Source organism: Microbacterium esteraromaticum, assembly GCF_900163815.1.
Taxonomy (GTDB): domain Bacteria; phylum Actinomycetota; class Actinomycetes; order Actinomycetales; family Microbacteriaceae; genus Microbacterium; species Microbacterium esteraromaticum_B.
Genome location: NZ_FUKO01000049.1, coordinates 1 through 110,153, shown reverse-complemented (window position 1 = coordinate 110,153; position 110,153 = coordinate 1). Strand labels below are relative to the sequence as shown.

The following is a 110,153-nucleotide window of genomic DNA, read 5'->3' as shown; positions in this document are numbered from 1 at the left end:
GCACCCACACACCCACCAACAAAGGCAGGACGCGCAAGGCAACTTCACAATCTAAACCCGGCTCATCCGGGACTGCAGAGCAGTCAGGCCGGAACCGGAACCTCAACCCTACACCAAGAAACTGACTGGTGAAACAAGAAGAGGAGATGTTCGCTACTTGAGGGGAGCCAGGCCTTCCGGCCTTCCGCTCTACCCTTTGGGGCCGAACAAGTAAAAGATTACGTGGATCCCGGCATCCCGGCAAATCCGAACCGCCACCCGGGCGTGTCGCGCAGACCGCGGTGACAGCTCTTGCCCGATCAGCGCCTGTTTTCTGAGTTCTCGGCACCCGACGAGCATAGGATCGCGCCATGGACTCCTCCAGGATCGCAGCGCGCTCTCGCCGCTCCAGCGGCGATGACTCGAGTATCCAAGGCGCGCTGCTATCGCAGATCGGAGCCGACCTGGGGATCCCGCGGTCACTCATCGCGCAGATCCCACCCGTGCGGTCCCGCGTCCCGCTGCGATCGAGGCTGGCGACCGGCGCTCTCGCCTGGGCGAGCGTGACGGCAGCGGCGCTGGCAGCCCGGCCTGACCGTCCGGCACTCGCCACTCCCGATTCGAACCGCATCGCGCTCGCCTACCGCAGCGATCGACTGCTGCGAATTGACGCAGAAGCGCAGGAGGCCTTCTCGCCGTACTCGAAGTTCTGGCCAGCGTCCGATGGGTGGCTGCGCACCCACGCCAACTACTCGCACCACGCGCGCGCCCTGAACAGAGCATTCGGTTCCGCCAATGCCTCGGCCGATGAGCTCGGCGGGATCCTGGCCGGCGCGACCGTGCAGGATTCGGTCGCGCAGATCACCAGCGCAGGAGGCTTGGCCGTCGCCGTGCAACCCGAGGATCCCCACCGCGATGCCGCACTCCGCGCGCTTCCCCTGGTCGACGTCCGCCGCATCGCGGACTCCGCCCCGCCTTCGCGCACCCCAACTCGGCGCGCGTTGCCCTTCCAGGCGGATGCGCCGCTGGCCGGCATCCGTGTGCTCGATCTCACCCGCGTGATCGCCGGTCCGGTCTGCACACGCACTCTCGCGCTGCTCGGCGCCGAGGTGCTGCGCATCGATCCTCCTGACCTGCCCGAGATCAGCTGGCAGCACCTCGATACCGGCCATGGCAAACGCTCGGCACGTCTGGACGCGCGCTCCACGCAGATGGCCGAGCTGCTTGCCCGGGCTGATGTCGTCGTACTCGGCTATCGACCCGCGGCCCTCGATCGACTCGGTCTCTCCCCCGAGCGTCTTGCTGCACAGCATCCGCAGCTGGTCATCGCGCAATTGAGCGCATGGGGGGCCGACGATCCCGATCGAAGGGGTTTCGACAGCCTCGTGCAGGCAGAATCCGGGATCGCGCTCGTGGAATCCGCAGACGGCGAGACTCCGGGCGCCCTGCCCGCACAGGCGCTCGATCACAGTGCGGGCTACCTGCTCGCTGCGGCGATCTGCGCCGCTCTGGCACGACAAAGATCCGAAGGCGGCGCGTGGCTGGTCAGCACGTCACTGCGCCGAGTCGCCGCAGAACTGCTCGGGATGCCGCGCCGCACGGCTGCCGAACCAGTCCCAGACATCGATCCGGCCGAACATCTGCAGCACTTCACCCTGGATGGGCACTCAGTGACCACTGTGCGGTCGGCACTGCCGGGGTTCAGCTTCGAGGCGCCTCGACCGTGGGGCGCCGATGCGCCCGCATGGCGATGATGATGCACAGCACAAGAGTGAGCACCGCCCAGACTCCGCAGGCCGGCGGAAGCGTGCGATATGCCAGGTGCTGAAAAGTGAACGTGCCGTTGAACGGCCCGAGCATCAGGTAGCCAATGACCCATGCCGCGATGAGCATGGCCGGAAGCGATATCCACCAGAGCACCCGCACGAATGCGGGGAGGCGTCGCGGCGCGGTCCCACGGCGATCTGCGCGGCGCAGCCAGATCAGCGCCCAGACCCCGATGATCAAAAGGCCTGCGACGCTGGACCCGTGCTGCAGCCACTTGAAACCCAGCAGTGGCCCCCACTGCGCGTTGAGTCCAGGCAGCAGCTGAGTGCCGACCCGCCCCGCATGGGTGAACGCGTCCCAGAGGATGTGGGAGAGCACGCCGATGACCAGCGATGCCGCCAGCCACAGCGCGTGCGTCCACCGCTGCGCGATGCCCAGCGCCTCGCGGAGGGCAGTTGGCGCCGGCGCATTCCAGTCCTCGGGAAGTCGTCGTGCCAGCCACATCGGCGAGAGTTCGGATGCTGCTGATCGCAGCACGCATCGCCAGAGCAGGAACAGTCCGAGCGCGATGAGCGCCGTCCAGATCACATTCACGGGAGCGTGTGTGAACCCATAGCTCACACCGACCCCACGCAGGAACAGCGGCAGGTCCGGGGTCATCGCTCCGATTGCAATGGCCGCGGGCACCAGCGGCGTGCGCAGGAATGGCAGTGCCACCACTGCATGGCTGGCTGTGAACGGCATCAGCCGACGAAAAGCCCCGCGAGGGTCTTCTTGCCACGACGCAGCACCGAGACACCGCCCGGAAGCCCGCCCTGGACGACAGCCGTGTCATCGGCAACGCGCTCGCCATCCAGGCTCACGCCGCCCTGCGAGATGGCGCGGCGCGCTTCTGATGCGCTGGAGACCAGCCCGGTTTCGACGAGTGCTTCGACGACCGTGGTGCCGGCGGCGACCGTGGCGTTCGGAAGCTCCTCGAGTGCCGTCCGCAGTGTCGCAGCATCCAGCTCTGCCAGGTCTCCCTGCCCGAACAGCGCATCCGATGCGGCAACGACCGCGGCGGTCGCCTCGGGGCCGTGCACGGTGGCGCACACCTCACGGGCAAGACGCTTCTGCGCGGCGCGACGGAAAGGCTCGGACTCGACGAGCGCGGCGTACTCCTCGATCTCGGCCCGGGTCAAGAAGGTGAAGACCTTCAGCCGGTCGAGCACATCGGCATCCGTGGTGCTGAGCCAGAACTGGAACATCCGGTACGGGCTGCACATCTCGGCGTCGAGCCAGATCGCGTTGCCCTCGCTCTTGCCGAACTTGGTGCCGTCGCTGTTGGTGATCAACGGTGTGCCGATCGCATGCACGGACGTGCCCTCGACCTTGTGGATCAGGTCGCTGCCGCTGATCAGGTTGCCCCACTGATCGCTGCCGCCGGTCTGCAGCACGCAGTCGTACTGGCGGTAGAGCTCGAGGAAGTCCATCCCCTGCAGGATCTGGTAGCTGAACTCGGTGTAGCTGATACCCGCGTCGGAGTTCAGGCGGGCGGCGACGGCATCCTTCTTCAGCATGGTGCCGACCCGGTAGTGCTTGCCGATCTCGCGCAGGAACTCGATGGCGCTCATCGGCGCCGTCCAATCGAGGTTGTTCACGAGTCGGGCCGCGTTGTCACCGTCGAAGCTGAGGAAGCGCTCGACCTGGGCGCGCAGACGATCCACCCATTCGGCGACCGTCTCCGGTGTGTTCAGGGTGCGCTCCGCCGTCGGGCGCGGGTCGCCGATGAGTCCGGTCGATCCGCCGACAAGGCCCAGCGGCTTGTGGCCGGCGAGCTGGAGGCGCCGAAGCGTGAGCAGCTGCACGAGGTTGCCGAGGTGCAGGCTGGGCGCGGTCGGGTCGAATCCGCAGTAATACGTGATCGGGTCCCCGGAGAGCAGGGCGCGCAGCGCCGCCTGATCGGTGGACACGTGGACGAGGCCACGCCAGACGATCTCGTCCCACACATTCTCGAAGGTGGGATCGAGCGCCACGGGCGCGGTCGTCAGAGACGGAGTTGACACGCGCTCCAGGTTATCAGCGCGCCCACGTGCTGCTTGACGCCGGGATCAGACGCGCACGGCCCACCAGAGCAAGAATGCGGCGCCGAGAGCGACGACCCAGCTCACGAGGCTCCCGACCAGGAAGTATTCGGCCCGGGCGCCGGTCTCGCCGTCTTTGGAGATCTCCGGAAAGCGCACGATCCCCTTCGCCGCGAGCATTGCCGCCAGCAGCGGGTACGCGGTGGCGAGAGTGAGCACGACGACCAGCGCCCGCTCGAGCGGGCCGATGAGGCGTCCGCCCTGAAAGCCGGTCGCAGCCTGCTGCGGCTGGCGCAGCTGGCCCCCGCGGAGGGCACCGCCCTGATCGGCGGGTCGCCAGGTTCCTTCACGATCCAGCGCCGCACGGACGACGAGGTTCGCGGATTCGCTGACGAAGAGCATGACGCCGACGGCGAGCACGGCGACGTCGAAGCGGATCTCTCCCTCCGGCGACGGCAGGTGCCATACCTCGCCGATGAGCCCGGGCATCGCACGCGCCGGCATCAATGCCGTCGTCGCAGCGGCGAGCGCTCCGAGCACGATCGCTGGCCAGAAGGATGCCGGGCCCGTGGCATCCAGCGGCATCGTCCGCATCCACAGCGCGGCAAGGGCGACGGCGATGAGTGCCGGGATCAGCGCGTCGCTGCATGCCCCGATCGCGACGACCACCACCGCGAGGATGATCAGCAGAGTCAGGCGCAGCGGTCGATGAGCGCTGAACCTGCGCAGCAGGTCGGCGGCACCGATGCTGAGCAGAGTCAGCGCGGCGACGATCATCTCCCGCCCCCGCCCAGCACGTCGATGCCGTCCAGCAGCGCCGCTGCTCCGGAACTGCGCAGCGACTTCGAGACGCTCGGCTGCGTGATGCCCTCCTGCTCGGCGAGTTCACGCTGCGAGAGTCCGCACGCTCGCCCGTAGGCGAGGCGCCGTTCGCGCCCGCTCATGCGCACCACTATCTCATCGCGGGCGAGCAGGTACGCGTTCGATGCGGCGATGATCCCGGCCATGACTTCATCTTGATCGGGGGCTCCGACAATCCAGGTCCTGGCGCTCGGGACCGCCTTCTGCTGACGCTCATGCACTGTCTCGATGGCATCGCGCGCAGCCCACCAGCCGGGACCGTCGGAAAGCTCTCGGTGCGCGGACTCGACGGGGCGGATCTCCCCGACGCCGAGCCCGAATCGGAACTCGATGCCGTCTGGAAGAGCGAGCTGCAGCAGCAAGAGCGAGTGCAGCGCTTCGGAGAGCCCGGGATAAACGCCCTGCTGCTCGTCGCCGACAGTCGGTCGCAGCGGATGCTCGGAGAGCGGGTGCGTGCCCTCCACGCGCGCGATCGTCTCGTCGAACATCCGCTGGGCCGCGGCCCGATCACGGAGTCGACGGGATCCGACGATGTCGGCGATCACGGCGATGACCATGGGATGACAGTAACACGAATATTGGCCGAATATGCCTTACTTGGCTATAAATTAGCGATATGCCTGACAGTGCGTGCCGTCACGGCATCCGCCCGCTGTCACAGCCCCAGCGCGTGCGCGGCCGCCTGCGCTCGAGCGACCAGCTCCGCGCGCTGCTCGGCAACGCGCACGGGCGCCGTGCCGCCGACACCGGTGCGCGATGCCACCGACCCCTCGATCGAGAGCACGTCGCGCACCTCGGGGACGAGATGCGGCGACACCGAGACGAGCAGCTCATCGGTGGCATCTTCGAGTCCGATGCCGGCCTCCTCGCACGCCCGCACGAGCGCGCCCGAGATCTCATGCGCATCGCGGAACGGCACCCGTCGCTTCACCAGCCACTCGGCGACATCCGTCGCGAGCGAGAAGCCCTGCGGGGCGAGCTCTGCCATCCGTGCGGTGTCGAAGCGCATCGTGGCGATCATGCCAGCGAAGGCGGGAAGCACGACCTCCAGCGTCTGCACGGAGTCGAAAACGGGCTCCTTGTCTTCCTGCAGATCACGGTTGTAGGCGAGCGGCAGGCCCTTCAGAGTGGCGAGCAGCCCGGAAAGGTTGCCGATGAGTCGGCCGGACTTGCCGCGCGCGAGCTCGGCGATGTCGGGATTCTTCTTCTGCGGCATGATGCTCGACCCCGTCGAGTAGGAATCATCCAGTGTGACGAATCCGAACTCACGCGTGTTCCAGAGGATGATCTCCTCGCTGAGGCGCGAGAGGTCGATGCCGGTCATCGCGGCGATGAACGCGAACTCGGCGACCACATCCCGAGCAGACGTGCCGTCGAGAGAGTTCTCCGCCGGTCGGTCGAGGCCCAGCTCGCTGGCGACGAGCGCTGGATCCAGACCCAGCGTGGATCCAGCGAGCGCTCCGCCGCCATAGGGCGAGACGCCCGCACGCCGACGCCAGTCGACCAGTCGTTCGAGTTCCCGCACCAGCGGCCAGGCGTGCGCCTGAAGGTGATGCGCCAACAGCACCGGCTGCGCGTGCTGCAGGTGCGTGCGGCCGGGCAGGATGGCCTCGGCGTGCGCTTCTGACTGGGCGACGAGAGCATCGATGACGCGAAGCAGATCGCGAGCGATGACCCGGGCGTGGTCGATGAGGTACATCCGCACGAGCGTGGCGATCTGGTCGTTGCGGCTGCGCCCGGCACGCAGGCGTCCGCCCACTTCGGCGCCCACCTCGGCGATGAGCGCCTTCTCCAGTGCACCGTGCACGTCTTCATCGCCTGGAGCGGGCTGCAGCGTGCCATCGGCGATCTTCGAGGCAAGCGCGTCGAGCCCTTCGTGCATCACCCGCGCCTCATCGGCTTCGAGATAGCCCGCGGCCTCCAGCGCCGTCGCGTGCGCGTGGGACCCCGCGATGTCATAGGGCGCGAGAATCCAGTCGAAGTGCGTCGAGCGGCTCAGCTCGGCCAGCTCCGGCGACGGCCCACCGGCGAAGCGGGCCCCCCAGAGCGCACCGTCATTCGTCCCCTGCGCGCCGCTCATGCTGCGTCCTGCTTCGCAAGCAGCCAGACCAGCAGCGCCTTCTGCGCGTGCAGCCGGTTCTCGGCCTCATCCCAGACGACGCTCTGCGGTCCGTCGATGACCTCGGAGTCGACCTCGTACCCGCGGTCGGCGGGCAGGCAGTGGATGAACAGCGAGTCGGGGTCGGCGAGGCTCATGATCTCGGTCGTCACCTTGTACCCGCCGAGGTCACGCAGTCGGCCGATCTTCTCCTCCTCCTTGCCCATCGACACCCAGGTGTCGGTCACCACGACGTCGGCGCCGAGAGCGGCCTCGCGCGGGTCCGTGAGCAGAGTGACGGATCCGCCGGTCTCGGCGGCGCGCGTCTGGGCTGCGGTGATGATGTCGGCGCGCGGCGCGTACGCGAGCGGCGAGGTGACGCGCACATGCATGCCCGCGGTGACGCCGGCGAGCAGATACGAGTGCGCCATGTTGCTGCGACCGTCGCCGTAGAACGACAGTGTGAGTCCCCGGAGAGTTCCCTTGTGCTCGCGGATCGTCAGCAGGTCGGCGAGCAGCTGGCAGGGATGGAAGTCATCGGAGAGCGCGTTCACAACCGGCACCCGGGTGCCGCGCGCCATGTCCTCCAGGCCGGACTGCGCATAGGTGCGCCAGACGATCGCCGCGACCTGACGCTCGAGCACCCGCGCCGTGTCTGCGGGGGTCTCCTTGCCACCGAGCTGGCTGTTCGCGGTGGAGATGATCAGCGGTGACCCCCCAAGATCGGCGATGCCGACCGCGAAGGAGACCCGGGTGCGGGTGGAGGACTTGTCGAAGATGACCGCGACGGTCTGCGGCCCCTCCAGAGCTTTGTTCGCCCACCGGTCCTTCTTCAGCTCGAGGGCGAGATCGAGGATCTCCGCCTGCTCGGCAGGGGTCAGATCGTCGTCGCGAAGCAGGTGTCGGGTCATGCGGGCGTCTCCGTGGGGGTGGGTGCGGATGCGGCGACGGCGGCGAGCGCCGCGCCGAACTTGGTGAGGAACTCTTCCACCTCGGCGTCACCGATGGTGTACGCCGGTGCGATGCGGATGACATCATCCGTCGGGGCGTTGATGATCAGGCCGTTCTCGTGCGCAGCGGCGCGGATCTCGGCGGCGACGGGTGCGGTCAGGCGGATGCCGATCAGCAGTCCCGCGCCGGTGGTGCCGGCCACCAGCGGCATCTCGGCCACGCCAGCACGCAGCTGCTCGCCCCGTGCGTTCACGTTGTCGAGGAGGTGCTCGTCTTCGATGTAGCCGAGCACCGCATTCGCGACGGCGCTGGCCAGCGGGTTTCCGCCGAACGTCGAGTTGTGGGTACCGGGGTAGAACAGGTCGCTGGCAGCGCCGAAGGTCACGAGCGCGCCCAGGGGGAATCCTGCTCCGATGCTCTTGGCGAGAGTCACGGCATCCGGGATGACGCCCTCGCGCTGGAACGCGAACCACTCCCCCGTGCGGCCTGAGCCGGTCTGCACTTCATCGAGGATGAGCAGGGCGTCATGCTCGGTGGCGAGAGAGCGCGCACGCGCGAGGAATCCGTCCGGCAGTTCGACGACCCCCGCCTCGCCCTGGATGGGCTCGACGAAGATCGCAGCGACGTCGTTGTGGCGGAAGGCGGCTGCGAGGCCTTCCAGCGACCGCTCGACCGTCACGACATCGGGGATGGCCGGGAGGAACGGGTCGCGATATGCGGCCTTGGGCGTCAGCGACAGCGCGCCCATTGTGCGACCGTGGAAGGCGCCCTCGACGACCAGGATCGTGGAGCGACCGTGCTTGCTGCCGTGCAGGCGAGCGAGCTTGATCGCCGTCTCGTTGGCTTCCGTGCCGGAGTTCGCGAGGAAGACACGCCCCTGTTCGCCGGTGCCGGCCAGGCGCTTCAGCCGTGCCGCGAGCTCGAGCTGACCGGGGGTCGCGAAGTAGTTCGACACGTGGGTGAGGGTGGCGGCCTGCGCGGCGATCGCCTCGACGAAGACCGGATGAGCGTGGCCAAGGCAGTTCACGGCGATTCCGCCGAGGAAATCGAGGTAGCGGTTCTCGTCCGCATCCCACACAGCGGAGCCCTCACCGTGGGTGAGCATCGCCAGTCGTCCGCCGACGCTCATCAGGTCGCGCGATGCGTTCTCGGTCCAATTCGTCATCCTGCGACCACTTCCGTGCCGATTCCCTTGCTGGTGAACAGTTCGACGAGCACCGAGTGCGGCACCCGTCCGTCGATGATGGCTGCGGCGTCGACTCCGCCGTCGACGGCGTCGAGGCAGGCGCGCATCTTCGGGATCATCCCCGATTCGAGCCCCGGCAGCATCTCGGCCAGACGCGCCGAGTTGATGTGCGAGACGAGCGAGTCGCGGTTGGGCCAGTCGGCGTAGAGACCGGCCACGTCGGTGAGAATGACCAGTTTGCGCGCACCGAGCGCGATCGCGAGGGCGGATGCCGCAGCATCCGCGTTCACGTTCAGCGACTGTCCTGGATGATCCAGGTCGGGCGCGATCGACGACACCACGGGGATGCGCCCGGCATTGAGGTGGTCGAGCACGGGCGTGGGATCGACCTGCACGACGTCACCGACCCGGCCGAGATCCACTTCCTGGCCATCGAGGACGATGCCGCGGCGGCGGCCGCCGAACAGGCCGGCATCCTCTCCGCTGAGCCCGGTGGCGATCGGTCCGTGCGAGTTGATCTTCGCCACCAGCGTGGGGTTGATCTGCCCGGTGAGCACCATCCGCACGACGCTGATCGCCTCGGTGGAGGTGACCCGGTAGCCGCCCTTGAACTCACTGGGGATGGCCAAGCGATCGAGCATGCTCGAGATCTGCGGACCACCACCGTGCACGACCACGGGGAGCACGCCGACGTAGCGCAGGTACGCGATGTCCTGCGCGAACGCCTCCTGCAGTTCGTCGCTGACCATCGCGTTGCCGCCGTATTTGATGACGATGATCTGATCGCGGAAGCGCTTCAGCCACGGCAGAGATTCGATGAGCGTGGCGGCTTTGACCGCTGCTTCCTCGGGCTCGGTTTCCTGCAGGTCTGTCATGAGGCGTAGGCGCTGTTCTCGTGAACGTAATCGTGGGTGAGGTCGTTCGTGAGGATCGTGGCGGTCGCCGAACCGACCTTCAGGTCGATCTCGAGGTGCATGGCGCGGGGCGTGAGATCGACCTCTTCACGCGGCCGGTCTGGTCCACCGGCGGTGCACACCCGCACGCCGTTCATCGACACGTCGACGTCGTAGGGGTCGAACTGCGCGCTCGTGGTGCCGATCGCGGCGAGGACCCGCCCCCAGTTCGGGTCATTGCCGAAGACAGCCGCCTTGAAGAGGTTGTTGCGCGCGACCGAGCGACCGACCTCGACCGCCTCGTGCTCGGTCATCGCGTTGGTCACCTCGATGGTGATGTCATGGCTGGCGCCCTCGGCATCGGTCTGCAGCTTCTGTGCGAGCTCCCGACACAGTTCGGTGAGCGCCGTCGTGAACGCATCGAGGTCGGGGCGGATGCCGCTGGCACCGTTCGCCAGCAGAGTGACCTGATCGTTGGTGGACATGCAGCCGTCGGAATCGAGGCGATCGAAACTGACGCCGGTTGCCGAGCGCAGCGCGGCGTCGGCCTCGGATGCGTCGAGGTCGGCATCCGTCGTGATGACGACGAGCATCGTCGCGAGCCCGGGCGCGAGCATGCCGGCGCCCTTCGCCATGCCGCCGATCGTCCAGCCATCGCGGCTGACCTCGGCCGTCTTCGCGATCGTGTCTGTGGTCATGATCGCCTCGGCCGCAGAGTGTCCGCCATCGGTGCTGAGGGCGGCCATCGCCTGTTCGACCCCGTCGAGCACCTTGCCGCGGAACTCCTCGCCGCCGGTCCCGATCAGACCGGTGGAGCAGACCAGGATGTCTGCGGCGCTGACTTCCAGCAGCTCAGCGGCGGTCTCTGCGGTGAGATGGGTGGTCTGGAAGCCGAAGTCACCCGTGAAGCAGTTTGCACCGCCCGAATTGAGCACGATCGCTTCGACCACCCGGTCGATGATGACCTTCTGCGACCACAGGATCGGGTTGGCCTTGGCACGGTTGGTGGTGAACACGGCGGCACCGATCTTGCGCGGCCCGCGGTTGACGACGACGGCGACGTCGGGCTTGCCGGTCGTCTTCAGGCCGACGGCGACGCCGGCGGCTTCGAATCCCTGGGGTGCGGTGACGCTCACGGCGCGACTCCGTTCATGGTGAGGGCGCGGCCTTCTGGCAGGCCGAGCGCGAGGTTCATGGACTGGATGGCAGCGCCGGCGGTGCCTTTGACGAGGTTGTCGACGGCGGCCACGACGACGACGCGGTTCGCAGCCCGGTCGATCGCGAGGCCCAGCAGAGCGGTGTTCGCCCCGAGCACGTCGGCCGTGCGGGGGAAGGAGCCCTCCGGCAGCAGTTGCACGAACGCTTCGTCGGCGTAGGCGGATTCCCACGCGTCGCGGATCTGCGCGTCGGTGACGCCGTCGACGATCGGCGCGCTGGATGTCGCCAGGATGCCCCGCGACATCGGCACGATCACCGGGGTGAAGGAGATGCGGATGTCCTCCGCCGAGCCAGAGCTCGCCGCGGCGAGCGCCTGGCGGATCTCGGGGATGTGCCGGTGAGTGCCGCCGACGGCATAGGGGTTCGCCGTGCCGAGGATCTCGCTGCCCAGAAGGTGCGGCTTCAGACTCTTGCCCGCGCCGGAGGGGCCGACCGCGAGCACACTGACGATGTCGGCGGGGTCGATGACTCGGGCAGCGACGCCGGGGGCGAGGCTCAGGCTCACTGTCGAGGCGTTGCATCCGGGTGCGGCGATCCGGCGTGCGGAGCGCAGCTGTTCGCGGAGCTTTCCGTCACCCGTCAGCAGCTCCGGAACGCCGTAGGCCCACGGGTCGTGGAAGTCGCCGCCGTAGAACTGATCCCACGCCTCCTGCGAGGTGAGGCGATGATCCGCTCCGGCATCGATGACGAGCGCGGTGTCGTCGAGAGCATCCGTGTACTGCCCGGACTGACCGTGCGGCAGGGCGAGGAAAACGATGTCGTGTCCGGAGAGGACCTCCGGCGTCGTGGGCTGGAGTTCGAGGTGGGCCAGCGAGCGCAGATGCGGCTGGTGCGCGGTGAGCGGCTGTCCGGCATTGGAATGCGCGGTGACCGTGCGGATCTCGATATCGGGATGGGCTGCGAGAAGCCGCAGGATCTCGCCCCCCGCATAGCCGGATGCGCCGGAGACGGCGACGGAGTACGTCATGCTTCCACCTTAACGGTCGTGCCCTTCGACATGCTCAGGGCCCAGGTTCAGAACGGGGGCGGCGACACCGACCCGCGCTGAGACGCACAGGCTGCACGGAGTCGCCTAGAATCGGCGGCCGCTGCGGCGTCGACGCACAGCGCTCAGGAGGAGCGCAGAAGAGAGGTGCGGAGCCGAAGGCATGACGCGACAGTAGCGCCGATCCTTCGGCATCCGCAAATCCGATCCGTCACAGATCGAAGAAGGCCCGCTCATGCTCTGCCGCCACGGCGAACGCGCGATGCATGCGCTCGCGCCGTGCTTCGTCAGCGACAGCCGCGGCGGCGGTGACGTATTCGATCGCCTGCTCGGTGGCGATGGCGAACGCGGGATCGGCGTATGTGGCCAGCCAGGATGCGAACGGGTGATCGGGATCGAGCGCGTGCGCACCGAACTCACCGGCATGCAATCGCACCCCGAGATCCGTGTACAGCCAGAAGCACGGCAGGACAGCGGCTATCAGCACGGCGTAGTCGCCGGTGAAGGCTGCGGCGCGCAGGTGGTCGAGGTAGGCCGTGGCCACTGCGCTCGGCTCAGCGGCGAAAGTATCGGCCGAGATTCCCGTGCTCGGCGTCAACCACGACGCATGCAGCTCCAGCTCACCGGCGATGGCGCCCTGCGCGGACTGCGCCCAGAAAGCCTGCTCGGCGGCGGTCGGGGCGAGTCGCGCGGCTTCTGCCATCACCCGCGCGTACTCGCGCAGATACAGGGCGTCTTGAGCGAGGTAGGACAGAAAGCGCTCGCGCTCGAGGGTGCCGTCGGCGAGTGCGCGGATGAAGGGCAGCGCATCAATATCGCGGCGGACGGATGCTGTGCTGTTCCACCAGTCCACGCGCACGTCCGCCGCAATGGGACGGGTTGCCAGACCGCCGCGCTTCCAGAGCCCGGCGAAGTGACTGATCGGCCCGCTTCCCCGTCCGACCTCCAGTGCGCCAGCCGCACGGAGTGACTCGCGCAGCCATTGCCGTGAGCTGTGCACCGCCTGGGGCCAGTCCATCCCTCGAGCGTGCGCGGTGGCGAGCGCGGAGGAGAGCGAGCATCCGGTGCCGTGGGTGCTGGTGGTCTCGATACGCTCTGCGGTGTACTCGGCGATCACTCCGTCTCGGCCCACGAGCGCATCGGGGGCCTCAGCGAACGCGAGGTGGCCGCCCTTGGCGAGAACAAGGGCTCCCGTGCGCGCGGCGATCTCCTGCGCCGCAGTGAGCGCGTCGCCCCAGCTCTGCACGGGGTGCCCCGCGAGTACGGCCAGCTCGCTGAGATTCGGGGTGAGCAGATCTGCGTGGCTCGCAAGGTCGAGCAGCGCCTGCTCGGCATCCGCGTCGAGTAGCCGGTCGCCGCTGGTGGCGACCATCACCGGATCGAGCACGACCGTACCGGGGCGGTGCTGCGTCAGCCACTCGCCGACGGTGCGGATGATGTCGGCGTTCGCGAGCATTCCGATCTTGACCGCATCGATCTCGATGTCGTCGGCGATGGCATCGAGCTGGGCGCGCAGGAATTCCGCCGAGGGCACGTGCACGTCACGCACGCCCTGGGTGTTCTGTGCGGTCAACGCCGTGATCGCGGTCATTCCGTAGCCGCCGTTGGCCGCGATGGACTTCAGGTCGGCCTGGATTCCCGCTCCACCGGAGGCATCGCTGCCAGCGATGGACAGCACCCGCGGAGGGCGCTGCCCGCGCCACTGACGGCGGAAGTCGCGCGCGGTCGCCCGCGGATCTTCCGCTGCGCACAGAGCGGACACGACCGCGACACCTGCCGCACCCGCATCGCGGAGCTCGGCGACATCGGTGATTCCGACGCCGCCGATGGCCACAGCCGGCACCGGGCTGGCTGCGGCGAGCGCAGCGAAACCGTCGATGCCGAGTGCCGGCGGATGATCGGGCTTCGTCGAGGTGGGTCGGATGACGCCGACGCCGACGTAGTCGACGGTTCCGGCAGGCAGTGCGCGCACGGCGTCGAGGTGCGCGGGGGTGTTCGCCGTGAGGCCGATCAGCGCATCGGGCCCGAGCAGTTCGCGGGCGCGCTGCACGGCAGCATCCGACTGTCCGAGATGCACACCATCGACGCGCGCACCTCGTGCGCGGGCTTGCTGCACCGCGTCGAGACGGTCATTGACCACCAGCATCGCCCGCCCATCGATCGCGGCCGACAGCTCGACCAGCAGATCGGCGCTCTCAGCATCGGTGGCGTGCTTGTCGCGCAGCTGCACGATCGTGACGCCGCCGGCGACGGCTTCGCGCACGGTGTCGATGACGCCGCGGTCGCCGCAGGCAGCGGCGTCGGTCACCAGATACAGCGACAGGGCCGCGTTCACAGCGCTCCCTCCTCGACGCGCGCGGCAGCGATCACGTCGCCGGGTTCGAGAGCGGCAAGCGCGTCGAGCAGGGCGACGTCGAAGCTGCCCGGTCCGGATGCTGTCGCAGCCGCACGCTCCGCGGCCACGGTGTAGACCAGCGACGCGGCGGCGACGGTGGTGAGCACATCGATGTCGGTGTCTCGAGCCGAGCCGAGGAACGCCGCCATGACAGCACCGAGTGCGCAGCCGCCGCCGGTGACACGCGTGAGCAGCGCATCGCCGTTCGCGATGCGGATGAGCCGCTCTCCGTCGGTTATCAGGTCCACCTCGCCGGAGACGGCCACGGTGCTCCCCCATCGTCCGGCGAGCGAGCGGGCAGCGTCGATTGCGGCATCCGGCGCATCCGTGGCGTCGACTCCTCGGCCACCCGCACTGAGGCCGGCGAGAGCGAGGATCTCGGAAGGGTTGCCGCGGATCGCGGTAGGGCGGCGCGAGACGAGCTCGGCGGCGAGTTCGGTGCGCACCGGCAGTGCACCGATCGCGACCGGATCGAGCACCCACGGGGTGCCGGCCGAGGTTGCACCGTCCGCGGCTTCGAGACTCGCGGCGCGCTGCTCGGGGGTGGGCGTGCCGAGATTGATCAGCACCCCCGAGGCGATCTGCGCGAACATCCCCGATTCACCGATGATGTCGACCATCGCCGGCGCCGCACCGATGGCGAGCAGAACGTTGGCGGTGAATCCGGTCACGACGGAATTGGTGATGCAGTGCGCGAGAGGCGGCGAGGCGCGCAGCCCCGGCAGCAGCTCGGCGGCCGCGGCCGCAACATCGATGGACAGGCGTGGCGAAGCGCTCATGCGCGACATCCCTTCGCTAGTACGAACTAGATCAGGTTCGACGGGTCTGGTCTCAGCCGCGGATGCGGCACCCCGTGTCACTGCTCGACACTCTAGCGAAGACCGGCGCGGCTTTCTGCGCCGGTCGCCGGTCAGTCGCGGATGCTGGCTCCGAACCGCTCGGTCGCTGCGGCGACACCAGCGAGCTTCGCTTCGGTCGCCTCGGCTGCGGTGAGCGTGCGGTCGTCGGCGCGGAAGCGCAGCGCGAAGCTGAGGCTCTTCTGCCCCTCGCCGAGTCCCTCACCGCGATAATCATCGACCAGACGCACCGATTCCAGCAGGTCGCCAGCGCCGTCGCGCAGTGCTGCGCGCACCTCGGATGCCGGGACGTCGATACCCACGACCAGCGAGACGTCCTGCGTCGCGGCGGGGAACGTCGACAGCGATTCCGCGACGACCCGCCCGCCGGCGAGCGTGAGCAGACGGTCGAGATCGAGTTCCAGCACGACAGCGCGGCCGGGCAGATCAGCATCGTCCGACACCTGCGGGTGCAGCTCGCCCACGTATCCGATCTCCTCGCCGCCGACGCTCAGCGAACCAGCACGGCCGGGATGCAGTGCCGCGCGCTGGGTCTGCGCGACGTCGATCTCGACTCCGGCGGCGACGCCGATTACCCGAACCGCGTCGAGAGCATCCGAGAGGTCGGCGTGCTCGGCAGCCCTGCCGGGCTGACGCGGTGTGATGTTTCCGGTCAACAGCACGGAGAGCAGCCGCGGCTGCGGGGGGATTCCCGCGTTGAGCGCAGCAAGCGTCTCGTCGCTGGGGCGCTCCCCCAGCGGCGGAATGAAGTCGGTGCCGTATTCGACGCCCTCGGCGGGCGTGAACACAGAACCCGTCTCGAAGATCGCCAGATCGACGATGCCGCGCGAGATGTTGCGGTGTGCGGTCTGCAGCAGCGCCGGCAGAAGCGAGCGACGCAGGTCAGGCACGTGGCCGTCGATGGGGTTCGCCAAGCGGATGCTGGGCAGGTGCTCCCCCGAGGCCGAGCCGTGCAGATCATTCAGCTCAGCGGTCGTGAAGGGGAAGGCCGAGGTCTCGACGAAGCCGGAAGCGGCAAGAGCATCCGCGACGCGCTTGCGGCCGAGCTGCAGCGCCGTATAGCCGCGGCCCGACGGCGGCGTCGGCAGCACCGAGGGGATGCGATCGAGCCCGTGGATGCGGGCGATCTCTTCCACCAGAGTCCACTTGTCGGTGAGGTCGGGGCGCCAGGACGGCGGATTCACGCGCCACCCGTCGCTCTCGGGGGTGACCTCCGCACCGATGGTCTGCAGCGCGCTCACGATCTCATCGTCGCTGTAGTCGACGCCGACGACGCTCTGCGTGAACCCGGCAGGCAACTCGATGTCGGCGATGAACACCTCGGCGAACAGGGCGCCGCCCTCATCGGTCAGCGTGCCGCCCGCGAGCTCGACGAGCAGGTCGGCGACGCGGCGTGCAGCGGCGAACGGGACCAGCGGGTCGACGCCGCGCTCGAAGCGCTTGGATGCCTCGCTGGGCAGCTTGTGACGCCGGGCGGTGCGGGCGATCGTGACCGGGTCGAACGTCGCCGCCTCGATGAGCACGTTGCGCGTGCTGTCGCTCATCTCGGTCGTACCGCCGCCCATGACGCCGGCCATGCCGATCGGGCCGGAGTCATCGGTGATGAGCAGGTCTTCGACGTGGAGTTCACGGTCCTGACCGTCGAGGGTCGTCATCCGCTCGCCCTGCTGAGCGCGGCGCACGGTGATGTCGCCCTGCAGCTTGTCGAGGTCGTAGCCGTGGATCGGATTGCCGAGCTCGAGCATCACGTAGTTGGTGATGTCGATGAGGATTCCGAGCGAGCGCATCCCCGCGAGGGCGAGCCGAGCGATCATCCACGGCGGAGTCGGGCGCGACGGGTCGACGTCGCGCACGACCCGGGTGACGAATTCGCTGGCACCGACCGCGCCGCGGATCGGGTTCTTGTCGTCGACCGTGGTCGAGAAACCGGAGCCGGGCTGCAACTCGGCGAAGTCGCGCTCAGCGGGGTCGCGGAACTCGGCGCCGGTGGCGTGGGAGTACTCGCGCGCGAGCCCGCGCAGCGAGAACGCGTAGCCGCGGTCAGGTGTCACGTTGATCTCGACAGCGACGTCGTCCAGGTGCAGCAGGCTGATGGCATCCGCACCGACCTCGGGGTCAAGGCCGAGCGTGGACAGCACGATGATGCCGTCATGCTCATCGCCCAGACCGAGCTCGCGGGCCGAGGCGATCATGCCGTCGGAGACATGGCCGTACGTCTTCCGCGCCGCGATCGGGAAGGGCCCTGGCAGCACCGAGCCAGGCAGCGTCGCGACGATCTTGTCGCCGACGGCGAAGTTATGCGCACCGCAGACGATGCCGCGGATGCCGCCGTTCGCCTCGCCGACATCGACCTGGCACCAGTTGATGGTCTTGCCGTTCTTCTGCGGTTCGGGCGTGATTTCGAGCACCTGCCCGACGACGACGGGACCGAATATCTCGAAGCGGTGAATGTCTTCTTCTTCGAAGCCGACCGACAGGAAGGACGCCAGTACATCTTCCGGAGTCGCCTCTGCGGCCACATCGACGTACTCGCGAAGCCAGGAGATCGGAACGCGCATCACACCACCATCCCGAACTGCTCGCTGAAGCGCACATCGCCCTCTGCCATGTCGCGCATGTCTTTCACATCGCTGCGGAACATCAAGGCGCGCTCGACGCCGATGCCGAATGCGAAACCGCTGTAGATCTCGGGGTCGATGCCCGCCGCCCGCAGCACGTTGGGATTGACCATGCCGCAGCCGCCCCATTCGATCCAGCGCGCGCCACCCTTGAAGGTCGGGTGCCACAGGTCGAACTCCGCGGAGGGCTCGGTGAAGGGGAAGTAGTTGGTGCGCAGGCGCGTCTTCGCCTCGGCACCGAAGAGCTGCTGGGCGAGGTGGTCGAGCGTGCCCTTGAGATGCGCCATCGTGATGCCCTTGTCGACGACGAGGCCTTCGACCTGGGTGAAAACGGGCAGGTGCGTGGCGTCGAACTCGTCGGTGCGGTAGACCCGGCCCGGGCACAGGACGTAGATCGGCAGCTCGCGGTCGAGCATGGAGCGCACCTGCACCGGACTGGTGTGCGTGCGCATCACGAGGTGCCGCGAGGTCGGATCGACGTAAAAGGTGTCCTGCTCCTGACGCGCCGGGTGGTCCTCGTCGAAGTTGAGCGCGTCGAAGTTGAACCATTCGTGCTCGAGTTCTGGCCCTTCGGCGATCTCCCATCCCATGCCGACGAAGATGTCAGAGATCTGCTCCTGCATGAGCGAGAGCGGATGCCGCGCACCCACCCGCGAACGGGAGGCGAGAGCCGTGATGTCAACGCGCTCGGCTTCGAGACGGGCTGCGGTCTCGGCCTGCGCGAGCTCGGACTCCTTGGCTGCGAGTGCCTGGTTGACCCGCGCCCGGCCCTGGCCGATGAGCTTGCCGAACGTCGCCTTGTGCTCGGGTGCCACCTGGCGCATCGACGCATTCAGCACCGCGAGCGGCGAGCCGTCGGCGACATGCGAGGCACGAGCGGCCTTCAGCTCGGTTGTGCTGGTGGCCGCGGCGATCGCCGCGAGAGCGGCATCGACGGCGGCTGCGACCGCGTCGGGAGTGATCTCTGCTGGTTCAGGAGCGTGAGGGGAGTCTGACACGAGAACAGAGTCTACCGGGGAGCGCGCGTGCGCCCGGGCCGGCGGCTCAGAGCGGGCCGTACATCATGTCGCCATGTCGCGGATGCCAGGTCAGCCGATCCTGCTCCAACAGCGCACGGTACTGCGGGTTCTTCTCAGCGGCTGTGCGAAAGGAGTCGCGAGCACGCGCGAGCACGGCGCCGGGAACGATGAAGACCGCCGCCAGCAGCAGCGCATATACGGTACCCAGACCGATGAGCGAGAGCAGACCACCCGGCACTCGCTCGACCAGGGCTTCTCCGCCCAGGACGAGCGGGATGAGGCTCGCTCCGAACAGCACCAGGAAGACGATGACGCCTTCCCGTGCACTGCCGGTCCCCCGGACGATGCGCGAACGTTCGCGAGGCAGACGCCGGCGCGCGCGTCGCAGACACAGGATGCCGATGCCGCCGAGTGCGATGCCGGACACGGTCAAGAGCGCGAAGGGAAGTGCGGTTCCTGCCATGAGACCCCAGACCGCGCCGGCGAGCACGGCGACCGGTGCCAACGCGATCAGACAGGCGGCGAGAGCGACATCGACCGCGCGATCATCGGCGATCTGGCGAAGGCGCGTCGGGCTGTCGGGGGCAGCGCGTTCGTAGTCGGGCGACAGCCAAGCCTCGAGCGTGCGACTCATCGGCGGAGGGTAGTCAGAAACGTGATGCGGGATGCCGGGGGTCGTCACCGTCCGATGATAGCCCGCTCAGATGCCGGGGACGCCGCCGACGTTGCCCTGGTCGAACCGGCCGGCTCTGCTCTGCAGCGCGATCACTTCGGTCACTGTCGAGCCCTCGTGCATGCGCGGATCTCCAGCGCCGGGATCCGGATTGATTCCCTTCAGCTTCGACGAGTGGCGCGTCTTCACCTCTACCCACTTCGCGATGCCAGCGAGGATGAGGCACAGCGCGATGTAGATGCCGCCGATGACGAAGGCCGACTGCAGGATCGGTCGTCCCTGCTGCGAGCTGAGCAGTTTCGCGTAGTACAGCAGCTCGGGGTAAGTGATGATGAAGCCCAGTGCGGTGTCCTTCAGCGTCACCACGAGCTGCGCGATGATCACCGGCAGCATCGCGCGGACGGCCTGCGGCAGCAGAATCAACCGCATCACGCCGCTCTTTCGAAGGCCGATCGCGTAACCGGCCTCCTGCTGCCCCTTTGGCAGGGCCTCGATGCCCGCACGAAGCGCCTCGGCGAGGACAGAGCCGTTGTAGACAGTCAGACCGAGCACAACCGCCCAATACGGGTCCATATCGACACCGACCACAGGCAGGCCGTAGTAGAGCAGCATCATGAAGACCAGCACCGGGACGGCGCGGAAGAGCTCGATGATGACGGTGACGGGGGTGCGCACCCAGCGGTGATCGGACAGGCGCCCGATCGCCAGCACGAAGCCGAGCACCAGGCTCAGCACCGCGGCGAGCCCGAAGGCTGCGAGAGTCTTGCCGAGTGCCCCGGCAATGCCCACCCACACGTTGGAGAACGTGAACACGTACCACTTCTGCGGAGTGAACTGGCCGGTGGTCCACATCCGGTAGACGACGAACCCGATCGCACCGAGCACGAGGATCACCGTGACGATGGCGAGGATGCGGTTGCGTGCGATCGCCCGGGGCCCCGGGACGTCGTAGAGTACCGAGGTCATCGTGCGATCCTCCACTTGTTCTCGAGATGCCGCTGCACGGCGCTCAGCCCCATGACCAGGATGACGAAGACGATGGCGACCCAGAGCAGGACCTCCATCGGGTTACCCGGCCTGTTAGGAGCATCGTTGATCGTGGCGCGCAGCGCCGCCAGTTCGCCGATCGAGAAGCCAGCGGCAACCGTGGTGTTCTTCAGCAGCGCGATGAACACGCTCATCATCGGCGGGACGACGGATCGGAAGGCCTGCGGAAGGATGACGAGGGTCATCACCTGGCCGAACGGCAATCCGATCGCGCGAGCCGCCTCGGCCTGTCCGACTGGAACCGTGCTGATGCCAGCGCGCAGAACCTCCGCGACGTAGGTGGCCGTATAGATGCCGATGGCAAGAATGCCGAGCACCGTGTTCGACAGGTCGGGAAGGCCTAGTTGCGGGTATCCGAACACGAAGAAGAAGAAGACGAGGGTGAGTGGCGTATTGCGCACGATGTTCACGTAGGCGGTGCCCACCGCCCGTGCGATCGGCACCGGCGACACGCGCATGGCGCCGACGATGATGCCGAGCACGAGCGCGATGACGCCGCCGATCGCGAACACCAGCAGAGTGTTCCCGATTGCCTCGCCCCAAAGGTCGAGGTTCCCGAAGATGACGTCCACGTCACCCTCCCCTTCTCAGGCTGAATCGGGGCGATTCATGCGAACCGCCCCGATGGTTGATCAGTACGCGTCGACCTTGGGCTGGTCGACCTTGATCCCCGAGTCGCCGAGGTTCTTGTCGAAGATGGCCTGCCAGGTGTCGCCGCCGTCCGTGAAGAGCTCGTTGATGTGCGCACGCAGCACGTCGTCGCCCTTGGGCAGGCCGACGCCGTAGCGCTCTTCAGTGAAGAGACCGCCGGTGACGCGAACCTCGTCCGGGTACAGCGCCGCGTAGCCGATCAGAATCGCCTGGTCGGTCGTGACCGCGTCGACCTTCTTGTCGATCAGGTCCTGCACGCAAGCGGAGTACAGGTCGTACTCCTGTGTCTTGATGTCGGGGAAGTTCGCCTTGATGTTCTGGATCGGCGTGGAGCCGGTCGCCGAGCAGACGGTCTTGCCGTTGAAGTCCTCGAGCTTGTCGGCGTCGGGGTCGTCCTTGCGGATCAGCAGCCCCTGACCGGTGATGAAGTAGGGACCCGCGAAGTCGATCTGCTCCTTGCGCTTGTCCGTGATCGAGTAGGTGCCGACGTAGTAGTCGATGTCACCGTTCACGATCGACTGCTCGCGGTTGGCGGACGCGATCGGCTTGAAGTCGATCTTGTCTTCACCGAAACCGAGGGATGCGGCGATCCAGCGCGCGATGTCGACGTCGAAACCGCTGCGCTCACCCGTGGTGGCATCCAGGAAGCCGAGGCCCGGCTGGTCTTCCTTGACGCCGATGGTGACCTTGCCGGCCTTCTCCATCTTGTCGAAGGTGGGGCTTCCGTCGAGCTTGACGTCCTTGGCCACCTCGAACATCGGCTTGTCGCCGTCGCCACCGGTGTCGCCACCACCTGGCGTTGCAGGACCGCCGCTGTTGCAGGCGGTGAGTGCCAGCAGCGCAGTTGCTGCGATTCCGATTCCTGCGAGTGCGCGTGTGCGTCGCATTTCCATCTCCTTGGTTGCTGTGGTGCAGTGTTCAGGTACGTGAGTCGGTGGAAGGGATCAGTGCGTCAAGAGCTTCGAGAGGAAGTCCTTGGCACGGTTGCTCTGCGGGTTCGTGAAGAACTCCTCCGGAGTCGCCTCTTCGACGATCTGCCCGTCGGCCATGAACACGACGCGGTTCGCAGCCTTGCGGGCGAAGCCCATCTCGTGGGTGACGACGACCATCGTCATCCCCTCCTTGGCGAGACCGATCATGACGTCGAGCACCTCGTTGATCATCTCGGGGTCGAGCGCGCTCGTCGGCTCATCGAACAGCATCACCTTCGGGTGCATGGCGAGCGCGCGGGCGATCGCCACGCGCTGCTGCTGACCGCCCGAGAGCTGGGCGGGAAGCTTCGAGGCCTGTTGGGCGACACCGACGCGCTCCAGAAGCGCCATCGCCTCCTTGTCGGCATCCGCCTTCTTCAGGCCGCGGACCTTGATCGGTCCGAGCGTGACGTTCTCGAGGATCGTGAGATGCGCGAAGAGGTTGAAGGATTGGAACACCATGCCGACTTCGGCGCGCAGGTTCGCGAGCCCCTTGCCCTCGGCGGGGAGAACCTTGCCATCGATGCGGATCGAACCGCTGGTGATGGTCTCAAGTCGGTTGATCGTGCGGCACAGAGTGGACTTGCCGGAACCCGACGGGCCGATTACGACGACGACCTCACCCTTGTCGACGGTGAGGTTCACGTCTTTCAGCGCCTGGAATTCGCCGTAATGCTTCTGGACGTTCTCGACCACCACGAGGGCGTCTCTGCTCTCTGCCATTCCTCAACACTAGAGCAGGGGGGTTCCGATACGCGGGCGCCCGGCGGACTTTACCTATTCGTAACAGAGAGCAGTGCGGCCGCTCACTCTGCCGCGCGCTGCGAGAAGGCGCTCTCGTAGAGGCAGACGCTCGCGGCGGTGGCGAGGTTGAGCGATTCGGCGCGCCCGAAGATCGGCAGTTTCAGCGCGCGATCGGCGAGTTCGAGCGCATCGTCTTCCAGCCCCCGGGCCTCATTGCCGAACAGCCATGCTGTCGGACGGTCCAGCACGCCCTCTGCGCGGGCCGAGAGCAGGTCATCGCCCTTCACATCGGCGGCGAGCACTTGCAGACCCGCCGCGTGCGCACGGTTGATCACGTCGATCAGATCGCCGCCGACGGAGACAGGCAGGTGGAAGAGCGATCCCGTCGTCGAGCGCACGACCTTCGGGTTGTAGGGGTCGACGGTACGGCCCGTCAGCACGATGGCATCCGCTCCGGCTGCATCCGCCGCGCGGATGATGGTGCCGAGGTTGCCCGGATCACGCACTTCTTCGCAGATGGCGATCAGCCGAGGGGATGCTGCGAAGATGTCACGCAGCGAGGTCGGCGTCTGCTTGGCCACGGCGATGATGCCCTGCGGGGTGACCGTATCGGCCATCGCCGAGAGCACATCCTCGGTGACGTACTCCACCTCGATGCCGATCTCGTCGGCGAGTGCGCGCACATCGGCGTGCCGCTCCCAGCTCGAGGGCGTCGCGAACAGCTCGATGATCGTGCCGGGCAGATAGTTCATCGCCTCGCGCACCGACTGCGGGCCTTCCAGCAGGAAGAGTCCCGTCTCCACACGCGCACTGCGCTTGGTCAGCTTGGCGACGGCACGGACGCGGGGCGAGCGAGGGTTTTCCAGCACGATCCCAGTCTAGACGGGTGCCGGATGCCGAAACGGGCGCCTCCCCGAGGGGAGACACCCGTTTCGTGATCAGGTTCAGATCAGGCAGCAGCCTTCGGCGCGTTGACGTCCGAGGGGAGCGCCTTCTTCGCGACCTCGACCAGCGACACGAAGGTCGCGGCATCGGTCACGGCGAGGTCTGCGAGCATACGACGGTCGACCTGCACACCCGCGAGGCCGAGGCCCTGGATGAAACGGTTGTACGTGATGCCGTTCTGGCGGGCAGCGGCGTTGATGCGCTGGATCCACAGACGACGGAAGTCGCCCTTGCGCTTGCGGCGGTCGCGGTATGCGTAGACGAGCGAGTGAGTGACCTGCTCCTTCGCCTTGCGGTACAGGCGCGAACGCTGCCCACGGTAGCCCGAGGCACGTTCGAGGATGACACGACGCTTCTTGTGCGCGTTGACTGCGCGCTTGACTCTAGCCATTTTCCTATATTCCTATTCGTACTTCGGGCGCTCAGCCGCGGCCGAGAAGCTTGTTCGCGACCTTGGTGTCGGCCTTGGAGAGGACCTGGTCCTGGTTCAGGCGACGGGTGCGACGGCTCGACTTGTGCTCGAGGTTGTGGCGCATACCGGCCTGCTGCTTCTTCAGCTTTCCGCTGCCGGTGATCTTGAAGCGCTTCTTAGCACCCGAGTGCGTCTTCTGCTTCGGCATCTTCTCTTCCTTCGTATGGCGCCCTGGTGGGCGACGGTGGGTACCCGCTCGCAAGCGGGAGATTGTGGGCGGATTACTCCGCGGCGGTGTCTGCCTTGCTGGCGGTGTCGTCCGAGCTGGCGTCGTCGTCCGAACCGGACTTCGAGCTGCGCACGGCTTCCTTGTGCGCTGCGCGCACGGCATTCTGCTCGGCCTTGGCTTCGGACTTGTTCTTCACCGGCGCCACGACCATGACCATGTTGCGACCGTCGATGGTCGGGTTCGATTCGACGACACCGAGATCGGCGACGTCTTCAGCGAACTTGCGAAGGAGGCGGACGCCCTGCTCCGGACGCGACTGCTCGCGACCACGGAAGAGGATCATCGCCTTGACCTTGTCGCCGGCCTTGAGGAAGCCTTCGGCGCGCTTGAGCTTAGTCGTGTAGTCGTGAGCCTCGATCTTCAGGCGGAAGCGCACCTCTTTGAGGATGGTGTTCGCCTGGTTGCGGCGTGCTTCCTTGGCCTTCTGCGCGGCCTCGTACTTGAACTTGCCGTAGTCCATGATCTTGACGACGGGCGGCTTGGAATTAGGCGCGACCTCGACGAGGTCGAGTTCTGCTTCTTGTGCCAGACGCAGCGCTGCCTCAATGCGGACAACACCGATCTGCTCACCCGCGGGGCCGACGAGGCGAACCTCGGGGACGCGGATGCGCTCATTGGTACGGGGATCGCTGATGCGGGGCTCCTTAGACGTGGTTTCGGCCATCGAGATACTGTCTGCATCTCGAGCGAAATCGGAGCTGCCCCCACCCGCCGGCATCTCAGAAGCCGGCGCTGTGCCCTGTTCGCCGGGGTGAACCGGCCTACCGAAACGCGTCCGGCGGAGCACTAGACCCGGTAGCCTGGAACGGCAAGCGCGGGTGGGAATCAAATCCTCTTTCGTTTCGGAGCATGACACTCCGAAGCCCGCAGAAGTCTACCAGAAAGCATCCACAAGTGACGATTCCTGCCGACCACCACGACGACCGCCACGAGAACTGGGCCCGACAGGAAGACGCGGCGACCGCGGCTACCCGCGATCTCGCCGACGTTCCCGCCGTCGAGGTCATCACCACGACCGCCGTGCACCTGATGAGCGCCGCCGCCGTCAAACTGGGCCTCGCGGATGACCCCACGCAGCAGCTCGACCTCGATGAGGCTCGCAAGCTGATCAACGCCCTCGCGGGTCTGATCACCGCCGGCGCTCCAGAGGTCAGCAGTGCGCACGCGAGCCCGCTGCGCGATGGCCTGCGCTCCTTGCAGCTCGCATTCCGCGAAGCGTCACCGATTCCGGATGCCATCGGCAAGGGCCCCGGCGAGAAATGGACCGGACCGGTCAACTGAGCTTCCGGGGCCAAGCCGGGCTACGACTCAGGGTGCTGAGCGGGTAAGCTTCACCGTCAGCGAGTCGACGAGCACAGCCAGGCGATCGTCGGCGGCCCAGCGCTGAGCGAGGCGTGCGAGAACAGCATCCAGCGTCTCGCGCTCGAGGCCGTCGACGAGTTCCAGCGTCACGATCAGTTCCGGCCCGCGCATGCGCGCATCCGGGTCCCCCGCGGCGACCGACACGTCGATGACGGCGAGTTCGTGCGCCACACTCTGCTGCAGCGCGACGAAGACCTCGGGCGACAAGAAGCTCGGCTCCCACGGCTGCCCCTGAGCGATGGCCCACACCGCAGGGCGGCGGAAGACGAACTCGGTGTCGGATGCCGGGTCGAGGACGATCAGATCGGTCTGCTCGCTGGATGCCGATAGCGCGACGCGCATAGCCTCGACCGGAATCGGTCGCGCCGTGGCATCCCACCGACCCATCGCCTCAACCGACGAGAACACGGGCTGCACGCGCCGACCATCGGGAGCCGCGACCGTGACGATCGAGAGTTCCTGAGTCTTGTCGACGACCAGGCCAGTCGGGCCGACCCCTTCGTCTCCTCGCTCGGCGATGAGTGGAATCAGCACGCGGGCAGCACGGAAAGCGTCGACGACATCGGACTGTGCGCCGTCGCCGGCGCGAAAGCGCAGCAGCGCTCCGAGCAGTGCCGGATCGGCCGAACCGTCATCACCGGCATGCGGGTTGGACTCGAACTGACGCCCCTCCCACGGGAGCCCCGCGGAATCGGCAGTGTTGCCGTGATCGCAGGCGTCGTCAGTCCCCTGCGACATCCAGCGCCTCAGCAAGGGTGAACTTGTTCGCGTAAAGCGCCTTGCCGACGATCGCGCCTTCGACTCCCAGCGGCACCAGTTCGCGCAGCGCGCTGATGTCGTCGAGGCTCGAGACGCCGCCCGAGGCGATGACCGGCTTCGGCGTGCGCGAGGTGATCTCACGCAGCAGTTCGAGGTTGGGGCCGCGCAGCGTGCCGTCCTTGGTGACATCGGTGACGACATAACGGCTGCAGCCGGCATCCTCGAGTCGCGCCAGCACCTCCCAGATGTCGCCGCCCTCTTTGGTCCATCCCCGTGCCGCGAGCGTGGTGCCGCGCACGTCGAGACCGACCGCGACGGCCTCGCCGTACCGGCTGATCACATCGGCCGCCCATTCGGGGTTCTCCAGCGCCGCGGTGCCGAGGTTGATGCGGGTGGCACCAGCCTCCATGGCCGCATCGAGGCTGGCGTCGTCGCGGATGCCGCCGGAAAGCTCGATGCTCACGCCGCGGTACTGCTTGATGACCTTGCGGAGCATCGCGGTATTGCTGCCACGGCCGAAGGCCGCGTCGAGGTCGACAAGGTGAATCCACTGCGCCCCGGCGTCGACGAATTCACCGGCCGCGTCGACGGGGTCTCCGTAGACGGTCTCGGTGCCGGCCTCGCCCTGGGTGAGGCGCACCGCCTTTCCGCCCGCGACATCAACGGCAGGCAGGAGGATAAGGGCGGGTGACTGTGCGAAATCGTTCATGTCGTCCTTGCGAAGGTGGGATTCGGCCCGCGAGGGCACGAGAGGGCACGAGAGTCGAGAGTAGCCCGGTGCAGCGAAGTCCTCAAATACGCCGAGAGGTCAGAGGGATTCCACCCAATTGCGCAGGAGCCGTATCCCCGCTTCTCCCGATTTCTCCGGGTGGAACTGGGTGGCGGACAGCGGGCCGTTCTCGACAGCGGCGAGGAAGCGCTCGCCATGCCTCGCCCAGGTGAGCGCGGGCTGCGGAAACGGAGGAATGACGTCGAGGCCCCAGGACTTGGCGGCGAAGGAGTGCACGAAGTAGAAGCGCTCACTCTCGATGCCGCGGAACAGCACGCTGCCCTCGCCGGGTTCGACGGTGTTCCAGCCCATGTGCGGCAGCACCGGCGAATTCAGTTCGGTGATGGCTCCGGGCCACTCCCCCAGGCCTTCAGTATCCTGTCCGCGCTCGACGCCGCGCTCGAACATGACCTGCATGCCGACGCAGATGCCGAGTACAGCCCGACCGCCCGCGAGGCGGCGGTCGATGATCTCGTCGCCGCCGTGCTCGTGCAGCGCGGCCCGAACAGCCGCGAATGCGCCGACGCCGGGGACGAGAAGCCCATCGGCTTCGAGAGCGCGGTCACGGTCACTGGTGAGTTCGACGTCCGCGCCCGCGGCGGCCAGTGCCTTGACAGCGGAGTGGACATTGCCCGACTCATAGTCGAAGACGACGACGCGAGGGGCAGCGCTCATAGAGCGCCCTTGGTGGACGGGATGCCGTCGACCAGCGGATCGAGAGTCTTGGCCTGGCGGAATGCGCGTGCAAAAGCCTTGAACTCGGCTTCGGCGATGTGGTGCGGATCGCGCCCGTCGAGCACCCGCACGTGCACGGTGAGTCCGGCGTGGAAGGTGAGCGCCTCGAACACGTGACGAACCAGCGAACCGGTGAAGTGACCGCCGATCAGGTGGAACTCGAAGCCCGCGGGCTCGCCGCTGTGCACGAGGTACGGCCGACCGGAGACGTCGACGACAGCCTGCACGAGCGCTTCATCCAGCGGCACCAGCGCGTCGCCGTACCGGGAGATGCCGGACTTGTCTCCGAGCGCCTCGCTGATCGCCTGTCCCAGCACGATGGCGGTGTCTTCGACGGTGTGGTGGGCGTCGATGTGGGTATCGCCGTTCGCGCGCACGGTGAGGTCAGTCAGCGAGTGCTTGGCGAACGCGGTGAGCATGTGATCGAAGAACGGCACGGAGGTATCGATCTCGCTGCGCCCGGTGCCGTCGAGGTTCACTTCGACCTCGACGGTCGACTCGGAGGTGCTGCGGGTGCGGCGAGCGGTACGGGGGGTGGTCATGATGGCGATCCTATCGACGCAAGGGCTTCCAGAAAGGCGGTGGTCTCGGTCTCGGTCCCGGCAGTGACCCGCAGGTGGCCGGGGATGCCGACATCGCGCACGAGAACACCACGGTCGTAGAGCGCCTGCCAGGTGAACTGAGGATCGTCGACCCCGCCGAACAGGACGAAGTTCGACCACGACTCGTGCGGGGCGTAGCCGAGTGCTTCCAGAGTCGCGGAGATCCGATCCCGCTGCTCGACGATCTCATCCACCATTGCGAGCATGGTCGACGCATTGCGCAGGGCCGCGACTGCGGCGGCCTGCGTGAGCGCGCTCAGGTGATACGGCAAGCGCACGAGCCGCAGCGCATCGATGAACGTCGGATCGGCGGCGAGGTAGCCCACGCGCGCACCGGCAAAGGCAAAAGCCTTGCTCATCGTGCGCGAGATGGCGAGCCGCGGTCTTCCCTCGAGAAGAGTCAGAGCGGATGCCGAATCGCGCGGGGCGAACTCGTGATAGGCCTCATCCACCACGACAATGCCTCGCGCCGCCTCGTATACCGCCTCGATCACCTCGAGCGAAAGAGGTGTGCCCGTGGGGTTGTTCGGCGTGCACAGCAGGACGACGTCGGGATCAGCAGCGGCGACCTGGGCGGCTGCGTCGTCTGCACTGATCTCGTAGTCGTCGTCGCGGCTGCCGGCGATCCAGTGCGCACCGGTGCCCTGGGTGAGCAGCGGATACATCGAATAGGTCGGCGCGAAGCCGAAGACCGTACGGCCGGGACCTGCGAAAGCCTGCAGGATGTGCTGCAGCACCTCATTCGAGCCGTTGCCCGCCCAGATCTGCCCGGCGGTGAGACCGTGGCCGAGATAGGCGGCGAAGCCTTCGCGCAGCGCAGTGAACTCGCGATCGGGGTAGCGATTGATGTCGCGCAGTGCGACAGCGATCTCGTCGAGAACGTCGCTGGCGACCTCGTCGGGCACCGGATGAGTGTTCTCGTTCACGTTCAGCGCGACGGGCAGTGGTGCCTGCGGGGCGCCGTACGGAGTGAGCCCGCGAAGATCATCGCGGAGGGGCAGCTCATCGAGGGAGATCACTCTTCCTATCGTAGAGCGCACAGAGCGCCGGTGACGCCCTGTGACGGTGCCTCAGCCGGCGTACCGCGTGGGAATTGCGATCTCAGCCCCGACCTGGATCATTCCCGAACTCAGATTGTTGAGCCGCTTGATATCGGCGATGACCTCGCGCGGGTCGACCCCCGGCGCTGCCTCGACAGCGATCGACCAGAGGGTATCGCCGGGAAGCACCGAGACCGTGGCGAAGGACACCGGGACGGCATGCTCCCCGGAGGCGAGGGCGGAGCCACCGGCGAGCGCCGAGAAGGCGATGCCCGCAGCGATCGGCGCGGCAGCCAGCGCAAGCACCACACGACGACCGCGGGCGGTGAGCCGCAGGCGCGTCGCGGTCTTGGAACGACCGGCGGCAAGGGCCGAACCCCGGAAGGTCATCGGGGTCTGGATGCTGATGGTGCTCATGTCGTGCTCCTTCGCTTCTCTTCCGCCGAGCCTCCGGCGGGAGTGTTGCAGCTTTCGCATTCGGCGCCCGGCCGGGGGCGCCGAATGCGAAGCTACGTACCGAACTTATCTTCGAACTCGAACATCTGTCAAGAATTCTTCGAAACCCGAGACGCCTTGCGGCCGACACGCTCGAACAGATCTTCCGTTTTTTCCGGATTATCGGATACGGTTTCGATATCGACAGCCCACCACGGGCCACCGACATTCGAACCGGACGCCCGCCGAACCGCGGATCGGCACCGGGTTAGCGCACGAAGGAGCACCGATGAGTGACAACGCCGCCCCCGCATCCGAGGCTCCGCGCACCCGTCGGCGCAAGAACCTGAGCGCCAAGCAGATGGCGATCCTCGAAGTCATCCAGAACTCGATCGCCCACCACGGGTACCCCCCGAGCATGCGCGAGATCGGCGACGCCGTCGGACTGAAGTCGCTGTCGAGCGTGACCCATCAGCTCGGCCAGCTGGAGCTCAGCGGCTACCTGCGGCGCGATCCGGGCAAGACCCGGGCGATGGAGGTCCTCATCGATCTGCCGGGCACCAGCACCGAGAGCCCCGCCGACAGCGCGCCGGCGGTCGGCGATGCGGCCCTCGTGCCCCTGGTGGGCCAGATCGCCGCCGGTGTGCCGATCACCGCCGAGCAGCAGGTCGAGGAGATCTTCCCCCTGCCGCGGCAGCTGGTCGGCAAGGGCGACCTGTTCATGCTGAAGGTCTCCGGCGAGTCGATGATCGACGCGGCGATCTGCGATGGCGACTGGGTCGTCATCCGCACGCAGAACACCGCCGAGAACGGCGAGATCGTGGCCGCGATGCTCGATGGCGAGGCGACGGTGAAGACATTCCGCCGCCGTGACGGTCACGTCTGGCTCCTTCCGCGCAACTCGGCGTTCGAACCGATCCTCGGCGATGACGCTGTGGTGCTCGGCAAGGTCGTGGCGGTGCTGCGGGCGGTATAGCGTTCCCTGGCTAGGCTCGAAGCATGATGTCGTCGTACGGCTCGTGGCCTTCTCCGTTTACCGCTGCGCTCATCGCGCAGGCATCACCGCGCATCGATGGCGCCCGCTTCGTCGGCGACGAGATCTGGTGGGGTGAATCGGTGCCGTCACAGGGCGGACGGATCACCGTGCGCAGCTCATCCGGCGCGGAGGTGCTGCCGGAGCCGTGGAATGCGCGCTCGCGCGTCCACGAGTACGGCGGGGGCGCGTGGACAGCAGATGCCGACGGCACGCTCTTCTTCGTGCACGGATCCGACCAGCGGGTGTACAGCATGCCTCGCGGCGGCGAGCCGCAGCCGCTCACTGCCGAGGGCGTCGCTTTCGGTGGCCTTGCACTGCAACAGGGACGTCTGCTCGCCGTCCGCGAGGATCTGCGCCCCGAGCAGCACCTGCGGTCGATCGTGGAGATTCCGCTTGACGGCTCGGCATCAGCCGACGAGTCGGCGCTGCATGTCTTCACCCAGACCAGCGGCTTCGTCGCGCACCCGGCGCTCTCGCCCGATGGCGCGCGGCTGGCCTGGGTGCAGTGGAGCGGCATCCATATGCCGTGGGAGCACAGCCTGCTCCACGTCGCCGCCGTGAACAGTGACGAGTTCGCACCGATCACCACCCAGGCCGCTCTGCAGCCGCAGTGGCGCGACGACAGTGACCTGCGCTACCTCGATGACCTCAGCGGTCGCTGGAACCTGCAGCGACAGCGCCTGGCGGGCCTCGCACTGGAAGGCGCCCGCGAGCCGCTGGCACCGATGGATGCCGATATCGGTGGCGGACTGTGGGTGCTCGGCAATCGCTGGTATCAGCTGCTCGACGATGGGCGCGCGGTGGCATCGCGCACGAACGGCACCGACGAGATCGTGCTGATCTCAGCGGATGGCGCGCGTGTCGAACTGCTGACCCTGCCGATCACCGCCGGGGCGAGCGTCGATGATGTCGACGGTTCGCGGGTGCTCATTACCGGTGCTGGAGCCGGGGTGGGCTCCGGGCTGTGGTGCGTGGATGTGGACGCCGGCACCGTTACCACCGTGACCGGCGGAGAAGAAGCGGATGCCGCGTGGATTCCGCGTGCACGCTCCGTCACCTTCGAGGGCAGGCACGGCGCCGTCCACGCCTTCGACTACCCGCCGACCAACCCCGATTCAACAGCGCCGGATGGCGAACTGCCGCCGTACGTCGTCATGGTGCACGGCGGGCCGACCGCGCATGTCTCGGGCGCAGCATCCACGGCGTACGCGTACTGGACCAGTCGCGGCATCGGCGTGCTCGATGTGAACTACGGCGGATCCACGGGCTATGGCCGGGAATACCGTGAGCGGCTGAATGGCCAGTGGGGCATCGTCGACGTCAACGATGTCATGACCGCCGCGCGTGGAATGGCGGATGCCGGACGAGCTGACCCCGATCGGATCGCCATCCGTGGTGGGTCAGCCGGCGGTTGGACCGTGCTCTGCTCGCTGGTCGAAGGAGGCGCATTCGCCGCCGGCATCTCGCGATACGGGGTCGCAGACCTGCGGATGCTGGCCGCCGAGACACACGATTTCGAAGCGCACTATCTGAATGGGCTCGTCGGTCCGCTGCCCGAGGCCGAGTCCGTGTACATCGAGCGCTCTCCGCTGACGCACGTCGACAAGATCGACGTGCCCGTGCTGCTCGAGCAGGGCTCTGAGGATCGGGTCGTGCCGCCGTCGCAGTCGGAGGCGATTCGCGACGCGCTGGCGGCGCGTGGCGTGCCGCACGAGTACGTGCTGTTCGAGGGCGAGGGCCACGGATTCCGCGCCGCGGAGACGATCATCTCCTCGCTCGAGACCGAGCTGCGCTTCCTGGGCCGGGTGTTCGGCTTCGAGCCACGCATATAGCGAGCCGGCGTTCGCGGGTTCTCAGTCGCCCATCCGGTTGCGGGTGCGCATGGCGCGCTCGGCTTCGCGCTTGTCCTGGCGCTCGCGCAGCGTCTGGCGCTTGTCGAACTCGCGCTTTCCCTTCGCCAGGGCGATCTCGATCTTCGCGCGGCCGTCGGAGAAGTAGAGCTTCAGCGGGATCAGCGTGTATCCGCCAGCGGAGACCGCGTGTTCCAGCTTGTGGATCTCTTCGCGGTGCAGCAGCAGCTTGCGGACGCGCTTGGCCGAGTGGTTGGTCCAGTGCCCCTGCGAATACTCCGGAATGTGAACCGCGTCGAGGAAGGCTTCGCCACCCTTGATGAACGCGTAGCCGTCGCTGAGGTTCGCCCGCCCTTGGCGGAGAGACTTGACCTCGGTGCCGGTGAGCACGAGGCCTGCTTCGTACGACTTCTCGATGTTGTAGTCGTGACGCGCGCGACGGTTGGTCGCGATGACTTTCTCACCGCGTTCCCTGGGCATGTTCTTCTCCTGACGACGGACAACAGCCCGTCAGTCTACAACCTGTGCGCGGGCTGCTCGATCGCGCGCGCAGCCGGGTCAGGTGCGCAGCCCGGTCAGGTGCGCAGCCAGCGTCGAATCGCGAATCCCGCGGAGAGCGCAGACAGCAGCACGCCAGTGCCGATCAGCACCGGCACCACGAACGCCGCTTGCTGCATTCCCACGAGCGGCCGCATGAACGGCACTCGTTCGGCGAGATACCCTTCGACGCCGAAGTGCACGCCGGCGAGCACGGCGGCGCCCGCGAAGACCGAGCCGAGGAGCGCCGCGAAAACGCCTTCCAGCACGAACGGCGTCTGAATCGATCTGTTCGAGGCGCCGACAAGGCGCATGATCCCGATCTCCTTCCGCCTGGCATATGCCGACAGGCGGATGGTGGTCGCGATGAGCAGGACAGCGGCGATGAGCATCAGCGCCGCAACGCCGACAGCGATGTAGGTGGCGACGGTGAGCGCGGAGAAGAGCGGATCGAGCAGGTCGCGCTGATCCTTCACTTCGTCGACACCGGATTCTCCGGAGAACGCCTCCCCGATCACATCCGATTGCTGCGGATCCTTCATCGTGACGCGGAACGCCTCGGACATCTGCTCCTCGCCGACGACGTTGGCCTGCTCCTCGCCGAACTGCTCGACGAATTCGGCGTAGGCGTCTTCCTTGCTCTGGAAGCGCACCTCACTGATCAGCGGTGAGAGCGCGTCACCGGCGAGGTCGTTCTTGACTTTCTCGATCTGCTCGGGGGTCGCAGCACCCGCGACGCAGTTCGCGGAGGTCGAGAGCGTCGAGCACATGTAGACGGTGACTTCCGCCTTCTCGCTCCAGTACGTGCGCATGGTGCTGATCTGCGTCTGCATGAGAATCGCCGCACCGACGAACGTGAGCGAGACGAACGTGACCAGCACGACCGAGATGACCATGGAGATGTTGCGGCGAAGGCCGAGCAGGGCCTCGCCGATAATGAGTCCGAAGTTCACGAGGTCGGTCCTACTTCCTCATCGTCGTCACCCGAGAGACCGAGCCGGTCAGCCATTCCCAACTCGGCGACCTCCACGTCGGGAATCACGATCGGGTTCGTGCGCGGCACCGCGGCTGCGGGCGGTTCCTCGGGAGGCACGACCACCACCGGGGCAACCATCGCCGGTGCGGTGAACGTTGCCGGATCAACCGCCGACACCGTATCCGTGTGCGTCGTGAGGTGCTCGGCCGCTGCCGATGTCTGGCTGGCAGGAGAGATCGTTTCGCGCTGCACCTCCTGTACGGCGGTCAGCGCTGCCACAGCAGCAGCGCCCGGAACGGATTCCGGGGTGAGGCGAGGGATGCTGGAGGTGTCGCCATAACCTCCGCCGACCTCATCGCGGACCAGCACGCCTTCGTGCAGTTCGATCACGCGGCGCTGCATCGCATCGACGAAAGCCGCTTCGTGCGTAGCCATCAGCACGGTCGTACCGCCGGCATTGATTCGGGTGAGCAGCTGCATGATGCCCACCGAGGTCGCCGGGTCGAGGTTGCCCGTCGGCTCGTCGGCGAGAAGCACCTTCGGTCGGTTCACGATCGCACGGGCGATGGCGACGCGCTGCTGTTCTCCGCCCGAAAGCTCATGCGGCATCCGCTTCGCCTTGCCGTCGAGCCCGACGAGCGCGAGCGCTTCGGGCACCGCCTGCTGGATGAAGCCGCGAGACGAGCCGATCACCTGCAGCGAGAAGGCGACGTTCTGCGCGACCGTCTTCGATGGGAGCAGACGGAAGTCCTGGAACACCGAGCCGATGTGACGACGGAAGTACGGGACCTTCCTGTTGGCCAGAGAGCGCAGATCGCGCCCGAGCACGGCGACGCGGCCCGTGGTGGGCACGTCCTCGCGCAGGATGAGTCGCAGGCAGCTGGACTTGCCGGAGCCGGAGGCGCCGACGAGGAACACGAACTCCCCGGCTTCGACGTTGAAGTCGACGTCGGACAGGGCAGGTCGCTTTGTGCCGCGATAGCGTTTGGTGACGTTCTCGAACCGGATCATGGCCATACGAGCCTAAGCGCGCCCTGCGATTCAGCGACCAGCGACACTCCCCCGGGCGTCCACCGCCATGGACGCCGATACTCGTTCGTTTCGCATCCCTGATATACACGTAGGGGCGCTGTCCGCGTCTACGAGGGGATGAGCGTGCGCACACCGCGCGCCAGAAGATGGAGGAGGGTGCCATGAGCGTTCCTGCTGGATGGTATGACGACGGATCGGGCCAGCAGCGCTGGTGGGACGGCGCACAGTGGACGGAGCACGTCGCCCCGGCAGCGGATGCGGCTGCGGCGAGCACCCCGGAGGCGGCCGCAGGTGCCGATAGCACGGGGGCGGATGCTGCAACCGAAGCACCCTCCACGGATGCCGATGACTTCGACCTGGACGCGACGGTTCTTCGCCAGGATGTGCCGCCGTTCACGACGGCGAGTTCTGACGAGGCACCTGCTGATGCGCCTGATGATGCGCCTGCCGCCGGATCGACGGACAGCGTTTTCGAACAGCCCGAGGCGCCCTCGGAAGACGCCCCTTCCTATGAGACGCCTGCCGCAGCCGATTCCTCAGCGCCCGTCGCACCGGAGTACTCCGCTCCAGCCAGCCCGGAGACGTCCGCGTACCCGGCACCGGACTACGCGGCCTCGGAGCAGCCTGTCCAGGGCTACGCGGCACCCGAGTACGCCGCCCCTGCAGCTCCCGCCTACGGCGACCCGAACGCCGCTGCCTATCCCGGCACCTACCCCGCCGGCGGTCAGCCCTATGGTGGTCCGCAGTACCCGGCATCCGCTCCGACGGGCCCGAAGAAGACGCCGATCCTTGGATTCGTGGGTCTGGGTCTCGCCGTACTCGGCACGATCCTCGCGTGCATCCCGGTGCTGTTCCTGTTCATCATCGGCGCCACCGCCCTGTTCGCCGCTTTCGTGGTCTCGCTGATCGCGATCTTCCAGAAGAACACGAAGAAGTGGCCGTCGATCACCGGCGTCATCCTCGCCATCGTCGGCGGCATCATCGGCAGTGTGGTCTTCGCCTTCACCGCATTCTTCGCGCTCGCGAACACCGTCACCGACTTCCCAAGCGACTTCCCGACCTCGCAGACCGACGATCCCTTCGGTGACGACACGGACGACCCCTTCGGTGACGAGACCGATGATCCGTACGGTGATGAGACAGACGCGCCGATCGACGAGCCCGATTCCGCAGAGCGGCCTGCTCCCGCTGAGATCACGGCCGGGTTCCTCGAGGTCATGCACAGCATCGATGTCAGTGACTACGATGACCCCACGATCTCTTCCTGCATCGGCCAGTTCTTCTACGATTCCGATCTGAGCAACGAGTCGCTGAACATTATCGCTGGAGGCGAAGATGTCTACGGTGCCGAAGGCGCCGACGTCGCCGAGGTGACCCAGGACTCGCTCGCCGCCTGCGTGACCGGGTGATGACCGAGACGGTTCACTGATCGTTGAAGGCCCGGGAGCATCGCTCCCGGGCCTTCAACGTGCGTGTGATGATCTGTGACGATCCGTGCAGATCAGTCCTCGTCCTTGCGCTTGCGCCACCGGATGCCGGCCGAGATGAAGCCGTCGAGGTCGCCATCGAAGACGCTGGCCGGGTTGCCGGATTCGTAGCCCGTGCGCAGATCCTTGACGAGCTGCTGACCGTAGAGGAAGTACGAGCGCATCTGGTCGCCCCAGCTGGCGGTGATGTTGCCCGCCAGCTCCTTCTTCTTCGCCGCTTCCTCTTCCTTCTGCAGCAGCAGCAGGCGGGTCTGCAGCAGACGCATCGCCGCTGCGCGGTTCTGGATCTGCGACTTCTCGTTCTGCATCGAGATGACGATGCCGGTGGGAAGGTGCGTCAAGCGCACAGCGGAGTCCGTGGTGTTCACCGACTGCCCGCCCGGGCCCGAGGAGCGGAAGACGTCGACGCGGAGGTCGTTCTCCGGGATCTCGACCTCGGTGGCCTCCTCCATCAGCGGAATGACCTCCACCGCTGCGAACGACGTCTGCCGCTTGTCGGCAGAGCCGAAGGGGCTGATGCGCGCAAGCCGGTGAGTGCCGGCCTCGACGGACAGCGTCCCGAAGGCGTAGGGCGCGGTGATCTCGAACGTGGCCGATTTGATGCCAGCGCCTTCGGCGTAGGAGGTGTCCATCACCTTCGCCGGATACTTGTGGTGCTCGGCCCAGCGCAGGTACATGCGCATCAGCATCTCAGCGAAGTCGGTGGCATCGTCGCCGCCGGCGCCGGAGCGAATGGTGATGATCGCGTTGCGGTCATCGTATTCGCCGTCGAGAAGGGTCTGCACCTCGAGCTGGTTGATCGTGTCGGTCAGCGCGCTGAGCTCGGTGCGCACCTCGGCCGCCGAATCCTCGTCCTGCATCTCGTTGGCGAGGTCGGCGAGCACTTCCAGATCGTCGAGGCGACGCTCGACGTCGGTCATGCGCTTGAGGTCGGCCTGTCGGTGGCTGAGTGCACTGGTGACCTTCTGCGCCTGCTCGGGGTCATCCCAGAGGTCGGGAGCGCCGGCTTCTTCGCTGAGGCGCTCGATATCTGCGCGCACCGCATCGACGTCGACCACCTCGCGAATGTCGCTGAAGGTATGTCGCAGGGCCTGGATATCGGCGGAGAGATCGAGTTCAAACATGGCACTTCAGCCTATCGCGCCATGCCCGCACTTCCGTGCCGAACAGGTATGTCCTGCAAGTGCGGGCGCGCCGACACGGCTAGCGTAAAGGCTGTGAGCGACAGCACAGCGAGTGTTCTGAAGCGGTTCGGCCCGATGGTCTATGCGCCAACGGTGCTGTTCGCTCTCGGTGAGGGCGCGGTGATTCCGCTGATCCCGGTGCTCGCCACCAAGCTCGGCGCCGATGTGCCGATGGCCGCCCTCGTGGCATCCGCACTCGTCATCGGCCAGCTTTTCGGCAACATCCCGGCCGGCGCACTCGTCGCGAAGATCGGTGAACGGCTCACCATGGTGCTCGCTGGCATCGCGTCGCTGGTCGCCGGTGTCGGGATGCTGCTCGCACCGACCCTCGTGCTGTTCGCCGCGGCGATCTTCCTGCTCGGCTTCTGCGCAGCCGCGTTCGGCCTCGCCCGCCATGCGTTCATGACCACTCGCGTGCCACCGCGCTTTCGCGCCAGGTCGCTGGCGCTGCTGGGCGGCAGCTTCCGTCTGGGGGTGTTCGTCGGCCCCTTCGTCGCAGCCGGATTGATCCGGCTGACCGGCAGTGAGCTGTCGAGCATCTGGTTCCTGCTGGTCTGCGCGGGGGTGATCGTGCCGCTGGTGCTGTTCGGGCCGGATCCCGAGAAGAGCAACCCGGTGCTGCTGAAGCCGACCGGCGCCGCGGTGGCGGAAGATTCCGGCGAAGTCGTGACGGGCTCGATCCCCACCGTGGATCAGCGCGGGGTGTTCCGCACGATGTGGGCGTATCGCGCGGTGCTCGCGCGGTTGGGCATCTCGGCGGCCACGCTGTCGGCTGTGCGGTCGGCGCGACAGGTGATCTTGCCGCTGTGGGGTGTGTCACTGGGCCTCAATGCTGAGACGATCGCGCTGGTGGTCGGTGTCGCGGGCGCGATCGACTTCGCGCTGTTCTACGCGAGCGGGCAGGTGATGGACCGGTTCGGGCGCATCTGGGCGGCGATGCCCGCGATGCTGCTGATGGGGCTCGGCTTCATCGCCCTGTCGTTCACGCACGACCTCGACGAGGCGACCATGTGGTTCGCGATGCTCGCGGCCGTGCTGGGCGTAGGCAACGGCCTCTCCAGCGGCATCCTGCTCACTTTCGGCGCTGATCTCGCTCCCGAGCGAGAACCGGCGACCTTCCTCGGGTCGTGGCGAACCCTGACCGACGCGGGCGGAGCCGCAGCACCGCTGCTGGTGGCGGCGATCACCGGCCTGGCGTCGCTCTCACTCGCGACGGGCGTGATGGGCGCGGTCGCCCTGATCGGGGCGGCAGGTTTCGTGCGCTGGACGCGGCGATACCTGCCTCCATCAGGCGACTGACCCCGTCGCGCTCAATCGCGTCAGCGCAGCGCGGTGCGACTGGTCGCTGTCGCCTCCAGAGGCACGCCGTCGGGCACGAACGGTGAGAAGAGGGGCGGATGCCACGCAGCAGCCACCGTCACTCGCGCCGAGATGCCATCGGGTGTCACCGCCGAGATCAACCGCGCGTCCTGCGAGACCGCGGCGACCACGGCATCGGCCTGCTCGCGGACGCCACCATCCGTGAGCTCAGCGCGCACGGTCTCGCCGTCGACCTCGAGCGTGAAGCCGTCGGATCCGGCGAGCGCGGCGGCATCCGCCAGCGAGTCGAGTCGCTTCTGCGCGATGTACAGGTCGGTTGCGCTCACGCAGACGAAGAGCACGGCGATCGCGAGAAGCGTGTATCCGAGGATCAGCGGCAGAATGCTGCCGTCTTCATCGGCGGCGATCCGACGCAGGCGCGGGTGGGCGTTCATCCGCTCCCCCACAGTCTTGACACCTTCTGCGCCGATTCGGCTTCGATGGGAATCGCCGCAATCTGATCGAGACCGAACAGCGGAGGCATGAACGGCAGGCTCACGCGGGTGCGCACCGTGACGATGACCGTTGCTCCGGCATCCGGACACTGCGCACGCGCGGGTCGACAGGCGATGCCCACCTGTACGGCATCGGCGTCCATGCCGTACTCACGGGTCACGCTGACGAGCACCGCATCGCCGCGTTGACTCGCCGTGTCGGCATCGGGCGCCTGGGCGATGACGCGAGCGGTGTGCCGAGCGGCGGCTTCGGCACCCAGCGTCTGCTCCTGGATCGCGCCGAGTGCGAGCACGAGGTACACCAGAGGCACGAGCAGCAGCACGCCCGCGACGATGAACTCCAGAGCGGCCGAGCCATCGTCCTCATTCAGAGGGTGCCTCCGCCCCACCTCATTCCTCACCGAACGACTCCACGGGCGCACGCGCTGTCACCTCCATTCCGAGCGGCACACCGATGAGGCCGAGCACGGGAAGCGTGGTGCGCACGCGGATCACGATGCTTTCGTGGCCGAGGCTGGCATCCTGGCCGACCGAGACGTTCTCGGCAAAGTCCGACCCGATGGCCCGGGTGATGACCGCCTGAGCGCGGGCCCGCCCCGCGGCCGGCGTGGTATCGGCGAGCGCAGCGTAATGCGCTCCCTCGACGGCGGCGTCGTGCACGACATTGCGCACGTACATCGCGAACGCCACCTGCAGCACGGCGAGGGTCAGCGCGGTCAGCAGAGTGCCGACGAGCACGAACTCGACGGGGCTGGACCCGCGCTCATCGGCGAGCGGTGATGACGTGCGCATAGCGGAGTCCGGCGCCGGGTCAGATGCCCGAGACGCGGGAGATCGCCTGTTCGAACAGATCGACCAGTGCGGGACCGGCAACGGCCCAGATCACCACGACAAGCGCCGCGGTCATCAAGGTGACCAGCACCCAGCCGGGCACGTCTCCACGCTCGTCGGCGGCGAGTTCCCGGCCGGCAGCGAACCATCTTCTGATCGTCGTCATAGCTATTTCCTTGGGTTGGGGCTCAGCTCAAGCCGAGCCGGAGGATGAAGAGTCCTGGGTAGACGGCAAAGAGCACAGACAGCGGCAGGATGAGGAAGACCAGCGGCAGCATCATCAGGATCTCCTTCTGCCCCGCCTGCTCGATCAGCACGCGCTTCGCCTCTTCGCGCGCATCAGCCGCTTGGGAATGCAGCACGCCCGCCAGCGGTGCACCGTGCTCGAGGGCCGCGATGATCTGATCGATGGCACGGGTCAGGCCTGGCAGCTGCAGTCGCGTCGCGGTTTCTCCCAGCGCGTCGGCAAGCGGCGACCCCGTGTGCACGGCCAGCACGGTCTGCTTCAGCTCGTTCGTGAGCTCTCCGCTGCCGATCGTGGAGACCCGACGCAGGGCATCCAGCAGCGATTCCCCCGCCGACAGGCACAGGGCGAGAAACTCCAACGTCGTCGGCAGCTCGTCTGCCAGCCTCGCTCGCCGAGATTTCGCCCGTGCGGTCAGCTGCATGTCGCAGGCGGCAGCGGCTCCCGCGCCCGCGAGCACGGGCAGCAGCACGGCGGGCGCGGTCATCCTTCCGGCGACGGCGATCACTACGACGAGCACCGCGCCCGCGACCAGCCCCGCCACGCCCCACGCGAGCTGACGCCCGCGGAAGGCGGCGGGGGTCTGCACGACACCCGCCTGCGAGAGCCGCAGCCGCAGGGCCTCGCCGCCACCCAGCATCCGCTCGAACGTCGTTCGTACTCGATCCCACAGCCGTCTCGGACGCACGGGCATGATGCCGACGACCGGGAGGATGCCGGCGGGCAGGGCCTCATCGGGCACGACATCGCGCACATACGGCGCGATCCGCCGCTCCAACGACAGCGCACCCCACCGGGGCAGTGCCGACAGCATCCCGAGCAGACCGAAGGCGAGAGCACCGCCGAGCAGCACCGCCGCGGCCATATCCGTCACGGTGGTCATCCAAACCACCTCTCCGGTTCCGGCAGCCTGCCGATCCGCAGCATGATCCGGTACGCGACGACCGACACGATGGCACCGGCGACGATCACCAGCATCCCTTCGGCACTCGCGTACGCGTCCCGCCCCTCCGGACGCATCGCGAGCAGTCCGAGGATCACCCATGGGGCGATCGAGCCCAGGACCGCGGCACCGCGGATCCAGGATTGGCGCGCCTCAACTTCACCACGCAATGCGGCATCCGCACGGACCGACGCCGACAGTGCGCGCAGCACCCCGGTCAGCTCGGTGCCGCCGACCTGGCGAGCCATTCGCAGCGTCTCCGCGATACGGTCGGCAATCGGATCCGCGAGGGTGTCCTTCAGCCGGTCGAGGCTGCTCTCGAATCGCCCCGACGCGCGCAGATCCCGCGCGAACACGACGAACGCCGGCCGGATGGCCGGTGGTGCGGATTCGGCCAGACTCGCCACGGCATCGGGCAGCGACAGGCCGACCCTGATCGCCGCGACCAGCAGATCGCAGATATCCGGCCACAGCTGTCTACGCGCTTTGCGCAGGCGCAGGCGCCGTCCGCGCAGGAACAGCACCGGCGCTGCGGCCCCGGCGAGGCCGGCGAGCAGTGCCAGCACGGTGAGGAGCGTCACGAGCCAGACGACGGATGCTGTCACGACGCCGAGCCCGACCATGACCGCCACCAGCGTGCGGGTGGGCGTGCGAGAGTATCCGGCTTCTTCGAGAATGCGGCGCAGCCTGCTCCGCTTCGATACTCGTGCGGTGCGCTCGCGCGGCGGCCACAGCCACGGCGCGGCGCACAGCAGCAGCCCGGACCCGAGCACCGCACCGAGGAGCACCGTCATGCGATGTCCTCCGCCCGGTAGATCGGACGGCTGTCGATGCGGCCTTCCGAGACGCTGCCGGTGGGCGCGATGACCTCGACCACCCGGCGGGATCCATCCGGCTCCCGTCGGCAGTGCACCACGTAGGAGATCGATGTCGCCAGTGCCGGGGCGATGAACGCGCGGTCGATGTTTCGTCCCGCGAGCAGTGGCAGCAGGGCGAGCTTCTCCAGAGCCTCGACGGCAGAGTTGGCGTGCACGGTTCCGGCAGCGGGCACTCCGGTATTGAGCGCGAGCACCAGGTCGAGCGCCTCAGCATCGCGCACCTCGCCGACGACGATCCGGTCGGGCCGCATGCGCAGCGCCTCCTTCACCAGACGTCGCAGCGTGATCTCTCCGCTTCCCTCCAGGCTCGCCTGACGCCCCTGCAGAGCGACCACGTCTGGACCGTCGACCGCGAGCTCGAACGTCTCCTCGACCGTGATGATTCGCTGCCGGTCGGCGCAGGACGCAAGCAGTGCGCCGAGAAGGGTCGTCTTTCCCGCGTGAGTTGCACCGGAGATGATCAGGCTGTGCCCGTCGAGCACGGCCTGATGCAGCATCTCCGCAATGTGCGGGGGCATCGACCCCTGTGCGACGAGGGAGTCGAGGGTGCGATGCTGGGGCAGGAACTTGCGGATATTGACCGCCCACGATCCGCGCACCACATCCGCGATTGCCACGTGCAGACGCGACCCGTCGGGCAGGGATGCATCCACGAACGGCTGACTGACATCCACTCGACGGCCGGTGGACTGCAGCATCCGCTCGATGAGGTCGCGCAGCATGGCGTCGGTCAGCTGGAGATCGAGCCGCTCGCTCGCACCGCCCCGCGCGACGAACACCCGGTCAGGTCCATTCAGCCAGATCTCCTCGATCTCAGGATCATCGAGAAGCGGCTGCAGCGCCCCGAACCCCGACACGGATGCCAGCACATCGCGCACCAGCGCCGCCTCGTCGTCGATCATCACGCCGCCGCGCTGCAGAGCGAGGTCGTTGTGCCGGCGCACCTCGGTCTGTGCGATCCGCCGCGCCTCGTCGGGCTGAGCGGATGGATCGGTGTGCTCGAGCCGCAGACGGCGACGCACACGCTCGGCGACGACAAGGGACGGATGACTCACGCGGGCATCTTGACAGAATCCCGCGGCTGGCTGCAGAAGTTATCCACAGGCCTGCAGATCACTAGACTGGTCGATGCGCGGGAGTGGTGGAATTGGTAGACACGCAGGATTTAGGTTCCTGTGCTTTCGAGCGTGTGGGTTCAAGTCCCACCTTCCGCACACAATGAGCGATGTTGTAACCCCGGCCTGAAGAGACAGGTCTTGGGTTACAGCATCGCTCTCTTCGTTGGTGGTGGTGCGTGCTTCGGCCCAGGCGATGGCCTGCTGCTTCGTGCTCTCGTCGAGGATCATGGTGAAGGGTGCGGCGGTGTTGGCGGTGAGGGTGCCGCCCTCGTTGAGGTAGATGCGGGTGAAGAAGGTCTGGTTCGCCAGGCGCTTGTTCTGGTCGTCGCAGCGCTCGTAGATCTGGGCGAAGTCGCGGGCGAGGTCGAGGGCTCCGTCGATGAGGTTGCGGGCTCCTTGGTAGTCGTTGTGGTGTTCAGCGATCTGCGCCTCGATGCCGTCGAGTTCGGCGCGCAGCCGGGTCTGGAACTTCTTCAGTTGGTCCAATGACAGGGCGTCGGCGAGGTGTGCTTCGAGGAGCTTGTCCTGCTCGTTGAGGTTTTGTTTGCGGCGTTCGGTTAGCTCGCGGATGGACTGATTCGTGCCTGCGGTGAGCTGGTCGAACTCGTGGGCGAGCATCCCCCGGAGGGCGTCGGTCATCGCTGGATTGAGAGTGATGCGCTGGTAGTAGTCGGCGACGAGCTGCTCGACCCTGTCGACGGGTGCGTAGGGCATGTCGCAAGTAGTGCGCTTGTTGTTACGGCCCAGACAGATGAAGTACGGGTAGATGTTCCCGTGCCGGTTTTTCGCGTGGATGATCGTCATCCGCTGACGGCAGCGCCCGCAGTACAGGGTGCCTTTGAGGAAGTGATCGTGCTTCTGGGTGCGGACCCCGGACTGAGCGTGGGAGCGGAGCACGGACTGCACCTGGTACCAGATCTCGGGTTCGATGAGACGTTCGTGCGCGCCGTCGTAGCGGACGCCGCGGTAGACGACGTCGCCCTTGTAATAGGGGTTCTGCAGCATCCGGTGCACCGACGATAGCCCGAGCGGGCGTGCGGGACGCTTGGGCGTCGGGACGCTGCGAAGACCTTTCTTGGTGAGTTCGGTGCGGAGCTTTGCGAGGCTGTAGTTCCCGGATGCGTACGCGGTGAATGCCCACTTGACCAGGCGCGCCCTGTCGGGGTCGAGGGTGATGCCTCGCACTTCGCGTCCGAGATCGTCGCGGTGGAGGGTGTTGCGGTAGCCGATGGGGGCGCGCATGGGGGTGCCGCCGGTAGAGGCCTTTTGGACGAGGCCCTTCATGACCTCGTTGGCGAGGTTCACCGAGTAGAACTCCGCGATCGAGGACATGATCCCGTGCAGCAGCATCCCCGACGGGGTCTCGTCGATGTTCTCCGTCGCCGACACCAGCAGCACGCCTGCTTCGCGGAGCGCGAGGTGGATCTCGACGTCGTCTGCACGGTTGCGGGCGAGCCGGTCGACCTTGTGGACGATGCAGTACGCGACCTTGTGCGCCTTGACGTAGGCGATCATCTCCCGTAGTGCGGGCCGGTCGGCTTTCTTCGCCGACTCGCCCGCGTCGACGAACTCTTTCACGATGCCCGCGCCCAGGGCGTCGGCTTTGGCGTGGTTCGCGGCGCGTTGGGCGGGGATCGAGAATCCTTCGTCGTTTCCGCCCTTGGTGGCCTGCTCCTTCGTCGACACCCGCAGATAGGTCACTGCGGGAGCAAGCATCGTTTCCGCAGGCGGAGTGGATGGAGGTGCGATGGTGTCAGTGGCATGCAGCATGGCGGGGGTCCTCGGTTTTCTCCCCGCCGATGCGTGTTCTGGGCGGGTGGTGATGTTACCTTCCTTCGGCAGTGAGATCCGGGGCACCGCGAACGGGTTTCAGCACTTCCGGACGCGCGATCACAGGCTCGTTCTGGAGATCGCGACTGGCGTGGGCTTCGGCGAGCGTAAACCGGACGAACAACTCCGTCAACGCGGTCATGTTCGGACGCTCCCGGTGCACCACCCGGATCCCGTAAGAGCGTTCCGCTTGCGGGACGTACCCGGTCTTCCGCTGATACGGGCGACGCCTACCGGCTATCACGGGCCTGCTGTTCTTCGGAGATCACGTCATGGATCGTTGCGTCTTGTTCCGCGCGTCGTGCGGCGACCTGTTCGGCGACAAATGCGAGGAAGTCGTCCGTGCGCCCTGCGACGGGGCGTTCGGTGGTGTCGGGTTCGGTCCAGTCTTCGGCTTCGCCGCCGGGCCAGGAGGTGATGCGGGTGGGGCGGTCGCGGTCGAGGCGGGTGCCAGAGATGGTGACCCAATCCCGCAGTCGCTCCCGCGCTTGGGAGAAATCGTGATGCCAGGCGAGGGCCTGGTTGCCTTTCGCCTGGGGGTCGAAGCAGAACAGCCAGTGCTGGCGGAGGGCGGAGAGCTCCCAGAGGAGCTCGGGGTGGCGGTGCCACATCGGGGGCACCACCTGCGCGGGCAGGCCGTAGGTGTGGCGGAGCCAGTCCACCCACCCGTTCAACTCCAGGAGCTCCGCTTCCAGGTCTGCGGGCGGGAGGGTGCGCCAGTTGATCGGACGGGCCACCGCGGTGAGTGATTTCGCCAGGTCCGCTACGAACGTCTGCTTCGCGAACGCTCTTGCTTTCTCAGCGACGTCGGCGGGGAGCTCGGACAGGTCGATCCCGTCGAAGTCAGGCCCCTGCACGGTCGGATCCGCATCAGGCAGATCGGGGTCATCGGGATCAGGCAGGTCGGGTGGTGTGGGGTTGTCGGTACTCATCAGAAAGCTCCCGGGACAAGGCGAGGCGAAGAAGGAGAGCCGCGAAAGTCGCGGCGAAGTGAAGGAGGCGGGTGCGGCGGCCAGACGGAGGTGGTGGAGAGGCTGGTCGCCGCACCCGCGGCTTATCGGGCGACCGCGTCGCGCTGCACGGTGCCGGTACTCGCGGTCGCGGCCGGTGGCTCCGGGTCGAGCTGCGCTTCCCGCTCGACTAGGGCCTGCTGCATCTGTTCACGCACCGGGGTCTCCTGCTGCGGGGCCTCTCGCTCGTGCGGGGTGCGGTCGACGGTGTAGCGGGTGATGTTGTTGTCGTGTCCGATCCGGGAGGCGACGAACTGATCCCGTTCGGTGCCGTCGCTGCCGGTGTAGGTGCGGGTCTCGCCTTCGGCGAGGAAGTTGTCGCCCTTACGGAACTGCTCATGTGCGAGCTGGGCGGACTTGCGGAACATCACCAGGTCCGTGAACGTCGGCTCCAGTTGAGTGAACGTTCCGTCATCTTCGAACCGTGCCTGGGGTTGCCCGATCCGGGCGTAGAGGCGGGCATCGCCCTTGCTGGTGAAGGTCAGTTCCGGGTCGGACGCGACGAACCCCGACAGGGACTCTTTCGTGCGAATGGTCATCAGATATCGCTCCTCTCGGTCACACCCCGCAAATGCTGGGGTCACCAGACAGGTACGACCAGCACCCCGGATACCGTGGCCCGGCTACCGGGCACCGCCCTGGAGGGCCTGCTCGACCTCGCCCCGGTCCGCCCGGAGCTGCTTCGCATCCGTCCGGGACGGCCAGGGGCGCAGGTTCGTGATGATGGGGCGAGCAGTGCGGAGCATGACGACACCGGTCCCGAACGGCAATGTGCGGAGGATGTCGGGTGGGAGGATCGGCACCCGCCGGATCGACCGCTGGCTCGAGTGCGCCCCATAGGCGTCGGTCGTGACGGAGTTGGTGGTCTCGTCCCGGTCGCCGATCAACGTGGACAGGTCTTGGAGGTCTCGGCTGTTGGATGCTCCGCCGAGGATGATCTTCACGATGGAGGCGTCCCAGATCGCGTTCGCCTGGTTCTCGCCCCACCTCTCCCTGGCTTGTGCGAGGGACTGCAGGACTGGTAGCGGGGTGATGCCGGTGCCACCGCCTTCTGCCATCAACGTCGGCAGACTGGGCAAGGGGGCGAGGTTCCCGACCTCGTCCAACGCCAGCAGCAGGGGCGGGTCCATGCGGGCGCCTGGGGATCGGGCGGCGATCTTGCGGGCAGTTTCGACGAGGTCTTCGATGAACGCGGCCACCAGCGCCGACGACGCCCCGGCCCCCGCACCCGTGGCGAGGAGGTACAGCGTCCCGTTGCCGAGGAGGAACTCTTCCGGGTCGAATTCCTCGCCTGGTCGTGGTGAGACGGCGTCGAGGACGCGGGGGTCGGCGAGGGCGGCGAAAGCGAGGGACACGCCCTGCCAGATCGAGTCTCTGGTGCGGGGGTCTGCCTGCACCATCGCATCCAGCGAGTCCGCCCACCCTTCCGCGGCTCCGGGGTGGGAGGAGAGGATGCGGACGGCGTCGGCGGCGAGGGTGGGGTTCAGCGCCCACTGGTAGAGGGTCTTCGCATCACGTCCGTCGAGGGCGGCAGCGTGTAAGAGGGCTTGGATCGCGGCGGTGGTCTTCCCTTCCCAGAACCCGGCGTCCTGGACGCCGCCGAATCCGGTGGCGGTGGCAAGGCCTTTGGCGCGGATCATCGCCGTGAGCGGGTCCTGGCAGCCTCGCACCGGTGACCATCGCATCCCCGCCGGCAGCCCGGGGGCGAGCTGCTGCGGATCGAACACCGCCACTTTCCCTTTCTGGTCCCGTGCTTTCAGCGTGGCAGTGAGGTTGTCCGGCCGGGTGGAGGTGGTGATGACGGCGCCGGGGGCGTCGAGGATCGCGTTGATCACCACGTGCAGGCCTTTCCCCGACCTGGGCGGGCCGATCAGCAGAATGCTGTCTTCGACGGTGGCCCAGACCTGCCCGCCCTTCCCGGCACCGAGGAGATACCCCACCTCTTCGGGGCGTGCTTTCTCGGTGAGCGAGGGACGCAACGTGGTGGCCTTCTTCACCAGCGCCTTCGGTGACGCCACCCGTGCAACCTCGGCCGTGGTCGCCGTCCCCGCCAGTCGGTGCGGGTCCGTCTTCGACCGGGTGCGGTGGATCGCACGGAACATGAAGAACCCCGCTGCCCCGAGCACCCCGAGGACCACGGCCACGGCCACGACCGTCCAGTACAGGAACGGGTTGAGGCCGTCCGCGCCGAGTGCGGCACCCGGGTCTGCGGGGGTGGCGAGGACACCGACCCCGGATGTGAAGCCGCCTGACGGTTCGGGCAGGCCGGTGAGGAACGCGGCCACGGATCCTGCGACCCGGAGCAGCCCGGTGAGCACGGCGGCGGAGATGAGGGCTCCGAGGGCGAGGTTGATGACGAGGTCGTTAGCGGGTTTCGCCTGCACAGGACCAGACACAGTGAACGCACCTTCCCGACCCCGTGACAGCGGAGGGCGGGGTCAGGAGACAGGTGCGGCAAGTGGGCGATCAGTCGATGGGGTGCACCGAGGTGGTGCCAGAGATCCGGCCCAGCAGGATCACCTCTCCGGTGATGGCGGGCTGCTCGTCACGGTCGACCAGGGCGCGTGCCGTCCCCGTGAGATCTGCGGTGGTGTGGCGCAGGATGAGCGCGACGGCGACGTCTTCACCGGGCACGAACCCGTCACCGGTGCACTCCCACAACTGCGGCACCACCACACCGGACGACGCGGTCTCCGGCGGCGCGAACAGCGAATCCGGCTGCGGCGTGGGTGGGGTGAGAATGTCGGCGTGCACGCTGCCGTCCAGTTCTCGCACCTCCACCCGTGTCGGTGAGCCGAGGCGGGCGACGAGCCCGGTGACCGTCGTCGCGATCTCGTCCCGACGGATCGGGGTCGCAGCGAGCCTGTCACCGTTCACGGTCACGACCAGAGTGTCGGCGCTGACGGCTTCGAGCAGGATCTGCGGCAGCACCGCAGGAACCACCACCGCAGCTTCCTGGTGGTCGATGCCGGGTGTCGTGGACCGCGTCTGGCGTTGGCGACGGGTGCGACGCAGAGTCATACCGTCACCTCCCAGGACGCGACAGCCTCGATGCATGACAGCAGGGACAGGGTTCTGTGGGTCATGTCAGGAAGGTGCGCTGCTGATCCGCCCGCATCTCTCCCGGGCTGGTGAGCGGCTCCGGGGTGAGTGCTTCTTCCCGGACCGCAAGGTCGTGGACCGTCTTCGCCCACCCTTCCGCGAGATCCAGGAGCTCGGCGTAGTCTGCCGAGGCGATCTCGCCTTCTGCGAGGGACACCCAGGGGTGGGTGCCGTCGGGTTGTCGCTGTCGTGCTTCCGCCGTCCAAGCCCACGAGGTCGGGACCCGGTCATCATCAGACCAGTCCACGCCGGGCGGGTATTGCTCCTCGATCACGAACCGCGGCGAGCTGCCCTCAGGTGGGTAGAGCACGAAGTGTCCCGCCCCGAACGTCACAGGATCCTCATACGCGAGCAGCACATGCTCGGAGAACGCGTCCTCGATGCGGTGCAGCCCCGCGTCGAGCGCCATCATGTTCCCCACCAGCTCCTCGTCTGACAAACCGCCCGAACCACCCGGACCCTGGTGGTCTCGGGCGGGTCCGCGTACGCTCATGACACGCCTCCAGAAGGTTCAGGAGCCGTGAACTCCCGCGAATCTGTCAACATTCGTTGACGAGTGTCGAAAGCTCGATATTCTTCGGGATGTAGTTGGTGCTGGACCACGTATGAGGATTCTTTGATCCGCCACAGCCCCTGCCCCGTCCCGAGGCTAGGGAGGAGTTTCTGTTCGGTGCCGGTCAGTCCGAGGGTCTTGCCGGTGGTGCCAATCTGGTCGGATTCTTGCCGGTAGATGATCCGCGACTCCGCATTGGCGAGAAGGCTGTTGGCGAGGGCGCGCATGGCGGAGCCGTGGTCTCCGACGTTGTCGAGGTCGGTGAGCTTGTGGAAGATCAGCAGGTTCGCGATCCCGTAGTGACGGGCGAGCCGCCAGTGCGCATCCATCCGCTTCAACAGCGCCGGGTGTGACATGAGTCGCCAGGCTTCGTCGTAGACGACCCAGCGTTGACCGCCGTTCGGGTCCAGCAGTGCGGATTCCATCCACGCCGACGAGCACGTCATCAGCACCGAGATGAGGGTGGAGTTTTCGACGACGCGGGACAGGTCGAGGGTGATCATCGGCAACGTCGGGTCAAACGTCACCGTGGATGGGCCATCGAAGAGGCCTTGGAGGTCGCCGGAGACGAGGCGTCGCAGGGCGTGGCCGACCATGCGGCCGTCCTCGGCCAGGCGGTCGTCGTCTGTGGGGTCGGAGGTGAGGATGCGGTCGACGACCATCGGCAGGATCGGCACATCGTTGCTGGCGACGACGGCTTGGAGTGCGACATCGATGACCGTGTGCTCCAACGGTGACAACGACCGTTCGAGGACGGTTTCGGCGAGGGCTCCGATCAGGTCGCGGCGGCGGGAGGCGACGGTGGAGGCCCACTCCGCGTCGGTGAGTCCTGCGGGTCGGTAGCCCTGGTCGAGCGGGTTCAAGCGGTTGCGTAACCCGTGGCCGAGGATGATCGCTTTCCCACCCACCGCTTCCGCGACGGCGGTGTGTTCGCCTTTGGGGTCGCCGGGGACGTAGACGCGGCGTCCGAACGGGATCGAGCGGGTGTACAGGCTCTTGGCGAGGGAGGATTTCCCGGAGCCGACGATGCCGGCGAGCACGAGGTTGGGGGCGGTGATGATGCCGCGCTGGTAGAGCACCCACGGGTCGTACACAAAGGATCCGCCGGAGTACATGTCCTGCCCCACGAACACGCCCTGGGAGCCGAGGCCTCCTTCGGCGAGAAACGGGTACGCACCCTGCAACGCGGCCGAGGTGTCCTGATGCGCAGGCACCCGAAACCCCCGATACGAACGCAACCCCGCAGGCCCCGGCTCGCCACTCCTGGGGAGGTAGTTCGTCGAGCGTGCCTCGGCGCGTTCTGCGGCGAGCTTCGCCTTCTCCGCCTGTCGCTGCTCGGCGTGCTCGCGGGTGATGACTTGGCGGGCGGCGCGCTCCCGGGTCTTGCGTTTCTTCCGGCCGGTGCCGTCTTCGACGAGGACGGTGGAGTAGAGCTTTTTCGGACTGGTGTGCTGTCCCATGAGCGGTGGCCTTTCTACGGGAATGCGCGGTGACACCCGTCAGGTACGCCCCACCCTCAGATGCCCCGGCACAGCGGCAACGCCGCCGCGACGAACGCCTGCGCCTGCTGCCCGACCAACCGCTTCGTCTCACACGAGGCCTGGATCGCGGCCTGTTCGATCGCGGACACGGCGGCTTCGAGCTCGTCCGCGGTGGTCGCGGAGACGGCGAGGAGGCCGGTGTAGCGCAGGACCCCGTGTCCGCTGGTGAGGTCGGCTTCTTGTTGGAGGACGTCTTGGTATTCGGCAGATTGTGTGGCGTCTTCGATCTGCCCGACCTTCTGCCGCTGAGCCGCATCAGAGATGTACTCGGTCTTCTTCTTCCGAATATCCCGCGCGGCCTGATCACTGCGGATCGGGTCACACAGCAAAGTGAACGCCCGCCGGATCCCTGAGCTAAGGAGCACGGGTGCGAGGAACCCTGGGTAGACGAGGGAGCGGGGCCACTCGCTGATCCACAACACCGCATGATGTGCACTGTCGGACCGCAACTGCTCCCAGGTCTCTTCCACTGCGACCGGGCCCGCTGTGGCGAGGTCGTGCCCAATCTGTCCGGACCGCTCTAGTGTCGCGGCGATCGCGGGGTCATACGCGGAACGAAGCATGACCGCGAGCTGCCCGGGCGTGTACCAGTCGGTGGGTTTGAGGTCTGCGGTGCGCAGCGCGGTCGTGAGGGTCTCCATCTCCTGCTTGAGGACCACCGCCGCACCGCGGAGGCTGCCGCCCGCGGTGCGGATCGCACGGGACGCTGCCCGCATATCCAGGGACAGGGAGATGGTGGAGATGTGGCGTTCGCCTGCGGGGCCTGCCCGGTCGATGAGTTCCCGGTAGGTCTTCGCGACCCAGGAGTCGTCATCATTGCCCTGTTCGGCCCACCACTGCGCGAGCCCCGACCCAGAGTCCGGCACAGTACGTTCGAGGACTTGGAGGCGGGCGATCCTCGTGGACCGGCAGGCGGTGGACAGGACGCGGCCCCAGGCGTGGACGCGGCGTTCCTGTTCGCCGGGGTCGAGGAGGATGAACGAGGGATGTGTCACCTCCACCAGCGCCGTCAACGTCTGGGCGTGCGGGTCGTGCACCATGACCGCACCGGTGTCGGGGTCCTCGTACTGGCGAAGCGGTGCCGCATCCCCGGGCAGCGCGAGCGTTCCCGCAGGGCGGGGCTTGACGATCCGACGCCGGTATCCGATCTGGCGGAGGGCTTGACGGAGGATCCAGTGGAGGGTGATGGGGACCCATTCGACGAGCTTCCGGCCGCCGATCGGTACCCAGGCGAGGGCGGTGGCGGTGCCCCAGATCGGAGACGTGTACAGGGCGGCAGGGCCACCGGTGTAGAGGGAGGCGATGAACACGCAGACCGCGACGGAGAGGGCGATGACTTGTGGGAGGGAGAGGCCGAGGATGATCCCGCGCTTGGTGAGGCGGGAGAACTTCACTGCTGACAACTCGAACTCGGTGCGGGTGGACGCAGTGCTGGCCATGGGTGCTCCTGACGCGGCGGGGTGATCGGGGTCGCCGGTCAGGTACGGGCACCATAGCGGGCGGCGGCCCGTGAGCACCCCGGGGGTCAGGTCGCTGGCTGTCCCCCAGGGCGGATGTTCACGGCGCCGCCGCCCCGAATGACGACGGGTGTCACCTCCTCTCCGATATGCGGACCCTCGTTCCGGTCAGGTCTTCGGCGTCGGTTTCGGCGGAGGGGGTGCCTCGCCGTGGTTCGGCTTGGCAGGCGGCTTCTCCACGCCCGCAGCAGGTGGCTTCGATGGCGGACCACTCTGCGGTGGGATGCTCGGGTGCGCCGGTGGCGTCGACCGGTCCGGCGGCGGCGCGGTCTGTCCCTCTGAGGCGGCACCGGCGTGGCCGTCTGCCGCGCGACCGACCGCGTCACCGGCCTTGGGGCCGGCCTCCGCAGCGCCCTTGGCGATCTTCGCCCCGGCGACGGCCGCGATCCCTACCGGTCCAGCGGCCGCACCAGCCCCGGCACCGGCCGCCCCACTGCCACCGGCTGCTGCGCCACTGCCTCCGGCAGCGGCACCGCTGGTGCCTGCCGCCGCACCACCACCCGCGCTGCTCCCTGCGGCTCCGGCACCACCCCCACCGCCCGGCGGAGGCTTGGACCCACCACCCGGAGGGGGCGGCGGATTCCCGCCACCGCCACCGCCACCGCCGCTCTTGCTGTCGCCACCGCCACCGCCGTCGAGGATCTTCTGCGGCCCTCCGCCGTCGGGTTTCCCAGGCAGCGGCATGGGCCGGTTCATGGCCTGCTTGGACTCTTGCTCGGCGCTCATGACGTGGTACATGTCGAAGCCGACGAAGGAGATGAATTTGTAGACCATGTAGGGGGCGAACGCGGCGATGAACATCAGCACGATCCCCGCGATCGGATCCGCAATCGAAGACAGATCCATGTCGATCGGGGCGTTGACCTGGTTGATCGCCACCAGGAACACCACCACGATCACGAGCTTGGAGAAGATCAGGGCGAGGACGAAGGACGCCCACTTCCCGAACCACCCCTTCGTCGCATCCCACGACGCTCCCGACAACGCGATCGGTGCCATCACGACCGCCACCAGGATCAGAGCCTTCCGGATCAGCAGTGAGAACCAGACGATCGCTGCCGCGCAGATTGCCAAGAAACTGAGGAAGATGGTGATGATCGCCCCGGCACCGGGGGCGGTGAGGGTGATCGCAGTCAGCCCGGCCACGAGGACGCCGATCTTCCCGCCCATCTCTTCCAACGTTGTCCCGGTGGCTTGGATGATGCCGATCGAGAGCTGGTCGACGATCTCCAGCAGTGTCGCCGTGAGCGTGATGACCAGGAACGAGCCGAGCACGCTCTTGGCGAGGCCGAGGGCTGCGCGGGAGAGGGAGCCGGGGTCGCGGCGGATCAGGCCGGTGATGAGTTGGAGGCAGAAGAAGATCAGCATGACGAAGATCGCGATCCCGAAGATCAGGTTGTACACGCCGATATACCCGGCCCCGGTGATGTCGACCAGGGTGGTCGAGTCGAACAGTGCCCACACGCCCTGGAACAGCCAGGACGCGGCGGCACCAATCGCGGACGCGAGCCAGTCGAACGGTGCGCTGATCAGAGTCGCCGCACCCTCGCCGACCGTGTCGCAGACGTTGCTGATGATGGGGACGTCACAGATACCAGCCACAACACCCCTCCCTTCCGTAGGTAGAGGTGATCGTTAGGAGACGGTCTGGCCGACGTTCCAGAAGAAGTTGATCAGCGTCACGCTCGCGCCGGTGATGATCGCCGCCCCGCAGGAGATCAGCACCCCGACCTTCCCCCGCGAAGCTAAATGCGGGTTCGAGGAGTTGGAGCCGAACCCCCAGACGACGGCGGAGACGATCAGGGCCAGGACGGACAGGATCAGCCCGATAGTCATCACTGCGCCGACAATGGTGCGCAGCGCGCTGATGCCGGGGAGCCCGGCGTCGTTGGGTGTGACGTCGATCTCCGCCGGGAGAACACCAGTCATGGTGGTGAGGGTGTCGAGGACGGCAAGCATGAGGGCTCCTTCACAAGCGATCGCCCCGTACCCGGTCGTGCGGGGTCACCTGGACAGGTGCGTTGCCGGGACATCCCCCTCACCTGGTGTTCTCTGTGTGCGATTCGGCTCGCTTTCCGATGCCGCGTCGGGCTGGCCGTTCTTCACCCGAGCGCACGGTGCGCACCGGTGAAAAGGAGAGGTCATGTCCATGTCTATGTTCGGCAAGCGGTCAGAGTGGTTGACGGAGCCTTGCCCGCAGTGGTGCGATCGCGACCACCTCGCCCAGCATCTGGTCGACAGCAGACGGCACCACAGCGACTACCGCCTTGTCCCCGTGATCCAACGACTGGCGAGAACGTCGGGATGCGGCAGGCTGCTGACCGACGATGTCGAAGCCGATGAGCTCAACATCGTCGCCTTCCGAGACGTCAACGCCCAGGAGACGTGGGTCGCGATCGCCAACGACAGACAAGGCCTCCAGCTGACCCTGGAAAGCACCACACGATTGCACACAGTCCTGGGGAGCTTCCTCGGCCAGCTCACCGCAGGCGACAACCACGACCAACCCGCCTGAACCGGCACACCTCTGGCTCCCGCAAGCGGTGGTGGGTGCGGGAGTCAGAGGGTGTCGCCGAGACCCAACAAGAAGTTCATCCACGTCACCCCAGCACCGGCAAGGATCGCGGCTCCGAAGGCGACGAACACCCCGACCTTGCCTTTCGCGGACGTCTGCGGGTTCCCGCCCGAGGACGACACTGCCCACACGATCCCGGAGACGACGAGCATGAGCACCGCGACAACCAGCACAATCGTCAGCAGCGCGCCGACGATCTCGATGAGCGTGGAGCGGCCTCCGACACCACTCAGGTCGGGGTAGACGTTCTCGGCCGGCAGCAGCGCAGTAGTCAGGGCGGTGGTAGGCATGCGGTTCTCCTCAAGACAAGGGGCGGGCGGGCACCCATCAGGTGCGCCACCCACCCCGCCCGGCCTCCCTCAGCTCGGGTCAGGTGGTGCAGCCCGGCCCGCCCCCGACCGGCGCGTCGATGCCTTCCACGCCGTGCTCGGCGAGCCACGGCTCCGGATCGACCGGGGGCTGGTCTGCGCCGCCGGGGTGGACTTGGAAGTGCAGGTGCGGGCCGGTGGAGTGGCCGCTACTACCGACGTCGCCGATGTGCTGGCCTGCAATGACCCGGTCGCCAGCGGTGACGTGGATGCCGTGCGCCCACATGTGGATGTACTTCGTCGCGGTCTTCTCCCCGTCGATGGTGTGCTCGAGGGTGATCTGCCCGGAGAACCCGTCGACCATGCCCGCATAGACGACAACGCCGTCAGCGAGGGCGAAGATGGGGGTGCCGTCGGGGGCGGCCCAATCGGTCCCGGCATGGAAACTCGGCACCCCGGTGATCGGGTGGACCCGCGGCCCGAACGACGACGTATGCACATAGCTGCCCTCCGGCAGCGGAAACACCAACCTGCCCGTCTCCGGGATGTTCGTATCCCCAGGCACCCCGTTCCCACCGCTGCTGCTGCTGGTGAGGGTGTCGAGGATCGTCACGGCGACGGGCTCGTAGTTCTGGTACCGGTCCGAGTACGCGGAGACTTCGACGGCTTGGGCGGCTTCGCCTTTGTCCATCTGCTGCCAGCCGGGGATGTCGAGCAGTCCGCGGGGTGAGGGGTGGTTGGGGCCGTCGGGTCCGCCGTAGAACGCTCGCGCCTGGTAGGTGGTATCCATGAGTTCGGCGACGGTGCCCCACCCGGCTTGCGGTCGCATCTGGAACAGGCCGAGAGAGTCGTGGTCACTGCCGTTGCCGTCGTTCGGGTAGTCGCCGCTCTCGGGGTAGGTGCCGGTGTTGGCGAGTTGGCGGAGCGTGGATTCGGTGAGCGCCGCCATCAACGCGATCAGGATTCCGTCCCGCCCGACACCGGGAATGCCCGAGCCGGTGGTGATGATGGTTCCGGCATGGGTGAGTTGCTGCTTGTTGAGGGTGAAGGTGTATCCGTCCTTCATGGTGACCTCGAGTTCGTCGGGGATCGGGCCGAGGATCACGCCGCTGGCGATGCAGTTGCCCTGGTTGAGGACGGCCGGGTTCACCAGCACCCCGATGCTGACCAGCCCGAGCATCGGGGCCAGCAGCAGGAAGGTGGCTACGGCGGCAAGGAACTTCTTCATCACAATCCCCGTCAGTCAGCGGAGAGGGTTGTCGAGTTCGGACAGGCGCAGCAGATGGCACCGGTCGAACACCGGCTCACAGGACACGAACACGGTGAACGCCACCGCATGCTCGCTGGTGACGGGGTCGTCGTACCAGACACCGTCCCGGTGCCTGATGCCCTCGACCGTGTACGCCACCGTCCCCTCGGTGATCTGCCCGCCCGAGGCGGCGACGGTTTCCTCCCACTGCGCGGGGATGAACACCTGGTCGATGGTGATGCTCTGGCGGGTGCGGTACTCGGCCAGATCCCGCCACGTCGACGCCGACGGGAAATACCCGTCAAGGTCGGAGATCAGTCCCGGGGTCTCGGTGCCGGACGGGTCGGCGTCCTCGATCAACACCGCACGGTGGTCCGCCGGAGTCAGCAGCGTGAAGGTGTCCCAGGTGAACAGCGTCTCCGCGACCGCACGCACGTAGGCTTCGGAGTTGTTCGTGCGGGGCAGGGCTGGCAGCTCAGTCTGTTCTGGCTGTCCGTTCGGGTCGGTGGGGTCGACCGGTGCCGTGGACGCGGGTGCGCGGTCCCCGGGATCATCGGTGTTGCCTCGGGGCCCGGTGATGAGGCCGTAGATGCCGATCCCGGCGAGCACCGCGATGACGAGGCCGGTCGCGGTGAGGGTGATGATCAGACGGCGACGACGACGCTGACCGTCGGGGCGAGGAGAGGACATGAGGCGGGGCCTTTCAACAAGAGGGCGGGCGGGGTCACCCGATAGGTGCGCCTCCCGCCCGCTGGCCGTTCCGCTCTCAGCGCGTGAGGCCTCTGCCGTCGCTGGTGTGTCCGCGTGATGCTGGGGGTTCGGGGTCGAGGGCTGCTTCCCGTCCCGCGAGTGCTTCAGCCAGGTCCTCAGATCGTGTCGGTGCGGTCTCAGGCTGCCAGGCGATCCGCCCGTTCTCACTGTGGGCTTTCATCACGAGCTGGACCACTTGCTCTGTGGAGGCTGCGGCGATCGTCAACCAGCCTCCGGCCTTGACCGCGTGCTCGCGACCCGCAGCCCGGTCACCGTCGTCAGTGGCAGCGAGTGAGACGTGCCGCTGATGCCAGGCCGCGAACTGCTGCAGCCCCTGCTGGACCCGGGACAGCGCCAGGTGCAGTGACCCGAGTACGTCATAGGTGTCTTCCGGGGTCTCGATCTGCCGAGTCGCATACGCCAGCCCCCGTGCGGCTTCCGCCAGTTCATCCGCGTCCCGGGACGAGTCCTCAAACGTCGGCCTCAGCGTTGTCCTCGCTTGCGATTCGGGCGGTGCGGGCTTGGTCGAGGAATGCTGCGGCTTCGGTGATGTAGGTGTCGACGAGCTCCCACTGCTCGGCGTCGGCATACCGCCCGAAGTCGGCGGGATCGTAGCGGTCCCACCAGCCGTGCTCCCGGCGCAGCAGATCGACGAATTTGCGGATGGCGTGTCTCTGCCGCAGCAACGGGTCCGCGTCCGTCCACCCCTCCCGCGGCGCGAGAGCTGCGGCATCCTTCCGCAACTGACCCACCCGCCCCAACGCCCGCGTTGCTTCCTTCATCGCATCCTTGGGATGCTCCTGCGCCTTCACCAACTCGAGCTCCGCCGCAGCCGCCTCCCGGACCGCATCGGGCTCGTCCAGGTCGACCGCCCACCGGTCCAGGGTGTTGAGTACTTGGAGGAGCTTCACTCGCAGATAGCGGCCGTTGACCTTCCCATCCGTGTTCAACTCGAGCAGCGCTTCGGCAGCGGCCTGCCGCACCTCGGGATGCTCACCGTCGGATGCGGCGATCTGCTTGAGCTCCACGACCTGATCGAGCATCGAGTGAGAGTCCCGCCCGGTCACGGCTTTCGCGGCTTGGATACGCGTCTTCCCACCAGCCGCGCCGCCCGTCGGTTGCGGTGGTGTTGAATCAACACCACCGTGTTCACTCCCGCGAACATCCCGCTCCTCCCCGCCTTCACCGTCCTCGGCGGCGGAGGTGCGGGCGAGGGAACCGAACTGCGTGCTCTCCTGCTTGCGGGCGTTCTCTTCGGTGTAGAGCTGCTTGAGCTCCTCATAGAGCGCCGCCTGTTCGATCGGGGTGAGCATCTTATGAAGGGTGTTCTCGTCCTGGATCGCCAGGACGGTGGACAGCTTGTCGGAGACACCCTGCACGACCCACACCGGGACCGTGCGGTGCCCGAGGACGCGCATGACGGCGAGGCGACGGTTACCGGAGATGAGGACGTTGCCGGTGGTGATCACGATCGGCGACAGCAACCCGAACCGACGGATCGACTCCGTCAACTCCTCCAGATCCCCAAGGTCACGCCGGTAAGAGTGACCATCGATGATCTGATCCGTCGCATGCTCCAACACCAAATGCCCCCGACTCACGACACGCCCCCGTTCTCCTCTTGCCCGTCAGGTACGGAAGCCATCCGGCGAGAGGTCTCGACGAGGGTCTCGTCGCGGAGAAGGTCAGCGACATCGTCACCGAGCAGGACCCGCGCGAACAGCCCGTACTCCCCGCTCTTACGCCGCCTGGTCTTCGTCCCGACAACCAGGCGCACCAGGTCTGCCCATTCGGTGGCGGTGTATCCGAGGCGGATCGCGATGTGCCGCTCATGGGAGACGATCTCCAACGCCGAGGTCCCGGAGGACAGGCCGGTGATGCGGTGGGCGATGTAGTCCACGGCCTGCTCGACCGGGCGTGCAGGCCAGTCGGTCAGGACGAGGAACACACAGGTAGCGCGGATCACCCGATCCACCGACCTGTCCACCCCTTCGCCGTCGTCTCGGGCGTAGAAGGAGTGGGCATGGGGGTGGACGTCGTAGAAGAACTCCTCGTAATGCCCAGCCCGCATCGGCTCCTCCGCCGGACGCTTCGACGGCCGCCGCGCCTTGTCCTGCGACGTCATGTTCCGGTCGGCGTTGACCTCGGCCGCGATGCCGAGCGCGACCGCACGAGTGATCACCGCCCACGGATCATCCGCACGCAACGTCGTGGGTTGCCGCATCGCGAGGAACGCCTCATACGCCGCATCATCGGGATCACGCCGCCAAGCCTTCGCGATCGGCGCATACTTCCGCGTCGCGTAGACCATGAGCTCAGCAGCGACCGGGCTGGTGGCCCACGCGTTGTGCTCGTTCAGCTCCATGAGCAGCCCGCGCAGCCCCTCGCTCGTGGTGAAATCTGGCGGTAGTGACGCGGTCGGCGCGGGGGTGGGTGTGTGGTGGTTCATAGCGACTCCTGAAAGAGATGAGATCCGTCGGTAGAGAGGTGCGACCCCCACCCGGATGAACCCCGACTTGGGCTCACCGACCACCGCCCACTGCGCAGGCAAACGGGCCGTGCGGAGGCGTGATGGAACCAGCAGACCTGCCCGGTGGGTGCGAGTCTGTGCGGTGCCGCCGGGTGCGACAGCGAGCAACCGGGCGGCGGAATGAGTAGTTAGGGGGTGTGGGTGTCGTGCGGCACTCGGGTGGTGCCGGGACAGGCAGCGGTCACCGGCTCACCCCCGTCCTCCCGACCACACGCCCCGAGGCGCTCGTCGGACCGTTCAGATCTGGGTCAAGTTGCTCCTGCCTGCGGGCCAGGCGTTCCTGCAACTGCGCGCGGCCTTCACGGACCCCGTCGAGGACCGCGTCACGCAAGCGAAGATTCAGCTCTGCACCGCGGTCCAGGACGGCACCGCCCGCTCGGGCAGCGAGATCGGTGGGTCGTACCCACTGCACGCCCGGGCGCTTTGCGACCGGATCCGTGCCATCTCGCGTGAGGGTGGGATCGCCGTGGGTGGCGAACTCCGACGCCCGCGCCTCCTCAGCCGCCCCGCGCGTCGACGGTGTGGAGGGCGTGTCAGTGTGCTCGCCCGTGCCCGTCTGCTGATCGTGATCCGTGACGCGCGGCGGGTCCAGGTGCTGGTGGCCTGGGGTGGTGGGGTCAGTCATGTGGATCTCCGTCCTGTTGACGGCCAGGTGCGTTCAGCCACCGGCCGACGGTGGTGGGATGCACCCCGAGCTGGGCCGCGATCTGCCGCTTCGACACGCCCTCCGCATTGAGGGCGAGCGCCCGAGCATGGGCATCTCGCTGTCGCTCGCCTCTTCCGCGAGCTGCCACCGGCCGTGCCCCGGTCCTCGTCTCCGGTCGCGCCGCGACTGTCGTGTCCGGCGGCTCGAGTCTCACGCCCTGCTCGAAACGGTCCGGGTCGCCGGAGGTCGCGATCGTCGTGATCTCCGCAGGGACCCGCGGACGAGCCCTCGGTTCTCGACCAGCTGGAGCGGGTGCGGTGTTGCGGGTGAGTTCGACGGTGAGATGCGTCATCGCCAGCAGCACCAGCGGCGGCACGGAGGCGACCAGTGCCGCGACCAGGGCGGGCACGCGGGTGTCGGCCGCGACGACCGCGTACGTGATGTTCGCTGCCACCGACATTCCGGCGCCGGCGCCCAGCAGCAGCCACGCGAACCGCCGCGCAGGACGGGCAGAATCCCGCAAGGCGACGACACTGATCGTGGCTTCCAAGATGACACCGTCGACGATCAGCGGCCATATCCACGCCTGTGCTGCGGGGAGCCCGGAAAGGACCGCGAGGTCGCGGAGAGTCGTAAACGACAGCCAGAACGCGCCAAGAGCGAGCAAGATCGTCCCCGTCACCGCAAGCACGACGACCAGGCGCGACACCCCACCCCGCTGCATGCCACTGGGCAACAGGCCGTCGGGTGCTTGTTCGCCCGGGCTCAGGTCAGGATCGCGAGGGACGCGGACCGTGCTCGCCGGGCGGGTCATAGTTACCTCCCGATCCCGGACAAGGAACGGGCACCCTGCGAAACGGGGTCATCGGGCTCGACAGCGATTCGGGCGGCGCGGTGTGCGGAGCGGATCGTCGCTGCGATCTCCCGCGACTCCAGTCCGGCAGCGGTCGCCGCGGGCTCGAGCACCCCGAAGGTGTCGGGTTCGGGCAGGCCGGCCTCAGCGAGACGGCACGCGGCCCAGAACAATCCCGCGTTCCGATTCCCTTCCGCAAGCCCGGCGACCCAGTCCGCGAGTCGCTCCACCGATGTCTCCCGGCGGGCTATCGGACCTGTGGCCGGGCGCGGTCCTGGGGTCGGAGTGAGAAGGTCCCGAACCCCGTCCGCATCAACGGGCCGAGGAACGCGTCCGCGGGCAATGATCTCGTAGCGGCGGTCCCCGTGGTCGGTGGTAACAGTGGAGGGCGGGGCAATGATGTAGCCGCCAGTACCGCGGAAGTCCACATGCGCCCGCCCCCGCGACCACGACCGCGGCTGCCGATCCGGATCGGACGGGTAATACAGATGCAGGCCACCCGACGGGGACCTGACCGCTTGCTCCCATCCGCCAATCAGCCCCTCCCGCTGCAGGACACGGAGGATCGGATAGCCGGTGCCGGTGGCGTGCACATCCAGATCCAGAACATCCACCACCGTCCCGGTGGGGATGCCGATATTCGCGGTCGGGTACCGTTGCCACCACGCGTCGATCTGCGCAGGGTCGGTGGAGGCGTCCTGGAAACCATGCGCGGTCAGTGGATGCTTCTGACCAGGTGCACAGGGGAACACCGGGATGCCCGCGGCGGCGTAGACGGCGGCCGCTGCCCCGAGTGCGCCGGGAAGGCGGGCGGGCATCGACCATGTGGTGGCGTCGGCGAACGACATGTGCATCTCCTTCGGGACACAGCACGGGCTGGGGGCTCGTGCGCGGTGTTACCGGGAAGGTGCGGCAGCAGTCATGCTGCCTGCAGAATCTCCGCTCATGAGCATTCCCTCTTTGAACCTCAACCCCTACCCGAACCTCAGCGCTTACCGCGAGTGTTCCCGGGCAAGATGCGCCGTTTCGTCAAGAACCTGCGCCAAATCGTCAAACACACCCACCCCCGCCTCCGCCGTTCAGCGTCGCCCTTCTGCTATAGGCTCCGACCCGGACCACGGCCCGGCGTCGGTGGTTCTGGCCCGTCCGGGTCGGTGTCCAGGTGCTGTTCCCGTTCGGCGAGCAGCTCGCTCAGCAGCGCCCCACGTTCAAGGGACGTCAGCGCCTGCGCGGGCGGGCGAATGTCCCCCGGAGCGGCACCAGTGCGGCCGGTGGCGAGAACCGCGGTATTGATCCGATCGAGGACCATCGCCGGGTCGTGCTGTTCGGTGTCCTGCTCCAGGATGCGGGCGATCTTGTTCACCACGGCACTGTCATGCTCGGTGGGTGGGAACGCTGCTGAGGCCGTCACCTCATCGCCGACCGGGACCCGGCCCACGACGAGACGGAACTGGCCCTCGCCATCGATGCCGGTGGCGTCGTAGACGCCAGGGATGATCCACGAATGCGCCTCCGAGGCAGGCCCCTCATAGATCGGCATACCGACAGGGTCATCCGGGTCAGGGACGGTCACATCGGGGTCGGCGGCGAACAACATCGCCGACAGTTCCTCCCGCTGCGCCCGGTCCAGCAACGCCTTGCCATCCCCGGCCTTCTCCCGCTCCACGAGCACCCGCAGGGTCTGCAGGGCGATCAGATCCGAAGGCACCCACTCACGATGAAACCGCTCCGGAAGAAACCCCGTCCGCGGACCACCCTCCGCCACCAGTGCCTGCAGGGCGTGTTCGCGGCGCAGCGCGGTCGCGGTGAACTCGGACCGCCACTGGCCGTGGTCGGACCGGAACCGCAGATCCTCATACTCGCCCTCGAACGACGGAGCGACCGTGACGAGATAGTCATCCTTCACCGGCTCCACGGGAAGCTGCTCCCGCTCCAGCAGATCCACAAGGCCGTCGCGGACCTGTTCGGTCCGCTCCAACCTTTCCAACGTGTCCGGGAGACGGGAGGCCTGCACCGCAAGCGACAAACACTCGTCACGCCATTGCTCATGCGCTCCCTCAAACCCATCGAAGTCAGACGTGCCGTCTGGGAATCGGAAGTCGCTGGCGACCGGTTCAGGTGGGAACATCTCCGCCACGATCTCCGGGATCCCCGTCCCCTCGAACGGCTCCCACCCCAGCGACGGCGCCACCGATGCAGACGCTGAACGGCTGGGAGCGGGTGCGGGAGCCCAGGAGCGGATGTGCGGGACGTCATCGCCGAAGTCCTCCCCGAACACCCGGTCGCCGTCAGGGCGGAGCTGGCCTGGAGGACCAGCGAGATCCTCGATCAGCACCTCGCCAACCATGTGGTCGGCCTCAGCCTGGGAGCGGGCGAGGACATCGAACTCAACCACCACCCGATGTGGGCGGGGCGGCTCAGGCGAATACCCCAACGGCGGGATCGTGATGTCGGACATGATCAAAAACTCCATTCACAGTCGGATAGGCGGAAGACGCACAGCACAAACGCTCAGGTGTCGCAGGCGGTGCTGTTCCAGAGGTACGCACAGGAACTCGTCGAGATCGAGGCGTGCTGGTGATGTCGCGTCGATCCGTCAAGAAGATGCGGCGATACGTCAACCACGGATCCGGTTCAGCGTCCGAGGTGACGTCCAGCCGACCGGCCAGCGACGGTACTCGGTGACGGGTCCGGGGCGAGGGCCTCTTCGCGTTCCTGCCGAGCGTGCTGCAGGTACCGGTTCACGACCGTGTGGTTCGTTCCGTCCGCACCACCAGTCGTAGGTACCCGGTGGAACGAGTACGCCGGGTACGGCGTAGCCTCCCGCAACACTTCCATCCAGGCATCCACCTCCTCGGGCAGTACCCAGTCCTGCGGTGGTGGATTCGACTGAAGGAACTCCGTCGCCCCGGTATACGCTTCGGAGTCTTCGAGCATCTCGTGGATCGTGACCGCGACCGTCCGCGCCAACGCGACTGGGCTCCGGTCCACGATCACCGTCGGCTCCACCTCCGGGTCATCGGTCCAGACGATCACCCCGAGAAACTGAGAGGCGCCCGTGGGCTCGAACTCGCATCGGTGATTGAGCGCATCGATGCTTCGTGGGGTTGGTTCGGCATCCATCAGGTTCCTTCCGTGACAGGAGCTCCGCGCGGTTTGCGCACTTGTCAGGTAGGAACCGCCACCGACGAGTGAATCCACGGCTTGGAGGAACAATGTGCGAAGCGGCGACGTCATGGATGTGTCTGGGGGCGGTGAGTCCGCCGGTACTGCAGTGGGGATACGCCGTGGGTGTGGCGGAAAGCGCGTGACGCGTGGCTCGCCTGCGCCCATCCCACGCGCTGCGCGACCGCCTCTACCGGATCGCTGCTGGTTAGGAGAAGTCCGGCCATCCGTCTCGCCCGTTCCTTGCGAAGGAACTCAGCCGGGCCCATGCCCAGATGTTCCCGGAACAGCCGGGAAATCTGTGAGGTGGACATGGACACCGCTTCTGCGAGAGTTGAGATGCTCCACGGCTCTTCGAGCCGTTCCAGCAGCAGTGTTATAGCCCGGCGCAGCACCGCGTGTTCAGGGGTACGGGAGCCGTTGTGCCGGGCCAGAACGTCCAGGAATTCCGCGACATGGGCGAGTCTGTGGAACGACGGCTCAACACGCATCTGCCCATCAAGCAGCGTCCGAAACGTAGCGTCCAGATGGGGCAGGGTCGCTGCGGGTAGCTCGATCACCAGGGGCGGGAATGAGCAATTATCCGCGGGCGTCCATAGAGCAGTCCCACCGAGATCTGGGATCCAGCGCATCTGCTGCTGAAGGTACTCGGTGTCGATATACGCAGTTGTGGTGACGACCAGACCAGCGGGTTCGCCCGCGTACCACTGTCCAGAAGGCAAGAGGACAACATCGCCTTGATGCAGCACGAGCTCTCCGGTCTCATGTCTGAGCGTCGTGGAGCCGGAGTTGACCAGCATCACCTTCGTCACATCATGCGCGATGCGACCGGTCGCAGTGGAATGGACTGCATGCCGCACCAACAGCGGGAAACGGGCAGCCTGCAAGCTCTCCTCACGTGATATCCGTGTGATCCCATGCACGATGATCCGTCACCTGGTGGGCAATCGTCGCAGAGGTCGGGGAAGAGCCCATTCCAAGTCTTTCTGCTTGGTGACTCCGATCTGCCATTCGGCGAGCCCGACCTCGCGTGACAGCGGCGCGATGCTCGGGTTGAGGGTCATCGGCCCGAGGTAGATGAGCAGCACCGCCGCGAGCAGCAGCGGGATTTGCGGGCGAGGCGCGGTCGTCTCGGGCGCGGGTGTCCGGATGGGCTCGATCATGCTGCCTCCTTCATCGGTTCCTGCCAGCATGGACGGACGCGAGCTGCCGTTCCGAGGCGGGTGGGGTCAAGGTGAGCTGCCGGTCGGCGGCCAGGGCGAGCAGGTCGTCGTCGTGACTGATGAGCAGCACCACCGCCCCGGCGGTGGCGACCTGGCGGATTTGATCGCAGATCGACTGGAGGTGACGGCGGTCGACGCCCGAGCTGGGTTCGTCGAAGATCACGATGCGGCGGCCAGCGACGCGGACGCCCGCGACGACGAGGCGCTGCTGCTGTCCGCCGGACAGCGACAGCGGGTGCCGCTCGGCCAGATGGTCGAGGTCGAGTGCGGCGAGTACGGCGGCCGGGTCGGGAGCGGTCGGGGCGTCTACCGCGGCGAGGTCGATCTCCGCCTGCACGCTGTCGGTGAACAGCTGACGTTGCACGTCCTGCATCACGATGGTACTCACGCGCTGTCTCGCGCGCCTGTTCAGCACTCTCCCGTCGAGCCGAATGGTGCTGGCGGATTTCTGCAGGCCGGAGATGATGCGTGCGAGGGTGGATTTTCCCGCGCCGTTGACGCCGCGGATCGCGGTCACCTCTCCGGCTGCGAAGGAGACGCGCTCGAGGTCGAGAACCATGCGTCCACCGAGCTGGCAGCGAATGCCGGCCAACAGCAGCGTCCCGCTCGGAGCGTTCCCTACCTGCGTCGGCTCGACCGCGCTGCGGCCGGCCGCGGGCAGGACAGGCAGCTCGGGTAAGCGGACCTCCCCGCGGAGTCCCTCCTTGGCGAGCAGTTCGTCGGGGACGGCGCGGAACTGCGCGGCGGTCCATTCGATGTCGACGGCGCCGTCGCGCATGACCACGACCCGGTCGATCAGGTCCTGCAGGTAGCGCACTCGGTGCTCGGCGATGACGATCGTGACGCCCTGGGCTTTGAGCTCGGCGAGGGTCGCGGTGAGCCGGTGCACGGCGTCGGCGGAGAGGTTGGAGCTGGGTTCATCGAGCAGCAGGATGCGCGGGTCGTGGGCGGCGGCGGCGGCGATCGCGACTTGCTGTTGCTGCCCGCCGGAGAGGTGCTGCAGGCGCTGTTCGATCGGAACCCGCTCCGCGAGGTCGGCGATGGTCGCCTCGACGCACGCTCGGATCTCGTCGCGGGGGAAGCCGAAGTTCTCCATCGCGAAGGCTGTCTCCTCGCGGGCGTTGTCGGTGAAGAACTGGCGTCGTGGGTGCTGGAGCACGGTGCCGGTGACGAGGCCGAGGGCATCGAGCTCGACGTCGGTGGTGACCATCCCCTCGACAGTGACGGTCCCGCTGAGGATCCCATCATCGTGGAACTGTGGCACGAGGCCGTTCATTAGCCGCAAAGCCGTCGACTTGCCGGAGCCCGACGCCCCGCACAGCACGACGAACTCACCGGGTGCGATCCGCAGGTCGAGGTCGCGCAGCGCCGGGGCTTCCGCGTGCGGATAGGTCCAGGAAACGCCCGCTATCTCGATCATGCGATCACCATCGTGAGGGGGTTCGGCAGGAGCAGGCTCGCGGCCGCGAGAACGGTCAATGCGAGGAGCAGCACAAGGTCGAGCCAGCCCAACCGGGGTGGATCGAGGGAGACGGGGACGCGGCGTGAGCCGAGCCCGCGCAGGATCGCCGAGGCGGAGAGGTCCTCGCTGGCGCGCAGGCTCGCGGCGATCATCGGGACGGTGAAGCGTTCGATACCGAGGATCGGATGCCGGGCAAGGTCCATCGTGCCCGCCAGTCCGCGCAGGCGCATGGCATCGAGGACCGCGGCGGATTCCGCGGCGACAACCGGGAAGAACCGGAGCATCACGGCGAGCGTGACGGAGATCGCTCGGGGCACATGCCAGGCCCTCAGCGCAGCGCTGAGCTGGGTCGGCGAGGTGGTGGCGATGAGGTGGGCGCCGACGCCGAACGCGGCGATGAAGCGGATGAGGTACCCGCAGCCGATGGCAACGACGGTCACAACGGGGTTCGCCCAGACCAGCGGCAGAACCCAGCCGAGCACGTACATGACGACCGCCGCGACAGGGACGAGCAGGGCACGTGACCAGGCGCGCTCCGTCACCGCGAGCACGGTGGCCAGCACGATGCTTGCCGGCACGAACACCAGCCCACCGGGACTCATCACGGCGAGACTGACGAGCAGCACGAGCAGGATCTTGCTGCGTGGGTCGAGCCCCCGTCGCCCAGCAACACCGCGGCGGGCGGTGCCGACGGTGGCGGCGAGGTCAGGCAAGGCCGGCGCGGACAAAGTGCTTGCGCAGAACGGCGGAGCCGAGCAGGCCGCCGAGGAACCCGGCGACGGCGACCGCGACCGCCAGGACGCCGAGCACGGGCAGCGTGGTCAGCGCATCGGCGCCGGCGACGTACTCGTCGCCCATCCTGGTGAAGCTCGGACTGGTCAGGTAGCCTTCGCGATCGAAGACGAGCGGCAGGAACGGGGTGAAGAAGCTCAGGGCGAAGATCGTGTACGCCCAGATCGCCGCCCATCGCGAACGATAACCCCCGCCCCAGAGCACGACCTCTGCGAGGACCGCGAGCACGATGATCCCGATCGAGCTGAAGACCGTATTGCCGGTCAGCAGGTAGAACAGCGCGACCACGACGCCGAGCAGCGTCACCATCCCCGCGTGCCTGACCCGCGTGACGAACAGCATGAACACGATCCCGTTCACGAGCACCGACACGGGCACGACCGCGAGCCAGACCAGAGGTGAGACGATGCCGAGCATCCCGATCGCGTAGGTGACGACGATCATCAGGACGGCGAACATCGCGACGTTCACCAGGTCGCGCGCGCTGAACCGCAACGAGAGTCGAGGCCGGGCTGACCCGGGCGGCAGAGCTGTGTCGGTCATGCGAGTCCCGCCTTCACGAAGTGCTTGCGCAGCACCGCGGCTCCGAGCAGGCCCCCCAGGAAGCCGAAGACAATCCCGGCGACCCACACGCCGAGCACGACTGGCCCGGTCAGGACCGCTTCCATCTGCGTCGCGTACTCGCTGCCCATCGACTGGCTGGCCTGCTGCGAGATGTATGCGGCGGGGTCCAGGAAGAACGGAATCCAGGGACCGATCATCCATGCCGAGAAGGTCGTGTAGGTCCAGATCGCGGCCCACTTGGAGCGGTACTGTCCGGCGTACATCACGAGCTCGCCGATCAGGGAAAAGGCGACGATGACGAGGGCGCTCTGCCACGGGTGTCCCCATCCCATCGAGGCGAGGCCGAAGACGATCCCGAAGAGGGTGACCATGCCGCCGTGTCGCACGCGGCTGAGGAACAGCATGTAGGGGATGCCAGCGACCAGCGGGGCGAGGGGCAGGGTGACGACCATCACGAGCGGGCTGATGATGCCGAGCATTGCGACGGCGAAGATCACCACGATGTAGATCACGGCGAAGATCGCGACGTTGAGGAAATCGCGGGCCTTGAACGTCAGCGAGAAGGGCTGGCGTTCAGCCGTGGCTGCGGCGGTCCGGTGTGGGGCGGTGGTGTCGGACATGGGGTGTTCCTTCCTGTGCTCGGGTGGTTCAGTCGTGGTGGGTGAGCTTCCAGCCCGCGGCCTCGACGCGCTCGCGCCAGTACCGGGCATAGGCGCCGCCCGCCGCGAGCAGTTCGGCGTGGCTGCCGGACTCGCGGATGCCGCCCTCGCCGTCGAGCATGATGATCCGGTCGGAGGTCATGATGGTCTGCAGTCGGTGGGCGACGACGACGAGCGTGCGGTCGGCCCGGATATTGTCAATGGCCTCGCCGACGACGATCTCGTTGCCGATGTCGAGCGCGCTGGTGGCCTCGTCGAGCAGCACGACGGGTGCGTCCTTGAGGAGAGCTCGGGCGATCGAGACCCGCTGGCGTTCCCCGCCGGACAGGTTCGAGCCACCCTCCCCGACGCGCGCGTCCCATCCGCTGGGGAGGCGTGCGACGATCTCATCGACTCGGGCGCGTGTGGCGGCGGCGATCACCTCCTCGCGGGACAGGTCGGGATTGCCGATCCAGACGTTGTTAAGGATCGTGTCGTCGAACAGGTAGACATCCTGGAAGACCGGGGCCACAGCGCGTTCGATCACGTCCGTGCCTAGCTCAGGCACGGGCACACCGCCGATGAGCACCGTCCCCACCTCCGGGTCGTAGAAGCGCGCGATGAGCTTGGTGATCGTGGTCTTACCGGAGCCGGACGGGCCGACGATCGCGGTCATCCCTCCGGCTGGGGCGGTGAAGGACAGATCTCGCAGTACGGGGTCACCGCCGTAGCCGAAGGTGACACCCTGGAACTCGATGCCGAAGTCGGTAGGCGTCGCCGGATGCTCGGGCTCGGGCAGTCTGGGGACGGCGGCGAGCTCGTCGAGCCGGTCGATCGTGGTCTTCGCCACGGCGACGCCGCCGCCGAGGTCGCCCGCGGCGACGATCGGCTCGTTGAACCGCACCCCGAGCACGAGGAGCGCGATCAGGATCGCGATGTCGACGGTTCCGCCGATGGCGAGGAACGCGCCGACGATCAACAGCACCGTGACCGATAGCTGGACGAGTCCCGCGAACAGAGCGATAGCCGAGCCCCCGGTCATCAGCAGACCCCGGTACTGGTTATGCTGGTCTTCCAGCGCCTGGTCGACGAGCCGATCGGCGATCGAGCCTTCGCCTGCGGTGCGGAGGGCGGGCTGGGCGCGGGCGAACTCGACGACCCGGTTGGAGGCTTCGGCGACCGCGACCGAGTGGGCCTTGTCGCCGCGGCCGATGCGTCGACTGAGCCAGCGGTAGCCGATCACGATGATCGGCACCATCACCGTCATCGCCAGAGCGAGCCGCCAGTCGAAGAAGTACATGCCGACCAGGACGGTGCCAGGGGCGATGAACCCGGCGAGGATCTGCCGCAGGATCGCGTAGGGCATGGTCGAAACGAACATCGCGCCCTGCGTCGCCAGGCCCGTGATCAGTCCGGTCCGGTCGGTGGAGAACCAGGCCACCGGCAGCGACACCACGCTATCGCCGAGCCGCTCCAGCAGCGAGTCGAGCACCGCGGTCGATGCTTCCATCCCGATCTGGGATGCGAACCAGGAAGCGGCGACATAGCCCGCGGCCGTCCCGCCGACGGCGATAAGCCATCCCCAGGAGGCGTCGAGGTCGCCGACGAACAGCGAGCGCAGCAGCGGCACGAGCAGCAGGAACGCGATGCCCTGCAGCACCGCGGCGACCACGACGAAGCTCAACTCCGCGATCACCAGACGCCGGGCGCGGGGCGAGCAGTAGTGCAGCAGACGACCGATCATCATGCGCCCGCTCCTTCCGGTAGAGAGCGGGCATGGTTGGCCTGGTAGTCGGCCCACATCTTCGCGAACCGGTCCCCGCTTGCGACGAGCTCGGGATGCGTGCCCCGCTCGATGATGCGGCCGCCGTCGAGCACGAGAATCTGATCGGCTGCGACGATCGTGTGCAGACGATGGGCGATCACGAGCACGGTACGGTCGGCGGCGAGGATGCTGAGCGCCTTCTGGATCGCCGCCTCCGAGTCGGGGTCGGCGAACGCGGTCGCCTCGTCGAGCACGAGGACCGGCGCATCGGCTAGCAGCGCGCGGGCGATCGTGACCCGTTGGGCCTCACCGCCGGAGAGGTTCGCATCCTCGCCCACCACGGCGTCGTAGCCCCGCTCGAATCGCAGGATGCGGTCGTGGATCTGGGCCGCGCGGGCAGCGTCCTCGACTTCGGCGTCGGTCGCGTCGGGCCGGGTGAGACGGATGTTGTCGCGTAGGCTCGCGCGCAGCAGCTGCACATCCTGGAACACGAAAGCGACCTGACGGTACAGCTCGCCCGACGCTATCTGACGCACGTCCGCTCCGCCGATCTCAACCGCACCGGCATCCACGTCGTAGAAGCGGGGAACGAGCTTCGCCAGCGTCGACTTCCCCGACCCCGACGCGCCGACGAGGGCCGTCACGGTGCCAGGAGAGCAGGACGCCGCGATCTCGTGGAGCACGCGCTGCTCGCCGTCGTAGCTGAACGACGCATGCTGGAAGTCGACAGAACCGCCCTTCGGCGTCTGCGGAGAGTCCGATTGGGCGACGGAAGGGAGGGCGAAGAACGCGCCGAGCGACTGCTGCGCCTTCGTCGCGTTGCGCAGGAACTGCCCCGAAGCCCCAAGCTTCATCAGCGGTGCGGTGAGCCCGAGCCCGAGGAGGAGGCCCGGGAGCACATCGACCGGGGCGGCTCCGCCGTTCGCGACGAGCCAGACCGCGGCGGTCAGCAGCCAGGCGAGCACGACGATCGGCGAGGCGAGCAGTTCCACAACCGTGAAGAGGACAGCCGTCTCACGGGTCCACTCACCGACGAACCTCGAGTACTCCCCCGTCGCATCACGATAGCGGCGATGGCTGCGCCCGACCTGCCCGAACCGCTTGACCACGGCGATGCCCTGCACGAACTCGACGGTCGCGCCGGACAGGGCCTGCGTCGCCTGGTCGTACTGCACGTACTTCTCACCGGCTCCCCGCATCATCAACGGGTACAGGAGGAAGATCAACACGAGCGGCACGAGCGCCGCAAGCGCCATCCGCCAGTCCACAACGAAGAGATAGACCAGGCTGAGAAGCGGCACCGTGATCGCGGTCAGGACGTCCTGGATCGAGTGCGCGACAAGCTGGTGCAACGCTACGACGTCGTTCTCCACCAGCTTGCGCACCGAACCCGAGCTGCGCCGATCAAACCAGCCCAGTGAAAGCCGCTGCAGGTGGCGGACGATCCTCCGGCGCAACGAGTGCTGCAATTCGGCATCCGCGAAATGACCGACCAGGCCGGACACAAACGCCGCACCGACGCTCACAACCAGCGCGATCACGGCGACGACCACGATCACCCAGACCCGACCCGCATCGACCGGCGCCCCGTCGATCGCCGGGAGCAGCACGCGAGCCAACTCGACGATCGCTATGAACGGCACCACGCTGCTGGCCGCGCCAAGGACCGCCAGCACGATGATCCCCGCCAGACTGCCCCGCACCGGCACGAAGAACGAACCCTCTGCCGAAATTGCCTCGCTCTGTGCCACGCTCATCGTGTCCCTTCCATCGCGCTATTGAGAACGATTATCACATACTAGTATGAACAGTGTTCTAATCTCATAGAGACTATAGGTAAGGCAAGGCTTACCTCAATAGGTTGGCTAGTCAAGGAGCAACGGTGACCATGACGGACCCCGCACGGTTCCATGTCGGTCTCACCCCCGAGCGGGTAATCGACGCCGCGGTCGAGCTGACGCGCGAGTCGCACCTGATGAGCTGGTCGATTCGCGACCTCGCCGGCCGTCTCGGCGTCGCTGCCTCGGTGATCTACCACCACGTCGGCGGAAAGGACTTGCTCTGCCGCCAAGTCGTCGAGCGCATGCTCGGCCAGGTCGAACCGCCGGACGCGAGCTTGCCCTGGCAGGAATGGTTCCGCGCGCTCCTGTACTCAGCCGGTCCTCGTGCCGCGGAGTATCCAGGCTCGGCCAAATGGATGCTCATGCATGGACCGACGCTGCCCGCAGCGCTGCCCGTTCTCGAGGCCGGTATGGCAATCCTGCATCGCGCCGGCTTCGGGAGCCGTGCGGACCTCGCCTACGCACTACTGCTCAACAACGCCATGCTCACGGTGTCGATGAGCGACGACCGCCTCCAGCACGAGGGGGACGGCCCGCGGGACCACGCCACGATGATGGCCGAGTTCCGCCAGATCCCCACCGCATCCGCCGAAGTCCGCGCGATGGGCCAAGAGTTCATCCGGCCGTTCGCAGAAGGCGGGGAGAACGCCGCCCTCATGCGCTGGGACTACTACCGCTTCGCCGTAGACACCACGATCGCTGGCCTCGACGCTACTCTCCGATCCACAGACGCCGCGGCGAGGGAATAGCGCCGTCGCGGGCCAGGTCTTCCGCGGGAGCAATGCTGCCTCGACGCCCAACACAGCCGGACGCCCCCCTCCCCCGCACGCGGGGCCCTGGGCAAAGACCCGCGCCGCCGTAGGCCTTTAAAACGGCGACTCCATTGCTAGGGTCAGAAATTGCAGGTGGTATCCACCACTTGGCCCTGAGCGGTACTGATCCGGAGGCCGTCCCACCCGATCAGCGCCCCGTTCAGGGGCAGAACCACGACCCGGCGCTGGCCCCGCCCGGTATCCACCGGGAACATGGAGACAGACGCCCACGCTGAACGCGTCGGCGATCACCGTCTCCGCACGGTTCGAGAAGCCACTCATGAAAACCGCCGGACCTCACACACCATTCAACGGACAGACCCCGCGGCCACGGACAGGGGCGAGAGCTCCTATCCCCATCGTGTCGGCTTGGGGCGTTGCGGTCATGCTTCTTGGTGGTCGAGTCGGGAGATGGCGCGGTGGCCGTGGGGGCCGAACAGGTGCAAGATCTCTGCGGCGGTGTCGTTTGCAGGGCCGAACCAGTGCGGCACGGCGGCGTCGAACTCCGCGGTCTCTCCCGGATGCAGCTCGAGTTCGTCGTCGCCCACGATCAGTCGGAGTGTGCCGGCGAGGACGTAGAGCCAGGCGTGGCCCTCGTGTGAGACGAGGTGGGGTGTGCGTGGTCCGACGACGTGTTTGAACGCCTGCACCCGTGTCGGGTAGCGGGTCAGGGGCACGACGATGCCACCGCGGGAATGACGATGGGGCTCCAGGTGCACTCTCGGGTCGCCCGTTGCCGGTGCGGCGACGAGTTGATCCAGTGCCACCTGGTAGGTGCGTGCGAGCGGTATGAGCACGTCGAGTGTGGGTTGACGGCGACCGGTCTCCACCCGCGACAGGATACTGATGGACAGTCCCGAGGCGTCCGCCGCCTCGGCGAGTGTCAGTTCTCGGGACTGCCGGAGCGCGCGCAGGCGCGGCCCGATCGCGTCGAGGATCGCGGCAACATCCGCACCGGGAGTCGTTTCCACTCTCCTAGTTTTGCAGATTCCGCAAACCTACTAGGGGGTAGTGCTCGCGCCGCTGGAGGATCGACGAAGACAAATTCGTCACCAGAGTGAAGGGCGTGGTGCTGCTGTGGTTGAGACCATCGTGGACGAAGCTCCCGGTTTGAGCGTGCGGCGCCGGTGGCTGGTGTTGGTGATCTGCGCGTCGGCGTTGTTCCTGGTAGGGCTGGACGCCACGATCGTGACGGTCGGGCTCTCGCACATCGGTGCGGGCCTGGGTGCGGAGCCGGGCAGCTTGTCGTGGGTGGTCGATGCGTACACGGTCGTGTTCGCGAGCCTGTTGATCACCTCCGGTGCGCTGGCCGACCGGTTCGGGCGACGCCGGGTCTTCCAGACCGGGCTCGTGGTCTTCGGGGCAGCGTCGCTGCTGTGCGCGGCAGCCGGGGACCTCCCGGTCCTGATCGCCGGCCGGGCGCTCCAGGGGATCGGGGCGTCGATGCTCTCCCCGGTGGCGCTCGCGATCGTGGTCAATGCGATGCCCGACCCGAAAGAGCGCGCCCAGGCGATCGGGGTGTGGGGAGCGATGTTCGGGCTGAGCATGGCCGCAGGCCCGGTGGTGGGGGGTGCGCTGATCACCGCGTTCGACTGGCGGGCCGTGTTCTGGGTCAACGCCCCCGTCGTCCTCCTCGCGCTCGTGCTCGTCGCCGCCCTGGTGCCGGAATCGCGTGGGCGACGCATCCGCCGTATCGATCTTCCGGGGCAGCTCCTTCTCATCGTCGTGCTGGGGCTTGCCGTGGCGTTGCTGATCGAAGCGCCCGGACTCGGCTGGACCTCTCCGGTCGTGCTCGCCGGCTTCGGGGTGCTGGCGGTGCTGGTCTGGGTGTTCGTCTGGGTGGAGTCGCGGCGGCGCGAGCCGCTCATCGATCCCGGCCTGTTCCGGGTGCCCAGTTTCACCGGGGCGATCCTCGGGGCCGTCGCGGTGTTCGTCGCGTTCAGCATGACCCTGCTGATGACCACCCTGTTCCTCCAAGACGCGCAGGGGTGGGCACCTCTCGCGGCAGGAGCCGCGACCCTGCCGATGGCCTTCGGCGCGACCGTCTTCGCACCCGTGTCCGGATTCCTGGTCGGCAGAACCGGCCCCCAGCTCCCGCTGCTGCTCGCCGGCACGCTCATCCTGGCCGGCGGACTCTGCCTCATCACCCTCACCGGCGGGATGAACGTGCCCGCGCTGCTCATGGCGTACCTGTTGATCGGCACCGGTATCGGGTTCGCGAACGCGCCTATCACGAATACCGCCGTCAGCGGCCTGCCACCCGAACGCGCCGGAGTCGCCGGAGGCACCGCCTCCACCGCCCGGCAACTGGGCACCGCGATCGGCATCGCCCTCGCCGGAACCCTCATCGCGGGCGTATCACCCGACCGATTCGCCGCAGCAAGCCTCCCCGGGTGGATCATCATCACCGCCTGCGGCGGACTGCTCCTCGCGGTAGGAACCCTCACCCGGCACCGGGAGGCGGCACCAGCGTAGGGGCGTCCGCGAGCTGCTTCTCACCGGCGAACTCCGCGGTCGCAGGATCGATCTTCGTGATGAACCGGTCAGCATTCGTTTCGATCAGCCCCGTCGTTCATCAGTGCGGCCCGCGCGCACCGAGGAACGAGTGGCGTCTGACCTGGACTCGGCAGCCATGGCGGCAGGCACCGGCGGGGCCTGTTACCGCGATGGTGCCGAGCTCTCGTCGGGATGGTTCGGCCGTGAGGGTCGTGTGAAGCGCGGGTGAGTGAGGACGAAGGTGGTGACGGTGGCCATAATGATGGCGGCGACGATCACGGGCAGGGGTGTCCAGGCGCTGTAGAGGGCAGTGCCGGCGGTGGGTGCGATGACGAAGGTGAGGCCGTTGGTGGCGCCGATGAGTCCGGCCAGTCCGCCTTGTTCGTGGCGTTCCATGAGCAGGGAGGGCCCTGCGGTGTAGCCGGGCATGGCGATGCCGAGCCCGAGACCGATCAGCAGCATCGCGGCGAGGATCGAGGCCATGCCCAGGTCGGGGATCAAGACGACGAACCCGATCAGGGCGGTGGCGCTGCCGGTGCGCAACAGCGCGGGTGGTCCCCATCCCAGGCGCGGGACGATGACGGCTTGAGCGAGGACCATGCCGACGCCGGCGGCCAGGAGCGCTGCGCCGGTGACCAGTCCGGTGGCGGAGGCGTCGAGGCCGAGGCGGTCCTGGACGATGAATCCGGTGATGACCTGGATGAACCCGAGGGCGGTGAACATGCCGAACCCGGCCAGCAGGAACGGCCAGACGCGCGGGTCGGTGGGGCGGATCCGGGCGGGGTCGTCGATGAGTGTGGTGCGCGGCTCGCGGCGCAACCGGAATCCGACGATGCTCAGCCCGGCGATGAGAAGGACAGGAACGGCCGCGAGGGAGGTCATCAGACCGAACGCGGACAGCGCTCCGCCAATGATGGCGCCGCCGACCATCGCGATGCCTTGCACGGCGCCGACGCCGGCCATCCCTTTCACACGGGTGCGTTCGTCGATGGTGACGTCGGCGATGTAGGCCTGCGCGGTCGGAGGGACGGCCGCGATCGCGGTGCCGAACGCGATGCCGCGCAGCAGCACGAACAACACGAACAGCACGGTCCCGCCGATCAGGCCGGTCATCCCGAGCTGCGCGACGATCGTGAACAGGATCATCGAGACGGCGGCGAGGGTGAGCGCGCCGACGAGGACAGGTTTGCGTCCCCAGGACTGGGAGCGGCGTCCCCACAGCTGGCTGGTGGTGACGACCATGATCGCGGCGGTGCTGATGGTCACCCCGACCTGCCATTCGGCCAATCCGACCTCGCGGGCGAGCGGGGCGATGACCGGGTTGAGGGTCATCTGCCCCAGGAACACGATCAGCACCGCAGACAGGACGAGCGGGATCTGCGGCGAGTGCTGGACCGGCACGGGCACGGTGGACGGAGAACGGTTCATGACCTGGGCTTTCCAAGAGCGGGGGTGGACGAGTGGAGAGTCGGGGTCAGCCGGTGGCTTTGCCGTGGATCCAGTAGAACTGGGTGAACTGCGAGGACCGGTCCAGCTGGAGGTGGTCGCGGAACACCGAACGGACATGTTTGATCAGGGTCTTCTCTCCCGCCGCCCACGCGTACAGGCCCGGCCGGGCGTGCTCGGAACCCGTCAGATGCGCCGCGAGCGCGGCACCGCGCGTCGCCTCTGGCCCCACCCAGGTCCAGGTCACGTTCTCTCGCGCTGCACAGGGCAGGCCGGCGAGGTCGTCGTGATCGTCTTCGATCGCCACTGATACGGGCAGGTGGGTGGGGATGGCGTCGATCCAGGTGTTGATCGCGGGCAGGGCGGTGGTGTCGCCGGCGAGGATGACCTCGGTTGCTTTCTCGGGCAGGCTGATTCTGGCTGGGGTCAGTGCGACGTCGAGCCTCTGGCCGATGGCGGCGTTCTTTGCCCAGTCTCCGGCGGGGCCGGGTTGTTCGTGCAGGATGAAGTCGAGAGCGAACGTGCCCTCGTCTGGCCGGATGTCGACGAAGGTGTATCCGCGCTGGCTGAGGTGCCCCTCGCCTTTCGCAGGGTGCGGCACCCACAGGCGTAGCCAGAGCGTGGGGAACACCTCCAGCTGGTTGACGAGGTCTGGCGCGGTGAAGGTGATGCGCCGGTAGCACGGGGTGTAGTCGTGGATCACGGTGACGGTGACCGCGTGGTTGGGAATGCGCATCAGGCGCATCACGCCGCGCTGCCAGTTGGCCATCAGTGTGATTCCTGTCCGTGTGGTGTGGCGGTGGGTTCGAGGCGCCATCCGGCAGCGCGGCTGTGTTCGGCCCAGAAGCCGGTATAGCGGGCCGCCGGCAGCCAGGTTGGTTCCGCGTTGAACGATGCGGCCGTGCTCGTGTGCGCCGGAGACTGCTCAACGGTCGTCATGGCGTTTCCTCCTGTCGGGGTGCGAGTTCCTGTGCGATGCCCGCGAGGACGACGCCCAGTTTCCGTTCGAACCACTCGACCGGTTCCACCCGGATCGCCCGCACCATCTCCGCCCGCACCTCGTGCTGCCCTTCCGGTCCCGGTGACACAGGGGCTGTGCGCCATCCGTGTTCCACTCCGCCTCGAGCGGCCGTCTCGCGGCGGACAACCGTCGCGGTGTCGAGCGCCTCGACACCGCGACGGTTGTCCGCCGCGAGGTCGAAGACGAGGTCGACGGCGAGCACGGCATCCGCGGCGATGAACCCCCGCTCCACGAGCGCTCCGCCTATCCGGTCGGCGAGTCCCACTATCGATGGCGGGATCACTCCACGCGAGATCGCGAACACCGCACCGGGATGCTTTTCCCACGCCCGCCAGGACGCCACCGCCCATCGCCGCAACAATGAGTCCCACCGGCCTGTAAGATCCGGCCAGGCGAAACCAGACACCGCCTCTTCCAACCCGAGACGCACCAGCTCGTCACGATTGGCCGCGTGCCGATACACCGTCGCCTGCCCGACACCCAGCCGGTCCGCCACCGCAGCGAACGTCACCTCCCGGAAACCGACCGTCACGACCGCGCCGCCGATGGCCGCCGCATCGATCGTGGGTGGACGCCCCGGCCGACGCGCGCGACCTGCCGCACGGCCACCACTTTCTGAGGTAAGGCTCACCTCAACAGATTATGAGAGTAGACTACCGAAATCAAGGGACGGCGTCATCGACACCGAAGGACGGGGTCGACAGCTGGGCTACCCGGGTGCTTGCGGCACATGGCGCAGCGCCTGGTTCATTCGAGCAGGTGCTCGATGGTGGCGATTCGCATGGCGATGGTCTCGGCGAACATCTCATCGCTGGTGCGGGGGTCAAGGTCGGACGCTTCTCGTGACCGTGGTGCAACGACGTCGGGGAGGGAGTCCAGCCAGGCTTCGGGCACTGGTTGGCTCATCATCCGGCGCAGTTCGTCGTCGCCGCGGTCGTAGCGGTAGTCGATCAGCAGCGTGAAGGCGAACACGTCGAAGAGGAACCCGCTGCGTATCACGAGCGCCTGGGGCAGTGTCAACCCGAGGTCGACCAAGAACTGTAGGAGGCGTTCGGCAAGGATCACCCGGTGCGGGTCGACCGACGTGGCACTGACGGTCTCGTCCAGTGAGATCAGGGTGGCGCGCGGGTAGGCCCGGTAGGCCTGGCGGGCTTTGTCGTAGGCATCGCGGAGCGCGTCGCGCCAATCCGGGTGGTCGAAGGCCGGCATGGGCGTGTGCTGCAGCATGCGCGCGGCGGCGAGATCGATCACTTCCTGCCGGTCTGCGACATGGTTGTAGAGCGCTCTCGGGGTCACGTCGAGCTGGCGAGCGAGTCTGTGCATGGAGAGCGCGGCGAAGCCTTCTGCACCTGCGATCGCGAGCGCGGTCTCGACGATGAGGTCGCGACTCAGGACGATGTCACCCTGACGGGGGCGCCCTCTCCCCCGGTCGCTACGGCGCTCAGTGGACACACCACGATCCTAGCTTGGCGAGAACAGTAAATACATGGCTATTGATTTTCGCGCTTGCTGCTGCTAGCCTCACTTAGGTGACCCTTACTCGAGCTAATGCCCTGATGTCTGGAGCTGGCGAGGCAGGTGCCCGGCCCGGTGCGGAACCCACCACCCTCGGTGCGATCGTGGCCGGGCACCGGCTCGGGCTTGTGGCCTCTGCCGTGCTCGCCGTCGTCGGTACCGGGTGCTCGCTGGCGCCGTATCTCGCGGTGTATGCGGTGACGGTGACTTTGTTCGCCGGACCGTCGGCCGATATCGCAGCGGTCGGCTGGATCGCGTGGTGGACGGCGGTCGCGCTCGTCGTGCGCGCGATCGCGAACGGCCTGTCCACCCACGTCGGGCATGTCGCCGCGTACCGGATCCTCGGCGACCTGCGGCGTGCCATCGCTGCGAAGCTGCAGGTGCTGCCGCTCGGGCGGGTGCAGGCGAGGTCGACGGGTGAGCTGAAGAAGGTGCTGCACGACGACGTCGAGCAGCTCGAGGAGGCGCTCGCGCATGGCGTTCCCGACGGCGCCGCCGCTGCGGCGGTGCCTGTGGCGACGACAATCGCATTGTTCGTCGTCGACTGGAGGCTCGCGCTCGTGGCACTCGCCTCGCTCGTGCTGCTCGTCGTCGTCTCCGCGGTCGGTATGAGGCTCGCGCAGCGCAACAACGCCGCTCTCGCCGAGCACTCGACCACGCTCAGCCGGGCCGTCATGGGGTATCTGCAGGGCATCAAGGTCATCCGCGGGTACCTGCGGCCGGACACCGGCTACGACCAGGCACGCGCAGCCGTCATCGAGGCCGCGCGTCTGCAGACGGCGGCGACAGCCGGGCCGGTGAAGTGGCTGGTGGCGGCGATGACCGTGGCCACGGGGCTCACGGTCGCGCTGCTCATCCCCGTCGCGGGTCTGCGCTTCACCTCCGGTGAGCTGGATCTGGCGACGCTCGTGCTGTTCCTGCTGCTGGCGCTCGGGTATCTCACGCCCGTCATGGGCCTCGTCGGCACGCTGGCGACGATCCTCGTCAGGATCCAGCTGGCGGCGGGGACGATCACCGAGATCCTCGCCGAGGACCCGCTGCCCGCACCGGCCGAGCCCGTCGTCCCCGAGCGTTTCGACGTGGAGTTCGACGATGTGCGGTTCGCCTACCGCGAGGACGCGCCGGTGCTCGACGGCATCAGCCTGACCGCACGGGAAGGGGAGACACTCGCGCTCGTCGGCCGGACCGGCAGCGGTAAATCGACGCTCGCCAGGCTCGTGGCGCGATTCTCCGACGTCGATTCCGGTGCGGTACGCATCGGCGGGGTCGACGTGCGGCAGATCCCCTCAGAGTCGCTCGCGGGGCTCGTGGCGTTCATCCAGCAGGACGAGTATGTCTTCGCCGCGTCGCTGCTGGAGAACATCCGCATCGCCAGACCGGACGCGACCGATGCCGAGTCGATCGCCGCCGCGGAACGCGCCCAGCTCGGCGACGTCGCTGCCGCACTGTTCCAGGGGTGGGCGACCGAGCTGCCCGCCGGCGGCGGGGTGCTGTCCGGCGGTGAACGGCAGCGCATCGCCATCGCCCGGGCGATCCTCAAGGACGCGCGCATCCTCGTGCTCGACGAGATCACCGCATCGCTGGACGCCACCACCGAACGCAACACACTCGAGGCTCTCGATGAAGTCATAGCGGGACGTACCGTGATCGCGATCGCCCACCGGCTCTCCACCATCCAGCACAGCGCCCAGATCGCCTATCTCGACCAGGGTGTAGTCGCCGCGACCGGCGACCACGAGGGGTTGCTCGAGACGTGTACCCCGTATCGGGAGCTCTGGCACTCCTACCGGGACGCCGCGGGCTGGCGGCTCGAGGCATCGACCGCACCGGTACCCGCGCCGGCACCCGCTACGAATGTCGCCGAGAACCTCCCGGACAGCGCCGCGGACGAGTGGGGGCAGGCTGCGCGTTCCGTCGTGCGAGCGCACATCGGCGGGCTCGGCTTCGCCAGGCAGTGGCGGGCCCTGTACGGGCGGAGCTGGCAGACGCTGTGGCGCCGCGGGTTCGTGCGACTCATCGCGGAATCGCTCGTGCGCGGGGCGCCGCTCATCGCGGTCTTCGTGATCGTCATGGCCGCCATCGGCGAGGGATGGGCCGGCGGCCTCGACGCGTCACTGGTCTGGACCGTCACGGCGCTGCTCGCCGGCATGCTGGTATTGCGCCTGCTCGCCTCCGTCTGGTCCAACGCGCTGGTGTGGCGGTTGTCGGCCCGCTCCAAGGCCGATCTGCAGCTGTCGGTGCTCGAACGTCTCCGGCGGGTTCCGCTGGGGTTCTTCGGTCGCGTCGACAACGGCAGGATCGCCACGCTCGTCGGCAACGACACGGCGATGATCGACTTCCAGAACGTCCCGCAGCAGATCGTCGGCGGGCTCGTGCAACCCGTCTACGCGATGATCATCCTGCTCGTCATCGACTGGCGGCTCGCCCTCGCGGCGCTCATCGGCCTGCCGTTGTTCTGGCTGCTGACAGTGTGGAGCGATCGCATCCACCACCGGGCCTTCGCCGACCTCTACGCCGCGAGACAGGAGGCCACCGTCGCACTGCTCGACCAGGCCCGCGGCGCCGCTGTGCTGCGTGGGAACCCTGGGTCGGCGATGGCAGCCCGCTATGACACCGCGATCTCACGGCTCTCCGCCGCCAGCACGGCCATGTCGGTACGGGCCACGCCCGCGACGGCGCTCGGCTCGATCGCGGTGGAGTCCGGGCAAGTGGTGCTCATCGTCGTCGGGGCAGGTCTGTACGCCACTGGGGCGGTGCCTGCCGTCACCCTGCTGGCCTTCCTGTTCCTGTCGCTGACGATCTACCAGCCCATCCAAGAGCTCATGATGCTCGCCGGCTACCGGCGCAACCAGCAGCAGATCGCCGCCAAGATCGGCGAGATCTGGGACGCTCCCGTGCTCAGTGAGCCCGAACTTTCCGCGGAGCCCGCCGACGGGTCGGTCGAGTTCCGCGACGTCTCCTTCACATACGACGGCGCATCGCAACCGGCCCTCACGGGTGTATCGTTCCGAGCCGAGCCTGGGCAGATCACCGCACTCGTCGGACCGTCGGGCTCGGGCAAGTCGACCATCGCCCACCTGGCCGCACGACTGTGGGACGTCCCATCGGGGCACGTGCTGCTCGGCGGCGTACCGGTCACCGAACTCGGCAGCGACCGCGTCATGGCACAGGTGGCGGTCGTGCACCAGGACGTCTACCTCTTCGACGACACCGTGCGCCACAACCTCGCACTCGGACACCCGTACGCCACCGATGACGAGCTGTGGGCCGCGCTCGAGGCCGCGCAGTGCGACGACGTCGTCCGGGCGCTGCCCCACGGCCTCGACACCGTGCTGCACGACGGCGGCACCGACCTGTCCGGCGGACAACGCCAACGGCTCGCGATCGCCCGAGCCCTGCTGAAGGACGCGCCGGTGCTCATCCTCGATGAGGCCGTCGCCGCAGTCGACCCCGGCACCGAAGACCGCATCCAGCGAGCACTGTCCTCGCTCGTGGCCGGCCGCACCGTGCTCGTCATCGCGCACCGCCTGACCACCATCGCCGCCGCTGACCGCATCGTCGTGGTCGAACACGGCCGCATCGCCGGCATCGGCGCCCACACCAAACTGCTGGGCGACTGCCCGGCCTACGCGGATCTCGCCGCCCAGCAAGGAGCATCATGACCACCAGCCGCCCCCCGATTCCCGGTGGCCAGTCCCGTCGCGGGAGGCTCGCACTCGTCGCCGCGCTCTACTGCACCCAGAACCTGAGCCTGGGCTTCTTCACCTACGCGTTCCTGACCATCGCGCAGGCCCGTGGCGTGCCACTCGCGCTCATCGGGGCCGCAGCGGGCATCGCAACACTACTCACGCTCAAGTTCCTGTGGGCGCCGGTCGTCGACCGGTTCGGGTCACGACGGCTCGGACACTATCGCGGCTGGCTCCTCCTCACGCAGTCGCTGCTCGCCATAGGATGCGCCTCGCTCGCCCTGTTCGACCCGGCCACCCAGTTCACGACCCTGCTCGCGCTGTTCGCGGTGATCTTCGTCGTCGCCGCCACCCAAGACGTCGCCGCCGACGCCGCCGCGACAAGACTCCTTCGGCCAGACGAGCGCGGCCTGGGCAACGGCTTCCAATCGGCGGGATCGTCAGTGGCACAGGTCGTCGGCGGTGGCGTCGTACTCGTCGTCTACCAGGCGGCGGGATGGCAGATCGCCGCGCTCTGCCTCGCCGCATGCACGCTCGTCGCGTTGCCCTTCGTCCTCCGCTGGCGCGAGGAGGCCGATGAACGCGACGTGCCGGCACCCCGCGTCACGCTACGCACGATCGGCCAGTTCTTCGGCGATCGGCGCGTGCGATGGTGGAGTCTCGCACTCATCCCCGCGTACAGTGCGGGCTTCACCATCGCCTATAACCTCGTACGCCCCATGCTCGTCACCGACGGCTGGGACGAGGCCACGATCGGCCTGTACGTCGTGATCGGCGGCAGTCTCACCGGCGTCGCAGCCGGCATCCTCGCCGGCGTATACATCGCCCGGATCGGCAGACGACCCGCACTACTGTGGCTGGGCGGACTACAGGTGCTCGCCACCTTCGGCACCCTGCCGATCGCACTCGGTGCGACCTGGCCATGGCTCGTGCTGCTGGTCGTGGCACTGTCGAACGCCGCATTCGCAGCCGCCTTCGCGATCATCTACACGATCTCGATGGACCTCACCCGCCCCGAAAGCGCAGGCACCGACTTCACCCTCTTCACCACCATCACGTCACTCCTCATGGTCATCTCCGGCGGCTCCGGCCTCGCACTCGCGGGCACCTTCGGATTCGTCCCAGTCATACTCGGCGCCGGAGTGCTGTCCGCACTCGGACTCACGGTGGTCGTATGGAACATCGGCCGCGTACTCGACGACGACATCCAGAACACTCATCACGCCACACCGTCGACTGGCAGCCGAGAACCTCGTGGCACCCGTCAACGCTGACGCCGGTGGCGACGAGTACGACAGTTTCAGGACATCGGTACCAGTCACCGATCCTGTGGCGCTGACCTGCCGACGCTGCGCGGTGCGGAGTCCCAAAGGAAGCGGCATCAGACCGAGGGCGCTTCGGTCGATGCCATCGCCAAACAACACCACGGAACACTCACACTCTCAGCAAGGGGCCGGCGGACTCGACGTTATGCCTCCGTGGCGGACAGCTATGCCCCAAACCGCTGCTGGCGGTCCCCGGTAGGCACTCAACGGTCACGCTCGAGAAGACCTGTCCAGACGGGAGCGGACCAGAGGCACGTACGCTGCTTCCTTCTCTACCGCGACCACACAAAACCCCGCTCCAGCTGCGGCCTCCACCGTGGTGCCGGATCCGGCAAATGGCTCCAGCACCATGCCACGCGGTGGGGTGACGAGCGTGACCAGCCAGCGCATCAGCGCCAGTGGTTTTACCGTTGAGTGCGACACCCCGAATGCCCGAGGACGCTCAGCGGCGGAGGGCTTTCGGTCGAAGCGGAAGATCGGGAACTTCCTCGATAGCGACTCGCCTTGCCATGTCCCCGTCAACACATCCAACGCATCCGCTTGACTGGCATCGAATGCGACGTTCGTCGGCCACCGGCCGTCAGCGAACCCGGCGCCGTCGATGTTGAGCCCGCCGACACCGTGACTGAGGACGTTTCGGACGACGCTTCCTTCGGGTGGTTTGCGGGCGATGATGATCGGCTCGAACGCAGGCCGCAATGCCGTGCCCCACCCTTCCCACCGTGTCGCGTCCTCGGTGACCGGTGTGCCTTTCGACAGTACAGTGCGCGTTGCGCCGAGCACCCCGTCGTGATCCGTGGCCTGCACGACCCGGTCGGCGCGCTGCATGCCGTGGTGCTTGTCGATCGTGTGCGAGAGGTCCAAGCTCTTGGGCATCCCGGTTGTGTGCAACCATGCGATCTGGTCGCGGATCTCGAACCCTGCATTCTCGATCCCGCGCACCATGCGATGCCAGGTGCGTGCACCACCGAATGCTGCAACATACGCGCCCGGCTTGAGTGCGTGCAATGCTCCTGCAGCCCAGGCCGTGCACCAGGTCTCGAATACCTCCGGCGCACTCATCCCAGTCATGTCGATGTGCGGGAGGGACTCGCGGAACCCGGAAGCGTCGTCCCAGGCTTGCCCGTTGAAGCTCAGCCCATACGGCGGGTCGGTCACCAGGGCGTCGATGCTGGCCTCGGGCAGGAGCGGGAGAAGCTCAACGGTGTCACCGAGGTAGAGCGTCGCCCGCTCATCGGCGAAGACGGGCGCGGGAATTTCGGCCAGGCGCGGGGCGGGCGACGGTATGGGGTCAGGCATGGCGGGGGCTCCTTGCTGTTCGGGGCCTGTCCGCCTTCGTGTGCGACGAACAGGGTCACCCAGCAGGTACGGGCCATACCGACGAAACCGAGCCCACACAGCCCCAGCGTCGACGCCAGGCGAGAGTCAGTCCCAGCGGGCCGAGTCCGAGCTCCCCCGAGGTGCCTGCGCTTCGCTGATTTCCAGTGCCAGCTTTCTCCCACACACGATCGGCAATCAACGATTGAAGGCCCCCGGAGATGCATTTCGAAACGCCGTTTATTGGGGTACGGAGCCTATGGCCTCTTTCGGTTTCTCCCAGGTGAGCAAGTATCGGTAGTAGAGCCCACGACGGAGCTTTCGTCCAGGAAGGACTTTCCTGCTCACATGTCGGATTACCGCGAGGTTCTCGCGTGGTTCCGTGGTGGGGACTCCAACGTCGGCCGTCTCCCGGTGGAGGAGCGATCCGATCCTCACGAATAGAAGGGCAGCGGCCGAGAGGATCCAGTCGGACGGGGTGTGGTTCGCTGCGAGACCGACGACCATCAGGTGCCCTCCGGGGCGAAGCAGTGCTGCGGCTTGCTCGAGCGTGGGCTGGAGTTCCATGTGGTGGAGTGTCGCGACAAGGGCGATCATGTCGAACCGTGCGGCACCGGGTTCGAAGGAGGCAAAGCTGGTGCGTTGCAGCGAAATGCTCTCAGTGTCGTGCAGTCGGGTGTGTGACTCATTACAGATGTGACTCTTCGCGACCCTACGAGCCGGCGCCTGTCCGCATTCACTACTTGGAGGTTCTCGTGGTCCTTGTTGCCGAACAGTTCGAGCACGTCGTCGGCATCGACACGCATGCTCGCACGCACACCTACTGCCTTATCCATGCGCGCACTGGCGCACTCATCGATACCGCGACGTTCCCGACGTCAGCGGCCGGCAACGCCCGCGCAGTCAGTTGGATCGCTCGACGCGCCCACGGCACGAGCGTCCTCGCCGGTGTTGAGGGCACCTCATCCTACGGCGCAAGCATCACGGCCGTGCTGACCGAGACCGGGATCGAGGTTGCCGAAGTCCGACCTGCATCACGCGCATCGCATGCTCATACCGGAAAGTCTGACGCAATCGATGCTGAAGCCGCTGCTCGATCGCTACTTGGTCGCGACGTCGACAAGCTTGCGCAACCACGCCAGCCCGGTGACCGCGCGGCCTTGCGAGTCCTGCTCACCGCACGGTCGCTGATCGACCAGCAGCGCACCGCTAACCGCAATGCTCTCAATGCTCTCGCCCGCAGCGTCGACCTCGGCCTCGACGCACGCAAGCCCCTCACCGATGCCCAGATCAAGACCATCGCAGCATGGCGCATCCCTCGTGATGCAGAACCGGTGCGGGTGCTACGGGCCGAGGCCAAGCGTCTCGCCGCAACGATTCTGGAGCAAAGCGCCGCGCTCAACGTGAATCACAAACAACTCGCTGACCTTACCGAGCGCCTCGCCCCGGGACTTCAGGAACTGCCCGGAGTCGGCCCCGTCACCGGAGCCATACTCGTCACGGCATACTCACACCACGGACGCATCCGCTCAGAAGCCGCCTTCGCGGCGCTAGGCGGCATTGCACCGTTGCCCGCATCTTCGGGGAACAGCACCCGGCACCGCCTCTCGCGCTCAGGAGACCGACAACTCAATCGCGCTGTTGATGTCATCGTTCGAACTCGCATGAGCTACGACACCACCACTCGCACGTATGTTGCCCGGCGCCGTGCCGAAGGACGCACCGCACGCGAGGTCCGACGCTGCCTCAAGCGCTACGTCGTCAGAGCACTCTTCCGCGAGCTCCAGACCCGTATGACTTGACATCAGGCATAGAAGCGTCATTTTGGGGGCAGGATATGCGCCTGAGACAGATACGCCGCAGCCCGCCGGAGCACCTCATTCTCCATCTCCAGCTCCCGGATCCGCCGCAGCGCCGCCGTCATCTCGCGACGCTCGTCCGGATCGGTCGACGGGATCATCCCATGTGAGCGGAACCGGTCATCGCGAACCCATGTCTGCAGCGCGGTCTTCGAGATCCCGAGGTCCCTGCACACCTTCTTCTGCAACGAGCCCGCAGCGACCATCGCCACCGCGTCCCGCTTGAACTCATCGGAATAGATCTTCGGCACGATTGCCATCCTTCCAGCACGACCCCCAGCCGGGAATCATGCGGTCATGGACTCAACCGAACCTTCAGCAGACCCCAACGATCGGGTATAACGGCGAGTTGCCGGGGGTTCCGTGGCAGAGAAAAGCTCCTTGAAAAACGATCCTGCGCTCGGGAGCCAACGGAGTTGGTCGAGGGCAAACTGCGGGTCGACGTACACAGCAATCGTCCCAACGAAGGCGAGTGGCGATCCGATGTAAACGCGCTCTGCGGGAAGAAGCGCGATGTCCTCTTGAAGCATCGACGGTGAACCTGCGTCGTACGTGATCTTCGTGCTGCCTCCTACGACGTAGACGAGCTTCATCCGCGCGGAGCGGGTGGGGCCGACCGCGCTCACGGCTTGTGCACGGAGCGCACTGACAGGCCCAGCATCGACACGGACGCGCTCGGATGATAATCCGGGCGATGAGGCCGCGTGCTGTCCTTCCGGGCGAGCTCCCGCCGTAAGAGAAGACCCGATTTCACGCGGCATGAGTCTCCTCCCTCCTGAGTGGCCGGAGCGGGCTGCATACCTCTGCTCATACCGGTACCGTATCGTGATACGGTACCGGTATGAGCAGAGCAGGTTCAGGTCGCATAAGGCGCGCCGGCGGTGCGCGGCGCGCCGTGGTTCTCGGGCAGGTGGTGGAGGTGTTGGCGGATCGTGGATTCGCGGGCACGCGGTTCATCGACGTGGCGGAAGCGTCGGGGGTTGCCGTCAGCACGCTTCAGGGCTACTTCGGTTCGCGTGAGGACATGCTGATCGAGGCGCTGGCAGGTGCCACCTCTGGCGAAGTGGCGGCTCTGCATGAGCTCGCCGCAAGGTTCGATGACCCGTGGCAGAAGATGGTCGCGCTGGTCGATCGAGGGCTTTCCACGAGCGTCGCGACGTGGCGGATGCTGATGGAGTTCTGGACCGCCGCCGCGCATGACTCCGAACTGCATAAACATGCCGCCGCTCTTGCCGAGCAGTATCGGGAGCCCTTCACCGATGCGGTGCGTCGAGGCGTCGACGGCGGCTCGTTCACGCCGCGATTCGAGACTTCGGTGATCGTCGACGTGGTCGTAGCAACGATGGACGGACTGCTCTACCCAGTCGTGCTCGGGTACCGTGGATCAGACGACATGGACTACCGCGACGTCGTGCTCGCGCAGCTCGCCTTCGTCCTGGGGGCCGACGCATGACGCTGCGGGTGTCGAGTTGTCCTCGCCGGGCGGGCGCATGATCCTCACCGAGCGCATCGCCCATGCGGTTGCAGCGGGCAAGGTCACCGTGGCCTACCGGCGCTGGAAGCAGCCGCGGGTGAAGCCCGGTACGGAATTCCGCACCGTCGCAGGACTCGTGCGAGTCGAGACGATCAAGCCCGTTGCACCCGCCGGACTCAGTGACGCCGACGCACGCCAGGCCGGTTACGCCACGCTGGACGACCTGACAGCCACCTTCCGCAGCCGCGACCACGATCCGGTCTTCCGCATCGGACTCTCCTGGGTCGCGGCAGACGTACGAGACGAGCTCGCCGCCCATCCGAACCTCACTGCTGAAGACATCACGGGCATCGACGCACTCCTTGACCGACTCGACGCTCGAACTCCTTGGGCACGCACCACTCTTGCGCGCATCCAACTTAAGCCCGGCATCACCGCGGGCGCGCTCACCGACGGCCTGACGGTCGGAAAGGAATCGCTCAAAAGACGTATCCGCACTCTCAAAGAACACGGCCTGACCCGCAGCCTGCGGGTCGGCTACGAACTATCCGAACGCGGCCACGCCTACCTGCGCGCCACCGACCAACAGTAGAAAGAAGCAGCACATGACCAACATCGGACCCGGCACTCCCGCGCTCATCGACCTCCAAACACCCGACGAGGATGCCTCCGTCCAGTTCTACAGCGCGCTGTTCGGCTGGACGATCGACGCACAGAACCCCAGCGGCTACCGCTACGCCCGCACCGACAAAGGAGCGATCATCGCCGGCATCCGCGCGGCCTACGGTGAGGCCACGCCAGCATGGACGCTCTACCTCGCCGCCGACGACATCGCAGAAACCGCACAGGGCGCGACCGTGCAGGGCGGGAGCATCCTGCACGGACCGGTCAACGTGCCGGGACAGGGAGGCGTCCTCATCGTCGCCGAACCGACCGGAGCCATCACCGGGTTCTCGCAGCCCGAGCCCGGCTACGAGTTTGCATCCCATACGCCCGGCACGTTCGCGTGGGCCGAGCTGCTGACTGCGGACGGCAAGGCGGATGACTTCTACTCGGCTCTCACCGGAGCGAGCGTGACCCAGCTTGGTGATGGCGAGCACTACGACTACACGATCTGGACTCCGGCCGGACAGCAGGTTCCCGTTGTAGGGCGACTCCGCACCGATGCTCCCGCAGGCTGGCGCGTCTACTTCGCCGTCGATCCCGACGTCGGCACAGACAAGGTCGTCGAGATCGCCGCCGCCCTCGGCGCTGCGACGCTCACCGAGCCGAACGACATCCCCGCCGGCCGAATCGCCATACTCGCTGACCCCACCGGCGCCGAGTTCGCGCTCCTGACTCCAACACCACGGAAGTGAATCCGCAGCAGATTCGATGATCTCCCAAGGCGGCGTTGCGCGCCTCGCGGCGAGACAACCTCCTGGCGGGCCCCGCCAACCGGTGACGGCTACGAGCTCAACTACCGCCGCAAATGGCGATCGCTCACTGTCAACACCCCTGCGCGCTACTACGCGAAGAAAGGAACGCCGTAGGGGCGCAAAGGTCGCAACGTCCGAATTATCGGTGTGTGCGAGACATAGTCTTGCCGCGGTGGCGCACAAGGGTGCGGCGTCGAACCGATCCGCGCATACATCGCCCCTGACGGCGACGGCTACCCCAGCGCACCGAAGCTAATTGATGGTGATGGGTATCGTGACGATCGGCTGCGCGAAGGTGGATACGCGGGCGAGCACTTGTATCTCCCATTCTCCGGTGACGGGCATGTCTAGATCCGCGGAGTATTGACCGGTTGCTGGGTCGAGTTCAGCTGTGGTCTGGAACGGCCCGAGATCGTGCTCGGCCTGGTGGGTGCGAATGGTCACTTCGTCGGGCGTGACTGGTTCGGCGTCGTATTCGAGTGTGAAGGTGATCCTGTTCTCGCCGGCCACCGCTGGTTCGAGCTCGCCCCGCAGCGATAGCCCCTGGGCATCCGCGTCGATAGTGACGGTCTGAGCGGTGGCGGCCGTGTTCTCGGTTGGCGTGTCGTGGTGTTCGTGTGTGGGGCTGAGATTGGTGAGGAAGCCGGTCAGGAGCAGAATGGCAATGAGGAGTGCGGCTTCGTAGCTGAGGGTTCGGGTCAGCGTCTGCCATTGCATGCGTGCGGTCGGTCGTGACGCGATGCGTGGGAGGAGTCGGGTTCTGTTGTAGGCGGCGATCGCGATGACGGGGATGATGATCCCGATCTTGAGCAGGAGGGTGAGCCCGTAGCTGGTCGTGACGAGAGCGTCGAGGCTTCCGACGATCATGATGCCCATGAGAGTTCCGCTGACTGCGAGGATAAAGACGCTCCAGACCGCGCCGCGGGAGAACCTCTGCACGACCTTCGCGGCGAGAGTCGGTGCGGTACGTGCCTCTTGGGTACTGGTCACGCGGGTGGCGGCGAGGAATAGGAGGAGGCCGAGGACTCCTCCTGTCCAGAAGGAGCCGGCGAGAAGGTGTCCAAGGTCGGCGGCGATGATCAGTGCTCGCGGTTCCATCAGTTGGGTGTGTCCGGCGAGCACGGGCGCAGCCAGCGCGAGGAGCGGCGGCAGCACGGCGAGCAGGCGCATCCCCCTGCGCTCCTGCTGACGCATCGATAGTACGGCGGCTCCGGCGAGTCCTGCGCATACGATGATGGCCGCAGCGACCGGTGCCCAGAGGACACCCGACCACCATGCAGTCGGATCGATCACCGCGGTCAGTGGGTTTCCGGTCACGTTGAGCGCTGACGTGGGTATGAGCAGCAGCGAGGCGGTTCCCGCTCCGATGCCGGTCAGTCGCAGGATGTTCCTGGACCAGTATTCAGGTGGTGCTGTGCTGCGCAGCACCAGTCGCTCGAACAGGATCAGGCCGGCGAAGACCAGGAGCGAGAGGTATTGCAGTGCCGTCAGGGCGCTGACGGCGAACTGGGTGTCTGGAGGTGTCGCGGTTTCCACGATGGGAGCCGTCGCGCTGTCCGCCTGGCCGTCTCCGATGGTGAAGGTGATCGCGCCGGAGATGGGGTGCCCGTCTGCTGAGACGACGCGGTAGCTCAGCGCGTAGCCCGCATCCGCTAGGTCGGCGGGGAGCGCGGCGATGACGCTGGTGTTGGTGACGTGCGCGTCGAGGGTGAGGGGGTTGTCATCGCCGGGAAACAGGCGGATGCTGCCGTCGATGAGCTGTACGGGCTCGTTGAACGTCAGCACCGCCTCAGCGGGAGCCTCATCGAGCACGGCACCGTTCTCCGGTGTCGTGGACAGCAACTCGGCATGCGCGGACGCTGCCTGCGCTCCCGTCAGCGTCAGCAGTCCTCCTAGGAGGAGGGCTGCCAGCGCACGGAGGACCAGGGCGGAACCCTGTCGCGGTGCGTGTTTCCCGGCGATGAGAGTGCTCACGCCTTCTTGCGTCCCCTCAGCAGCGCGATGACAGCGACGATGAGGCCGATACTGCCGACGGCGAGCGAGGTTACAACGAGCGGCGTCTGATCTGCAGGAGCCGCCGCGGATGCCGAATCCTCGTCGTGCGCATCGACGGTGGCGTCAGTGTTGTCACCGTGCCCGTGCGATCCTGCGTCACTGGCTGCGACGACGTCGACGCTGGGGGCTGGCGCGTCCAGATCGTGGCCGTCCTGGCCTTCTTCCGGGATCTGCACCCAGGCGGTCTCGCCCTGCTCGCAGGTCTGCACAGTCGGGAAGTACAGGGCGGTGTCGGCGGCGTCCTCGGGGATCTGCAGCGAGAGTTCGAACGCGTCTCGCTGCCCATCGGGGAGCGGCGTCGCCGCCGTGTAGACGACCTGCGCGACGCGTTCGGTGACCTCGTTGCCGTGGCTGTCAGTGATCGGGGTGTCGAGGTCTTCCATCACCTTCTCGACGGTGTACAGGCTGTTGCGGGTGGGTGTGACGGCGTTGATGCCCTCGGGGATCTGGATCGCCACCTCCGTCGTCGCAGCCCCATCGCATCCATGTGGCACGCTGAACGTGAGGATCGAGTACGAGCCCGCCTCCACCGGGCCTTCCGCGATACTGACGTGTGCGTTCGCAGCGACGGCACCGCCCAGAACCAGTGCGGCAGTAGCCGCGAGGGCTCCGGTTCCGATCAGAAGGGGCCTCTTGGTGCGTCGTGTGTTCATGGTGTCTCTCTTTCTTGTTGGCCCGCCGGCAGGAGCGGCGGATTGATGGTGGTGTTGAGGGTTTTTAGCCGGTGATCATCGGCCAGCACATCGCTGCCATGCCGAAGCTCATGAGAGTCCCGGAAGCGACGTCGCCGGTGTGTCCGAGCCAGGTCGTGCGACCGCGCAGGCAGCGGATGAGCTCGACGAGAAAAAGGACGCCGGATGTCGTCAGCGCCGCGGTGATGGCAACCCCTGTCAGGGCGGCCCACGGCTCGAGTCCGCCATGGTGGTGGGCATGCATCGTGGCGTCGGTTCCGGAAGGCATCGCGAGGATCATCCAGACCATCGCGAGCATCATGCCCGCGTGTGCCACCTGATGCCACGCGCTGTGTCCGCCCACGGCAGCCCGGGTGATGCGACGCCGCGTCTGGAGGAGCACGATCGCACCGAACCAGGCCGTGCCGGCCGAGAAGAAGAGCGTCTGCGGGAGTGGCGGCAGTACGGTCCACCACGGCCAGCACATGGCGATCATCACGAGGCTCATCACCAGGTGCAGAGCGTTGCCCACGATGAGCAGCGGCTTGCGGTCTGTGAAGAGTCGCAGTGTTGCGTAGGCGGCGGTCGCGGAGAAGGCGAGTGTCAGCGTCCATTGGAGCACCGGGTCAGACAGCATGCCACACACCTTATCTCTACAACATGTAGTAGCTACATTAGCGGGGTGGCGATCGCGAGGTCAAAGCGCCTGCGCACAGCGTCTCCCCGGGTGAGCCGGCTCGGGCTCCCGCGAGGGCGCTACCGCCTGCGCAGGCGTTCGACGCCTTTGCGCACCCGAAAGGCAACGGAGTCCCATTCGTCGCGCAGGGTGGGATCTGAGAGCTGTGGGGGCCGTGGCGGTGTGGTGAGGGCGATCCAGAGCACGAGGAGGTAGAGCGTCGCGGCAAGGGACAGCGGCAGGAAGAACTCCATCGGGGTATCTGTCTTCTGGCTTTCTCCTACCGGGTGCTGCGCACGCGCTGGATGCGGAGGCTGTTGTAGACGACGAGGACGGAGGACAGGGACATCGCGGCGGCGGCGATGAGGGGGTTCAGGAACCCGGCAGCAGCGATCGGGATCGCGGCGATGTTGTATCCGAAGGCCCAGCCGAGGTTGGTGCGGATGGTGCGGAGGGTCTTGCGGGAGATCGCGATCGCATCCGGGATGACGTGGAGGTCGTCGCGGACGAGGATGATGTCCGCGGCTTTGAGGGCGATGTCGGTGCCGGACACGAGCGCGAGCCCGAGGTCCGCGGTGGCGAGGGCGATGGCGTCGTTGATGCCGTCGCCGACCATCGCGACCTTTTCTCCGGCTGCTTGGAGTTCGCGGACGACGTCTGCTTTCTGGGCAGGGGCGACGCCGGCGTGGACGCGTTCGATGCCGAGTTCGGCCGCGATGCGAGCACCGGCAGCGGGGCTGTCGCCGGTGAGGAGCACGGTGGTGAGGTTCTGGGCGTGCAGCGCTGTGATGGCGTCCGCGGCGCCGGGCTTGATGGTGTCGGCGAGGGCAAGGAGCCCGATCAGCTGCCCGTCGCGAGCGACGAGAGCGACGGTGTGCCCGTGCTCGTGGGCGTCCGCGAGCGCTGCGGCCGCCGGGGTGAGGTCGATGCCGTGCTCGCGGAGCAGGTCGGCGTTCCCGACGAGGAGGGTGCTCCCTGTGATGCGGGCGGTAGCACCGAGGCCGGGGAGGGCGGTGAAGTCCTCCAACGGGTGAAGGTCGGTGACGTGGGCGCGGGCGGCGTCCTGGATGGCGTGCGCGATCGCATGCTCGGAACCCTGCTCCACAGAGGCTGCGAGACGCCACAGTTCGTGATCGGCGATTCCGAAGGGGGTCGCGGTTTCGACGGTCATGCGTCCGGTGGTGAGGGTTCCGGTCTTGTCGAGGACGACGGTGGTGATGGTGCCGGAGGCTTCGAGGGCGTCGTGGCCTTTGATGAGGATGCCGAGGGTCGCGGCCCGTCCGATCCCGACCATGAGTGCGGTCGGCGTTGCGAGCCCGAGTGCGCAGGGGCAGGCGATGATGAGGACGCTGATCCCGATGCCGAACGCCTGCGCGAACGGGGTGCCGGTGAATGTCCAGGCGACGGTGACGATGATCGCGAGGGTGATGACGGCGGGGACGAACCAGGTGACGATGCGGTCGACGAGGTTCTGCACTCGCGCTTTGCGGGCCTGGGCCTGCTCGGTGAGGGCGGCCATCTGCGCGAGCTGGGTGTTGGCGCCGACCGAGGTCGTGGTCACCTCCAGGCGACCGTCGGTGCTGATCGTCCCGCCGGTCACCGCGGCTCCGGGGCCGACGGGCACGGGGACGGGTTCCCCGGTCATCATGCTCGCATCCACCGCGGCCGTGCCCGCGTGGACGATGCCATCGGCGGGGATCGTCTCACCCGGAAGGACGACGAAGGTGTCGCCGACGCGGAGTGCGGTTGCGGGTTCGATCGTCTCGACGCCGTCGCTAACGACCCGGACGTGAGTGGCGGCGAGGGCGTTCAGAGCGCCGAGGACATCGCCGGCTTTGCGGCGGGAACGGGTCTCGAAGTACCGGCCGGCGAGTTGAAAGGTCGTCATTCCGGCGGCGACGTCCAGATAGATGGAGTCGGCGCCTGCGGGGGTGACGCCGAAGCCGAGCCAGTAGCTGGCGGCTTCGGTGGTGCCGAACCCGAGCAGCAGGGTGAGGATCGCCCATCCGAAGGAGGCGGCGATGCCGAGGGAGACGAGGGTGTCCATGCTGACTGCGCCGTGGCGCAGGTTGCGGAGCGTGGCCCGGTGGAATGGCCACGCGGCCCAGGTCACGATCGGCAGGGCCATCAGCACGCATACCCATTCCCAGCAGGGGAACCGCCACCCGGGGACGAGGGCGAGAACGATAGTGATGTCCATCAGCGGGACAGTGAGCAGCGCGGACACAGCCAGGCGACGCCGGAGGGAGGAGATCCGTACCTCGGTGGCGCGCGTCGACCAGGTGTCGTCGCTGCCCTCGCGTAGGTGCGCACCGTATCCGGCGTTCTCGACCTGACGGATCGCCGTGGGCACCTCGCTGTCGGGAAGGCCGGTGATGATGGCGCGTTCGGTGGCGTAGTTGACGCTCGCCGTCACACCATCGAGCTTGCCCAGTGCGCGCTCGACGCGTCCCGCGCAGGCGGCGCAGGTCATCCCGGAGATGTCGAGCTCTACCGGGGTGAGATCCACCGGTGTGGTGGTGTCCGTGGTCGTCATGAGTGGGTGTCCTCTCGGACGGTCGGTCGGGGGCCGGGTCGGGTGGCGTCGCGGTCGGCGAGGCGCTGGAGCATCTGGTTGTAGGCGTCGTACTCGTCGTCGCGGCCGGTGTCGAGGTGCCGGTCCTTACGGCGGGCACCTGTGGCGTCTTGCCGGCTCCACTGGATGGCGAGTGCGACGATGACGATCATCAGCGGGATCTCCCCGCCCGCCCACGCGACGCCGCCGCCAAGGTATTGCTGGGCCTGCAGGTCGGCCCAGGGCAGGTCGAGGTAGCGGTAGAAGGTCTCGGCGATGATCACATGGCTGGTCATCAGGATCACGCCGAAGAACGCATGGAACGGCATCGCCGCCAGCACATACCCGAGCTTGCCGATATGCGGGAGAGGCCGTGGGGGCCGGTCGACGCCGATGATGAGACTGTAGTAGAGGTAGCCGACGATGAGGAAGTGCAGGTTCATGAGCTGGTGCGCCCAGTGGAACCGCATGTAGTCGCCGAAGATGCCCGTGAGATACAGGCCGTAGTAGGAGCCGACGAAGACCACGAACACGATCAGCGGGTTGTAGAGGAACTGCAGCACCCGCCAGTGCAGCACCCACGTGATCCAGTCGTGCAAGCCCGCCGGTTTCGTCCGGTCCGAGCGGGATGCCCGTAGCAGCAGTGTGACGACGCCTCCGAGGACGAGAAGCCCCGGGGCGAGCATGTTCAGCGACATATGCACGATCATGTGCACCCCGAAATCCGGGGCCGAGTACTTCCCGAACCCAGAGCTCGTGGCGACGACCACAACCGTCCACCCGCCGATCCACGCGGCCGTCCGCCCGAGAGGCCACCGATCACCCCGGCGGTGCAACGTGCGCACAGCGACCAGGTAGACGATGATCGCCGCCGCGGCGATACCCAGGAACAGCAGGTTCGGACGCCACTGCCCGAACAACACACCGAGCGTCGGAGCGTCAGGGACCTCGAAGCCCATGAAGACCTGCTCGATGCTCGTCGGCACGAAGTACTGCGGCGGCGGCTGCCTCGTCATCGCCACACCGACCCCGGTCCACCCCGCCACCGCCACGGCCGCCAGGGAGAGGAGCCCGGTGATGTGCCCGGCCCGCAGCTTTCCTCGCCGGGCGAGGATCGCGGCGACGACAAACACCACCGTGATGACGACCAGGCAGGCGAAGCCAGCGAGAATCAGCCACCCGGTCAGCGAGGCGGCGATATCGCCACCAGCGAGCTTGAACACGGCGATGATCACATCGGAGACGACGATGACGGGAAGCGCGACGACCCCGATCCGGAACAGTCGCCGCAAAGTCAGCGGCGAGACAAGCCGCCCGGAGACCACGCGCATGACGGCGACCAGTGCCGCCCCGAAGAACGCGTTCACAGCGATGGTCTGGAAGATCGCCGCGTCACTGCCGAAGTCATGATCGGGGCCCACGAGCACTTGCCCAGACACGACAGGGGCGAGCACCGCGATTCCGGTCGCCCACAACGGGATCATCAGGCCCGTCCACCGTTCCGAGAAGAACGAGACGAAGAAAACGATCAACGCCGCCAGGAAACTGATCGTCCACGCCTTCGGCGCATAGCTCGCCTCCCACAGGAACGGCAACGCGCTGGGCGTCGCCAGGCGCGCCAACGGAGTGCCATTGGAATCAAGAGCCTCGAAGACCACCAGCGCACCTGCGCACACGGCCCATGCCCCCGAAGCGATGCGCAGCACCGTGATCTCGAAACCCTCCGAGAGATAGCGCGCCGTGCGGGCAGGCGCATCCCTCAGGAACAACAGATGCACCAGCGCACCACTGGTCACCAAGGTGGCGAGCTGCGCGCCGGAGAGCAGACTGGTGGTGATCACAGCCACATCGACGCCCGGATATCCGACATGTAGAAGGTCATACGGTGCTTCGCCGAGCATGACCGCCACGACAATCGGGAAGGCGATGAGCGCGAGGGCGGCTCCGCCGATTAGAAGCGCGGCCACCGCAGTCAAGGGTTTACGCACTCGAGGATCCGGCATGGGCGCGGACGCTGCAGTGGTGGCCGCGATGGTGTCAGACATCCACCACTGCGGGCCAGGACCGCACCGTGTAGCCGGCATCATCGACAGCCGACTCCACCACAATCAGATCAAGGGGCCTCTCGTGGGCGAGAAGAACGCGACCGGAAGCGGCATCCACCTGGACATCGACGACACCCGAGAGCGCGGAAAGCTCGGCCGTAACAGCGCGCTCGCAGTGCTCGCAGGTCATCCCGTTCACCCAGAACTCGAACTCGGCCATGACTACTCCTCCTGACACCCAACCACTCCGATAACTCTACATCGTGTCGTAGACAAGGGTGGCCGGTGCCGGCGAGGTCAGGCGCGTGCGAGGGCTGCGGCGCGCTGGCTCCGCGGCTTCTTCCAGCGGCGGAGGGTGAGCCGGTCTGCGCGAAGCTCAAGGCCGGGATCGGCCGTGTTATGCCCCATCGTCGCGAGGGCGTTGGCGAGGTGGACGGCACCGGCGCGACGAGCGGCTGCATCGTCCGCGATGAGTTCGATCAACAGGAGAGTGGCCCGCTTGAGCGCTCGCCCGGCCGGGAACCGCTTGGGCAAGCAGAGCGCGTTGATCTCAGCAATTCGCACCGCCCACCCGTGATGCTGACGCAGATGAGCACGCTCATGCTCGATCACGGCACGAAGCTGCGGGTCGCTCAACAGCTCCTTGAGCGCGGTAGAGAGGAAGATCTCTGGCTCCCCAGAAGGCACCGCACACGCCACCGGCTCCTCGGAATCGAACCACACGAGGGTGACACCATGCGAGTGCTCGCGGGAGACTGCCACCGGGGCGAAGCGTCCGACCGCCTCCCGCCACGAGTCGGCGAGCGGCTCCGCGGACGCGGAGACAAGAGCGATCACCGCGGCCAGCACACCCAGGCTCAACCAGCCAACGAGCGTCAGCACCAGCGCTTCACCTGAACTCGCAGGATTCACCCCGCCGACGGCACCCAGCAGTGCAATAGCGGCGGAGGTCACCGCGAATCCGATTCCAGCGAAGAAAGCGCAGAACCACAGCGTCAGAGCGGTCCGTGGGCGGCGCACCTGCCACCGGCCCGCCGTCAACATGAGAGGCGAGAACAGCAGAATGAGCACCGCTGCGGCGAGGAAGGAGCCGGTGGCGATCAACGGCTCACCTGCGCTTGCGGGAAGTCTTGCCGGTGATCGCGCCGCGGAGCAGATCGAGGTCCTCCTCGGCGAGGTTCCCGGCGAACTGCAATAGAGCAGCCTGCCGGTCTCCGGCTCCATCGAGGGCGGTCATCATCGACCGGCCGACATGCTCGTCCCCGCTTCGCGCCGCACGGAAGCGAACCTTCCGCGGAGAGTCGCCGGAGCGGACGACATCGCCCTTCTTCTGCAAACGCTCCAGCGCCGTCATCAACGTCGCATACGCAGGAACGTGACCCGTGAACACCGCCTGAATATCACGGGCGCTCAACGGCTCGGACGCCTCCCAGAGGATGCGCATGACGGTGCCCTCGAGCTCCCCTCGTTCACGCGTGCGCTCACCCGCCATCTGCCACCTCCACTCTGCATGTCAATCGATCATCAAATCTACATCACGTCGTAGGCTCAAGGTGAAGCAACGCCTGCTCGGGCGTGGGTAAACGCCTTTCGATACTCGCGCGGGCTGGTTCCCGTAGCGCGGCGGAAGTGCTGACGGAAGTTCGCGGGGCTGCCGAGGCCGCACAGGCTGCTGATGTATTCGATGGTCCAGTCGGTGGACTCCAGTAGCTCGCGAGCGTGGTCGATGCGTGCACTGTTGAGCCATCGGATGGGCGTGGCGCCCAGTTCTTCGGTGAATCGCCGCTCGAATGTTCGCCGCGGAATCCTGGCGTGAGCGGCGAGATCGGCGACGGTCAGCGGCTCGTGAAGGCGCCCCAGCGCCCACTCCTGAGTGCGACCGATATCTCCGGAGGCCACCGCGGCCACCGGCCGGCGGATGAACTGGGCCTGTCCCCCGTCGCGATAGGGGGCGGCGACGATGGTGCGGGCGATGTCGTTGGCGACGGCGGCGCCGCGGTCTGATCGCAGGAGGTGCAGGCAGAGATCGATGCCGCTAACGACTCCCGCCGAGGTGAGGACGTCGCCTGAGTCCACGAAGAGCACGCCGGGGTCAATCTCTGCTACGGGATAGCGGCAGGAGAGCTCGTCCGCGTGGCACCAGTGGGTGGTGGCGCGTTTGCCGTCGAGCAATCCTGCTGCGGCGAGAGCGAAAGCGCCGGTGCAGATGGAGGCGATGCGTGCGCCGTTGCCGTGTGCAGCGCGCAGCGCTTCAGCGACGTCGTCCGGCACGCTGTCGAGGAAACCGCGGAAAGCGGGCACGATCACCGTGTCCGCGACGGCGACGGCGTCGAGTCCGAGCTCGACCACGATCGGCCACCCGTGATCCGTCGGCACGAGGCCTGCCTGGCGTCCGCACAGGACGACGTCGTAAGCCAAGTGCGGTGCCCCAAACACGACGAAAGGCATGCATATTTCCAGCGGCATCATGTGCTCCAGCGCGAGCACCGCGATGCGATGCCGCTGCGTGACCGCGGCGGTTTGCGCGTGCGACATGGCGGAAATCTATCCTTCCCGGCGGTTCCTGCCTCTGTTGTCCTGGTGGTTCCTTCGGGACAATTGATATCTCTACAACATGTAGATTCTATCGTTCCGGCCTGTCCGGACGCAGGACAGGACGTCATGACCAGGATTCACAGCGCAACAACCGTCGCAGCAGCCGCTCTCCTCCTCGCCCTCGCAGGATGCTCGGCGTCATCGCCAGCCCCGTCCTCATTGGCGGATGCGGAGACACCATCATCGGAGGCGGGGTATCCCGTGTCGATCGAGAACTGCGGGAGGACGTTGACCTTCGACGCTGCACCCGAGCATGTCGTGAGCCTGTGGCAGGCGCCGACCGAGATGATGCTAGCCCTGGGCCTCGGCGACCATCTCGTCGCCCGGGCCGGCGACTACGCGGCGTACCCCGCCTCGTTGGCGGAAGAGGCGGAAGAGATCCCGTCGATCGGATCGGCCATGGGGTGGCCGTCGAAGGAGGTGCTGCTCAGCGAGGGTGCCGATCTCGTGCTTGGTCAGTCGCTGGAAGGCTACGCGTTCGACACGTCCCAGGGATATGCGTCGGTGGAGCAGATCGAGAATAGCGGAGCACAGGTCTACGGGGCGAATATCTGCGACGCCGACGGTGGGGACGCCATCGCGATGACCCTGGACACCCCCATCGATACGCTGCGCGATCTGGGGGTTATCTTCGGCGTCAGCGACCGGGCAGAAGAGCTCATCGCAGATCTCGAGCAGGACAAGCAGACCGTCATCGACGCCGTCGAAGGAAAAGACACCGTGGAAGTCGCCTTCTACAACGGCGGCGAGGGCCCGCTCATCGTGCTCGCAGGCGGCATCTACGACGACGCCATCGAGACGGCAGGCGGCCGAAACGTGTTCCCTGCGGACTCCGTCTACGTCAGCAAGGAGGACTTCGCCGCTTCAGACGCGGAGGTCGTCCTCGTCGGAACCTTCGAGGGACAGGACTACGACACCCTCCGCGCCTACCTTGAGCAGACATTCCCCGACCTTCCAGCGGTGCAGGCCGGGAATCTCGTGGAGATCCCCGTCGATGACACCGACGCATCCGTGACCGTGATGCGAGGACTGACCGAGATCGCGAACGCCCTGCACTCGGAGCTGGAACTGACGGTTCCCGCGCCGTGACGCGAACCGAATCCGTGATCGGTGCACCGCATCGGCCACGGATCGCTGTCGGCGTGTTCATCCTCGCCTCCGTTGCCGCCCTGATCCTCTCGGTCGGCGTCGGTTCGGTGACGGTGTCGCCGGATCGGATCATTACCGTCATCGCCGATCATCTGTTGCCCTGGACTATCCCGACCTCGGCGACGGACATCGAGACGCGCATCATCTGGGAGTTCCGCCTTCCGCGGGCACTGCTGGGTTTCGTCGTCGGTGCGGCGCTCGCTGTCGCCGGTGCTGTCTTGCAGGCTGTCGTCCGCAACCCGCTCGCCGACCCGTTCGTCTTCGGTGTCTCCTCCGGGGCCTCGGTCGCGGCGGTGGCGACGTTGACGCTCGCGACCGGGGCTCTCGCGGTCGTCTCGGTGCCGATCGCCGCGTTCGCCGGCGCACTGGCGACAACGTTGATCGTCTTCCTCCTCGCGCAGCAGCGCGGGCGAGTGACGCCGAACCGGCTCGTGCTCGCGGGCGTTGCGATGTCCTATCTGCTGAGCTCGATCACCAGCTACCTCGTGCTGCGGGCCAGCTCACCCGGGGAAGGAGTGACGTCCGTGCTCTCCTGGCTCTCCGGTAGCCTCGCCGCCGCGGAATGGGACGGCCTCGGGCTCCCTTCAGCGGTGCTCGTGATCACAATCGCCGTTCTCGTTCTGCTCGCCCGCGTTTTGAACGCGTTTCTCGTCGGAGACGAGACTGCGGCAAGTCTCGGTATCGATGTCGGACGGGTCCGCCTCGTCCTGTTCGTCATCACGTCTCTTCTGGTCGGCGTCGTTGTCGCCGTCAGCGGGGCAATCGGATTCGTGGGCCTTGTCGTGCCCCACGCCATGCGCATGATCGTCGGCTCGGATCACCGCTGGCTGCTTCCCAGCTCTGCTCTAGCGGGAGGCCTGCTGCTGGTCGTGGTGGACATCGTTGCCCGGACCGTCCTCGCCCCGACGGAGCTTCCTGTCGGGCTGCTCACCGCGGCGATCGGAGCACCGTTCTTCCTGTGGCTGCTGCGCCGGTCCGGACGGAGCGCGACATGAATCAGCCAGACCGCACAGTAGGTGCCCGGCTCGACGTTGAAGGTGTGAGCGTGCAGGTCGCCGGACGGCGCATCATCGACCGGGTCTCCCTCACCGCGGACGCAGAGGTGGTCGGGCTCGTCGGACCGAACGGGAGCGGCAAATCCACCCTCCTCAGAACGATCTATCGCATGCTCTCACCGACATCCGGGCGTGTCGTCGCGGACGGAGACGAAGTTTGGCAGATGCGTGCACGAGATGCCGCCCGCATTACCGCAGCTGTCGTTCAGGACGGTCCGACAGATCTCGAGCTCACCGTCGCAGAATGCGTCGCGACCGGCCGGGTGCCCCATGGCCGTCTCCTCGGCGCCGACAGCCGGGACGATCGCGCTGCAATCGAACACGCGATGTCCGTCACGAACGTCACCAACTTCGCAGCGCGACCGGTCGCAACCCTCTCCGGAGGGGAGCGGCAACGGGTGCACCTCGCACGCGCCCTCGCGCAGCAGCCGCGAATCCTCGTGCTCGACGAGCCCACGAACCATCTCGACATCCGACACCAGCTCGAACTCCTCGCCCTCGTCCGCGATCTCCGCATCACCATCCTGGTGACGCTGCACGACCTCAACCTCGCGGCCGCCTACTGCGACCGCATCGCCGTCCTCTCCAACGGCGTCGTCGCTGCCGACGGGACACCCCAGGACGTCTTCACCCCTGAACTGCTGCGTCGCGTCTTCGGGGTCACCGCGGCCACGATCACCAACCCTCTGACCGGCCGCACCCAGCTTGTCTACACCGATAGGAGCACACCATGACCGATACACACGACAACCTCCACCGTGACTGGGACGCCATGCACCACGACCAGCCCTCGATGGCTACAGATGCAACGCGCGACACGGAAGTTCAGGCCGCGTGGGACCGTTCCGTCGCCGCACACGAAGCGCTCGCTGCCCGACCCGGCGTCACCTTCCAGGCAGACGAAGAGATCGTCATCGTCCTGCACCCCGGGTTCGACACCCTCGACGCAATCGGCCCACACTACTTCCTCAGCTCCATGCTCGGCGCAACCATCCATCTCGCCACAACCGGCGAACCCGGAGCGCCAGTCGTTAGTGCGGGCGGGCTCCCGCTGACGCCGACGATCGCGCTGGCAGACGTCGCCGACGCGCCGACCGTGCTCCTCGTACCCGGCGGAGACACCAGTGTCCTGACCAACGACCCTCACGCGATGACCGATATTCGTCGCCTGGGATACGCGGCGCAGGTCGTCGCGAGCGTTTGCACCGGCGCCATCGCCCTCGCCGCCGCCGGCCTCCTCCACGGGAGGCGAGCTACCTCACACTGGTCTGTCCGCCACCTCCTCGCCGGCTATGGGGCAACGCCTATCGACGAGAGAGTCGTCGTCGACGGGAACGTTATGACTGCCGCGGGCGTCACCGCCGGCATGGACCTCGCCTTACGCCTGGTCGGACGTCTTCGAGGTGACGAGTACGCGCAGTTCCTTGAACTCGGAGCGGAGTACGCACCAGAACCACCATTCGGCACAGGCACACCGGGCAAAGCCGGAACTGAACTCACCGCACTCGCGCAAGACTTCTTCGCCACCGTCGAACACGGACTACGCGCACCGGCTACTTAGAACCCTGAAACGCCCTGAAGCCAGAGCCGCCTAACGTCCGTAGAGCGCGCCCATACACCACCGCGAACCCGCTTCTCTGTTGAATGCGCGGAGGCTACAGCGGTCGCCGTAGATAGGGGATGTCAGTAACGCTGTGGTCCCAGGTGATCGGGTTCGCCTAAGCACGGGCCGCAGCGGGAGCTGGCTAAGGTCGAGAGCATGGATGGGATCGTGCTCGCGGTAAGTGCCGTCGTCGTTGACGCACAAGGACGCGTGCTGCTCGTCAAACGTGGTACAGAGCCGGAGAAGGGCTGTTGGTCGGTCCCAGGAGGCAGCGTCGATCCGGGTGAGATGCTGGCGGAATGCGCCGCGCGGGAAGCGTTCGAAGAAACCGGGCTGCACGTCCAGATCATCCGAGAACTGTGGGTGGCAACCGTACCAACCGGCGACGGACATCAGTTCGAGATTCATGATTTCCTGACGACGCCCGCTGGGTCGCGCCCGACGAGCTCCACCGTCTCCCGCTGACCACCGGACTCGTCGGCTATCTGGAACGAGCAGGACTCATCCCGACAACCTGGGCCGCGCCCATAAGTCCAACTCACTCAGCCAGCCCGGACAAGGCACTCCGTCTTCGGCACGGCCTGGCGGAGGGCCGTCGCGTACCTATCGGGTGTGACGGTGTCGATCAGGGTGATGACCGCCGGTGATGGATACCGGTACCTGCTGAACTCCGTCGTCACCGGCGACGGGGACCGTGACGCCGCCTCTGCGTTGACGAGGTACTACCTGGAATCGGGAACACCTCCAGGCGCATGGATCGGGTCTGGACTTGTCGGTCTTTCAGGCGGCGTGACGGCGGGCGCGACGGTGACCGAGGAGCAGTTGCGGCAGTTGATGGGTTACGGGCAGGACCCGAACAACGGCGAGCAATTGGGGCGTCCGTACCGGACGTTCGCAACCGCAACGGAACGGGTCGAGCGTCGTCTCAAGAAACTCTCGGACTCACTCACCGACGAGGAGCGTGCGACCCAGACCACGCTGATCGAGGCCGAAGAAGCGGCAAAGCCGACGGACGCGCCGGTGGCGGGGTTCGATTTGACGTTCTCGGTGCCGAAGTCCGTCTCCACCCTGTGGGCGGTTGCCGACGGTGGCACGCAGGCGCTGATCACCCAGGCCCACCACGCCGCGATCCACGATGTGATCGCCCTGATCGAGCGAGACGTCGCGATGACCCGGATCGGTGCGAAAGGACCGCGGGGCGCAGTAGCCCAGGTCGAAGTACAAGGCGTAATCGCGACTGCATACGACCACTACGACTCCCGTGCGGCGGATCCGCAGCTGCACACGCATGTGGTGGTCGCGAACCGGGTCCAGGCCGTTCATGACGGGAAGTGGCGGACCCTTGACTCTCGCGCGATTCATGCGGCGGTGACGGGGTTGTCGGAGCATTACAACGCGGTCCTCTCCGATCACCTCACAGCGATGCTCGGGGTGGGGTGGGAGGCGCGGGAGCGTGGTGTGGGGCGGTCGACGGCGTGGGAGATCGCCGGTGTGCCGCAGGCGCTGATGGACGCGTTCTCTTCCCGCACCCGTGATATCGAGCAGGTCAAGGACCGCCTCGTCGCCGAGCACGTGGTCAAGCATGGGAGGCAGCCGTCTCCGAAGTTGTTGTGGCAGTTCCGGCAACAGGCCACGTTGGAGACACGGCCTCCGAAGCAGCACCACTCTCTGAGCGACCTAACCGCCCAGTGGCGGGAACGTGCCACCGAGCTGCTCGGGGAGGATGCTCCGACGTGGGCCACAACGCTCCTGTCCAGGAGTGCCGGGGAGCCGTTGTTGCGCGCGGACGACATCCCATTGGGGGATCTCGAGCAGGTTGCCGAGGTGGTGGTGGCGCGGGTGGGTGATCGTCGGGCGACGTGGAAACGATGGAATCTGCATGCGGAGGCTGTCCGGCAGACGATGGGACTCCGGTTCGCGTCTGCGACCGACCGCGACCACATCACTCACCAGATCGTCGACGCCGCAGAACGAGTGTCGCTGCGTCTGACACCGCCGGAGCTCGCGTCGAGCCCGCCGACATTCCGCCGCCCAGACGGGTCCAGTAGGTTCCGCCCGAAGGCCGCGACTGTGTTCTCTTCCGAACAGGTCCTCGCTGCCGAAGACCGTCTCCTGGACGCGTCGAACGACAGGTCTGCGCCGACGGTGCCGCTCATGTGGATTGAGCAGGCCGCGCGGACGAAGAACCGCGACGGGAATGTGTTGTCGCCGGATCAGGAGCGGGCGATCGCGAAGATCGGCGTCTCCGCCCGCACCCTCGACGTATTGGTCGGTCCGGCAGGGACGGGGAATACCACATGTCGTAGTTGACGCCACTATTTTCTGACGGGAGCTAGTACGCACAGCTTGACAGACGCGCTGAGCGCAGAGGTAGATGCGTCGGTGGACATACTGGAGGATTTGATCGACGCGAAAGTCCTCAGCGGGTTCACCGTCCGCTCGGTGATCGGTTCGCTGCGGTTGGGTTGGACACCTATTCGGATGTCGCGATGGCCAGGGTGCTGGTGGCGATGGTAAGCAAGTCCTCCGCCGACACCGCTCGTCGTTTGGCGAGGGAGACGAAGCAGCAGGCCATCGAGGGTGCGTGGCATGGGGCAGGGTGCCGTTCGGGTACCGCGCAGAAAACGGCGCCCTCGTCATCGACCCGATCACCGGACCGCTGGTGGCCGAGGCGCGCCCCACCAGCATCTAGAACGCGAGCGAGGATGCATGGCGGTTGCGAGAACCGCACGGCATACCTTAGTCTGATAAAGGTTAGGTAACCCTAACCTGGGAACGTCGTAAGGCGGGAACGGGTTCGGGCAGCTGACCGCCCGAGGTCGGGACTCTACCCAGATTCGAGTGACGGAGCGAGCGCCCTCCCTACCAAGAAGCAGCGCCCGCTCCTGACCGCCGGCCTCGGGCTGACACGCGCCGTTGGCGCGCCTGAAGACAGCGCGGCCGTGCGGTCACGCTGATTCTACTCCACGAAGGAATCACGAATCACATGGCAGAAACAGTATTCGCTGCGCCGCCCGTCGGGGCCCGCAGCGCGCAGAGAAGACAACGGCTACTCAGTCTCGCCGCCACGGCAGCGCTCTCACTCGGCAGCGTGGTCGCGATGCCAGCCGTCGCGCAGGCCGCGGAGACGCCGTCGTTCACGACACAGGTGACGGAGGTCCCCGATGAGCGGATCGACATCGCGATCGAGGGCACCGGGTACGGCGACGTCCA

108 protein-coding genes, 1 tRNA gene, 2 pseudogenes and 1 riboswitch are annotated in these 110,153 nt (G+C 67.0%); of the genes and pseudogenes, 24 read left to right on the top strand and 87 right to left on the bottom strand.

Going from position 1 to position 110,153, the window contains the following annotated elements; all coding sequences use genetic code 11:
* The first annotated feature begins 350 nt into the window (after positions 1–350).
* Entirely contained in the window at positions 351–1,733 is a 1,383-nt protein-coding gene (locus FM104_RS16190) for a CoA transferase (protein ID WP_256971710.1), read from the top strand.
* Here the strand turns inward: FM104_RS16190 and FM104_RS16185 are convergent.
* The 23 genes from FM104_RS16185 to infC all read right to left on the bottom strand — a co-directional run bounded on the left by FM104_RS16185 (position 1,681) and on the right by infC (position 25,286).
* Entirely contained in the window at positions 1,681–2,490 is an 810-nt protein-coding gene (locus tag FM104_RS16185; protein WP_087133227.1) for a DUF4184 family protein, read from the bottom strand. The two genes, FM104_RS16190 and FM104_RS16185, sit on opposite strands and share 53 nt — an antisense overlap.
* Positions 2,490–3,791, bottom strand: a complete 1,302-nt coding sequence (gene tyrS / locus FM104_RS16180) for a tyrosine--tRNA ligase (RefSeq protein WP_087133226.1) — start codon at positions 3,789–3,791, stop codon at positions 2,490–2,492. The genes FM104_RS16185 and tyrS overlap by 1 nt, the downstream gene beginning before the upstream one ends.
* Before the next feature lie 45 nt (positions 3,792–3,836).
* On the bottom strand, positions 3,837–4,586 hold the full coding sequence (locus FM104_RS16175) for a hypothetical protein (protein ID WP_087133225.1): 750 nt from the start codon (positions 4,584–4,586) through the stop codon (positions 3,837–3,839).
* Positions 4,583–5,227 (bottom strand): SatD family protein, encoded by a 645-nt coding sequence (locus tag FM104_RS16170; RefSeq protein WP_087133224.1) that lies wholly within the window; start codon positions 5,225–5,227, stop codon positions 4,583–4,585. Before FM104_RS16170 ends, FM104_RS16175 begins: the two co-directional genes overlap by 4 nt.
* 98 nt (positions 5,228–5,325) lie before the next feature.
* A complete protein-coding gene (gene argH, locus FM104_RS16165) occupies positions 5,326–6,750 on the bottom strand; it encodes an argininosuccinate lyase (protein ID WP_087133223.1) in 1,425 nt (474 codons plus the stop codon).
* The gene (gene argF, locus FM104_RS16160; protein WP_087133222.1) at positions 6,747–7,679 is read right to left on the bottom strand and encodes an ornithine carbamoyltransferase; all 933 of its coding nucleotides are present in this window, start codon (positions 7,677–7,679) and stop codon (positions 6,747–6,749) included. The genes argH and argF overlap by 4 nt, the downstream gene beginning before the upstream one ends.
* Positions 7,676–8,884 (bottom strand): acetylornithine transaminase, encoded by a 1,209-nt coding sequence (locus FM104_RS16155; protein ID WP_087133221.1) that lies wholly within the window; start codon positions 8,882–8,884, stop codon positions 7,676–7,678. Before FM104_RS16155 ends, argF begins: the two co-directional genes overlap by 4 nt.
* A complete protein-coding gene (gene argB, locus FM104_RS16150; RefSeq protein WP_087133220.1) occupies positions 8,881–9,780 on the bottom strand; it encodes an acetylglutamate kinase in 900 nt (299 codons plus the stop codon). The genes FM104_RS16155 and argB overlap by 4 nt, the downstream gene beginning before the upstream one ends.
* Positions 9,777–10,934, bottom strand: coding sequence for a bifunctional glutamate N-acetyltransferase/amino-acid acetyltransferase ArgJ (gene argJ / locus FM104_RS16145; RefSeq protein WP_087133219.1), 1,158 nt, complete (start codon positions 10,932–10,934; stop codon positions 9,777–9,779). The genes argB and argJ overlap by 4 nt, the downstream gene beginning before the upstream one ends.
* Positions 10,931–11,983: an N-acetyl-gamma-glutamyl-phosphate reductase gene (gene argC / locus FM104_RS16140; protein WP_087133218.1), complete on the bottom strand. Its 1,053-nt coding sequence runs from the start codon at positions 11,981–11,983 to the stop codon at positions 10,931–10,933. Before argC ends, argJ begins: the two co-directional genes overlap by 4 nt.
* Before the next feature lie 229 nt (positions 11,984–12,212).
* Positions 12,213–14,336 (bottom strand): bifunctional hydroxymethylpyrimidine kinase/phosphomethylpyrimidine kinase, encoded by a 2,124-nt coding sequence (locus FM104_RS16135; protein WP_256971709.1) that lies wholly within the window; start codon positions 14,334–14,336, stop codon positions 12,213–12,215.
* The gene (thiM, locus tag FM104_RS16835) at positions 14,333–15,184 is read right to left on the bottom strand and encodes a hydroxyethylthiazole kinase (protein ID WP_373407862.1); all 852 of its coding nucleotides are present in this window, start codon (positions 15,182–15,184) and stop codon (positions 14,333–14,335) included. The genes FM104_RS16135 and thiM overlap by 4 nt, the downstream gene beginning before the upstream one ends.
* Positions 15,167–15,260, bottom strand: a riboswitch (TPP riboswitch). Its footprint overlaps the gene before it by 18 nt.
* A 46-nt stretch (positions 15,261–15,306) precedes the next feature.
* Positions 15,307–17,811, bottom strand: coding sequence for a phenylalanine--tRNA ligase subunit beta (pheT, locus tag FM104_RS16130; protein ID WP_087133216.1), 2,505 nt, complete (start codon positions 17,809–17,811; stop codon positions 15,307–15,309).
* Positions 17,811–18,869 carry a phenylalanine--tRNA ligase subunit alpha gene (pheS, locus tag FM104_RS16125; RefSeq protein ID WP_087133215.1) on the bottom strand — a complete coding sequence of 353 codons (1,059 nt, stop codon included), beginning with the start codon at positions 18,867–18,869 and terminating at the stop codon, positions 17,811–17,813. Before pheS ends, pheT begins: the two co-directional genes overlap by 1 nt.
* Positions 18,870–18,915: 46 nt before the next feature.
* Entirely contained in the window at positions 18,916–19,524 is a 609-nt protein-coding gene (locus FM104_RS16120; RefSeq protein WP_087133214.1) for a hypothetical protein, read from the bottom strand.
* A 66-nt stretch (positions 19,525–19,590) separates the two neighbouring features.
* Entirely contained in the window at positions 19,591–20,529 is a 939-nt protein-coding gene (locus tag FM104_RS16115; protein WP_087133213.1) for an amino acid ABC transporter permease, read from the bottom strand.
* Positions 20,526–21,182 carry an amino acid ABC transporter permease gene (locus tag FM104_RS16110; protein ID WP_087133212.1) on the bottom strand — a complete coding sequence of 219 codons (657 nt, stop codon included), beginning with the start codon at positions 21,180–21,182 and terminating at the stop codon, positions 20,526–20,528. The genes FM104_RS16115 and FM104_RS16110 overlap by 4 nt, the downstream gene beginning before the upstream one ends.
* Before the next feature lie 60 nt (positions 21,183–21,242).
* The gene (locus FM104_RS16105; protein ID WP_087133211.1) at positions 21,243–22,148 is read right to left on the bottom strand and encodes a glutamate ABC transporter substrate-binding protein; all 906 of its coding nucleotides are present in this window, start codon (positions 22,146–22,148) and stop codon (positions 21,243–21,245) included.
* Positions 22,149–22,205: 57 nt separating this feature from the next.
* Positions 22,206–22,955: an amino acid ABC transporter ATP-binding protein gene (locus FM104_RS16100; protein WP_087133210.1), complete on the bottom strand. Its 750-nt coding sequence runs from the start codon at positions 22,953–22,955 to the stop codon at positions 22,206–22,208.
* An 83-nt stretch (positions 22,956–23,038) separates the two neighbouring features.
* Positions 23,039–23,845 (bottom strand): TrmH family RNA methyltransferase, encoded by an 807-nt coding sequence (locus tag FM104_RS16095; RefSeq protein ID WP_087133209.1) that lies wholly within the window; start codon positions 23,843–23,845, stop codon positions 23,039–23,041.
* A gap of 80 nt (positions 23,846–23,925) precedes the next feature.
* Complete coding sequence (rplT, locus tag FM104_RS16090; RefSeq protein ID WP_087133208.1) at positions 23,926–24,312, bottom strand: 50S ribosomal protein L20; 387 nt, start codon at positions 24,310–24,312, stop codon at positions 23,926–23,928.
* A 31-nt stretch (positions 24,313–24,343) separates the two neighbouring features.
* Positions 24,344–24,541, bottom strand: a complete 198-nt coding sequence (rpmI, locus tag FM104_RS16085) for a 50S ribosomal protein L35 (protein WP_087133207.1) — start codon at positions 24,539–24,541, stop codon at positions 24,344–24,346.
* Positions 24,542–24,614: 73 nt separating this feature from the next.
* Positions 24,615–25,286 carry a translation initiation factor IF-3 gene (gene infC / locus FM104_RS16080; protein ID WP_087133236.1) on the bottom strand — a complete coding sequence of 224 codons (672 nt, stop codon included), beginning with the start codon at positions 25,284–25,286 and terminating at the stop codon, positions 24,615–24,617.
* Positions 25,287–25,471: 185 nt separating this feature from the next.
* On the opposite strand from infC, the gene FM104_RS16075 reads away from it, so the two are divergent.
* Positions 25,472–25,903, top strand: a complete 432-nt coding sequence (locus FM104_RS16075; protein ID WP_087133206.1) for a DUF1844 domain-containing protein — start codon at positions 25,472–25,474, stop codon at positions 25,901–25,903.
* Positions 25,904–25,930: 27 nt separating this feature from the next.
* Here FM104_RS16075 and FM104_RS16070 read toward each other — a convergent pair whose 3' ends face one another.
* The 6 genes from FM104_RS16070 to FM104_RS16045 form a co-directional block, all read right to left on the bottom strand.
* Positions 25,931–26,722, bottom strand: a complete 792-nt coding sequence (locus tag FM104_RS16070) for an SseB family protein (RefSeq protein WP_087133205.1) — start codon at positions 26,720–26,722, stop codon at positions 25,931–25,933.
* Positions 26,706–27,452 carry a bifunctional 1-(5-phosphoribosyl)-5-((5-phosphoribosylamino)methylideneamino)imidazole-4-carboxamide isomerase/phosphoribosylanthranilate isomerase PriA gene (gene priA, locus FM104_RS16065; protein WP_087133204.1) on the bottom strand — a complete coding sequence of 249 codons (747 nt, stop codon included), beginning with the start codon at positions 27,450–27,452 and terminating at the stop codon, positions 26,706–26,708. Before priA ends, FM104_RS16070 begins: the two co-directional genes overlap by 17 nt.
* Positions 27,453–27,551: 99 nt before the next feature.
* Positions 27,552–28,187, bottom strand: coding sequence for an imidazole glycerol phosphate synthase subunit HisH (gene hisH, locus FM104_RS16060; protein WP_087133203.1), 636 nt, complete (start codon positions 28,185–28,187; stop codon positions 27,552–27,554).
* A complete protein-coding gene (hisB, locus tag FM104_RS16055) occupies positions 28,184–28,792 on the bottom strand; it encodes an imidazoleglycerol-phosphate dehydratase HisB (RefSeq protein WP_179206843.1) in 609 nt (202 codons plus the stop codon). The genes hisH and hisB overlap by 4 nt, the downstream gene beginning before the upstream one ends.
* Entirely contained in the window at positions 28,786–29,868 is a 1,083-nt protein-coding gene (locus FM104_RS16050; RefSeq protein WP_179206841.1) for a histidinol-phosphate transaminase, read from the bottom strand. Before FM104_RS16050 ends, hisB begins: the two co-directional genes overlap by 7 nt.
* 51 nt (positions 29,869–29,919) lie before the next feature.
* A complete protein-coding gene (locus FM104_RS16045) occupies positions 29,920–30,306 on the bottom strand; it encodes a LysM peptidoglycan-binding domain-containing protein (RefSeq protein WP_087133201.1) in 387 nt (128 codons plus the stop codon).
* 307 nt (positions 30,307–30,613) lie between these two features.
* Here FM104_RS16045 and lexA point away from each other — a divergent pair, with 307 nt between their 5' ends.
* Both lexA and FM104_RS16035 read left to right on the top strand, forming a co-directional pair.
* A complete protein-coding gene (lexA, locus tag FM104_RS16040) occupies positions 30,614–31,300 on the top strand; it encodes a transcriptional repressor LexA (RefSeq protein WP_087133200.1) in 687 nt (228 codons plus the stop codon).
* Positions 31,301–31,323: 23 nt separating this feature from the next.
* Positions 31,324–33,192 (top strand): S9 family peptidase, encoded by a 1,869-nt coding sequence (locus FM104_RS16035; protein ID WP_087133199.1) that lies wholly within the window; start codon positions 31,324–31,326, stop codon positions 33,190–33,192.
* Positions 33,193–33,213: 21 nt separating this feature from the next.
* On the opposite strand, the gene smpB is transcribed toward FM104_RS16035, so the two are convergent.
* From smpB to ftsE, 3 genes are all read right to left on the bottom strand, one after another.
* Positions 33,214–33,690, bottom strand: coding sequence for an SsrA-binding protein SmpB (smpB, locus tag FM104_RS16030; protein ID WP_087133198.1), 477 nt, complete (start codon positions 33,688–33,690; stop codon positions 33,214–33,216).
* Between the two features lie 95 nt (positions 33,691–33,785).
* A complete protein-coding gene (ftsX, locus tag FM104_RS16025; RefSeq protein ID WP_087133197.1) occupies positions 33,786–34,700 on the bottom strand; it encodes a permease-like cell division protein FtsX in 915 nt (304 codons plus the stop codon).
* Complete coding sequence (ftsE, locus tag FM104_RS16020) at positions 34,697–35,734, bottom strand: cell division ATP-binding protein FtsE (protein ID WP_087133234.1); 1,038 nt, start codon at positions 35,732–35,734, stop codon at positions 34,697–34,699. The genes ftsX and ftsE overlap by 4 nt, the downstream gene beginning before the upstream one ends.
* Before the next feature lie 182 nt (positions 35,735–35,916).
* Between ftsE and FM104_RS16655 the strand changes: the two genes are divergently transcribed.
* A complete protein-coding gene (locus FM104_RS16655; RefSeq protein ID WP_218778597.1) occupies positions 35,917–37,164 on the top strand; it encodes a DUF2510 domain-containing protein in 1,248 nt (415 codons plus the stop codon).
* A 92-nt stretch (positions 37,165–37,256) separates the two neighbouring features.
* Here the strand turns inward: FM104_RS16655 and prfB are convergent, their stop codons facing one another.
* The gene (prfB, locus tag FM104_RS16010; protein ID WP_087133195.1) at positions 37,257–38,366 is read right to left on the bottom strand and encodes a peptide chain release factor 2; all 1,110 of its coding nucleotides are present in this window, start codon (positions 38,364–38,366) and stop codon (positions 37,257–37,259) included.
* 135 nt (positions 38,367–38,501) lie between these two features.
* Here prfB and FM104_RS16005 point away from each other — a divergent pair, with 135 nt between their 5' ends.
* A complete protein-coding gene (locus FM104_RS16005) occupies positions 38,502–39,725 on the top strand; it encodes an MFS transporter (protein WP_087133194.1) in 1,224 nt (407 codons plus the stop codon).
* 20 nt (positions 39,726–39,745) lie between these two features.
* On the opposite strand, the gene FM104_RS16000 is transcribed toward FM104_RS16005, so the two are convergent.
* Genes FM104_RS16000 through FM104_RS15970 form a run of 7 tightly spaced genes read right to left on the bottom strand, consistent with a single transcriptional unit; the run spans position 39,746 to position 44,191 of the window.
* The gene (locus tag FM104_RS16000) at positions 39,746–40,180 is read right to left on the bottom strand and encodes a pilus assembly protein TadG-related protein (RefSeq protein WP_087133193.1); all 435 of its coding nucleotides are present in this window, start codon (positions 40,178–40,180) and stop codon (positions 39,746–39,748) included.
* Positions 40,177–40,641, bottom strand: coding sequence for a TadE family protein (locus tag FM104_RS15995; RefSeq protein WP_087133192.1), 465 nt, complete (start codon positions 40,639–40,641; stop codon positions 40,177–40,179). The genes FM104_RS16000 and FM104_RS15995 overlap by 4 nt, the downstream gene beginning before the upstream one ends.
* Positions 40,631–41,032, bottom strand: coding sequence for a TadE/TadG family type IV pilus assembly protein (locus tag FM104_RS15990; RefSeq protein WP_087133191.1), 402 nt, complete (start codon positions 41,030–41,032; stop codon positions 40,631–40,633). Before FM104_RS15990 ends, FM104_RS15995 begins: the two co-directional genes overlap by 11 nt.
* Before the next feature lie 19 nt (positions 41,033–41,051).
* Positions 41,052–41,237, bottom strand: a complete 186-nt coding sequence (locus FM104_RS15985) for a hypothetical protein (protein WP_087133190.1) — start codon at positions 41,235–41,237, stop codon at positions 41,052–41,054.
* A 22-nt stretch (positions 41,238–41,259) separates the two neighbouring features.
* On the bottom strand, positions 41,260–42,198 hold the full coding sequence (locus FM104_RS15980) for a type II secretion system F family protein (protein ID WP_087133189.1): 939 nt from the start codon (positions 42,196–42,198) through the stop codon (positions 41,260–41,262).
* Complete coding sequence (locus FM104_RS15975) at positions 42,195–43,052, bottom strand: type II secretion system F family protein (protein WP_087133188.1); 858 nt, start codon at positions 43,050–43,052, stop codon at positions 42,195–42,197. The genes FM104_RS15980 and FM104_RS15975 overlap by 4 nt, the downstream gene beginning before the upstream one ends.
* Positions 43,049–44,191, bottom strand: coding sequence for a CpaF family protein (locus FM104_RS15970; RefSeq protein WP_179206840.1), 1,143 nt, complete (start codon positions 44,189–44,191; stop codon positions 43,049–43,051). Before FM104_RS15970 ends, FM104_RS15975 begins: the two co-directional genes overlap by 4 nt.
* Before the next feature lie 77 nt (positions 44,192–44,268).
* On the opposite strand from FM104_RS15970, the gene FM104_RS15965 reads away from it, so the two are divergent.
* Together FM104_RS15965 and FM104_RS16830 are read left to right on the top strand one after the other, a co-directional pair.
* Positions 44,269–44,350: transfer RNA gene (locus FM104_RS15965), tRNA-Leu, on the top strand.
* Positions 44,351–44,392: 42 nt separating this feature from the next.
* Positions 44,393–44,743: a hypothetical protein gene (locus FM104_RS16830; RefSeq protein WP_234988436.1), complete on the top strand. Its 351-nt coding sequence runs from the start codon at positions 44,393–44,395 to the stop codon at positions 44,741–44,743.
* Positions 44,744–44,977: 234 nt separating this feature from the next.
* Here the strand turns inward: FM104_RS16830 and FM104_RS15960 are convergent.
* The 10 genes and pseudogenes from FM104_RS15960 to FM104_RS15915 all read right to left on the bottom strand — a co-directional run.
* A pseudogene (locus FM104_RS15960) lies at positions 44,978–45,970 on the bottom strand (recombinase family protein); the annotation flags it as partial.
* Positions 45,971–46,314: 344 nt separating this feature from the next.
* On the bottom strand, positions 46,315–47,016 hold the full coding sequence (locus FM104_RS15955; protein ID WP_087133186.1) for a hypothetical protein: 702 nt from the start codon (positions 47,014–47,016) through the stop codon (positions 46,315–46,317).
* A gap of 122 nt (positions 47,017–47,138) precedes the next feature.
* A complete protein-coding gene (locus FM104_RS15950) occupies positions 47,139–47,633 on the bottom strand; it encodes a single-stranded DNA-binding protein (RefSeq protein WP_087133185.1) in 495 nt (164 codons plus the stop codon).
* A gap of 84 nt (positions 47,634–47,717) precedes the next feature.
* The gene (locus FM104_RS15945) at positions 47,718–49,490 is read right to left on the bottom strand and encodes a type IV secretory system conjugative DNA transfer family protein (protein WP_179206839.1); all 1,773 of its coding nucleotides are present in this window, start codon (positions 49,488–49,490) and stop codon (positions 47,718–47,720) included.
* Between the two features lie 70 nt (positions 49,491–49,560).
* Positions 49,561–50,115 (bottom strand): hypothetical protein, encoded by a 555-nt coding sequence (locus FM104_RS15940; protein ID WP_256971707.1) that lies wholly within the window; start codon positions 50,113–50,115, stop codon positions 49,561–49,563.
* Positions 50,116–50,176: 61 nt separating this feature from the next.
* Positions 50,177–50,689: a hypothetical protein gene (locus FM104_RS15935; RefSeq protein WP_143738482.1), complete on the bottom strand. Its 513-nt coding sequence runs from the start codon at positions 50,687–50,689 to the stop codon at positions 50,177–50,179.
* A complete protein-coding gene (locus tag FM104_RS15930; protein WP_087133182.1) occupies positions 50,686–52,209 on the bottom strand; it encodes an ATP-binding protein in 1,524 nt (507 codons plus the stop codon). The genes FM104_RS15935 and FM104_RS15930 overlap by 4 nt, the downstream gene beginning before the upstream one ends.
* Positions 52,210–52,265: 56 nt before the next feature.
* Entirely contained in the window at positions 52,266–53,729 is a 1,464-nt protein-coding gene (locus FM104_RS15925) for an SCO6880 family protein (RefSeq protein ID WP_087133181.1), read from the bottom strand.
* 186 nt (positions 53,730–53,915) lie between these two features.
* Positions 53,916–55,409 (bottom strand): conjugal transfer protein TrbL, encoded by a 1,494-nt coding sequence (locus tag FM104_RS15920; RefSeq protein WP_087133180.1) that lies wholly within the window; start codon positions 55,407–55,409, stop codon positions 53,916–53,918.
* A 33-nt stretch (positions 55,410–55,442) separates the two neighbouring features.
* A complete protein-coding gene (locus tag FM104_RS15915; RefSeq protein WP_373407863.1) occupies positions 55,443–55,736 on the bottom strand; it encodes a DUF6112 family protein in 294 nt (97 codons plus the stop codon).
* Positions 55,737–55,950: 214 nt separating this feature from the next.
* Here FM104_RS15915 and FM104_RS15910 point away from each other — a divergent pair, with 214 nt between their 5' ends.
* Positions 55,951–56,322: a DUF6907 domain-containing protein gene (locus tag FM104_RS15910; RefSeq protein WP_087133178.1), complete on the top strand. Its 372-nt coding sequence runs from the start codon at positions 55,951–55,953 to the stop codon at positions 56,320–56,322.
* 44 nt (positions 56,323–56,366) lie between these two features.
* Here FM104_RS15910 and FM104_RS15905 read toward each other — a convergent pair whose 3' ends face one another.
* From FM104_RS15905 to FM104_RS16860, 18 genes are all read right to left on the bottom strand, one after another.
* Positions 56,367–56,672: a DUF6112 family protein gene (locus tag FM104_RS15905; RefSeq protein WP_087133177.1), complete on the bottom strand. Its 306-nt coding sequence runs from the start codon at positions 56,670–56,672 to the stop codon at positions 56,367–56,369.
* A gap of 79 nt (positions 56,673–56,751) precedes the next feature.
* Positions 56,752–57,918: a M23 family metallopeptidase gene (locus tag FM104_RS15900; RefSeq protein WP_087133176.1), complete on the bottom strand. Its 1,167-nt coding sequence runs from the start codon at positions 57,916–57,918 to the stop codon at positions 56,752–56,754.
* 15 nt (positions 57,919–57,933) lie between these two features.
* Complete coding sequence (locus tag FM104_RS15895) at positions 57,934–58,629, bottom strand: hypothetical protein (protein WP_087133175.1); 696 nt, start codon at positions 58,627–58,629, stop codon at positions 57,934–57,936.
* A 530-nt stretch (positions 58,630–59,159) separates the two neighbouring features.
* Positions 59,160–60,269: a ParB N-terminal domain-containing protein gene (locus tag FM104_RS15885; protein WP_179206838.1), complete on the bottom strand. Its 1,110-nt coding sequence runs from the start codon at positions 60,267–60,269 to the stop codon at positions 59,160–59,162.
* A 17-nt stretch (positions 60,270–60,286) separates the two neighbouring features.
* Complete coding sequence (locus FM104_RS15880) at positions 60,287–61,138, bottom strand: hypothetical protein (RefSeq protein ID WP_087133172.1); 852 nt, start codon at positions 61,136–61,138, stop codon at positions 60,287–60,289.
* 262 nt (positions 61,139–61,400) lie between these two features.
* Positions 61,401–61,844, bottom strand: a complete 444-nt coding sequence (locus FM104_RS15875) for a hypothetical protein (protein WP_087133171.1) — start codon at positions 61,842–61,844, stop codon at positions 61,401–61,403.
* Positions 61,837–62,679, bottom strand: a complete 843-nt coding sequence (locus FM104_RS15870; RefSeq protein ID WP_256971706.1) for a DUF2637 domain-containing protein — start codon at positions 62,677–62,679, stop codon at positions 61,837–61,839. The genes FM104_RS15875 and FM104_RS15870 overlap by 8 nt, the downstream gene beginning before the upstream one ends.
* A 2-nt stretch (positions 62,680–62,681) precedes the next feature.
* Positions 62,682–63,566, bottom strand: coding sequence for a bifunctional DNA primase/polymerase (locus tag FM104_RS15865; protein ID WP_179206837.1), 885 nt, complete (start codon positions 63,564–63,566; stop codon positions 62,682–62,684).
* A 248-nt stretch (positions 63,567–63,814) separates the two neighbouring features.
* Positions 63,815–65,176, bottom strand: coding sequence for a hypothetical protein (locus FM104_RS15860; protein WP_143738480.1), 1,362 nt, complete (start codon positions 65,174–65,176; stop codon positions 63,815–63,817).
* A gap of 176 nt (positions 65,177–65,352) precedes the next feature.
* Positions 65,353–65,841 carry a hypothetical protein gene (locus tag FM104_RS15850; RefSeq protein WP_087133167.1) on the bottom strand — a complete coding sequence of 163 codons (489 nt, stop codon included), beginning with the start codon at positions 65,839–65,841 and terminating at the stop codon, positions 65,353–65,355.
* Positions 65,842–65,951: 110 nt separating this feature from the next.
* Positions 65,952–66,770 (bottom strand): helix-turn-helix domain-containing protein, encoded by an 819-nt coding sequence (locus FM104_RS15845; RefSeq protein WP_143738478.1) that lies wholly within the window; start codon positions 66,768–66,770, stop codon positions 65,952–65,954.
* Between the two features lie 45 nt (positions 66,771–66,815).
* Entirely contained in the window at positions 66,816–67,046 is a 231-nt protein-coding gene (locus tag FM104_RS15840) for a hypothetical protein (protein ID WP_087053538.1), read from the bottom strand.
* Positions 67,047–67,056: 10 nt separating this feature from the next.
* Entirely contained in the window at positions 67,057–68,526 is a 1,470-nt protein-coding gene (locus tag FM104_RS15835) for an ATP-binding cassette domain-containing protein (protein WP_087133165.1), read from the bottom strand.
* Complete coding sequence (locus FM104_RS15830; RefSeq protein WP_256971705.1) at positions 68,523–69,281, bottom strand: energy-coupling factor transporter transmembrane component T; 759 nt, start codon at positions 69,279–69,281, stop codon at positions 68,523–68,525. Before FM104_RS15830 ends, FM104_RS15835 begins: the two co-directional genes overlap by 4 nt.
* Positions 69,274–69,903, bottom strand: a complete 630-nt coding sequence (locus tag FM104_RS15825) for an MptD family putative ECF transporter S component (protein WP_087053541.1) — start codon at positions 69,901–69,903, stop codon at positions 69,274–69,276. The genes FM104_RS15830 and FM104_RS15825 overlap by 8 nt, the downstream gene beginning before the upstream one ends.
* Positions 69,900–70,544, bottom strand: coding sequence for an MptD family putative ECF transporter S component (locus FM104_RS15820; RefSeq protein ID WP_087053542.1), 645 nt, complete (start codon positions 70,542–70,544; stop codon positions 69,900–69,902). Before FM104_RS15820 ends, FM104_RS15825 begins: the two co-directional genes overlap by 4 nt.
* A 28-nt stretch (positions 70,545–70,572) precedes the next feature.
* Complete coding sequence (locus tag FM104_RS15815; protein ID WP_249268442.1) at positions 70,573–72,309, bottom strand: ABC transporter ATP-binding protein; 1,737 nt, start codon at positions 72,307–72,309, stop codon at positions 70,573–70,575.
* The gene (locus FM104_RS16860) at positions 72,306–74,084 is read right to left on the bottom strand and encodes an ABC transporter ATP-binding protein (RefSeq protein ID WP_087133163.1); all 1,779 of its coding nucleotides are present in this window, start codon (positions 74,082–74,084) and stop codon (positions 72,306–72,308) included. Before FM104_RS16860 ends, FM104_RS15815 begins: the two co-directional genes overlap by 4 nt.
* A 131-nt stretch (positions 74,085–74,215) precedes the next feature.
* Between FM104_RS16860 and FM104_RS15805 the strand changes: the two genes are divergently transcribed.
* Entirely contained in the window at positions 74,216–74,917 is a 702-nt protein-coding gene (locus FM104_RS15805) for a TetR/AcrR family transcriptional regulator (protein ID WP_087053544.1), read from the top strand.
* 446 nt (positions 74,918–75,363) lie between these two features.
* Here the strand turns inward: FM104_RS15805 and FM104_RS15800 are convergent, their stop codons facing one another.
* Positions 75,364–75,951 carry a helix-turn-helix domain-containing protein gene (locus FM104_RS15800; protein WP_086991803.1) on the bottom strand — a complete coding sequence of 196 codons (588 nt, stop codon included), beginning with the start codon at positions 75,949–75,951 and terminating at the stop codon, positions 75,364–75,366.
* Between the two features lie 106 nt (positions 75,952–76,057).
* Here FM104_RS15800 and FM104_RS15795 point away from each other — a divergent pair, with 106 nt between their 5' ends.
* Positions 76,058–77,455: an MFS transporter gene (locus tag FM104_RS15795; RefSeq protein WP_218778596.1), complete on the top strand. Its 1,398-nt coding sequence runs from the start codon at positions 76,058–76,060 to the stop codon at positions 77,453–77,455.
* Between the two features lie 183 nt (positions 77,456–77,638).
* Here the strand turns inward: FM104_RS15795 and FM104_RS15790 are convergent, their stop codons facing one another.
* From FM104_RS15790 to FM104_RS15775, 5 genes are all read right to left on the bottom strand, one after another.
* Positions 77,639–78,904, bottom strand: a complete 1,266-nt coding sequence (locus FM104_RS15790) for an MFS transporter (RefSeq protein WP_087053545.1) — start codon at positions 78,902–78,904, stop codon at positions 77,639–77,641.
* A 46-nt stretch (positions 78,905–78,950) separates the two neighbouring features.
* A complete protein-coding gene (locus FM104_RS15785; protein ID WP_159456921.1) occupies positions 78,951–79,691 on the bottom strand; it encodes a siderophore-interacting protein in 741 nt (246 codons plus the stop codon).
* Positions 79,691–79,861 (bottom strand): hypothetical protein, encoded by a 171-nt coding sequence (locus tag FM104_RS16605; RefSeq protein WP_159456922.1) that lies wholly within the window; start codon positions 79,859–79,861, stop codon positions 79,691–79,693. The genes FM104_RS15785 and FM104_RS16605 overlap by 1 nt, the downstream gene beginning before the upstream one ends.
* On the bottom strand, positions 79,858–80,574 hold the full coding sequence (locus FM104_RS15780; RefSeq protein ID WP_087133162.1) for a helix-turn-helix domain-containing protein: 717 nt from the start codon (positions 80,572–80,574) through the stop codon (positions 79,858–79,860). Before FM104_RS15780 ends, FM104_RS16605 begins: the two co-directional genes overlap by 4 nt.
* A gap of 116 nt (positions 80,575–80,690) precedes the next feature.
* Entirely contained in the window at positions 80,691–81,395 is a 705-nt protein-coding gene (locus FM104_RS15775) for a TetR/AcrR family transcriptional regulator (protein WP_087053547.1), read from the bottom strand.
* Positions 81,396–81,472: 77 nt separating this feature from the next.
* Here FM104_RS15775 and FM104_RS15770 point away from each other — a divergent pair, with 77 nt between their 5' ends.
* Positions 81,473–85,120 carry an ABC transporter ATP-binding protein gene (locus tag FM104_RS15770; protein ID WP_218778595.1) on the top strand — a complete coding sequence of 1,216 codons (3,648 nt, stop codon included), beginning with the start codon at positions 81,473–81,475 and terminating at the stop codon, positions 85,118–85,120.
* Positions 85,117–86,418 (top strand): MFS transporter, encoded by a 1,302-nt coding sequence (locus FM104_RS15765; RefSeq protein ID WP_087133160.1) that lies wholly within the window; start codon positions 85,117–85,119, stop codon positions 86,416–86,418. Before FM104_RS15770 ends, FM104_RS15765 begins: the two co-directional genes overlap by 4 nt.
* Positions 86,419–86,679: 261 nt before the next feature.
* Here the strand turns inward: FM104_RS15765 and FM104_RS15760 are convergent, their stop codons facing one another.
* A complete protein-coding gene (locus tag FM104_RS15760; protein WP_218778594.1) occupies positions 86,680–87,768 on the bottom strand; it encodes a DNA-methyltransferase in 1,089 nt (362 codons plus the stop codon).
* A 258-nt stretch (positions 87,769–88,026) separates the two neighbouring features.
* Positions 88,027–88,353: a hypothetical protein gene (locus tag FM104_RS15755; protein ID WP_327078608.1), complete on the bottom strand. Its 327-nt coding sequence runs from the start codon at positions 88,351–88,353 to the stop codon at positions 88,027–88,029.
* Positions 88,354–88,541: 188 nt separating this feature from the next.
* On the opposite strand from FM104_RS15755, the gene FM104_RS15750 reads away from it, so the two are divergent.
* Positions 88,542–89,588: an IS110 family transposase gene (locus tag FM104_RS15750; protein ID WP_086990896.1), complete on the top strand. Its 1,047-nt coding sequence runs from the start codon at positions 88,542–88,544 to the stop codon at positions 89,586–89,588.
* A 20-nt stretch (positions 89,589–89,608) separates the two neighbouring features.
* On the opposite strand, the pseudogene FM104_RS15745 reads toward FM104_RS15750, so the two are convergent.
* Positions 89,609–89,905, bottom strand: a pseudogene (locus FM104_RS15745) (transposase); the annotation flags it as partial.
* 581 nt (positions 89,906–90,486) lie between these two features.
* Between FM104_RS15745 and FM104_RS15735 the strand changes: the two are divergent.
* The 3 genes from FM104_RS15735 to FM104_RS15725 are packed head-to-tail and all read left to right on the top strand — an operon-like array spanning position 90,487 to position 92,477.
* On the top strand, positions 90,487–91,098 hold the full coding sequence (locus FM104_RS15735) for a TetR/AcrR family transcriptional regulator (protein ID WP_087055259.1): 612 nt from the start codon (positions 90,487–90,489) through the stop codon (positions 91,096–91,098).
* A gap of 37 nt (positions 91,099–91,135) precedes the next feature.
* A complete protein-coding gene (locus FM104_RS15730) occupies positions 91,136–91,711 on the top strand; it encodes a hypothetical protein (protein ID WP_087133159.1) in 576 nt (191 codons plus the stop codon).
* Positions 91,712–91,724: 13 nt separating this feature from the next.
* The gene (locus FM104_RS15725; RefSeq protein WP_087133158.1) at positions 91,725–92,477 is read left to right on the top strand and encodes a VOC family protein; all 753 of its coding nucleotides are present in this window, start codon (positions 91,725–91,727) and stop codon (positions 92,475–92,477) included.
* Between the two features lie 312 nt (positions 92,478–92,789).
* On the opposite strand, the gene FM104_RS15720 is transcribed toward FM104_RS15725, so the two are convergent.
* The 10 genes from FM104_RS15720 to FM104_RS15680 all read right to left on the bottom strand — a co-directional run bounded on the left by FM104_RS15720 (position 92,790) and on the right by FM104_RS15680 (position 103,073).
* Positions 92,790–94,511: a copper resistance protein CopC gene (locus tag FM104_RS15720; protein WP_029153853.1), complete on the bottom strand. Its 1,722-nt coding sequence runs from the start codon at positions 94,509–94,511 to the stop codon at positions 92,790–92,792.
* Positions 94,508–95,245 (bottom strand): YcnI family copper-binding membrane protein, encoded by a 738-nt coding sequence (locus FM104_RS15715; RefSeq protein ID WP_084644363.1) that lies wholly within the window; start codon positions 95,243–95,245, stop codon positions 94,508–94,510. The genes FM104_RS15720 and FM104_RS15715 overlap by 4 nt, the downstream gene beginning before the upstream one ends.
* 64 nt (positions 95,246–95,309) lie before the next feature.
* Positions 95,310–95,900: a DUF5134 domain-containing protein gene (locus tag FM104_RS15710; protein ID WP_051216734.1), complete on the bottom strand. Its 591-nt coding sequence runs from the start codon at positions 95,898–95,900 to the stop codon at positions 95,310–95,312.
* Positions 95,901–96,019: 119 nt separating this feature from the next.
* Positions 96,020–96,193, bottom strand: coding sequence for a hypothetical protein (locus FM104_RS16600; protein ID WP_157560608.1), 174 nt, complete (start codon positions 96,191–96,193; stop codon positions 96,020–96,022).
* A gap of 26 nt (positions 96,194–96,219) precedes the next feature.
* Positions 96,220–98,475, bottom strand: a complete 2,256-nt coding sequence (locus FM104_RS15705; protein WP_086990901.1) for a heavy metal translocating P-type ATPase — start codon at positions 98,473–98,475, stop codon at positions 96,220–96,222.
* Entirely contained in the window at positions 98,472–100,460 is a 1,989-nt protein-coding gene (locus FM104_RS15700) for a cytochrome c oxidase assembly protein (RefSeq protein WP_179206836.1), read from the bottom strand. Before FM104_RS15700 ends, FM104_RS15705 begins: the two co-directional genes overlap by 4 nt.
* A gap of 70 nt (positions 100,461–100,530) precedes the next feature.
* Positions 100,531–100,758 carry a heavy-metal-associated domain-containing protein gene (locus FM104_RS15695; RefSeq protein WP_086990903.1) on the bottom strand — a complete coding sequence of 76 codons (228 nt, stop codon included), beginning with the start codon at positions 100,756–100,758 and terminating at the stop codon, positions 100,531–100,533.
* 77 nt (positions 100,759–100,835) lie between these two features.
* Positions 100,836–101,642, bottom strand: coding sequence for a M56 family metallopeptidase (locus FM104_RS15690; RefSeq protein WP_029153849.1), 807 nt, complete (start codon positions 101,640–101,642; stop codon positions 100,836–100,838).
* 4 nt (positions 101,643–101,646) lie between these two features.
* Complete coding sequence (locus tag FM104_RS15685) at positions 101,647–102,030, bottom strand: BlaI/MecI/CopY family transcriptional regulator (RefSeq protein WP_087133157.1); 384 nt, start codon at positions 102,028–102,030, stop codon at positions 101,647–101,649.
* 56 nt (positions 102,031–102,086) lie between these two features.
* Complete coding sequence (locus tag FM104_RS15680; RefSeq protein WP_036323205.1) at positions 102,087–103,073, bottom strand: GlxA family transcriptional regulator; 987 nt, start codon at positions 103,071–103,073, stop codon at positions 102,087–102,089.
* A 126-nt stretch (positions 103,074–103,199) separates the two neighbouring features.
* Between FM104_RS15680 and FM104_RS15675 the strand changes: the two genes are divergently transcribed.
* The 7 genes from FM104_RS15675 to FM104_RS15640 form a co-directional block, all read left to right on the top strand.
* Positions 103,200–104,222 carry an ABC transporter substrate-binding protein gene (locus FM104_RS15675; RefSeq protein WP_159456873.1) on the top strand — a complete coding sequence of 341 codons (1,023 nt, stop codon included), beginning with the start codon at positions 103,200–103,202 and terminating at the stop codon, positions 104,220–104,222.
* A complete protein-coding gene (locus FM104_RS15670; protein WP_084644361.1) occupies positions 104,219–105,277 on the top strand; it encodes a FecCD family ABC transporter permease in 1,059 nt (352 codons plus the stop codon). Before FM104_RS15675 ends, FM104_RS15670 begins: the two co-directional genes overlap by 4 nt.
* On the top strand, positions 105,274–106,071 hold the full coding sequence (locus tag FM104_RS15665; protein ID WP_029153844.1) for an ABC transporter ATP-binding protein: 798 nt from the start codon (positions 105,274–105,276) through the stop codon (positions 106,069–106,071). The genes FM104_RS15670 and FM104_RS15665 overlap by 4 nt, the downstream gene beginning before the upstream one ends.
* Positions 106,068–106,898 carry a DJ-1/PfpI family protein gene (locus FM104_RS15660; RefSeq protein WP_086990907.1) on the top strand — a complete coding sequence of 277 codons (831 nt, stop codon included), beginning with the start codon at positions 106,068–106,070 and terminating at the stop codon, positions 106,896–106,898. The genes FM104_RS15665 and FM104_RS15660 overlap by 4 nt, the downstream gene beginning before the upstream one ends.
* A 198-nt stretch (positions 106,899–107,096) precedes the next feature.
* On the top strand, positions 107,097–107,405 hold the full coding sequence (locus FM104_RS16815; RefSeq protein ID WP_234988384.1) for an NUDIX domain-containing protein: 309 nt from the start codon (positions 107,097–107,099) through the stop codon (positions 107,403–107,405).
* A gap of 168 nt (positions 107,406–107,573) precedes the next feature.
* Complete coding sequence (mobF, locus tag FM104_RS15650) at positions 107,574–109,250, top strand: MobF family relaxase (protein WP_256971704.1); 1,677 nt, start codon at positions 107,574–107,576, stop codon at positions 109,248–109,250.
* A 676-nt stretch (positions 109,251–109,926) separates the two neighbouring features.
* On the top strand, positions 109,927–110,153 hold a 227-nt coding region (locus FM104_RS15640; protein WP_143738476.1), incomplete at its 3' end, for a hypothetical protein.

Coding starts and splice junctions, on each gene's coding strand:
- FM104_RS15760 (WP_218778594.1), bottom strand. CDS start 87,768: ATGCCTGACCCCATACCGTCGCCCGCCCCGCGCCTGGCCGAAATTCCC.
- FM104_RS15840 (WP_087053538.1), bottom strand. CDS start 67,046: ATGATCGAGCCCATCCGGACACCCGCGCCCGAGACGACCGCGCCTCGC.
- FM104_RS15735 (WP_087055259.1), top strand. CDS start 90,487: ATGAGCAGAGCAGGTTCAGGTCGCATAAGGCGCGCCGGCGGTGCGCGG.
- FM104_RS15860 (WP_143738480.1), bottom strand. CDS start 65,176: ATGTCCGACATCACGATCCCGCCGTTGGGGTATTCGCCTGAGCCGCCC.
- thiM (WP_373407862.1), bottom strand. CDS start 15,184: ATGTCGCGCATGAGCGCTTCGCCACGCCTGTCCATCGATGTTGCGGCC.
- FM104_RS15765 (WP_087133160.1), top strand. CDS start 85,117: ATGACCACCAGCCGCCCCCCGATTCCCGGTGGCCAGTCCCGTCGCGGG.
- FM104_RS15875 (WP_087133171.1), bottom strand. CDS start 61,844: ATGACTGACCCCACCACCCCAGGCCACCAGCACCTGGACCCGCCGCGC.
- FM104_RS16155 (WP_087133221.1), bottom strand. CDS start 8,884: ATGACGAATTGGACCGAGAACGCATCGCGCGACCTGATGAGCGTCGGC.
- FM104_RS15835 (WP_087133165.1), bottom strand. CDS start 68,526: ATGATCGAGATAGCGGGCGTTTCCTGGACCTATCCGCACGCGGAAGCC.
- FM104_RS15935 (WP_143738482.1), bottom strand. CDS start 50,689: ATGAGCGTACGCGGACCCGCCCGAGACCACCAGGGTCCGGGTGGTTCG.
- FM104_RS15865 (WP_179206837.1), bottom strand. CDS start 63,566: ATGTCGTTCGCCGACGCCACCACATGGTCGATGCCCGCCCGCCTTCCC.
- FM104_RS15990 (WP_087133191.1), bottom strand. CDS start 41,032: ATGCGCACGTCATCACCGCTCGCCGATGAGCGCGGGTCCAGCCCCGTC.
- FM104_RS15985 (WP_087133190.1), bottom strand. CDS start 41,237: ATGACGACGATCAGAAGATGGTTCGCTGCCGGCCGGGAACTCGCCGCC.
- FM104_RS15930 (WP_087133182.1), bottom strand. CDS start 52,209: ATGGGACAGCACACCAGTCCGAAAAAGCTCTACTCCACCGTCCTCGTC.
- FM104_RS15980 (WP_087133189.1), bottom strand. CDS start 42,198: ATGACCACCGTGACGGATATGGCCGCGGCGGTGCTGCTCGGCGGTGCT.
- FM104_RS15725 (WP_087133158.1), top strand. CDS start 91,725: ATGACCAACATCGGACCCGGCACTCCCGCGCTCATCGACCTCCAAACA.
- priA (WP_087133204.1), bottom strand. CDS start 27,452: ATGAACGATTTCGCACAGTCACCCGCCCTTATCCTCCTGCCTGCCGTT.
- argF (WP_087133222.1), bottom strand. CDS start 7,679: ATGACCCGACACCTGCTTCGCGACGACGATCTGACCCCTGCCGAGCAG.
- FM104_RS15815 (WP_249268442.1), bottom strand. CDS start 72,309: ATGATGATCGGTCGTCTGCTGCACTACTGCTCGCCCCGCGCCCGGCGT.
- FM104_RS15665 (WP_029153844.1), top strand. CDS start 105,274: ATGAATCAGCCAGACCGCACAGTAGGTGCCCGGCTCGACGTTGAAGGT.
- infC (WP_087133236.1), bottom strand. CDS start 25,286: ATGGCCGAAACCACGTCTAAGGAGCCCCGCATCAGCGATCCCCGTACC.
- argC (WP_087133218.1), bottom strand. CDS start 11,983: ATGACGTACTCCGTCGCCGTCTCCGGCGCATCCGGCTATGCGGGGGGC.
- FM104_RS15820 (WP_087053542.1), bottom strand. CDS start 70,544: ATGTCCGACACCACCGCCCCACACCGGACCGCCGCAGCCACGGCTGAA.
- FM104_RS16115 (WP_087133213.1), bottom strand. CDS start 20,529: ATGACCTCGGTACTCTACGACGTCCCGGGGCCCCGGGCGATCGCACGC.
- FM104_RS15695 (WP_086990903.1), bottom strand. CDS start 100,758: ATGGCCGAGTTCGAGTTCTGGGTGAACGGGATGACCTGCGAGCACTGC.
- FM104_RS15940 (WP_256971707.1), bottom strand. CDS start 50,115: ATGACTCTGCGTCGCACCCGTCGCCAACGCCAGACGCGGTCCACGACA.
- FM104_RS15685 (WP_087133157.1), bottom strand. CDS start 102,030: ATGGCGGGTGAGCGCACGCGTGAACGAGGGGAGCTCGAGGGCACCGTC.
- FM104_RS16815 (WP_234988384.1), top strand. CDS start 107,097: ATGGATGGGATCGTGCTCGCGGTAAGTGCCGTCGTCGTTGACGCACAA.
- FM104_RS16185 (WP_087133227.1), bottom strand. CDS start 2,490: ATGCCGTTCACAGCCAGCCATGCAGTGGTGGCACTGCCATTCCTGCGC.
- FM104_RS15825 (WP_087053541.1), bottom strand. CDS start 69,903: ATGACCGACACAGCTCTGCCGCCCGGGTCAGCCCGGCCTCGACTCTCG.
- FM104_RS15905 (WP_087133177.1), bottom strand. CDS start 56,672: ATGCCTACCACCGCCCTGACTACTGCGCTGCTGCCGGCCGAGAACGTC.
- FM104_RS15705 (WP_086990901.1), bottom strand. CDS start 98,475: ATGACGACCACGGACACCACCACACCGGTGGATCTCACCCCGGTAGAG.
- FM104_RS15805 (WP_087053544.1), top strand. CDS start 74,216: ATGACGGACCCCGCACGGTTCCATGTCGGTCTCACCCCCGAGCGGGTA.
- FM104_RS16005 (WP_087133194.1), top strand. CDS start 38,502: ATGGTCTATGCGCCAACGGTGCTGTTCGCTCTCGGTGAGGGCGCGGTG.
- FM104_RS16175 (WP_087133225.1), bottom strand. CDS start 4,586: ATGATCGTCGCCGCGCTGACTCTGCTCAGCATCGGTGCCGCCGACCTG.
- FM104_RS15680 (WP_036323205.1), bottom strand. CDS start 103,073: ATGTCGCACGCGCAAACCGCCGCGGTCACGCAGCGGCATCGCATCGCG.
- FM104_RS15790 (WP_087053545.1), bottom strand. CDS start 78,904: ATGAACCGTTCTCCGTCCACCGTGCCCGTGCCGGTCCAGCACTCGCCG.
- prfB (WP_087133195.1), bottom strand. CDS start 38,366: ATGTTTGAACTCGATCTCTCCGCCGATATCCAGGCCCTGCGACATACC.
- FM104_RS15660 (WP_086990907.1), top strand. CDS start 106,068: ATGACCGATACACACGACAACCTCCACCGTGACTGGGACGCCATGCAC.
- FM104_RS16070 (WP_087133205.1), bottom strand. CDS start 26,722: ATGTCGCAGGGGACTGACGACGCCTGCGATCACGGCAACACTGCCGAT.
- FM104_RS15925 (WP_087133181.1), bottom strand. CDS start 53,729: ATGGCCAGCACTGCGTCCACCCGCACCGAGTTCGAGTTGTCAGCAGTG.
- FM104_RS16100 (WP_087133210.1), bottom strand. CDS start 22,955: ATGGCAGAGAGCAGAGACGCCCTCGTGGTGGTCGAGAACGTCCAGAAG.
- FM104_RS16075 (WP_087133206.1), top strand. CDS start 25,472: ATGACACTCCGAAGCCCGCAGAAGTCTACCAGAAAGCATCCACAAGTG.
- FM104_RS15900 (WP_087133176.1), bottom strand. CDS start 57,918: ATGAAGAAGTTCCTTGCCGCCGTAGCCACCTTCCTGCTGCTGGCCCCG.
- FM104_RS15730 (WP_087133159.1), top strand. CDS start 91,136: ATGATCCTCACCGAGCGCATCGCCCATGCGGTTGCAGCGGGCAAGGTC.
- FM104_RS16860 (WP_087133163.1), bottom strand. CDS start 74,084: ATGAGCGTGGCACAGAGCGAGGCAATTTCGGCAGAGGGTTCGTTCTTC.
- FM104_RS15910 (WP_087133178.1), top strand. CDS start 55,951: ATGTCCATGTCTATGTTCGGCAAGCGGTCAGAGTGGTTGACGGAGCCT.
- FM104_RS15715 (WP_084644363.1), bottom strand. CDS start 95,245: ATGAACACACGACGCACCAAGAGGCCCCTTCTGATCGGAACCGGAGCC.
- FM104_RS15915 (WP_373407863.1), bottom strand. CDS start 55,736: ATGACTGGTGTTCTCCCGGCGGAGATCGACGTCACACCCAACGACGCC.
- FM104_RS15710 (WP_051216734.1), bottom strand. CDS start 95,900: ATGCTGTCTGACCCGGTGCTCCAATGGACGCTGACACTCGCCTTCTCC.
- FM104_RS16000 (WP_087133193.1), bottom strand. CDS start 40,180: ATGAACGCCCACCCGCGCCTGCGTCGGATCGCCGCCGATGAAGACGGC.
- FM104_RS16600 (WP_157560608.1), bottom strand. CDS start 96,193: ATGGAGTTCTTCCTGCCGCTGTCCCTTGCCGCGACGCTCTACCTCCTC.
- FM104_RS15975 (WP_087133188.1), bottom strand. CDS start 43,052: ATGACGGTGCTCCTCGGTGCGGTGCTCGGGTCCGGGCTGCTGCTGTGC.
- rplT (WP_087133208.1), bottom strand. CDS start 24,312: ATGGCTAGAGTCAAGCGCGCAGTCAACGCGCACAAGAAGCGTCGTGTC.
- FM104_RS16605 (WP_159456922.1), bottom strand. CDS start 79,861: ATGACGACCGTTGAGCAGTCTCCGGCGCACACGAGCACGGCCGCATCG.
- FM104_RS16045 (WP_087133201.1), bottom strand. CDS start 30,306: ATGAGCACCATCAGCATCCAGACCCCGATGACCTTCCGGGGTTCGGCC.
- FM104_RS16190 (WP_256971710.1), top strand. CDS start 351: ATGGACTCCTCCAGGATCGCAGCGCGCTCTCGCCGCTCCAGCGGCGAT.
- argH (WP_087133223.1), bottom strand. CDS start 6,750: ATGAGCGGCGCGCAGGGGACGAATGACGGTGCGCTCTGGGGGGCCCGC.
- FM104_RS16170 (WP_087133224.1), bottom strand. CDS start 5,227: ATGGTCATCGCCGTGATCGCCGACATCGTCGGATCCCGTCGACTCCGT.
- FM104_RS15675 (WP_159456873.1), top strand. CDS start 103,200: ATGACCAGGATTCACAGCGCAACAACCGTCGCAGCAGCCGCTCTCCTC.
- FM104_RS15850 (WP_087133167.1), bottom strand. CDS start 65,841: ATGGATGCCGAACCAACCCCACGAAGCATCGATGCGCTCAATCACCGA.
- FM104_RS16120 (WP_087133214.1), bottom strand. CDS start 19,524: ATGAGTCGCACGCTCGAGGCTTGGCTGTCGCCCGACTACGAACGCGCT.
- FM104_RS16105 (WP_087133211.1), bottom strand. CDS start 22,148: ATGCGACGCACACGCGCACTCGCAGGAATCGGAATCGCAGCAACTGCG.
- FM104_RS16035 (WP_087133199.1), top strand. CDS start 31,324: ATGATGTCGTCGTACGGCTCGTGGCCTTCTCCGTTTACCGCTGCGCTC.
- lexA (WP_087133200.1), top strand. CDS start 30,614: ATGAGTGACAACGCCGCCCCCGCATCCGAGGCTCCGCGCACCCGTCGG.
- FM104_RS15870 (WP_256971706.1), bottom strand. CDS start 62,679: ATGACCCGCCCGGCGAGCACGGTCCGCGTCCCTCGCGATCCTGACCTG.
- pheT (WP_087133216.1), bottom strand. CDS start 17,811: ATGCGCGTTCCGATCTCCTGGCTTCGCGAGTACGTCGATGTGGCCGCA.
- hisH (WP_087133203.1), bottom strand. CDS start 28,187: ATGAGCGCTGCCCCTCGCGTCGTCGTCTTCGACTATGAGTCGGGCAAT.
- FM104_RS15785 (WP_159456921.1), bottom strand. CDS start 79,691: ATGGCCAACTGGCAGCGCGGCGTGATGCGCCTGATGCGCATTCCCAAC.
- smpB (WP_087133198.1), bottom strand. CDS start 33,690: ATGCCCAGGGAACGCGGTGAGAAAGTCATCGCGACCAACCGTCGCGCG.
- argB (WP_087133220.1), bottom strand. CDS start 9,780: ATGACAGACCTGCAGGAAACCGAGCCCGAGGAAGCAGCGGTCAAAGCC.
- FM104_RS15755 (WP_327078608.1), bottom strand. CDS start 88,353: ATGGAACTCCAGCCCACGCTCGAGCAAGCCGCAGCACTGCTTCGCCCC.
- rpmI (WP_087133207.1), bottom strand. CDS start 24,541: ATGCCGAAGCAGAAGACGCACTCGGGTGCTAAGAAGCGCTTCAAGATC.
- FM104_RS16655 (WP_218778597.1), top strand. CDS start 35,917: ATGAGCGTTCCTGCTGGATGGTATGACGACGGATCGGGCCAGCAGCGC.
- ftsE (WP_087133234.1), bottom strand. CDS start 35,734: ATGATCCGGTTCGAGAACGTCACCAAACGCTATCGCGGCACAAAGCGA.
- FM104_RS15880 (WP_087133172.1), bottom strand. CDS start 61,138: ATGAACCACCACACACCCACCCCCGCGCCGACCGCGTCACTACCGCCA.
- FM104_RS15950 (WP_087133185.1), bottom strand. CDS start 47,633: ATGACCATTCGCACGAAAGAGTCCCTGTCGGGGTTCGTCGCGTCCGAC.
- mobF (WP_256971704.1), top strand. CDS start 107,574: ATGACCGCCGGTGATGGATACCGGTACCTGCTGAACTCCGTCGTCACC.
- FM104_RS15895 (WP_087133175.1), bottom strand. CDS start 58,629: ATGTCCTCTCCTCGCCCCGACGGTCAGCGTCGTCGTCGCCGTCTGATC.
- FM104_RS15955 (WP_087133186.1), bottom strand. CDS start 47,016: ATGAGTACCGACAACCCCACACCACCCGACCTGCCTGATCCCGATGAC.